The organism is Micromonospora sp. NPDC050200 (genome assembly GCF_040656135.1).
GTDB lineage: Bacteria > Actinomycetota > Actinomycetes > Mycobacteriales > Micromonosporaceae > Micromonospora.
On the sequence record NZ_JBFALG010000020.1, the window covers coordinates 1 to 115,343 of the forward strand.

The window sequence follows — 115,343 nt, forward strand, 5'->3', positions numbered from 1 at the left end:
AGAGCCGCGATGCGGGGAAACTCGCACGTCCGGTTCGGGGAGAAGTCGCGCGGAAACGATCCCAAGAGGACACCGCGCCGCGCGGCTTACTCCACACCCACCCTGTTCACCCAGCTCAAGGCCCTGCCCTGGCCGCGCATCCCGATCGGAGGCCGCCGCCGTGACCGCGGCCACGGCCGCCGCGAGACCCGTACCGTCAAAGCCATCACCGTGTACACCCCCGACGGAATCAGGTTCCCTCACGCCGAGCAGTCCGTCCGGATCACCCGGACCCGCACCACCAGCAACGGCAAGACCGGCCGCGAGACCGCCTACTTCACGGTGTCCCCACCCGCCGACCAGGCCCAACCCGCTGACCTGCAGGATTGGGCCCGCCGCGAAGGGCACATCGACCTGGTGCACCACGTCCGGGATGTCCGGCGGCAGGTGCAAACAACGGCTGCGAATTGTGCAGCACGTCACGCGCGATGAACCAGGACAGACCGTCCGCCGCACCCGCCTGGACCGCGATGATGAAGTAGGTGCGAAGCCTCTCGTAAGCCTCCCGGCTTTCTCGCCGCACCATCTCTTGCCGCACACCCCGATCTCGGCTACGCATTTCTCACCTCCGAGGAGCAATGGAGGCGCGGTTCACATCTGCGGACACTGCTCGGGGTGGTAGTGGCCGGGCACGTTGATGAAGCGCCGGCCTGGCAGGGACCTGCATACGGGCCGGCCGCGGAACTCCGGCCCCTCGGGGCACGGTTGTCCCAGCTCACGGACCACCTCGGACCTGCGCTACGCCGACAGGTGTTACAGCCGGCGAGGCACGGTGGATCGGGGCGTGAATCCGGACCAGGCGCCGGTCGTGTCGGGGAGCAGGTCAACTGTCGGTGGTCGCCGGCTCGCCCAGCAGCGCGCGGATCTCGTCCGCCTCCGGGTCGCCCAGCTCGTCGAAGACGGCGAGCGCCTGCCGCCAGCAGGACCGGGCGCCGTCGGCGCCGCCCAGCTCGCCCAGCGACCGCCCCAGCGCCAATAGCGTCCGCGCCCTGCCGTGCTCGTTGCCGGTGGACAGGTGCAGCCGTACCGCCTCGCGGAAGCGCAGGATCGCCCGCTCGTGATCACCCAGTTCGGCGTGCGCCTCGCCGAGATTGGCGATGCAGATGGCCTCGGCGTACCGGTCACCCACCTGGCGCATCGCAGTCAGCGCCTCCTCGTGGCGGGCGATCGCTTCGCCGGGTTGTCCCAGCAGGACGTGGCATTGGGCCATGTTCTGCAGTGCCACGCCCTCACCCCGCCGGTTGCCCCGCAGCCGGTGTTCCTCGCGGGCGAGGGCGAACGTCGCCAGCGCCTCATCGGGGCGGCCCGCCTCGGCGTGCGCGACGGCCAGGCTGTTCAGGCTGGTGGCTCGCCGGTCCCGGTCGCCGCTGGCCTCGTGCAATCGCAGCGACTCCTGGTACAGCTCGATGGCCTCGGCATAGCGTCGGCTTTCGCAAAGCGCGGTCGCGAGGCTGGCCAGCAGCGCTCCCTCGGCCCGCCGGTCACCCACGGCACGGGTGGCAGCGACCCCGATGCGGGTCGCCGTCCGCCAGTCCTCCCGGCGCTTGGCGATGTACCAGTACGCCGACGAGGCCAGCGCGATCCGCCACGCGTGCCCGGACGCCCCGCCGGACGCCGCCGCGCGAACCACCGAGACCAGGTTCGTCCGTTCGCTCTCGCACCAGCGCAGCGCGGCCTGGTAGGTGTCGACGCGCATCGGCTCGACCAGGGCGGGCGAGGCCGGGTCGAAGTGCGGCTGGTGCGGCTGCAGCACCTGGCCCGCGGCGCTGACCGTGTGCAGGTACCAGTCCAGGAGCCGGCCGAACGCCAGTTGCCGTTGCGCCGCGTTTTCCGGCGCCGCGGCCAGCTCCCTGGCGTACACGCCCACCAGGTCGTGGAACTGGTAGCGGTCCGGCGCCGGCAGCTGCAGGAGGCTGGCCCGGTGCAGCTCGGCGGTCAGCTCCCGGGCCCGCGGCAGGTCGACGCCCGCGAGCGCCGCCGCGGCATGGACGCCGACGCTTTCGCCCTGGTGCAGTGCCAGCCGCCAGAACAGCTCCGAGGCCGGCGGCGACAGGCAGCGGTACGACCAGGAGAAAACGGTACGGAGGTTGGTGTCGGGGCCGTCGGGCCCGGCGAAGGCGTCGAGCCGGCGTCCCTGGCGCAGTTCGCGAAGCAGGTCGCCGAGCGGCCGGTCCGGTAGGTCCAGCGCGCGGGCGGCGACGATACGGATCGCCAGCGGCACGTGGCCGCAGTAGTCGGCGAGTGCCTCCCGCTCGTCGGGTCGGGACTGGTGTAGGCACCTGGCGACCAGGTCCACCGACTCGATCGGGTGTAGCGGTGCGAGGCTGAGCGGCACCGCCTGCTCGCGTACGACGAGCCCCGCCAGCCGGCGGCGGCTGGTCACCACGACCAGGCCGGTCACGTTCCCCGGCAGCAGCGGTCGGACCTGCCCGGCGTCGTAGGCGTTGTCCAGCACGATCAGCAGCCGTCGGCCGTCGGTCAGGCTGCGCATCCGCCCGCTCTGGGAGTCCACCGTGGGCGGGATGTCCGACGGTGGTACGCCGAGCGACAGCAGCAGTCGGGGTAGCGCCTCCGCCGGCGTCATCGGGGTGTCACCGGGACTGAAACCACGCAGGTCCAGGTAGACCTGGCCGTCCGGGAAGTCGTGCCGGTGCAGGTGGCCCCAGTGTAGGGCGAGGGCCGTCTTGCCGATCCCGCCCATCCCGTCGATCACGACAATGCCGGGACCGCCGGCGTGCCGGACGGCGTCGAGTTGGGCGTCGAGCGCGGCGAGTTCGGCGCGCCGGCCGACGAATTCGCCGTGTGCGTGAGGAAGCTCGGCAGGCCGTACGGGTGGGTTGCCGGGGGTGCGCCGCGGCAGATTCCCGGACGGCGGGTCCGGTACGACGTCCAGCGAGGGGTCGGCCCGCAGGATCGTGGCCTCCAACTGCCGCAGTTCCGGTGCGGGGTCGAGGCCGAACTCGGCGACCAGCCGGGCCCGCAGGTCGCGGTAGGTCCGCAGGGCCTCGTCGGTGCGTCCCGCCCGGTGCAGAACCAGCATGAGTTGACCAACCAGCCGCTGCCGGAAGGGATGCTCGGCGACCAGCTTGGTCAGCTCGTCCAGCGTCTCCCGGGACCGGCCCAGCCGGATCCGTGCCTCCAGGCGGTCCTCGACTGCGGTCCACATGACCTCGCGCAGGCCGGCGCAGAGGCGGTCCCGTACGTCGGTCGGGGCCACGTCGGCCAGCGGGTCGCCCCGCCACAGCGCAAGTGCCAGGTCGAACAGCTCGACCGCTCGTTCGTCGTCGGCCTGCCGGGCCCGGGTGACCAGGCGGGTGAAGCGATGCACGTCGATCGAGCCCGGATCCACCCGCAGCAGGTAGCCCGCGCCCGTGTGCAGGATCTCGGGGCCGTCGGGCGGGCCGGCGTCCGCCGGATCGCGGGCGCGGCGCAGGCAGGCGCGCAGTCGGGAGACGAGCGCCTGGAGCGTGCTCCGGGCAGAGGCCGGCGGATCGGACCCCCAGACGAGTTCGACGAGCCGGTCCACCGTCACCGGGCGGCCGGGTTCCAGCAGGAGCAGCCCGAGCACCAGGCGCTGCTGGCGGGAGCCGAGGTCGACCGGCGCGCCGGCGACGTACGCCTCGACCGCACCGAGGACCCGGAACTTCACCTGGCCACCCCCCCCCGGGGATCATCCATTATCGCCGCTCAATGGCAAGCGGTCTGCAGGTGTTCTGCAATCGGTCGGGGCAATCCTCCGCCCAACCAGAACTCACGAAGGCCGATATATCGGTAAAGCGTCATCCACCTCTCTATCCGACTTGGACTGACATGACATCGCGTCCACAAGGGAGGTTATCGTGCATGTACTCGTACGCCGTCTGCGACCGTGGCTGGTCGCCGGCGGTGACGCCCTGCTCGCCACGGCGCTGACCGTCGCCGTCTGCTGGCTGATACTGCGGTCGCTGACCGGCGGCGCGGCCGGGCCGGTCGGCGCCTACCTGTCCGGCGACCTGACCGGGCTTGCCGCCGCCGCCGTCGCCGCGAGCACCGGTGCGCCGCTGGACTGGAGCTGTCGAACCGGCCGGGCACGGTCGGGGAGGACGCGCGGGAGCTGGCTCTCGCGATCGGGGTGATGGGGTAGCGCTGCCTCGGTTACAAACTCTCCCCGCCGCCGCCCGTGGCCGTTCGTAGCGTCCAGGTCACTGGCGGCGGCGGGGCTCTTTCCGGCCCGACACCGGAGGCCTGACGAGACTTCGCCGCCGCCTTCCGACGCTCGACGAGGAGGCGGATGTCCAGCGCGGTCACATGAGCAGCGCCGATCAGCAGCATTGCCACCGTGTACAGGCCTGACCCGCACCCGACGTCGAGCACCCGCGACCGATGCCGTCGCCAATCCGGAACGGAACCCGGCGCGGTGTCGCTAAAGTCGACATGTCAGCAGGACTCGGACGGCGGTCCGCCGCGAGGCGGCGCCAGCGCGGGGGAGTCACCTGGCGCGGGTGCCGGAGCCGCGGCTGAGGCTCGGACCTGCACCTGGCCCGGGTGCCAGGCTTCGATGCGGAACGACTGATGGAGCTGCACGTGTATGCCGACGATGCCGGCGGGCTCGACGAGAACGGGTGGGCGGCCCGCCTGGAGGGGGGTCGGCATGCAGCCGGCCGACCGGGACCATCGGCTACCGGAGGGCCAGGTGTCCACCCGCACACCGCCCTGCTGCCGTTCGGCCTGCCGGTAAGAAAGGACGGATCAGCGTGATCGAGGTGTTGTACTTCGACGGCTGCCCGAGCCACGAGGGCTTCGTGCCGCATCTGCAGGCGCTGCTCGACGCCGCTGGGGTGGACGATCCGATCCGCGAGCGCGCGGTGGAGACTGACGCCGACGCCCAGGCGCACCGGTTCCTCGGTTCGCCGACGCTGCGGATCGACGGCGTGGACGTCGACCCGACCGCCGCGCAGCGCACGGATTACGGGCTGCAGTGCCGGCTTTACCCGACCGAGCACGGCCTTCGCGGCACTCCACCCGACAAGTGGATCCTGGCCGCGCTGCAGCGCCGGCCATCTGGCTCGGCTGCCGGCTGATGGTCGCCCGGGTCGATCTGCCGCAGCTGCATGCGCTCCTGGACGCGGGCGCCCAACTCGTCGAGGTGCTGCCCGCCGCCGAGTACGCCGATCAGCATCTGCCCGGCGCGCTCAACATCCCCCTCAAGACCCTCAACCCCGACACGACCGCTGCCCTCCACCGCACCCGCCCGGTGGTCGTCTACTGCTGGGACGGCCTTTGAGACATGAGCCCGCGAGCCGCGTGCCGGCTCGAAGCCCTCAAGTTCACCGACGTCTACGACTACGCCGCCGGTAAGGTGGACTGGCTCGCGCACAACCTGCCCACCGAGGGCGCCGCGGCCAACGCGCCTACCGCCGGTAGCCGCCTGCGCCACGACGTGCCAACCGTCGGCCCTGATGAGACGCTCGCCGCCGTCCGTGCCCGCGTCGACGCCTCCCCGTACCAGTTCGCCCTCGTGCTCGCCGGCGATCGCACCCTGCTCGGCCGGCTCCGGCGCGCCCCCCTCGTCGCCACCTCCGGCGCCGCAGCTCACGAAGTGATGGAGCCCGGTCCTTCGACACTGCGTCCCCATCTGGCCCTGGCCAACGTCGCGTCCCACCTACGCATCCACCACCTGACCTATGCGATCATCACCGACCCGGAAGGACACCTGCTGGGCACGGTTCATCTCGAGGACCTGACAGGCGCTGCGGGGGACGACCGTCAGCAGATCCGGTGATTGCCGCGACGGGATCATCACCGCCGACAGCCACCGCAGCCAGCTGCGTACGAAACCGTAGGCGACCACCTCGCCGGCAGTCCCCAAATTCAGGCCGAGGGGGGCATGGTCGCGCGCGGTGGGCTTACCTGTAGTTGGTGAACCGCATCCCGATCATCAAGGACCGTATGGATAGGGCGCAGGTGGTCGTCAGCCGTCCCGGAGAGCGTTGTCGATGCCGGTCTCGCGGCGGCCGAGATGGACCGGGTCCCGGCTGGAGAGCAGGTCCAGCGTCGCCTTCACGCAGGCGCCGTACTCGCGGGTGGAGCTGACCCGCCACCGCTGGGCGTAACGCTTGGCGGTCTCGTCGCCGACGCCGTTGGCGTCGATGCCGAGGCGCCGGCACAGCGCCACGGCCCGGGGCAGGTGGAAGGACTGGGTCACCACGGTCGCGCGCTTCACCCCGAAGATCCGCTTTGCGCGCGCGCACGAGTCGTACGTGTCGAAGCCGGCGTAGTCCAGCACGACTTTTTGCGCCGGTACGCCCCGGTCGACCAGCCAGCGCAGCATCCCGTCGGGCTCGTTGTAGTCGGTGTTCATGTTGTCGCCAGACACCAGGATCGCCCGGACCTTGCCGCCGTCGAACAGCCGCTGCGCGATCTCCAACCGGGCGGCGAGGAACGGTGACGGCGTGCCGTCCGCTCCCACCTTGGTACCCAGGACCAGGGCGACCGGCGCGTCCGGCACGCCGGCCTCGCTGTAGATGTGGCCGTCCGCACCACTGCGGATCCACGCCACGCTGGCCACCGTGCCGCCGCTCAACAGCACCGCGCCGACGGCCATCGCGAGGAGCGTACGGCGGACGACCCGCCTGTGCTCCCCGTACCACCGCCTGACCGCTGCGAATCGCCCCCGCATGCCGCGGAATTATTCCTGATCTGCCGCCCCGCCGGTACTGACGGGCGCCGGCCGACCTCTGCGCGGGGTGTGTTGATGCCCGGGGGTCAGGTCGATCGCGCCGGTCGCAGTTGGTGCCGGCGGACGCTATTGGCGGTGGCCGGGCGGGCCAGGTCGGAAGCCCATCGCCACGGGTGAGAGGCATACCTGTAGCCAGCCGCGGCGAGCGGCGTGCAGGCCAGCTTGGAATCGGGTCCGGACCCCGAGTTCGCCCATGAGCCGGCGGACCCGGCGTTGCACGGTACGCAGGTGCCAGCCGAGCTGCCGGGAGATGGCGTCGTCGGTCATCCCCGCGGCGAGGTACGTGAGCAGGCGCCGGTCGTCCGGATCGGTGTCGTCCCCGCTCGCGCCCGTCGCTACCGGGACCGACGTGCGCCAAATCGCGTCGAAGAGTCCGCGGAGCGCGACAAGCAGCGACGAGGAGTGGACGACGAGTACGGCGTCAGCATGTGGCCAGCGCCGGTCTCCCCGACGACCTGGACCGGCGCCGGCCCGGTCAGCGCAGTCCGGCGAACAGGTCGTCCTCGGGTACTGGCGCGCCAGTGGTGTCGCGGACCCGGACGAAGGTCTCCATGCCCATCAGCTCGGTGAACCGCTCCCTGCCCAGTTGCAGGAAGAAGATGTTCTCGGTCTGACTGGCATGCGTGGCCAACGCGTCGAACTTCTGCGCGCCGTAGCTGCTCGTGTCCACCCAGGTGGTGATCTCGTCGTCGGGCAGGCCGAGCTGCGACCCTGGCTCCGCCGACACCGCGTCCGGCTCGGCCCACTCGACGCCGAGTTCCTGCATGATCCGGCCGAATTCCGCGAACGCCGAGCGCGGCACAGTCGTCCAGTACACCTTGGCGGGGATGGCCGTCTTCGCGACAGCGGCCATGGTGATTCGGTGGGCCTGGATGTGGTCCGGGTGGCCGTAGAAGCCGTTCTCGTCATAGGTGACGACGACGTCCGGCCGGTACTGTCGGATCAGCTCCGCCAGCCGGTCCGCCGCCTCCGCCACCGGCGTGGTCCAGAACGCGCCGGGCATGTCGTTGGTCGGCCAGCCCATCATCCCGGAATCGGCGTAGCCGAGCGTCTCCAGGTGGGTGACCTTCAACGCCGCGCAGCTGGCCTCCAGTTCGTCCTGGCGCATCGCCACCACGGCGGCCAGGTCGTGCCCCGGGTCGCCGGGCTTGACCCCGCCAGGGCCGTCGCCACATCGCCCGTCGGTGCAGGTCACGAGCACTGTCGAGATCCCTTCCGCCGCGTAGCGAGCAAGGACACCACCGGTGCTCGTCGCCTCGTCGTCGGGGTGGGCGTGCACCGCCATCAAGGTCAGAGATCGCTCAGCCATGCCATCACCCTACGAGGGTCACCTGGCCACCGCCGCCCTCGCCGCGACGGCGCGTGGCGTGGTGATCCTCCCGGCCGGTCAACGCAGATGTGACTCGATGGCCTCGATGATGCGCGGACGGAGTTCGGCTGCGCGGATGACGGCGTCCACGGAGCCGACCTCAACCGCGCGCTGGATGTTGTGCACGCGGTCGAACTCCGCGGCCACCTCGCCGAGCTTCTCCGCGCGGACCGACGAGCGGAGCTCGTCGAGTTCCGCGGTCAACGCGGCGCGGTCGGCGCCGGAGGCGGCCGCAGCGCGGGTCTCCAGGTCCCGTACGCGGTGGTCGGCCGCGGTGCGGGCGTCGACGTCGCCGGAGAACACCACCGCAGCGGCGGGAGCGCCGCCGAGCACGGAGGCGAACGAGCCTTCCAGCGCCAGCACGGTCATGTTGGGGTTCAGCGCCTTCGAGAACACCACAAACGCGCCGCCGTGGTACCGCGAGATCACGCAGAACACGATGGGCCCCCGGAAGTTCACGATCGCGCGGCCGATCTCGGCGCCGTACTCCAGTTGCAGCTTTCGCATCGACTCGGGCGAGCCGTCGAAGCCCGACAGGTTCGCCAGCACCACCAGCGGTCGGTTGCCGCTGGCCGCGTTGATCGCCCGCGCGGCCTTCTTCGACGACCGCGGGAACAGCGTGCCCGCAGTGTAGGTTTCCGGGCCGTCGGTGGGCGGGAAGCCACGCCGCGGCACCGCCCGTGACTCGATGCCGAGCAGGCACACCGGCATGCCGCCCAGGTGTGCGTCCTGCACCACCGCGGTCTCCGCGTCGGCCATGCCCGCCCAACGTTCAAGCACCGGGTGGTCCTGGTCGGACAGCGCCCGCATCACGGTCCGGATGTCGAACGGCTTCTTGCGGTCCGGGTTGGCCTCGGCGGAGAAGATCTCGCCGACGATGGTGAAGTCGCTGCCGGCTGCGGCATGCGGGAAGTCGGAGATGTCGCGGTCGGTGGGGTCGGTGGTGGTCGCCCGCCGCGGCACGTCCTCGCCGGGTGCGACGTACGTGTGGTCGTAGTGCGACATCAGTACGTCCCGCGCGGCGGGGAGGTTCGGCGCCCAGTACTGCGCCTGCCCGTTCGGGCCCATCACCCGGTCGTAGCCACCGATGCCGAAGTTGTCCTCGGCGGACACGCCACCGGAGAAGTCGAGCGACTGCTTGCCGGTGAGCACCATCGCCGAGTCCGGTGTCATCACCAGGACGCCCTTGGTGTGCATGAGCATCGTCGCCTCGGCGTTCCAGTACGGCTGCGCGCCGACGTTGATGCCCGCGACCACGATGTTGATCTCACCGCCGTCCTGGGTGAACTCGACGATCCGCTTGAGCGCCGCCGCCACCCAGTCCATGTTCTCCGTGCCCGACTTCATCGAGATCCGGGCGCCGGCGGACAGCGCGTACCACTCGAGCGGCACCCGCAGCCGCTCGGCCAGGTCCAGCGCGGCGATCACGCGGCGGCACTCCTGCTCCGACAGCGCACCCAGCGACTTCGTCGGGTCGCCGAGCAGCACGACCCGGGTGACGCCCCGCGGGTGCCGCGGGGTCTGCGTCGTGACCAGGCCCGCGACGATCGCCGCGGTGTTGTGCCCCTTCGGCCGGTCGACCGGCACCAGCGCATGGTCGTCGTCCAGGTCGTGCTCGACGAAGTCGCCGAGCAGGCCGGTCAGCTCGTACGGGTAGACCGTGTTGCGGCTGCTCGCGCGCAGTACCTTCAGCCGGTAGTCGTCGAGCGGCTCGACCGGCTCGACCGGCGGCTCGCCGACGGTCAGCTCGGCGCCGCCCGTGGCGTCGAAGGAGATTCGAACGGCGATCTTGGTCAGCTCGCCGGTCCTGCGGTCGCGCTGCCGCGCGATGAACAGGATCTCCTCCAGCCCGGCGCCGGCGGTCGTCGGGCGCACGCGCCCGGCGATCATCTCCATCTCCTCCCGGGTGAGGTCGCTCGGCGGCCACACGTAGATCACGATCCGGTTGGTGTTGAAGCGGGTCTTCGACGGTCGTCGGGACTGCGCGCGGCGGATCGAGTCGAGGCAGGCGGCGACGGTGTCCTCGGTCGTCGGCAGCGCGACCAGCCGGCCGTCGTGCTCGCGCAGCTCGGTCAGGTCGCGCACCTGCGCGAACGCGACGAGACGTTCGTCGGACGGGTTCTCCCGCGCCACGCACTGGAAGAGGTAGACCTCCTCGTCCGACGACGGCAGCCGGGTCAGGTCGAACTTGCGCAGCCGCTCGAGCTGCATCCGCTGCGCGATGTACGGGTGCAGGCCGCGGATCAGCCGCTCCTCGGCCATCCCGGCGCCCGACGGGCGGAACGTGAAGTGGTGGTGCATCACCGCGCCGCCGCGACCCGCGACCGTGGTGGTGACTCTGCGGACCTGGTGCGGCAGCGGGTACGTGTTGATGACCTTGAGCAGCGCGCTGCCCATCGCGTCGAAGTCCTCCGGCTGGCTCTCCCAGGCGAGGTAGATGTCGGCGTCGACGGCGTCCTCGCCGCCGGCCAGCTCGGCGAGCCCCCGCAGCGCGCCGCCCAGCGCGTCGAAGCTCACCGCGGCGGAGACCACGCTCGAGTCCGTGCGCTCGGCGACCACGAACGTGCAGCCCGCGACCTCATGGGTGCCGACGTTGGTGAGCCCCTTGTTGCCGTAGTACCGCCGGGTCAGCACTTCCAGCATGACCGCGTTGTCGAGATGGTCGCGGACGAGCCGCTGGCCGAGCAGCCGAACCAACGGCTCGGTGCTGCGTACCATCTCGGCGATGCGCTCGGCGCGGTCCGGCGCGTCCGGGTGCGCGTCCAGATGGCGCAGGTGCTTGCGGACCTCGGCGTAGACGCCGGCGCGGTTGCGGAGCAGCAGCGGTTGGGCGAACCAGGCGAACACCACGCCGCGGGCGAGGTCGGCGACCACGGGGAAACGGACCTGCGTCGCGGCCACCAGCCGCTCCAGCGCGAGGCCCGCCGGCTCGCGCAGCGTCTCGTCCGGCGGCGACTCCCGTAGCCACGCGCGCAGCAGCATCGCGACGACCGTGGCGTCGGCGGACGCGCGCTGCTGGGCGAGGAAGATCCGGAACACGGCGGCTTCGAGCTCGGGGGAGCGCTCCAGGTCGGTGACCCCGTAGCGCCCGAGCGCCTTGGCGAGCTTGGCCTGGAAGGCACTCGGCAGTCCGGCCCGCTCGACGTCGAGGCTCTGCAGGTAGGTGTGGAAGTACTCGCGGTCGCTGTGCACGTGGGCGTCGTGGCCGCCGTCCTCGCCCGTGGGCCGGTTGCGGCTCAGCTCGGCGAGGTCGGCGAACACGTTGACGAGGTCGAGTTCCTCGGCCAGCGGCCGGTGGCCGTCCTCGGTTGCCGCCCGACGCGCGGCGAGGTAGTCGTCGAGCACCCGACGGTCGTCGTGCGGGTCGACGTCGAAGCCGAGCAGCAGGCCGCGCAGGTCCTCCTGGCCGCGCGTGGCGCGCTTCCGCGCCGGGATCTCCCCGGGCGCGGCGGGCAGGTCCAGCTCGACGGACGCGGTGGCCGGGCCGTCCGCGGCCTCGTCGGCCTCCTCGGCCAGCGGCTCCAGCCGCAGTACCGGTGCGCCGGCCTCCACCTGGCTGCCCACGGAGACGGCGCATTCCTTCAGCCGCGCCTTGAACGGTGCCCGCAGCACCGTCTCCATCTTCATGGCCTCCAGCACCAGTACCGGCGCGCCGGCCTCGACCTCGGCGCCGACCTCCAGCGGCGTGGCGACGACCAGCGCGGGCATGGGTGAGCGGACGACACCGCCCTCGTCGCGGCTGATCCGGTGCGTCACGCCGTCCACCTCGACCAGGTGGATCGGCCCGTGCGTCCCGGTGAGCAGGCGGTACCGGACGCCGTTGACGACGATCTGCCCGGTGTGCCGGTCGAAGCGGTCAAGCTCGACGTCGGCGGTGCGGACGGCCCCGCCCGCTTCGATGCCGGCGCGGAACCGGTGCGCGCCGACCCGCGCCACGCGCACGCGGTAGCTGACGCCACGAAGCTTGAGGTCCAGCGGTCGGCCACTCTTGTGCTGCACCTGCGGGCGCCCGCCGAACGCCGTCGACAGCAGCCGCTGCCGCTCGACGCGTTCCTCCTCCTCGTACGCCTCGATGGCGGCGGCCGCCAGCGCGACCGCGGAGTGCCGGTGCGCGACGAGCCTGCCCTCACCGCGGACGCGGTCGATCCAGCCGGTGTCCGCGCTCGCGTCGAGCACCTCGGGCTGGTCGAGCAGGTCGAGCACGAAACTCTTGTTCGTCGCGCCGCCCTCGATGATCACCGTGGTGTTCGCCATCGCCCGGCGCAGCCTGCCGAGCGCCTCGTCGCGGTCGCGACCGTAGGCGATGATCTTCGCGATCATCGAGTCGAAGTCGGCGGGGATGGTGTCACCCTCGCTGACGCCGGTGTCCACCCGGATGCCCGGCCCGGCGGGCAGGCCCAGCCGCGCGATGCGGCCCGGGGAGGGCGCGAAGTCGCGGTCGGGGTCCTCGGCGTTCAGCCGGGCCTCGATGGCGTGCCCGCGCTCCACCGGTGGCTCGCCTTCGAGCCGTCCGCCGGCGGCGACGTGCAGCTGCGCTTTGACCAGGTCGAACCCGGTCGTGGACTCGGTGATCGGGTGCTCGACCTGCAGGCGGGTGTTGACCTCGAGGAACGCGAACAGCCGGTCGCCAGGGTGGTAAAGGAACTCGACGGTCGCCGCACCCCGGTAACCGACCGCGACGGCCAGCCGTTCAGCCGACGCCTTGAGCTCGGCGGCCTGTGCCGGGCTGAGCACCGGCGACGCCGACTCCTCGATGACCTTCTGGTTGCGCCGCTGCACCGAACAGTCGCGGACACCGAGCGCCCACGCAGTGCCCTGGCCGTCGGCGATCACCTGGACCTCGACGTGCCGGGCACCGGTGACCAGGCGCTCCAGGAACACGACGCCGCTGCCGAACGCCCGCGCCGCCTCCTGGCTGGTGCGCTCGTACGCGTCGGCGAGCTCGGCGTCGTTCGTGATCACGCGGATACCGCGCCCGCCGCCGCCCGCAGTCGCCTTCAGCATCAGCGGATAGCCGATCTCGGTCGCCGCCGCCAGAGCGGCGTCCAGGGTCTCGACCGCGCCACGGCTCCACGGGGCGATCGGCACGCCGACCTCCTCGGCGATCAGCTTCGCGCCGATCTTGTCACCGAGCTTGCGCATGGCCTCCGCGCTCGGCCCGACGAAGGTGACCCCGACCTTCTCGCACAGCTCCGCGAACGCCGGGTCCTCTGCGACGAATCCCCAGCCGACCCACGCGGCGTCGGCCCCGGTCTCCACCAACGCGCGCTCCAGCGCCTTCAGGTCGAGGTACGGGCGCGCGGACGCGGGACCGAGATCGTAGGCGATGTCCGCCTCACGCACGAACGTGGCGGTGCGGTCGACGTCGGTGTACAGGGCGACGGTCTCGATCCGGGTCCCGGTCTCCGCGGCCAGCTCTTGGACCGCGTGGATGAGCCGCATCGCGGCCTCACCACGGTTGACGATGGCGACACGGCTGAACACCCGACCGACCCCTCCGATAGACCCACGATGTACGCGCCGCGAGACCTCGGCCTCCGGCAGTGATCACCTTCCCGCCTGCCGGCTGGCAGCGCCATGTCGTAACCGCCGAACCCTACGCGCGCCATTTGTAGGAACCGAACAAAACTTTTTGGCCGCCAGATCGACGCGATGCCGGGCCAGCCGTTGTTCTCACAGCTGGAGTTGCAGACCTCGACCCGGCCGGAGCCGCCGTAACCCGGAAGCGCCCTGGCCCAGGCGGCGGCTTGCGGGTGCAGCACGGGGCTCTGGTTGACACCGAGGCCGAGGAAGACGTCGAGGACCAGCTCAGCAGCACCACCACCGTGCCGTTGACCGGGTTGCGCACCAGGGATCCGACCACCACGCCGATCGTCTCGATGTCCCGCTCGGATCCCGAGTCGCGCGAGGTAGATCCCTGCCGCCCTCACCGTCCCTGGCGGCGAGCCGTGCCGGGGATTCGATACCCGTCCGCATCGCGAGGGCCACCAGCGCGACGGCGCTGACCAGCCCGGCCAGCGCCAGCCCGGTGAGCAGCCGGGCGGCTACCAGCCGCGGCGAGATCCGTCGAAGACAGGATGGCCCGGTCGGGCCAGGACTGCCGGGGCCGGACTCGGACCTGCCGGCGCAGCACCGCTACCTCGTGGCGCAGGGCGAGGACCTCCGCCAGCAGGGCCGCGTCGCTTCGGACCAGTAGCCCCAACCCGCCGACTATCCGGATCATCATCAGGTACAGCAGTCGAACCAGCACCCCGATGATCGCCAACGCAAACCGGGAGCTCCCAGCTCACCGCCTGTTCGACGAGTTCTGGCACGGTACAGGGGACCGGCTGGCGTGTCCGGTGCCGGTTCGACCTCCTGGCCGGCCAGTGGGACAGCGCGAACGCCGACCGCGCGGGCCGGACCCACACGGCGTAGAGGTGGCGGTGTGGTGCTGAGTCCGTCGATCGAGCCGATGCTCGCCGAAGCACGCCTGTAAAAATGGCGGCAGAGTTTCGGCGGGCAGCGGAACATTTACACTCCCCGATTTAGTCGCCTACGATCCGCCCATGAATCAACGTTCCCGCCTCGCTGTGCTAATCGCATCCGCAGCACTTCTCGTAGCAGGCGCAAGCACGCCAGCCGTCGCGGTGCCCGCCTCACCTGACGGGCTCACCCTCATCGGAGTCAAACACTCGCTTCTCGGCGAGCACCACTGGTACCAGCAGACCTACCGAGGGATCCCGGTCCTCGGTGGCTTTTACGCCACGCACACCGACGCACGTACCGGCGCGGTTGTCACCCAGGACGGCAGGCTCGCCATCGGGGCGTCCCCGGGCGCCGCCTCGATCGACGGGAATCGCGCGCATGCGGCAGCGACCAGACGGCACCCTGGCACTGTCACCGGATCCCACCTCGTCGTGCTGCCCGGCACGACCGGAACCCTGGCCTGGCGAGTGGTCATCGACACCGGACGTGATTCGAAGCAGGTCCTCGTGGATGCCCGATCCGGCGTCGTGCTCCGATCGGATTCACTGATCAAGGAGGTCAACGGCAGCGGGCGGGTCTTCGACCCCAACCCCGTGGTCACACTCCAGAACGAGAGCCTGACCGACAACGCCAACACCGACTCGGCGGTCTTCGCACCTGCCTACAAGACCGTCACGCTGACCCAGTTGGACGGCTCCGGGGCGCTCAGGGGCGCCTTCGCCAGCAACGTCAGCAAGAAGGCGGTCACCTCCGCGACCAACGTCTTCAACTACAACCGTTCCCAGGACGGGTTCGAGCAGGTGATGGCCTACTACCACCTGACCCGGGCACAGGAATACGTCCAGGCCCTCGGCTTCGTCGACGTCAACAACTCGGCCCAGCGGTACCGCACCACCGGGCTGAGCGCCGACAACTCCTATTACGACCCGGCCACGGACCAGCTCACCTTCGGAACCGGCGGGGTCGATGACGCCGAGGATGCCGAGGTCATCTGGCACGAGTACGGCCACGCCATCCAGGACGCCCAAGTGCCCGGCTTCGGCTCCGGCGCCGAGGCCGGTGCGATCGGCGAGGGCTTTGGCGACTACTGGGCCATGACGATGTCGAGCGCTGTCAGTGCCAACACGGCCACGACGCCGCTTGCCTGCATCGCCGATTGGGATGCGGTCTCCTACACCAGCGGCACACCGCACTGCCTGCGCCGGGTCGACGGCAACAAGGTCTACCCGGGCAGCGTCGTCGGGGAAGTGCACGCCGATGGCGAGATGTGGTCACGAGCGCTCTTCGACATTTTCGGTTCGTTGGGGCGTACCCAGGCGGACACGATCATCCTGGAGGCGCAGTTCAGCTTCGCGCCTAACACGTCCTTCACCGCAGCCGCCAACCAGATCGTCGCCACCGCGCAGGCCCTCTACGGTGCGACGGCGGCGAACGCCTGCAGGACCGCGATGCACGCCCGCGGTTTCATCTGAGATATCCGTCGGCTCACGCCGCGGACCTGGCCGCTTCCGCCCAGGTCCGCGGCGCGCATATCCGCCGGACGACCCCTGTCTCCGCCGCGCGGGCGGTCGTTCCGGAGACGGCACGCCACCGCCTCGCGAGAACGGCGTGGTATCCACGCTCAACAGCTGGGGCTGCTGCTGGCCGATCGATCGGCGAGTTCACGTACGGCCGCCTGGCGAGCTTGGCCACTGCCGAGAGCGCGTAACCGATGCCGGCCAGGGCTTTGCGTCTGCGTATGAGGTCGGCGACGTAGCCGCCGACGATCCGCAGTACCGCCGTGGCGCCGGTGTAGACCCCGTCGATGACCCCGTACGTCACATGAACTGCCGGTGTCGAACGCGCCGCCCGTCGAGACAATGCGTTGGCGCCGGAAAAGCCTCACCCCCGGCACCCACAACGTTCACCGGCTCGTGTCCATGCAGTCTCGACAGACCCTTAAATTCCTCGATCGGTTGCCAGATGGCGCAGCTATCATCCGAGAAGGGGATCAGTCGATGCGTATCCGCCATGTTCGGACGGCAGTGACCGTGGGGACAGCATTAGTGCTGACGGCCGCGACCGCCGCGGTGTTGACGGCGACGGGCCCGGCCGCCGCCGCCACGTCCACGTTCACTCCGGTCGCCGACACCTACGTGAACAACGGTTCCGCCTCCACCAACTACGGCACCTCGACGCAGTTGGGCGTTGACAACTCGCCCGTGAAGCGGATGTTCCTGCGCTTCTCGGTCAGCGGCCTGACCGAGCCGGTGACCGGCGCCAAGCTGCGCATCCACACCGACGACGTGGTCGGCGCCGAGAGCCCCAGCGGCGGCACCTTCAAGGCCATGACCAACACCACCTGGTCGGAGACCGGGGTCACCTGGAACAACCAGCCCGCCATCGACGGGGTGACCCTGGCTACGCTCGGCAGTGTCGCCCGCAACGCCTGGTACGAGGTCGACGTGACCAAGCTGGTGACCGGCAACGGCACCTTCAGCATCGGCGTGACCTCGTCGAACAACGACGGTGCCGACTACGACTCTCGCGAGGGCGGTGCCACCGCGCCGCAGCTGATCGTGACCACCGGCCCCGCGCCGTCGCCGACCCCCACGCCCACCGCTACCACACCGCCGCCCTCGGGTGACCCGGTGCTGGTGGGCGCGGGTGACATCGCCGACTCCGGCTCGGGTGACACCGCCACCGCGGCCCTGCTGGACACCATCGCCGGGACGGTGTACACCACCGGCGACAACGTCTACTCCAACGGCACGACGGCGGAGTTCAACAGCTACTACGAGCCGACCTGGGGCCGGCACAAGGCCCGTACGCGTCCCGCGCCGGGCAACCACGACTACAACACCGCCGGCGCCACCGGCTACTACGGCTACTTCGGCGCCAACGCCGGCCCGTCCGGCCAGGGCTACTACTCCTACGACCTCGGCAACTGGCACGTGGTGTCGCTGAACTCGAACGTCAGCATGGCCGCGGGCTCGGCGCAGGAGCGGTGGCTGCGGGCCGACCTGGCCGCCAGCACCAAGCCGTGCACCCTCTCCTACTGGCACCACCCGCTCTTCACCTCGGGCGCCAACCACGCCCCGTCCACCTCGACCCGACCGCTGTACCAGGCGCTGTACGACTACAACGCCGACGTCGTGGTGTTCGGCCACAACCACCAGTACGAGCGGTTCGCCCCACAGAACCCCACTGGTGGCCTGGACACCACCCGCGGCATCCGCGCGTTCGTCGCCGGCATGGGCGGCGCCGGGCACTACGGCTTCGGCACCATCCAGCCGAACAGCGAGGCGCGCAACAGCGACACCTACGGCGTACTGAAGTTCACCCTGCACGCCAACAGCTACGACTGGCAGTTCGTCCCCGAAGCGGGCAAGACCTACACCGACAGCGGCACCAACACCTGCCACTGACCGACCACACCCACAAGCACGCGGGGTTGTTCGGGATGTTCCCGGACAACCCCCGCGTGGCTATCCTGCCCTTCCCAGGCGATCCACGATCAGGGCATCAGAGCGAGTCGTTCCGCCAGGGGCCGGTGATGGCGAACGTGATACCGGGGCTCTGCACGTTGACGAACATCCAGTTGCCGTTCTTCGGATCGAAGGTCGACCCGGCCCACTCGGAACCGGCGTAGTCGCCGGGGGCGACCGACTTGCCGGGGACCCCGCCGGCCGGGATCACGACCTGGTTCAGCGCGAACGGGAAGATCTCGCCGTCGGTGGTCTGGCCGTGCAGGTATTCGCCCTCGCTGCCGTCCTCGCAGAGCACGATGCCACCACGCGGGCTGACGCAGATGTTGTCAGGGTTGTTCAGCACGGTGGAATCCGGCGAGGCGAAGAGCACCCGCATCGTCTCGGCCTGCGGGTCGTACTCGAAGACCTGGCCCTGGCCCTTCGGCCCGCCGCTGGTGGACACGATGTAGACCCGGTCGTTGCCGTACCAGGCGCCCTCGAGCCGCTTGAACACGGCGGCGCCGAGCGCGGCGCCCTGCACCGCGGGGCGGGTCTCGCCCGGGGCGTAGTCGGGGTTGGGCACCGTGACCCAGGAGGTCCGGTACTCCACGCCCGTGCCGTCGGCGTAGGTCGAGTACGACGACCCGCCCGGGGTCTGCACGACGAGCATCTGCAGTTCGCCGCCGGCGGACAGTTCGCCCGCCTTGTTGGGCAGGTAGCGGTAGAACCCGGACGGGGTGGCGTCCTCGGTCAGGTAGACGATTCCGGTACGCGGGTCCACCGCGACCGCCGGATCTTCGTGCTCAACCCACCCCGGAGCGTCCGAGAGCTTCGCCATCTTGCCGACCCGCCCTGCGCCGCGACCGCCGGTCAGCTCTGGCGCAGGGCCGGCATCGGCACCGGGACGGACAAGGCGGTCGCCCCGGCGCCGGTCCCGCTCTCGCAGGTGTTCGGCGGCACGGTGCCAATGCCCCGGGTGGAGGGGCGTTCGGCCGCCCAGAACATGAAGCCGAGCATGCCGGGTGTGACGCCCGCACCGTTGGGCGCGACGCTCTGCACGTAGGGCGCGGCGGCCCGCTGCACGGAGGTGGCGTAGTCGACGCACTCCGGCAGCGGCTTGCCGCCGTAGGCGATGTAGACGCCACCGGTGAACTTCGCCGGGGCGAGCGGCGGCACGGGTGGGCTGTACTGCGGCTTGCCGTCGAGGTGCTCCTGCCAGCTCGCCTCAGAGGTGCTGGCCGAGACGGGTCGGGCGGCCACCATGGCATTGGCGTAGTCGAGGACCGGGGTGTCGGTACGCAGCCAGTCGGCGGTGGCCTTGCGGTTGAGGTCGATCAGCCACCGGTCGCCGGCCGCGACGTCGATGGTGAGCCGGGCCTGGGGCCGGGCGCCCGTCGCGTCGTACGGGTGGACGGCCCGGTAGGCGCCGATGAAGGATTGCAGGCCGGTCAGGTTCGGGCCGCTGTTCTGCTCGTAGTCGATCTCGATGCCGACGCCGAGCTGGGTGGCGATGGCGGCGGCCCGCTGACCGAGCAGGGTGGGGTTCTCGGCGAGTGCCGCGTCCCAGTCGTCGGTGTATGTGATGCCGCCGATGGAGAGCATCACCCGGACGCCGCGGGCGGTGAAGTAGTTGACGATCTCCGGGGTCATGCCCTTCGGCACGCCGTCGAGGGTCGCGGCGTCGGTGGTCTGGCGCAGCAGCGCGAGCGGGTTGACGAAGCTGAGCACCACCAGGTTCACCGACGGTCGGCCGTCCCCGCGGTCGACGAGCCAGTGGTTCTGGCTGTCGAACTCGGCGACGTCGCGGACCGTCCCCCACGTGCAGTAGTCGTTGCCGCAGTGCCACGCGCCGTAGATCTGGATGGGCGTGGCGGCGAGGGTGGCGCCCGCCGGGCGGGGTGGCGGTGCGGCGGCGGCCGGGGTGGTCGCGGCGAGCGCAAGCAGGGTCGCGGCCAGCAGTACAGAGCGTCGCATGGAGACCTCCCCGACTCATCAGTACGCCTTGTTTACAGTAAGGCCCTGATCCCCGTCAATATGTTCCGGCGACTTGCGGGAGGACCCGCCGCTGGAAGGCGCGCGCCTCCGGGCCGCTGGGCGGCGGGCCACCCCGGCGGGCGGCGACACAGCCTTCGGGTCCGGCTGCTCACCGCGTCCCAGCAGCCGGCTTCCACCGGAGAGCCACACCCCGCCGCGGGCCTTCACCAGCGAGCGGCAGGCGCCCAGCACGTGGGTGGTCACCCGGGCGGATGAGGCGGGCATACTGGTTCGTCGGGTTGTTGCGGTAGAAATCGGCGGCGTTCGTGCTGGATGGTGCCGAGCGTGCCCCGGTTCAGGGCCGCGCAGAGCGTCCGGGAGATCGGGCCGACCACCTGGTCGGCTGCCCGTACTTCTCGTCGCTCTCGCCGGTGCTCGCGATCACCGTGCGCTCGTCGACGAAGCCGCACCGGTAGTCCCAGAAGGGCTCGTCCTCGGGTTCCGACGGCGCCTGGGGATGTCGCCGGTCGTAGGCGGCGACCTCATACGTCACAGCACCGTCGGGAAGGCGGTGGATCGCCAGTTCGCCCTGCTCGTGGGCGACGGTGAGGAACTGCGTCCCGCAAGGGCTGACGTCGACGAGGCAGCGGTCGTCATCCGCGATGCGGTTGACGGTGAGTCGGGCACGTCCCACCGACCCCACCGCAGCGGCACACCGTCCTGGCCCTCGCCGACGCTGAGGCCCATCTGGCCGGGGTCGGGGTGGGGGACGTGGTGGGAGCCGGCGGCTGCGTTGTCCGTCGAGGCCCGTCCCAGGACGCGGCCGTCGAGGGTGTCGAGCACGAGCCACTCCTCGTCGGGCTTCGGCTCGACGTCATCCGGCAGCGGGGTGCGTACGTGCGCCCACACCGTCGAGCCGTCCGCGCTGATCCGGCACGAGCCCCAGTCGGGATGGCGATGCCCGTCGATGCCCGCGTACTCCTCGTAGGAGTCGTGGAAGGACGAGCAGGGCGAGCCCCAGCATGCGTGCCGCACCCGCCAGCGCAGGGCGCCGGCGGCGTCGACCGCGTGCAGCGCGTGCTGACCGCTGAAGACCGCCAGGTCGAACGTTGGGCTCATCGCGTCGATCCCGCCCGCCCAGCGGGGCCAGGGCGCCGGGAACCGGGCGGCGGGAACCGGGCGGCGGGAGTGTCGTCGCCGGCGAGGAGCCGGTCGAGGTCGTACGCTTCCAGCTCGTCGTCCCGGCGGATCACGACGAGCCGGCGGTGCGGCCACCGCTGGACGGCGGGCGTGTCCGCGGTGTGGGCGACACCGGGTACGCGAGAAGCGTTCGCCGGCACGCGGGAGGACGCCACGAGGCGAGGGGTGATGCGCACTGGATCATCCTGCCAGCCCTCTACGATGGCGCAGCCCTCGACAGTGCCGCTCAACGGGCCCTCTTCGTCGCCCGCTTGCGGGGCGGCGTCAACAGGTCGGCGATCGCCGCGATCGCGGACGGCATCAGGCGGTAGTACGCCCAGACGCCGCGCTTCTCGCGCTCGAGCAGGCCGGCCTCGGTGAGGATCCGAAGGTGATGACTCACGGTCGGCTGGGAGAGACCAAGCGGCGCGGTGAGGTCACTCACGGACGCCTCGCCCTCCGGAGCGGACTGGATCAGGCTGAGCAGCCGCAGTCGGGCCGGGTCGGCGAATGCCTTCAGCACTCCCGCGAGCCGCTCGGCATCGGCACGCTTGATCGGCTCGCCAGCAAGCGGCGAGATAGCAGGCATAGTAGTTTTCGCAGTTCCCACGTCTTCCATAGTTCCACCAACACCATCGATAGGTTGGTGGAATAGGGACCATTACCCCGCTGGCGATCGCGAGGCAGGGTGCGCGGGATGCTGGGGGCCGCGGCGGCGAGGTTACGAGCAGCCGCTGCCGTGCTGCCTCCTGCTCGGTGACCCCTTCGGTGAGCCCGCCCCGCCAGCCGGGTTGAGCATGCGCGACCATTGCCTCGTCGGTGCGGACGGAACCGCACTGACGAGGCAATGATCACAGGATGGGCGGGTTGGCGCACGACTACTGTTCGACGACCGTGACCGTCGCCGTGCGGTAGTTGTTGCGCGTGTCGTTGTTCGTCGGGTCGTAGTTCTGCTCGATGTTGCCGGCGGTGTCGACCGAGAACCAGCGGAACGTCGTGGTCCCGGTTACGTGGAACACCTTCCCCGGCTCACGGAACTCGGTCGCTGCGTAGCGTGGCGACTCGAGTGTGGGCCGGCTGCCGTCCGTCGTGTAGTAGATGGTGGCCGGCTCGCTTGACTCGAAGCGCACGTCGACCGACCCGGAGTATCTCCCGCCGCCGGGAACGAGCCAGGACGTCGGCTTCCTGTTGTCCTTGCCCCACTCCGCCGCGATCCGGAACATCTCCATGATTCCGTTGGCGTACTCCATCGTCTCGGCGTGGCCGCTGACAAGGTCCGGGTTTCCCACCCACGCCGGCTGGAACGAGCCGCCCTGCCAGTTGCCGGTGGCCGGGTTGTAGACCGAGCCGCCGACCTCCCAGCCGAAGGCGTAGATCCCGTGGGTGTGGTACAGGTCCTCGCGCACGTTGCCTGCGGAGGAGTAGAGGACGTCCGACGAGCCGCCGACGTTCTCCGGCGTGACGACGGTCTGCCGGTGCGACTTGACCTGCGACAGGATCCTGGCGGCCGACTGCCAGTAGAACGCCTCGTCACGCAGCGGCGGGCGCGGCGTGGTGATCCGCCCGTCCGCGATGTAGGCGCCGGGCTGCCAGAACAGCTGGCCGCCGTTGGAGTGCACCGACATCATGAACTTGATGTTCGAGTACTTCTCGACCAGCCAGATGATGTTCTTCGACTCAGGCTCGGACAGCTTCTCTGGTCCCTGGTAGGTGTCGCTGATGCAGCTGGTCGACCCGCCGGAGTAGCCGTCGTGGCCCGACCCGACCCGGTAGTTCCGGTTCAGGTCGACGCCCCAGGAGTTACGCCGGGCCGTATCGGCGTTGTCGTCCGGGCAGTGGTTCGTCATGTTCCGGCGCTGCGAGGCGAAGTTGTAGAAGCTGTAGTTCGCTCCATCGGGGTTGTTGGACAGGATGAGGAAGATGTCGGTGTTGTTGACGATCTTCTTCGTCTCCCAGTCGGACTTGTAGTTGTGCACCAGACGCTCGGCCGTCTCCAGCGTGGTCGTCGCGGGCACCCACTCGCGGGCGTGGTCCTGCGCCTGGATCAGGACACCGGGGTTCCTGCCGTCGCGGTGCTTGCCGATCCGCAGGACGGGGATCGTGGCCGGGCCACGCGGCACCTCGCCCTCCGGTGCGCCGACGCGCTTCTGGTCGAGGAAGTCGGTCAGCGCGACCGGGCCGGACGTCGGCGCGACGATGCCGGTGCCCGCGTTGGTGCGATACGGGTGCGCCCGGTCGATCAGGCCCTGGGACTGGGTCCGCAGCGCCGCCGCCACCTGCGCGGCCGTACTCGTGAGCCCACCGGAGGCGTCCTTCGCGAGGAGGACGCGGACCGCCTTGCCCACCACCTCGACGGCGAGCGGGAGGTTGGCTCCCGGCCGATTCACGAACTCGACGGTGATGTCGTTGCCACCCTCGTGGCCCCACGCCGCCGAGCTGGCGACGACCGCAGCCTGCCCGGTACCGCCGATCGTGGCCTGCGCCTTGCGCTGGTAGCCGTTCGTCTGGTGCGGCAGGTAGACGATCTCGGCGATGTCCGGGTACTGGCGTGCGATCTCCTCGGCGCGACTGTAGAGCTGCTGCGGGTGCTTGTAGCCGTCGACGAAGTTCCACTTGTAGGCCGGGTTCGCCGTCAGCGGCGGCGCGCCGTCCTCGAGCCAGTTGGAGACGTAGCCGGTGGCGACGCCGCCGGTCGAGCTCGTGACCCGGATCTGGTTCGGGCGTGCGTCGAGCTTGAACAGGTTCCGGTGGAACATGTACTGCCCGGAGTCGACGAACCGGCTCATCGTCCGGGCGAAACCGAACGACGTGCCCGGGCCCGAGTCGTTCTCGAGCTGCATCGTGACGACCGGGTTCGTCTGCTGCCCTTCAGTGGTCCGTGCCTCGACGTAGAGAAAACCCTGGCCCTTCGTGGTGAACCAGTCGACGCGGGCGACCCGTACCGTCTCCTCGTGGCTGAACAGCTGGACGGCCTGCGCGCCGAAGGCTTGGATGGCGCCGTCGGCCTCGTCGCTCCATGCGAAGCTCTCGTCGTCGCTGAGGATTTCGACGCCCATCGCCTCGAGTTCGGCGATCTGCTCGGCGGTTACCACCGCCTCGCCTTCGATGCCGGTCGGCACGCGCCTGAGGCCGTGCTCGAGGTCGAAGCCGGCGGCGACGACCTCGTCGAGCATGTCGGCGCCGGCCAGCTGGATGCGTACGAGGCGTACCGGCTCCGAATCCTCGAGGTGGGATCGCCCCGAGCCCGCCGTGGCTGTCGACTCCGCGGGATCCGCGCCTGCGGGCGCGGTCGCCATGAGGACGCTCCCCACCAGGGCGGGCAGCGCGAGAAGCGCGATGCGCAGTTGTGTGCGTCGCATTCTCCCCTCCTTCTGCTTGTGGCGTGTGGTTGATGTGGTGGCCGGCCCTGGTGTGATCGGGTCGGTCCATTCAGGACGGCGGCGCCGAACTCGCGCGCGATGAGCCTGGGTACGACGATGGCCGTCGTGAGAAGGATCGGGAGGGCCGTGTGCGAGCTGGGTGCGGCTGGGCGTTCGCGCGCGGCGGAGGGTCGGAAGGCCGGGAGCGCGACCGCCGTGATCAGGAAGCAGTCGCTTCCTCCACCGATCGTCGCGCCGGCGGTAATCGGCCTCTCCCCTACGGGGTCGCCTCGACTTCGGACCGCTCCCACAGAGAGAACCCGCTGTACCATTGCACATGTTAAGTCCGCTTGGACCTATCCCGCGATGCAACCTCCGTATGGGTCCGAAGCGATGGGAGCCGGCTGGAACCGAGGGGAGCGTATGTGCATCTTCTGACATCGGTCGGTCGCCGCGAACCGGATTTGAGCATTACTTGAGGCATTGCGTGACGCTGTGGGTCGTGTCTGGACGGCCAGCCCTGGCCGCCGATGGTCGCCCACCGACGACCGCCCAACCGAAGCCAAGTGACGTTGGAGTACCAAGTGCAGCAACGGTCAGCGGGCGGGTGACGACCAGGCGAGGAGATGTCCGTCCGTACTGTTACTTTGCCGGCCGTGAATGATCAGCTGACGTGGATAGACCGGATCGTCGAGGTGACCGGATGGCGCCACGAGCCTGAGGGCGGTGCCGGCTGGGAGCAGGTGGAGGCCGAGCTCGGTGTCACGCTGCCAAGCGACTTCAAGGAGTTGTGTCGGCGGTTCGTGCCGGGGCTGTTCATGGCGCTCCTTGATCTACTGCGACCGACCGACGATCACGATTCGACTTCGCTGCTCGGGTGGTGGAACTCCAGCCGGCGTTGGGTGAGCGAGCATGACGAATCCGTCGGGCGCTTGTACGCCCCGTACGAGCTGTACGGGCCCGACAAGGGGTCCGGGCTGATCGAATGGGGTCACGACTCGTCCGGGGGTCAGTACTTCTGGCTGGCGGACCGCTCGGTAAACCCTGATCGGTGGCCTGTGGTGGCTCGGCACGACCCACCCCACCCGTGGCACCGGTTCGACATGTCGACCACGGAGTTCGTCTACCGCATGCTCGCGGACCCGGAGTTGGAGTCGTTCTCGATGGCCACTCCGACGTGGCGGGCGTTCTACCTGCCGTACTGGCAGCCGTTTCCCACCACTCCTGAGGAGTGGGACGCCCTCGGCGACCCGAACCGCGAGAGCTGAATCAGGTAACCGTCTCTGCAGCCTGTGCAGGTCATCTGCCGAGAGAATCGCCGAGGCGCTCAGCCGCGTGCACGGATCGCCGAGGACAAGCACCGACGCGACCGCGGCTCGCCGACACTCGACCAGCTCGCCTCGGCCCGGCTGATGGCCAGGGCTCCGTCGGCGGGTCACGGTCCGTGGGCGGTGGCGGTAGGCCATCCCGCCTGCCATTGGCCGGGGCAAGCCGAGCAGACCACCGCCCGGCCCGCCAGCGTCCGTACGAGCCGTCACGGTCCGCCCGTCGTGGCAGGACGGGCGGCGGCCCGCTCCCAGAAGGGCGGGTCGACGGCAGACAGTGATGGCGGGGCACGCGGATCGCGCCGAAGCTGTAACCTCCCCACCGCTGGCCGTTGTTGGGCTTGCGGCCTGCACAGCAGTTCTTGTTTAACCGCTGCTGGCCGCCCTGGTGGCGGGGCCGAATGGGGTATGCATGTCGGAGTTGGGTAGCGCTTCGGGTTCGAGGAACCGCCCTGGTTGGTGGTTGCTGATCGGCGGCGTTGGCCTGGCCACGCTTGCTCATGCGCTGGCCATCGCGGCGATGAAGGTCCCTCTTGAGAAGTACGGTGCCAGCAGCCCCGATGAGGACCTGGAGGCCGGTGGCCGGTTCGCCGTTCTCTTCTCCATGCTGGTCACGTACGGCTTCGTGCATATGCTCCTGCTGGCTGCCGGCCTCATCTTCATCCTGTCCGGGTATGGCAGCCAACGCTTGAAGCAAGGGCTGATTGCGGGTTGGTCTGGCGAATGGGTGCTGATCCTCGGCGCAGTTGTCGTCTGGGTCGTTCTCTCCAGGCCATAGAGCGCCTTGCAAGCCGTCTCGCGGCAGGGGACGCGCTGAGTAACCAACTGAGTGAGAGCAAGAGCAGGTCCAAGTCCTCGGCCGGTGGGTTGTGGCTCCGACGGTCCTTGCGAACGCTCGCCGAGCGACTTGTCGGGCGGGTGCCAAAGGTCGAGCAGGACATCGCCTCGGCAGGCCCGCTCACCCTCGTACACGGCGACGCGTCCGCACGCAACGTCCGCACCGGCCCGAACGGGGAGCTGGGGTGTCGGGCGTCGGCTCAGGTGCTGCGAGCTTGGGTGATCAGCGGTAGCACCGCCAGGCGTACGGATCGCCAGATTTCGATGTCCGTGCGTAGGCGCCCGAATCGAAGGTGTCGCGGCAGGCGACGTCCATGCTGACGATCGACGTGGAGAGAAGCCTCGTACATTGCCAACGGCCGTCGTTGCGGGGCTCCGCGGAGCCCCCGGTGTACCGATCACAGTACCGCTGGGCCATGTTCGCCACCCCGCTGCTGCTCGATGGGCCGAGCAGGACCGGGCTCGGGCTCCGGGTCTGCGTCGGCGTGGCCACGGTGGGCGTCGGGGTCGGCGTGGCGGACGGCGTGACCGACGGTGTGGCGCTGGGCGTGGCGGAAGGCGTGACCGACGGTGTGGCGCTGGGCGTGGCGGAGGAGTTGGGCGGTGTCGCGGAACCTGGCGGCGTCGACGGTATCTCCGGGACGGTAATGAGCTCCTCAGACGGGTCCGGCGGGGCGGTGGCCGCCGACACCGGCAACTCGCCCTCCGGCGGCCGGCCCGACCCCCACATGATGGCCAGAGCGCAGAGCAGCGCCCCCAACGCGAGCCCCCCGACCGGGATCAGCCAGCGCCGCCGCCTGGCCGGCCGCGGGCGGGCAACAACCGCCCGATGGTGCCTCCTTCGGGGCCGCGCCTCCTCCGCCTCGGGGTCCTGCGCGGCAAACTCCTCGTGGCGGTACTCGTTGCGGCCGCCGTAATCGTCGTGGGGGTACTCCGCGTGGCCGTAGTCCGCCTCCGGTGGGGCATACCGTTCCAGCTGCGCGGCGTACGCGTCCTCGTGGGCCGAACTGGCATCGGTCGGTTCGTACGGCTCTTGGGCCCGGCGTTCCTCCCGATGGGCGTGGTCGTACTCCTCGTACTGATAGGTCTGGTCGGGCCGGTAGTACGCCGGTTCGGGGTAGGCCGGCGGGTCCGACCGTCGGTACGCATGCTCATGCTCAAGGTAGGCCCCGTCGTACTGCTCGTACTCATCCTCGTACTGCGGGTGTGCCCGGTGCCTTGCGTGTCGCCCTTCGTGCTCCTGGTAGGTATCCGCGGGATGTTGCGACTCCTCGTACTGGTCCGACACGTCCTCGAACCACTGCGGCGCGGCAGCCTCCTGCCGCTCGTAGGACGAGTCGGAATCACCCGCCGGCAGCCGCGACTGGCGAGAGATCCAGCTGTCTATGACGCTCGCCGGATCGTCGTGATGTTGGGCAGCCCCATTGGCGGAACGAGCGGTCGATCTCTCGGCCACGGGTCGCCGGCCTCCTCGGAGAGCACAGGTACAGACAGCTACCTGACATTACTCACCATCGGCCAAAAGTCCACTGTTGGTGTACTGCTCGACGTAATGCCACGCCGATGGGACCAGCTCGTCGAGCACGGCCGGATGGACCCCATGCGGGCGGCCGGGCCGGCGAACCGGTCCCGGCCGTCCGCGTTCTGACCGCTGGCGGGCCTACAGGTCAAGCGGCTCGATCCAGATGCTGCGGTACTGGACCGGATCGCCGTGGTCCTGCAGCCGGATGGCGCCCGTCGCCGGGCCCTCGGGCCGGCTGCCGCCCGTCGGGCCGAGGATCTCGACGTCGTCGTGCACCGTGACGCCGTTCCACACCACGGTGACGCGCGCGTTGTCGACCTTCTTGCCGGCCGCGTCGTAGCGGGCCTGCCGGTAGACGATGTCGTATGTCTGCCAGGCCTGGGGCGGCAGCGCCGCGTTCACGTCGGGGGCCTTCTGGTTGTAGATGGCCGCGGCGTCGTTGATCTGCGGCGGGTCGATGCCGAACGAGTCCAGCACCTGGATCTCGTAGCGGTCCTGCAGGTACACGCCGCTGTTGGCGCGCGCCTGGCCGGTCACGTCCGGCGGGTACAGCGGCAGGTTGAACTCCACGTGCAGGCGAAAGTCGCCAAAGGCCTGCAACGTGCGCAGGTCCCCACTGCGCACCGTCATGGCGCCGTCCGCGACCGTCCACCCCGGTTCGCGCCCGTCGCTGTGCTGCCATTCGGTGAGATCGTTACCGTTGAACAGCGTGATGCGCTGGCCGTGCGGCCGGACGGCGAGTACGTCCAGGTTCACGTGCCCGGAGTCCGCGGCCTCCTTGCGGTACTCGACCACGTTTCGACCCTCGTTCAGGTGCACGGTGGTAGTGACGGTGCCCCACTCCTTCCAGGTCACGGTGGAGGGGAAGACCATCTGCTTCACCCGTTCACCGTTGACGTACAGGCTCAGCTGCTTCTCACCCGAGTAGGGGTTCGGGCCGTTGCTGTAGCGCATCGCCAGGTCGTACGTCCCGCTCTTGCGGACGTCGACGGACATGCTGGTCGACGAGCCGTCCTGGGCGAACCCGGCGGCGAAGCCAGCGCCGGAGTAGGCGGCGTGGTCGGTGGCCATGCCGACGCCGACCGTACGGCCCTCCTCGGCCTCGAAGAACGTCTGCGGCTGCACCACGCGACCAGGGATCTCGTTGAGCGTGTACCAGGCCTCAGTGTTCCACAGCTCCTCGCCGCCGGCGGAGGAGAACGGACGCGGGGAGCGCAGGTGCACCACGCGGTTCTCCTTCAGGCCCGGGATCTTGAGCTTGACAGTGCGGCCGTCGGCCGACAGTTCGGCCTTGGTCACCTTGAGCGTCTCCAGCTCGAGCTTGGGACCGCCGTACTGGCTCGTCGCACCGTAGCGCCACTGCGTCACCTGGTACGCGTCGGCGAGCTTCTGCGCGGTCTCGGCCGACAGCGGCTCGGTGTACTCCAGCTCGAACCCGACATTCGACGCGCGCATCTCCTTGACCTCGAAGACCGAGGTGCCGTTGGGCGTGAGCTTCTGCAGGCCGTACGTGAGTTTGCCGTCCTGACCCCAGTTGCCGCCGGCGCCCAGGCCACCCACGTATACCGCGCCGTCGGGGCCGAGGGCCACCTCGTTGATGCCGGACTCCAGGCCCTGCGTGTGCCGGAACACCGCGCCCTGGTACTGCCCCTCGATCTTCTCGAGGAACACGCGCTGCAGGCCACCGTAGGTCACATCGCCGACGACCAGCTGCCCCGCGTACGGCCCCTGCTTCAGCAGCACGGGAGTGGACGGTGAGTTACCGATCTCGTTCTGCGGGAGCCAGACGATGGGACGCGTCACCGGCTTGTCGTCGAACGGCCCCGCGGGCGTCGTGTAGTGGTTGTAGAAGGCGCCATCCTGGATTGCGACCAGCTTGGACGCGGGCAGCCAGCCCCCCTGGTTGTCGGTGACGAAGACCTCGCCGCGCGGGCCCCACCCGATCCCGTTGGGCGTGCGCAGCCCCCCGGCGACATACGTGATCTCGCCGGTTTTGGCGTTCACCTTGATCGAGGTACCGCGGTTCGGCGCGGGCTGGGGCACCGTGGTGGCGCCACCCAGGTTGATGGCGACCGACAGGTTGAGATAGAAGTAGCCGTCCCGGTAGAGCAGGCCGAACGCGAACTCGTGGAAGTTACGGCCCCACGGCCAGGTCGCAACCGTCCGGTAGTCGTCCGCGACGCCATCGCCGTCGGTGTCGCGCAAGGCCGTCAGCTCGTGCTTCTGGCTGACATAGACGGTGCCGTCGACCACCGCCACCCCCTGGGGTTCGCGCAGCCCCTCCGCGAGCCTGCGGTAGGTCACCTGTTCGGGACCGGTCTTCCCGGTCACGCCCTCGACCACGTGGACCTCGCCGGTCGCGTTGTCGGTGCCGCCCCAGGTGGAGATGACCAGATCGCCGTCAGGCATGAAGGCCATCCCGGTGACCTGCGGCCGGAACCCGCCGGGACGCAGGTCGGTGAGTGTGTAGCCCGGGTGCACACGGTCGAGCGGCAGGCCGTCCCCGGCCGAGTCGGTCGCGCCCTCGCAGTACTTCCACCCGGGAGCGGTGACGCGCACGACCCCGGCATCGGTGCTCAGCGCGGAGGTCGGCACGAGCTCGAAGTCGTCGGCGCCGGGGGGCCGCCATTCGAGCCGCAGCACCTGGCCACCGCCGTTCTCGAAGAACTCGACGAACAACGGGTGCAGGCCGGCGCTCAAGGTGACCGATCCCTCCCGGGAGGTCTCGCCGTGCAGGCCGTCGTGGTCGACGACGAGCTGATCGCCGATCGTCAGCCGTGACCCGTCGTCGCTGGTGAGCCGGAACGCGTACGGGCCGTCGACGGGGACGGTGAGGTTGGCGATGACGTGGCTGATGAACCGGTCGGAGAGACCGAACTCGTCCGGGGTGGTCCAGTTGATCTGCGGCACGCGCCTGTCGACGTTCGGCGTCTGTGCGGGCTTGAGGGTGCACAGTGCCGACAGCGGGACGCCCATGTCGTACGAGCGCAGGGTAACGCCTGGTTCCTGCGGCGGGACATCGGCGGTGACGGGTGCGGCCGTGGCCGGGGCGACGGGGGCTGCGGCGAGCACGGTTGCCAGAGCGGCACCTGCGGCCGCGAGCACGGCTCGGCGCCGCCCGCGCCGCCGGTTCGGTGCGGTCATGGATCCTCCTGTGGGTGCGGGTCACGGCCGGGAAGGAGCCCTGAACTTTCCTCTGGGGGCCAGTCAGTACGATCTCGAAACACAAAAGACCGATCGCTGGCGCTATCACTTTACATCGAACTAGCGAAACTTTTAGATGTGTGAGTGGAAAGTTGCCCTCGGCGGTCACGATCTGGGCGCCCAGCAGTGCCAGAGGGCCGCGCGCAGGATGCCGGCGACGTCAGGCTGGCCTACCGGCCGGGCACGGCCCGGATCCGGCATCGGCGCGGCAGGTGATCGGCGCGGTGGCGCTCGACCAGCAGTAGGCCACTCCGTCGATCTTGTCCAGCGGCTGGAAGTAGGCGGCGTACCCGGTCACCTGGTGGTTGATGGGCGAGAGCCGGGCGACGCCACCCGGCCGGGTCACGCTCGCCCGGCCGTCGGCGTCGGTGGTCGCGGAGAACAGCGCCTCGCTGTGTGCGTTGTTCGGGCCCACCACCATCACCGCCAGCTTCACCGCGACCCCGGCGAACGGATCGCCGTCCCGGGTCAGCCGCGCGCTGACGGTGAGCGGGGCGGCCACGTCGTCGGCCTCGACCGGCGACACCTGGAGCACGGTGTCGGTGCAACCGTCGAAACAGCCACCGAGCGGCACCACCAGGCCGCTGGCGAAGACCACGGCGAGTAGCCCGGTACCTCGCCGGCGGCCCAACGCAAGCATGCCGGTCAGCACGGCCCGCCGTCGCCGCTGACCGACCCGGCCGCCAGCCGGTCGCGAAGATCCGAAACGACGCGCAGCATCCGGGCACTATACCGGTACGGCGCTGAAGGGCCGGCGTCCTGATTCCCAGCTCTGTACGGTCGCGCGGTCGACGCCCAGCTCGACGGCGAGCTGTTCCTGGGTCAGTGGGATGCATTCTCGGATCGCCACCACAAATCAGCCGAGCTCAAGGCCCCTCGATGAGGGGCCTTGAGCTCGGCTCCAAGGGATCAACGGTCGCCCGAAGGCAGTGAGAAGCCCTCCCGGGATTCCTCAGAACCGCAGCTTGCGCAGGTAGCGGTAGCCGACTTCGGCCGTCTGCTGCGGTGTCACATCGGGAGTGTCGTTTTCGACGATGTACTCGAGCACCGAGTGCTCCCGGAAGATCCGGGCAAAATCGATCATTCCGGTGCCCAGGTCGGCCATGTCGCCGTTGGACTCGTGTCGGTCCTTGACGTGGTACTGCAGGACACGCTGCGGCGCGCTGCGGATGACGTCCAGCACGAAGCCCTCGGGGTCGGACACCCCATCTCCCGAGTTGATGCCGCCCGTGACGGCCCAGTAGATGTCGACCTCCAGGTGTACGAGCTTGGGATCGAGCTCCTCGGTCAACACGTCCCAGGGGCGCCTGCCACCACCGAGGTCGATGGTGAACTCGTGGGCGTGGTTGTGGTAGCCGTAGCGCAGGCCGGCCGCGGCCGCCGCTGCGCCCTCGACATTCATCTGTTCCGCCCAGCGCCTCCAGTCGTCCTCGCGGTCGGAGTACAGGTACGGCACCACCATGAACGACTGGCCCAGGGTGAGCGTGTTCTGGATCTTCTGTTCCAGGGCGGCGGCGTCACCGCTGATCCCCTCGTGGCTGGAGCTGGCCTCGATGCCGATGCTGTCCAGGAACTGGCGCAGCTGGGCAGCGGTACGCCCGAAGTAGCCGAGGGCCAGCTCCACCCGCGGGTAGCCGATCTTGGCGAGGTGGGCGAGGGTCGCGTCGTACCCCGGCGAACCCCACAGGGCGTCGCGCACCGTCCACAGCTGGATGCTGATCAGGCCCGGGGGCACGTGGTGCATCCCGGTGGTCCGGGTGGTAGCCGTCGCAGCCGTCGCGCCGATCCCGGACGACGCGAGCCCGACGCCGGCGAGCGCCGCCAGTGAACCGCGCAGCAGGCCGCGTCGGTCGATGACGGACCGCCGCAGCGCGGCCATTCCGTCGTATCCATAACACATGATGACTCCTTTCGGAGGGTCTACGCGGTGGGGACCAGGACGACCTGGTCCGTTCCGGTCAGGGAGGGCAGCCCGTCACCACCGGGGTCGGTGTAGGACGCGACGAAAACGGCGGTCAGGTTGTCGTTCGCCGGGTCGTGGCCGGACGGCACCGTCGTCTGGATCGAGCCGGCGCAGCCGTTGGCGGTGGTCTGCGGGTGGCCGTGCGTGTCGTGGCCGAGGACGTACGTGACGCTGACGCGGGAGCAGTCCACCGGCTGGTCGTCGGTCACCCGTACCTCGAACTGCACGGTGTCGCCGAACTTGAACGGCTGGCCCGCGATCGGCTTGACCAGCTCCACCACTGGCTGGGCGTTGCCGACCACGACCCGGACCGATGCGGCGGCCGACAGTCCTCCTGGGTCGCTCACCTTGAGCGTGGCGTTGTAGAGGCCGTTCTTCTGGTAGGTGAACGTCGGGTTCGCCACGCGTGAGTCGACCTTGCCGTCGTTGTCGAAGTCCCACGCGTACGACAGCCGGTCGCCGTCGTAGTCCGTGGTGCCACCGCTTTCGAACGTGACGGTCAGCGGCGCGAGCCCGTTGGTGGGCGTGGCCGAGACCTGGGGTGCCGGGGTGTGGTTGCCCTTCCAGCCGGTGTAGTCGATCCGGGCCAGCTGCGCGTCCGGGTTCTCGCTGAAGAAACCGTCGCCGTATTCGAGCACGTAGAGCGCGCCGTCCGGGCCGAACTCCAGGTCCATCGGGTTGTCGAAGGTGAACGAGGGGAGTACCGGCTCGATCCCGCTCAGGTTGCCGCCGGAGTTCAGCCGGAAGCCCTTCACGTAGTCCCGGGTCCACTCGTGGAAGAGCGGTAGGCCGTCGTAGTAGGCAGGCCACGCCACCGGCGCGCGTCCCTGCGTCGTCGGGAAGGCGAAGTGGTACGCCGGCCCGGCCATCGGTCCGATGCCGCCGGTGCCCAGCTCCGGGAACTGCGCCGAGGGGCCGTAGCCGTACCAGACGTCCGGCTGCTCCACCGGTGGTAGCTGCCGCAGCCCGGTGTTGTGCGGTGACTCATTGATCGGCGCGGCGCAGTTGAACGTCTCCCCGGACTGGCCGGTGGCAAAGTCGTAGTCCGCGTAGGGCAGCTGTGCGGTGGCGCAGTAGGGCCACCCGTAGTTGCCGGCCTTGCGGACGGCGGCCCACTTGCCCTGCCCGGCCGGCCCGCGCAGCGGATCGGCCTGACCCGCGTCCGGCGAGTAGTCGGCGATGTACAGCTCGTCGGTCTGCCGGTTCAGCTCGATCCGGAACGGGTTGCGCAGGCCCATCAGGTAGATCTCGGGCCGGGTGCCGGGCGTGCCCTTCGGGAAGAGGTTTCCGTCCGGGGTGGTGTACGACCCGTCGTCGCCTACCTTGATGCGCAGGATCTTGCCGCGCAGGTCGTTGGTGTTGGCCGAGCTACGCTGCGCGTCGTAGGCCGGGTTGCGGCCGGGGCGCTCGTCGATAGGGGTGTAGCCGCCCGATTCAAACGGGTTGGTGTCGTCACCGGTGGACAGGTACAGGTTGCCCCTGGCGTCAAAGACGATGTCTCCGCCGACGTGGCAGCAGATGCCCCGGTCGATCGGTACATCGAGGATCTGCTGCTCGGTGGACAGGTCCAGCTTGTCCTTGACGAGCCGGAACCGGGAGAGCCGGATCACCCCCTTGAACGGCTCGAAGTCCTCAGGCGTGCCCCAGGCCGGCGCGTCGCCCTCGTTGACGTTCGGGGTCGACGGGTCGTCGACCGGGGTGTTCATCGGCGGCGAGTAGTACAGATAGACCCAGTTGTTTCCGGCCTTGCCGAAGTTGGGATCGATCGCGACATTCTGCAGGCCCTCTTCGTCGTGCCGGTAGACGTCCAGGGTCGCGGCGACGGTGTTGCGGCCCGTGGCGGGGTCGTGCAGCCAGACCTCACCCGGGCGGGTCACGTGCAGCACCCGGCTGTCGGGCAGCACGGCGAGGTCCATCGGCTCGCCCGGGTGGTCGTTGAGGGTCACCTTCTGGAAGTTCGTCTCCGGGGGCGCGCCTGTCGTGCCTGGCTCGGCCATCGAGATGGTTGGCGTGGCGAAAAGCGCGGTGGTTGTCAGGCCCGCTACGGCGAGCGCGAGTCGTCTTTTCATCTGCCTCTCCATTTGCTGAGGACTGATCGGGGCGGATCGGGGACGTACGGCCCTTTCCTCTTGGTGGGCGGTGTGGACTTTGGAGACTGTTGAGCCCGCGCGTCACGCGGGGCGCGGCGACCGCGGGCCGACCGGCGTGGGGTCTCTGCGGTCAGCTGCGCAGGTTGCCGATGGCGTCGCAGCTGTGCTCGGCGACGGGCCAAGGACCTGGCGTCTCGGGCCATCGTCGAGGGGCTGACCGCGTGTCGGTTACCTCGACGAAACATGCGGTCGAAGCTAACAAAAGGTATGTCCATATGTCCATGGCTTTCACCGGGGAAGGCCGGACTTTCGTCCAGGCCGACGAAAGCTCGTGTCCCTGTTGGTACGGCGGCCCGACCGGCCAGGCGCCCGCCGAGGACGGTGTCTCGGCCGGTGGGACCAGCTACGAGCCGTACCCGGGGGCGCCCCTCTTCCAGTCCAACCCGAACAGTTCGATCGTGACGGCGATGGGCGTCCGCCTGGTCGCTGAGGGCTGCGGCGCGCACCTGTCGGGCCCGGGACCGCGTTGGAGCGATGCGGACCGCACGTCGTACGCGAACTGGCAGCGCAGGCTGGGTTACACCGGCGCGGACGCCGGCGGCCCGCGCCAGCCAATGGAACAGCGCCGGCGTGCGATGGGAACTGCATCGCGGACCCACCCGCGACAAGTCTGCGGCCTGGATCGTCTGCACCACCACCGACCGCGAGGCCCAGCTGACCGTCTGGACCAGCGGCGAAGCCGAACTTGACCTCGCCCAGATCTCCGCAGGCACCGTCATCAGCACCCACTATGAAATGTCCACCACCGCCGACCTCACCGTCTGCCTCGACGACCTCACCCACCGGTTGACGTCGGCCCCTTCCGGGACTTGACCAAACCCATAGGGACACCCCCCCCCGGCTACCGTCGCCAGATAGCCGGACGATAGCTGCCGGTGTATGTCCTCTCCATAGCTTCTACCCGACGTATTGGCCCTTGAACGGAGGGTAGCGGGTGAGTAGAAAGCTACGGGGACCGCTGATCGCGGCCCTGGTGGTGGCCCTGGCGGCCACCATGGGCGGGACGCAGGCCCTGTCCGAACAGAGACCAGTGGGCGCCGCGAGCGCCAGCGACGACGGAAAGGGTCTGCTCGACCGGCTCGGGGGCGCCGCCCGCGGGTTGGTCGGCGATGGGCCGGACCGGCCCAGGCCGGAGGTCATCAGCGCCGGGCTGTCGGTGCAGGAGAACACGCCGGCGGGCAAGGCGTGGCCGGCGCAGAAGCGGGTCAAGGAGTTGACCGGCAAGCGCACGGCGAACGGCAAGACGTACCAGCTGGCCGACGGGCGCACGCAGGCGGAGATCTCCGCGGTGCCGGTCCACTACAAGGACTCGAAGGGCCGCTACCAGCCCATCGACACCACCGTCCGGCCGACCAACGACAAGGGCTACGTCCAGGGCAACCGGACGAACGCCTTCACCAGCCTCTTCGGAGACAGCTCGGATGAGCTGGCCCGGTTCGAGCAGGACGGCCGCAGCATCGAGCTGGGCCTGGCGGGCGCAGCGCAGGCGGTCACGCCGAAGGTGTCCGGCTCGACGGTGACCTACCCCGGCGTGGCCGGTGGCGCGGACGTGGTCTACGACGTGACCAGCACCGCGCTCAAGGAGAAGATCGTCCTGCGTAAGGCCCCGGCCGCGCCGGTGTCCTACACGTTCAAGCTGGACACCGCGGGGCTGGTCGCACAGCAGCGCGAGGACGGCTCGATCGCGTTCGTCGGCCGGGACGGCGGTCGGACGTACTTCGAGATGCCCGCGCCGTTCATGTTCGACGACAAGGACGACAAGGCCTCGCCGCACGGCAAGGTGTGGAGCGACAAGGTCACCCAGAAGGTGACGCAGTCCGGTGCCACCACGACGGTCACCGTCACCCCCGACGCAGGCTGGCTGGCGGACTCGGCGCGGGTGTACCCGGTGGTGGTCGACCCGACCATCAAGGTGCAGCCGGTGCCGACCGACGCGCAGGACGTCGCGATCTACTCCGGCGCCACCACCACGAACTACAACAACACCTACCAGCTGAAGGTGGGCACGGACGCCTCCCAGTCGTGGCGGTCCCTGGTCAAGTTCGACGTCAGCTCGGTCCCGGCGAACACGCCGATCGACGACGCGCGGATGGAGATGTACTACTCGCAGACCCACTACGCGTGGGGCTTCGACGTGGCGATGGAGGCCCGGCGGGTCACCCAGCCGTGGACGGAGAGCACCGCGAACTGGTCGAACATGAACGCCAACATGGCCGCGCAGCCGGCCGGCAACATGGTCACCAAGGACGACGGCGACTCCGGCACGTCGGTGAGTGGCACCTGGCCGTACTCGGCCAACACCGCGCTGACGCCGTTGGCGATCAACGGCGACTACCGCTACAACAGCGACACCACTGCCGGGAACACCCACACCTGGGTGCCGACCATCACCGAGTCGGGTGATTACCAGGTCGAGGCCCACTTCGTCACCGAGGCGGACCGGCCGACCAACGCCCCGTACACGGTCTACTACAACGGCGGGTCCAAGGCCTACAGCGTCGACCAGACCGGCAGCGGTCTCGGTGAGTGGAAGACCCTCGGCGTGCACCCGTTCGTCGCCGGCACCACCGGCAAGGTCGTCCTCGGCGACGTGGCCGGCAAGTCGGTGATCGCGGACGCGGTCCGCTTCACTCGCTGGGGCGTGACGACCAAGAAGGCCGCGGTCTCCAACGTCTGGAGCTCGTTCCCGGTCCGCAACGCGGTGCAGGAGTGGGTCAACAACTCCCAGCCGAACTACGGCTTCATGGTCAAGGCGGTCGACGAGGCGAAGAAGGGCCGCGGCGGCCCGATCTTCGAGGCGTCGGAGTTCGCCTACAACAATGCGCGGCGGGACTACAACCTGCCGAAGCTGGTGGTCACCTGGGGCACCCCGGGCATCGCGGTGAACCCGCCGACCACGATCACCTCGACGGGTGCGGTGCTGGACTGGCCGGCCTACCCGGGCACGGACATCGCCGAGTACCAGGTGCACCGCAGCATCTTCCAGGAGTACACGCCGTCGACGGCCACGCTGGTCGCGCCAGTCTCCAGCGCCACCCGCACCTACCAGGACACCACCGCGGTCCCCACGCCGGCGGACAACACCGACCCGTTGGCGCGGAAGTTCTACTACTACATGGTCGCGGTCAAGACCAAGGACGGGCGGCTGATCGCGGGTCCGACGCAGCCGGCGATCCTGCCGAAGGCGGGTCAGATCACCCGGATCTACCGTACGGGCACCACGGACACCACGCTGTCGCAGACTCGGCCGACGGAGAACGTGGACGTCTACGACGGTGACCCGTACGTCAGCCCGGGCAACAACTCGCCCTACTACGGCGACACCCACGGGCTGGTGAAGTTCCCGACGCTGACCGGTGTCCCGACCGACGCGCAGATCGTCGACGCCGAGCTGCGCATGTACAACACGTCGCTGTTCCCGGGTACGGACACCGACGAGTTCGTGGACGTCTACAAGCTCAAGCAGGCGTTCAACGAGACGAAGGCGACCTGGGACACCTACGACGGTGTCAATCCCTGGATCGCCAAGGGTGGTGACTACGACACCACCTGGAAGGCGGGCACCACCGGGTTCACCAACGACCCCGAGTGGGCGACCTGGGACGTCACCCCGGCGGCGAAGGGCTGGCTCACCAGCCCGACCACCAACTACGGTCTGCTGCTGCGCCAGCGCGACGAGGTCAACCAGACCGCGCGGGCGATGCTGCTGTCGTCCGAGGGGCAGGAGCCGCTGCTGCGGCCGACGCTGGAGGTCACCTACCTCGAGCAGACCGCCGAGTCGACCTACTACGCGGCCTCGACGCCCGCGCTGACGACGCCGAACGCCACGTACACGGTGCCGGTGACCCTGTCGAACCCGACCCTGGCGGCATGGAACCCGACCGACTGGGAGCTGGGCTACGACTGGAAGCGGGCCGACGGGCTCACCGACGGCGCGGACGCCACCTTCGAGTTGAAGACGGCGCTGCCGAAGAGCGTCCCGGCCGGCGGCACGGTCGACGTGGCCGCGCAGGTGAAGACCCCCCCGTCGTCGACGGACGGGAACAAGCGCACCGACTACGTGCTGCAGTGGGACCTGCGCAACAAGCTCACCGGCAAGAAGCTGTCGGAGAGCTCGCCGATCCCGGCGCTGCCGCAGAACGTGGCGGTGGAGGAGCCGACCTCCGACCAGCTGGGCCTGGAGAAGTTCTACTCGTACGCGGGGAAGAACACCGGCGCCGGTGGCTCGCTGATGAACAACCTCTACTCCGGCAACACGGTCTGGTCGTACAACGCGATCAACAACCCCTCCCGGGGGCTTTCGACGTTCGTGCGGTTGGCGTACAACTCGCTGGACACCAGCGACTCGGTGGCCGGGTACGGCTGGTCGTTGCAGGCGTCGTCGATGATGCGCCTGGGCACGCCGTTGGACTTCCACCCGAATCCGAACCCGACGAAGGTCACGCTGACCGATGGTGACGGTACGAGCCACTGGTTCACCTGGGACGCGGCGACCTCGGAGTGGAAGAGCCCGAAGGGTGTGCACCTCTACCTGCAGAAGTACAGCAGCGTGGACTGCAAGCCCAACACGCAGGAGCGCAAGGCATGGGTGCTGACCCGGCCGGACCGGACGCAGTTCTTCTACGACTGCGAGGGCTTCCTGTCCAGCATCGTGGACAACAACCAGAACGAGATGGTGTTCACGTACGAGGAGCGGAAGTCCAACAACAAGCCGACGAAGTTCCTCAGGTACATCACCGACGCGACCGGTCGGAAGACCCTGACCGTCGACTACTACGCCAAGGGTCAGGCGTTCGACTACATCGACGACACCACCTGGACCCGTAAGGCCGGGACCAACCTGACCAATCCGAAGATCATCGACCACATCTCGGAGATCACCGACATCTCCGGGCGGAAGCTGAGCTTCGCGTACACCGACAAGGGTCTGCTCGGTGAGCTGATCGACGGCGCCGGGTCGACCGACGGCACGCCGAAGACGTTCAAGTTCGCCTACGACATGACCCAGGGCAACAAGAACGTCAAGCTGGTCAAGACCACCGACCCGCGGGGCAACGCGACCAACCTGGTCTACAACTACCCGCAGGCCGGTGACGACCCGAAGTGGCACTGGACCACCAAGTCGTACACCGACCGGCTCGGCTATCTGACCCAGTTCGGCTACGTCGACCCGGACGGCCCGCAGGGCAACAACATCAACGCCACGGTCACCGACGCCGAGAACCACGCCGCCCAGTACCTGCTGGACGGCTACGGCCGGGCGTACCAAACCACCAACGCGAAGAACGAGACGACCAAGACCGGCTGGGACGACGACCACAACGTGGTCCGGCTGGAGGAGGCGAACGGGGCCGCCTCCACCTGGGCGTTCGACCCGAAGACCGGCTATCCGACCGAAACGAAGGACGCGGAGGCGGTCCGCAACGGCTGGCCGGGCACGGTGCTGACCTACCAGCGCCAGCTCAACGGGTACGTGGCCGAGGTGGTCAGCAAGACCAGCTCGGAGGGGCGGAAGTGGACCTTCACGTACACGGCCGAGGGTGACGTCGAGACGGTCACCGACCCGGTGGGCAACACCACGGCGACCGATGGCGACTACACGAGCCGGAACACCTACGACGACTGGGGTCAGCTCACCGCCGCCAAGGACGCCAACGGCAACACCACCGAGTACCTCGACTTCCACGCCAGCGGCTACCCGGCGAGGATCAAGGACGCCGGCACCGGATTCTCGTACTTCACCTACGACGACCGGGGCAACGTTCTCGAGGTCAAGAACGGCAAGAACGCCAAGGTAACCCAGGCGTACGACACCTTCGGCCGGCCGAAGGACAAGGTCGAGCCGATGGACGCAGCCAACAACCGCTTCATCACCACCAAGGCCTCGGTGTACGACGCGAACGACAACATCGTCACCGCGTACGCGGCCAACGGGACGGTGTCGACCTCCGTCTACGACAAGGCCGACCAGGTGACCGAGTCGTACGCGCCCAAGGACGAGCCGACCGACCCGGAGCGCAAGACCACCACCACCTACGACAAAGTCGGCAACGTCCTTACCGTCACCGAGCCGCAGGGCAACCTGACCCCCGAGGCCGGCGACTACACCACGACCACCAAGTACGACGCGATCTACCAGCCGCTCGAGGTCACCAACGGCCTCGGCCAGAAGGTGGTCTCGGAGTACGACACTGTCGGCAACGTCAAGGTCCTGTACGACGCGCGCAAGACCGCCAGCGCCGAGGACGACTTCACGACCAAGTACGACTACGACTGGAACCACCGGGTCGTCAAGACCACCGACGCGCTCGGCAAGTTCACCACCGCCCGGTTCGACAAGGACGGCATGACCGTCGGGACCACCGACGCGGAGGGCAACGAGTCGCTGGCGACGTACGACGCCCGCGGCGCGCTGATCGAGTCGAAGGTGCCGCACACCAAGGACGGCACCGGCACCATCACGTACCGCAACACGAAGTACGAGTACGACCAGGTCGGCAACCAGACGAAGGGAATCACCCCGCGCGGTGTGAACACGCCGGACGACGCCGACGACTTCGCCGTGGTGACCGTCTACGACGCGCTGAACCGCAAGAAGGAGGAGTGGTCGTCCTACGACAAGGACGACAGCCGCTACAACACGCCGGACAAAACCTTCTACACCTACGACGAGATCGGCAACCTGGCGAAGGTCAGCGCGCCTCCGTCCGACGGGCAGACGGTCCGCAACGACACCGAGTACACCTACTACGACAACGGGTGGACCAAGACGTCCAAGGACCCGTGGGACATCGTCAACTCCTACGACTACAACGAGTTGGGCCAGCAGACCAAGAACACGCTGAGCTCGGCCGGCGGGTCGACCACGCGGACGATGACCTGGGACTACCACCCCTCGGGCAACCAGAAGGGGCGCTCGGAGGACGGCCTGCCGGTCGGCAAGGACGTGATCCTGGTCGACAACTCCGACTCGAACAACACCGCCACCCAGGGCACCTGGACCGCCGGTGGTGCGACCGGACAGTGGGGCTACGACGTGGCCACCGCCCCGGCCGGCGCCGGGTCGGCGCAGTTCAACTGGCAGCTGAACGTCCCCCGCGACGGCAGCTACGAGGTGTTCGTCCGGCACCCGCAGGTCACCGGCGCCGCCACGGACGCGAAGTTCACCATCACCCACAACGGTGGCAGCGTCACCAAGACGGTGAACCAGACCCAGAACACCGGCACCTGGATCAGCCTCGGCAGCTACTCCTTCGTCGAGGACGGCGTCCAGAAAATCACCCTCACCGATCAGGCGACGGGCAAGGTGCTCGCCGACGCGGTCAAGCTGGTCCGCGACAACGCCGGCGACGTCGACAACGAGAAGAAGGAGTTCACCTACAAGTACAACCCGAACGGGTTGCTGGTCGAGGTCAAGGACGTCAGCCCCGGCGCCAAGGCCAGCCGGTACGACATCGCCTACGACCAGCTCAACCAGATCTCCACGGTCAAGGAGTTCACCGGCGCCACCGACACCACGCCGAAGAACACCACCGCGCTGACCTACGACGACAACGGCAACCCGCTCACCTCGACCCACGACCTGACCTGGTCGAAGATCGAGTACGACGCGCGGGACATGGTCGCCAAGGTCACCAACGCCGACACGCCGACGGCGGGCAACCAGCAGATCTCGTCGTTCACGTACACCGCCCGCGGGCAGATGCTCAAGCAGACCAAACCCAACGGCAACACCGTGGACTTCGAGTACTACCTCGACGGCTCCACCAAGCACCAGCTGGAGAAGACCTCCGGCGGGGCGACCGTCGCGGAGCACACGCTGGAGTACTCGGCCAACGGGCACCCGTCCCGTGACGTGATGAAGTTGATGAACGCCGACAACTCGTCGGACCACATCGACAACACGTACGTCTTCTCCTACGACCCGCAGGACCGGATCAGCCGGCTCGACAAGACCGGTGACAGCAGCTCGGTGGAGTCGTACACCTACGACGCCAACAGCAACACGGTGGCGCAGACGATCGAGGGCGCGACCAGCACCAGCAAGTACGACCGGAACCGGCTGCACTCCACCACGTCCGGTGGGGTGACGTCGACGTACAACTACGACCCGCTGGGCCGCCTCGACACCGTGTCGGTCGGCGGGCAGCGGGCGCAGAAGTACTACTACGACGGCTTCGACCGTACGGCGAAGACCACCTCAGGCATCGGCTCAACCGCCAAGTCGACCACCTACGTGTACGACCCGTTCGACCGGACGGTGTCGCAGACGACGGCCGGCAAGACGACCCTGTTCACGTACCTGGGAATGGACAACCAGGTGCTGCGGGAGGAGCTCGCGGGTAAGGCGACCAAGTCCTACCAGTACGCGCCGTGGGGTCAGCAGCTCACCCAGATCAAGCACAAGGACGACGACAGCCGGGAGTACTCGCAGTTCATCTACCGGCCGCGCGGCGACGTCATCGGCATCACGAAGGAGGACGGTAAGACCCGCGCCACGTACGGCTACACGGCGTACGGCAAGGACGACTCGTCGCAGTTCACCGGCGTCGACAAGCCGGGCACGCAGCCGGAAGGCGAGGAGCCGTACAACGCCTTCCGGTTCAACGCCTCCCGCTGGGACGCCGGCTCCGGCACGTACGACATGGGGTTCCGCAACTACGACCCCGGCCTGAACCGGTTCCTGACCCGGGACACCTACGGCGGCGCCATGGCCGACATGGGCCTGGCCATGGACCCGTTCACCGGCAACCGATACGCGTTCGCCGGCGGTAACCCGATCAGCTTCATCGAGTTGGACGGGCACCTGTTCGGAATGTCGTGGTCAGACATCGGCCACGCCGCCCTGGACGTCGCCGGCATGGTGCCAGTAATCGGTGAGGTCGCCGACGTGGCCAACGGCATCTGGTACCTGGCCGAGGGCAACTACGTCGACGCGGCCATGTCCATGGCTTCCGCTATCCCGCTGGCCGGTAACGCGGTGGCCGCGGCCAAGCTGGCCAAGACCGGCAAGAAGATCGCCGACGGCATCGACACCGCCAACGACACCCGCAAGGCCGTCGACGCGACCGTCGACGGGCAGAAGGCACTTCCCACCAACACACCCAAGCCGAACACCACACCGAAGAAGTGCAACAGCTTCGTACCAGGCACCAAGGTGCTCCTCGCCAACGGTGACACCAAGGCGATCGAGGACCTGAAGGTGGGCGACGAGGTCCTTGGCACGGACGTGGAGTCGGGCCAGAACCAGGGCCGGGCGGTCACCAACGTCCGCAGTCATGAGGGCAGCAAGACGTTGGTGACGATCACGGTCGACGTGGACGGTAAGGCCGGTTCGCAGACCGGGTCGATCACCTCCACGGCGGCGCACCTGATCTGGCTGCCCGACGCCGGACAGTGGGTCACCGGCGGTGACCTCAAGCCTGGCATGTGGCTGCAGACGGCGGCCGGCACCTGGGTGCAGATCACCGCGATCAGCAAGACGGTCCGCCACCAAAGGGTTCACAACCTCACCGTCAACGGCGTCCACACCTACTACGTCCTCGCCGGCGGCACGCCGCTCCTGGTCCACAACTGTGGTTCCGACGCGGATCTCCAGCAACTGGCCAATGAGATGGGCGACCGGGCAACGCAGTACCAGAGCAAGGCGGGCAGTGACTGGGATGTGCAGAACAAGACCTCTGCCGCCGTTCGTGCCCGGTTCCCTGACGGCAAGGGCGGCTGGGTCGAGCGGAACGTGGTTGGCGCAAGCGGCGACGGTATGAGCGTCGGCCAGGTCTCGCTGGCCAATAAGCTCGGCGACATCCCGGTAATCAACAACACGGTCACCACCCACGCCGAGACTAACGTTCTCCGCGAGATCGATCGGCTCGGCGGAGTTCCGATTGCAGGTGGCGCATCTAGAAGCGTGTGTCGTCCAGGCCCCTGTGGACCCCTGATTCGAGGGACAGGTGGTAAGATCTCAGGAAAGGTGCGCCAACAGGAACGTGGCGAAAAGGTCCGGACATTCTTTTGGTCTGGATCGAGAATGTGTGGTTGTTGATGAACGCCGACGAGTTTTCGGACATCGCCTCAATCGAACAGGCCGCTGTCTTCGGTGCCGCGTGCGCCGAGCGAGCGATTGGAGTCCTGTTCTGGGTGGTCTCCGAGGATGACCGACGGGATGACCTGGACCGATACCATGAAGCATTGGAAATGCTCTGGAACCCTGTCGTAGGTGATCCTTCGCGGTACTCGTCGATGCATCAGGTTCTTGAAGGCATGCGCGAGATGAGTGTCGGGGACGAGCTCTCAGGCCCCGCCGCTCACGCCCTCCATGCGGTGGTGGTTCTCCACTCAGCATTGGGGATACTCGCAGAGGAGTCGGTGGCTGCCATGGAGGAGTGCTCCATGGCAGCACGGAACAGTGCCTTCAGGATCGAGTCCAGGACTGGCAGCCGCCTACTCAGCCTGGAGGAGCGTTGTCAGGCCGAAGACATCGACAGCCTCCTTGCTGAAGAGGGCGTTGACAAGATTCGGGACAATGCTCGACGTTTTGGTCGCGAGCGCCTGGACTTGCTGTACGCGTACTATCGGCAATCTAATCCAGGTGTGCAGGCGCCATCTGGCCGATGAGTAACTGGGACTGGGCTGCGGCAGGTCGCCGGACTAGGATGAGCCGGCACTGACAAACGTCCGGTCACGTGTGGCCGCCGAGGTGAGGTGTCACCTCGGCGGCCACTGCGTTACCGGAGTCAAGAGCTACAGGGCAGTCGACGGCTGAGGCAGCGATACAGTCGACAGGGTGCCGTTGCATTATCTGATCGGGAGACGCGTTACGTCCGGGTCGGGTCCGCGGTCAGATCAGCCGGGCGAGTTGACTGAACGCCGAAGCGACTCGGAGCTTGGGCTGACTGTCGAGCCCGAGTTCGTAGTGTCCGCGGCGGAGATTCTGCATGAATGCGTGTTCGGCGATGATCACCTGTGCGGTTGGGTCGGTCCGGAGCCCGCGCATGGGTCGTAGCCGGTGCTTGAGCTGGCTGTGGTCGGCCTCGATCGGATTGTTCGCGTGCCGCTCGACGTGGTGCCAAGCCGAGGGGATCAGGTCGTCGAGCACGGCGGGATAGACCGGAGCGGCGTCGGTGACCACCTCGCTGGGTGTCACCTTCAGCATCCGCAGTGCGCGCTGGAAGAATCGCCGGGCCGCAGCGGCATCACGGCGAGCTGAGACGAGCACGTCGATGACTTGTCCGTGCTGGTCGATCGCGCGGTAGACGTAGCGCCAAACCCCGTTGACCTTGACGTAGGTCTCGTCGACGAACCACCGGTCACCTGGGGAGTGGCGAGCGAACCGGGCGGCGTCGGCCAGCAGCGGGGTGAATCGTTGCACCCATCGGAACACGGTGACGTGGTCGACCTCGACACCGCGCTCAGCCAGGAGTTCCTCCACGTCCCGGTAGGAGAGGTTGTAGCGCAGGTACCACCGGACCGCGACGACGATCACCTCCGCGGGAAACCGAAACCCGGTGAACGCCGACTTCGGCGGCGATCAGGGACGACGAGGACTCGATGGCTTCACCCGTCAAGCCTGCCTCGATCCCTGGACACGAGCAACGCAACAGACCCTCCAGGGCTATCGCCAGCGCGGTGCTAACCTGACGAACGTAGACCCCGCATTGGGCTTTAGTAAGCCCAAACGCGGAAAGAAGTCAGTCGGCTACATGGAGGATTTCTTCCAAGAACTATTGGGCTGAGGACTGTTGATGTTTATCGACGTATATCTGCCGCCGGGCCTTCCGGTCGACAGGGACGAGATCGAAGAAGAGTTCGAGGAATTGGACGGGTTCGAGGTCGTCGGCGCGGGCGTCGGAGAGGAGGGGGCGAACATCGACCTCGAGATCGACCCGTCCGTTCCACGCGAGGCGGCCCTTCGCGAGGTTGTCCGGATCCTAGACAACTTGGGGGTCGCCGACCGAACGCGGCTTCGGCTGTCGGACACCGGTGAATCCGTGAACGCCGCAGATCTGGTCGGGTAAGCGTCGGCGACTCCTGACCATACACACAGATAGGTAGAGGCGGCGCCGGCCGCGACGGGCTATGCCAGTCGCGGCCGGCGCCATCGAATGTCCGGGCCCCCGCATTGGATGGACCGACCAAGTCCGGCGGGGCCCAGCGACACCGCCGACCGAGTTTCACCCACCTGTGGGTGGCCCCCAGGGGGGAAGCAAAGTCAGTTGATCATGTTCGGGATGCGGCGAGCAGGGGCAGGATCAGTAGTTTGTTGCCGTGGAGTCGTTCCAGGACTTGTTTGATCTTGGTGTGGCCGGCGAGGCGGATCAGTCCGATGGCGAGGTTGCGGAACAGGGCCATGGTGTGGGCGTTGGCGCCGAGCCACGCGTGGTGGTGGTCTTCGGCGAACAGGACGTCTCGGACCCAGTGGGTAGGGTCGGCCGCATGGCGAGGTGCCTGTTTGGCAGGTCCTTTTCCATGCGGCCTCCCTCCGAGCCGGACATGATAGTTTCCTGATCATCCGGCTCTCCAGTGACTGCTGCGTGAGCGTTCAGGCCGACTGCCAGCCCTGGATGCGTTCGTAGCATGAGCCGCAGACCACGAGGAACTTGCGGCGTCGCCGTGCCATGAGCTGCACCCAGTCGGGCTGCGCGTCTCCGGTTCTGGCGAGGTCAGCGAGTTTTCGGACGTGGTGAACCTGAATGTTGTCCGTCTGCTTGCAGATCTCGCACGTGTCCGCCAGGAGCCTGCTGATCAGTTCCTTGTGCGGGTCCCCTTCGCCTTTCGGCATCCGGGTAAGCCATCAGACCCAGAGATGTCCCTCCAATCTCTCCCGACTGAACCGGGAATACCGACGAGGCGTTGCGTGGCGCACATCTTGTTCTCGATTCCCCAGTGGCGGCGGGTGTAGCCGGCGATGTCCGGGGGTGTGGTGGCGTGGGCGGTCCAGATCCTTCGTTCGATGATGAGCCCCGAGCGGTGTTCGCGGTGGGTGTGGGCGGCGGTGTCGTTGGTCGGGGCGGGTAGGCGCCGGGGCGGACGCCCGGAAAGACACCCCCGCCGACTGGTCCTGGACGCGATCTTCTACCTGGTCCGCGGCGGTGTCGCCTCGGCCAACCTGTTCGCGTCCACGGCGAGGTGACGAGAGCAGCTGCGGCTGTCTCCGCCGGATCACCGCCTGACCGGTACGCCACCCCGACACACTGCGACTTAAGTTTCGCTTATCGAGCGTGCTGATCCAGGAGGAAGATCGGTAGGTTGCCTGGATGCGACACATCGGAACCGTGATCGCCGCAGTCATCGTCGGCCCGCTGGCCTGGATCCTGTTCGCCCTTGGCCAGGATCGATCGGCACGGGCGTTCGCGAATGCACAGGACGGCGCCGCACTGGACAGCAGTGATTTCGTTCGACCCGTACTGGTGCTGGCGGCTGGCGGGATCCTCCTCGGGCTCATCGCCACGCTCCGGTTCTCCCCGCTCGGGGCGGCGCTGACCGGGTCGGTCTACTCGGCCAGTTACCTGGGCCTGCTGATCAGCCCGACCTCGCTGATGAGACTGCTCGATCACAAACTGACCTTGAACGGCCACCAGGTCGACCTGGCGGCCCCCGTACGGACCGGGACGACGCTGCTGGTGGGCTCGCTGGTACTGGTCGGGGTCGTGAGCGTCCGCCGTTGGCAGCGCTGGCCGCAGCCCGCCGCCGATGCGGCGCTGCTACCGGACGAGGTCATCCCGCCCGTAACCGGGCGGGACCGGCCACTGGGTGTGGACGGTCTGGGCCTGGGCCAGCCACCCACGACGCCGCAGCCGATGCCGGTCGGCGGTTCGGACTGGGCCGGCCAGCTATCGGGCAACTCTGGGAACAGGCCGGGGCGGCCGTCGGACTGGGCGCGCCAGCCGTCGGTGTGAACTACTGACGGGGCGTCGCGTTGCCCGTCCGACGGCCGGCCATCGGAGCTGGCGTGGGAGATCGCGAGGTAGCTGCCTGGGCCGGTGCCCGGCCCAGGCGGGTGAGAATCGCGGCGGCGAGGCTGTCGCAGGCGACGAAGTGCAGCTAGGTGACCAGCAGCACCGCGACTGGCCGGTCCGGGTCACCTCGACCTGGTTACTACGGTGGCCATCGCCGGCGCCTGGTTGATCGGCGCACCTCGGCCGGCCCGATCGGCGGGGAGGTTCCTGCCGGCCTGGCCGTCGCGGTGCGTGGCCAGGTCCGGGTGGATCAGCTCTAGCCGACGATCAACGCCTACCCCAACTTCCACCGACCCCTTGAAGACGCCCTGGCCGACCTCGGATGAGGCATATCGTGGGCTTTGCGTAAGCGTGATCGTGGAAGGCGCGGCCAGCCGGGGCACCCTGGCAGCTGCTGTCAGGATGGTTGCCCCGGAGAAGAGCGATGATCGCCGTGGAACCCACGTCAGACGCCGCACTCGCCAGGCCTGTGCCAGTGAAGAGGGACCGGGCCGAGGTGTTCGTTGAGTACACCAAGTCGATCTGCCCGGTCTGCAAGATCGTCGTCGATGCCCAGGTCAACATCCGCGACGACAAGGTGTACCTGCGTAAACGCTGCCCGGAGCACGGCCAGTTCGAGGCGCTGGTGTACGGCGACGCGCAGATGTACCTCGACAGCGCCCGGTTCAACAAGCCCGGCACGATCCCGCTGACCTTCCAGACCGAGGTCCGCGACGGCTGCCCGTCGGACTGCGGGCTGTGTCCGGAACACAAGCAGCATGCGTGCCTGGGGATCATCGAGGTCAATACCGGCTGCAACCTGGATTGCCCGATCTGCTTTGCCGACTCCGGCCACCAGCCTGACGGCTACGCCATCAGGCTGGAGCAGTGCGAACGCATGCTCGACGTGTTCGTGGAAAGCGAGGGCGAGGCCGAGGTGGTGATGTTCTCCGGCGGTGAACCCACCATTCACAAGCAGATCCTGGAGTTCATCGACGCCGCCCAGGCCCGGCCGATCAAGGCGGTCAACCTGAACACCAACGGCATCCGGCTGGCCAGCGACGAACGTTTCGTCGCCGAATTGGGGCGGCGTAACCGGCCCGGCCGGGCGGTAAACATCTACCTGCAGTTCGACGGCTTCGACGAGCGCACCCACCGCGAGATCCGTGGCCGCGACCTACGCGCGATCAAACAGAAGGCCCTCGACAACTGCGCCGAGGCCGGGCTCACCGTCACCCTGGTCGCCGCCGTCGAGCGCGGCCTCAACGAGCACGAGCTTGGCGCGATCATTGAGCATGGCCTGGCGCATCCGGCGGTGCGGTCGGTGTCGTTCCAGCCGGTCACCCACTCCGGCCGCCATGCGGAGTTCGACCCGCTGACCCGGTTGACCAACTCGGACATCATCCACCTGATCGCCGCGCAGCTGCCCCACTGGTTCCGCGCGAGTGACTTCTTCCCCGTGCCATGCTGTTTCCCGACCTGCCGGTCGATCACCTACCTGCTGTCCGACGGCACTCCCGGCACCCCCGGTTTCGGTGTGGTGCCGATCCCGCGGTTGCTCAATGTCGCCGACTACCTCGACTACGTCTCCAACCGGGTGGTGCCGGACCATGCCATCCGGGAGGTCCTGGAGAAGCTGTGGTCGGCGTCCGCGTTCATGGGCACCGACACCACCAGCGAGAAGCTTGCCGCCGCAGCGGCGGCGCTGGACTGCGCCGACGCCTGTGGGGTCAACCTGCCCGAGGCGATCGCGAACCTCGCCGAACGCGCCTTTATGATCGTCATTCAGGACTTTCAGGACCCGTACACGCTCAATGTCAAACAGTTGATGAAGTGCTGCGTCGAGGAGATCACCCCCGACGGCAGGCTCATTCCGTTCTGCGCCTACAACTCCGTCGGCTACCGGGAACAGGTCCGCGAACAGATGTCCGGCGTCCCGGTCGCCGACGTGGTGCCCAACGCCCGGCCGCTGCAGCCGATCCTCACGGAGTCCCCCTACGGTTCGAAGATCGCCGGGAGCGGGGTGGGACACCGCCCGGACGGCGGGCGCCGGATCGCGCCGGACCACACCAACGTCGGCCGAGGGATCCGATGAGAGCCCGGCCTTGGCCGCCCTCGGCCGCCAAGGCCAAGGCGTGCTGCGCCGCGACCTATGGCTCCGAGGTGATGGCCGTGCTGCTCGGCGACTCCTACCACCCCGGCGGCCTCGCCCTCACCCGTCGGCTGGCCGACCGGCTGGACCTGCGTGCCGGCGAGCGGGTCCTCGACGTGGCCAGCGGCCGGGGCAGGACGGCCCTGACGCTCGCGGCCGAGTACGCCGTCGACATCACCGGCATGGACCTGTCCGATGCCAACGTTGCCCTCGCCACCGACGCGGCGCAGTCGGCCGGCCTTGCCGACCGCGTCCGGTTCGAGGTGGGCGACGCCGAACGGCTTCCCGTCGACGCCGGATCCTTCGACGCGGTGGTGTGCGAGTGCGCGTTCTGCACCTTTCCCGACAAGCCCACGGCCGCCGCCGAGCTGGCCCGGGTGCTGCGCCCGGGCGGCCGGCTCGGCATCACCGATGTCACCGTCAACCCCGATCGGCTCCCACCCGAGTTGACCGGGCTCGGGGCATGGATCGCCTGTATCGCCGACGCCCGCCCCGTTGACGAGTACGTCGCCCTGCTGACCGACGCGGGGCTGCAGGTCACTCGCACCGAGCGCCACGACACCACGATCGCGGCCATGATCGATCAGATCGAGGCCCGCCTTGCCGTCGTGCGGATGACCGCACGGGCCCGCGCCGAGGCTCTCGGCGTGGACTTCGCCCGCGGCCCGGTGGTGCTGGCCGCCGCCCGAGCCGCGGTCGCCGATCGTGTCCTCGGCTACGCGCTGCTGACAGCCGTGAAGCCGCGGTGAGCGCGAACGGTGTCCGGGCACGGCCAGGAGATTGGAGACGATCATGGCAGCACGGCTCGGCTGGACCATGGCGGCCGTGACATCGGCGGCGGCGGGCGTGCTCGGGTACCTGGGGCTGGTCACCGGCCGGCTCACCCTGGATCTGGGCATCGGTCGGCGGACACGCGCGCTCGGGCCGCAGGTGCTCGACATCGCCGCGCCCCGTGAGCTGGTCCTCGACGTGATCGCCCAGCCCTACCTGGGGCGGGCCACGAGGGCGCAGCGGGAGAAGATCCAGGTGCTGGAACGAGGTGACGGCATGGTCTTGGCCGCCCACCGTACGCCGGTCGGTCGTGGTCTGGTCGCCCAGACGGTCGAGACGGTTACCTTCACCCGCCCCGAGACCGTCGACTTCCGCCTCGTGCGCGGCCCTGTACCGCACGTTCGTGAACGGTTCTGCCTCACCGCCGTCGACGACGGCCACACCCGGCTGGAGTACACCGGCGAGATGGGCACGGACGGCTGGGTGCTGGGCGCCGGATGGGCGGCGGTAGTCGCACGGCGATGGGAGGCAACCGTCGCCGACTCGCTCGCCACGGCGAAGTCCGAGGCCGAACGCCGGCACGCACTGCGGCGCACAACATCACCCGGGCACCGCCCGGGCAGGGCCACCAGAGACCCCACCGCCGGTCAGCCGGAATGACCATCCTGCGATCTACAACTGGCGCCGCCAGGAGTTGATCGACATCGGACACTTGCGGTGTCACCTCCGGCGACCAGGCGGACCTGGGCGCCGCTCGCCGACGCATCGCCGAGCTGGAGACCGAGCTGGCCATCCACGGCCGCGCCGTCGACCTGCTGAGGGAGGCGGTGCCTCCAAAAGTGCGGTACGCGGCCATCAAGACGATGGCCGCCGAACTGCGGCTTGGCCGCGGCATCATCGTCGGCTACCACGCGTGGAGATGCTCATGCGTCGAGGCGGCAGCCGCGGCCTGCCCGGCAGCCGCCGCCCACACGCCCACGGGCCCTGACTGTTCGCGTATGAACATGGAGGCGGTCGAAATCGCCTATGTCGATGTAACGCGGATGCCGGCCGCGACGCCTTGCTGGGTGCGACCGGCAGGCTGAACGGAGATTCCTGTCCATATAGGATCTGCTTGGTTGTCCACCAGCGGCTGGGGGGGAAACGCCAACGTCCTAGACTGCCCGTATCCGAGCAAGCACCCGTCGCCGCGTGCAGGCCGAGCGAATGACCTGCATTTGCTAGCGGTTCCCCTCCTGGTACGAGGATGCTGATGCCTGAGTTTTCCCCTCCTGACACGCGTGCCGCCCATCGGGCACACGATCCGTACGGCGAATCTCCCGCACCTCACCGAGACACGGCCAGTGGCTTGGGACCTCGTCTGATGTGGCTGTCTGTGCTCCCCGCCGGCGTGGTCGCGTTGCTCGGGGCCATCGCGGTTGTCTACGTCCTGGCCGCGTCCGGGGGGCCGGTCACTACCACGATGGGCGTGGCTCTGATCCTGGCGTGGATCGTGGGCGTGGTGGTCGTCGCCGTCGCCGCCAATCGAGCCAATGCGATCGACCGCCTGCTCATCGCCCGGATTGGCGCCCTGCGGTCCTCGGCCATTCAGCGCCGAGCTGAGGTGCAGCAACTTACCGAGCGGTTGCGCCGTGGCGATCGACTCGAGTCGCCCGCGGCGCTGGTGCCCGGCGGGGGAGGCGACGGATTCGCGCGTCTACAGCGCGAGCTGGATGAGGTCCTGCATGTTGCCCAGGTCGCCGTCGTAGAGGCATCAACCGTGGCAACTGCGCCATCGGCGCCCAACTCTGGTCACCAGGTGGAGGTCTTCGTCAACCTCGCCCGACGGCTGCAGTCCCTGGTGCATCGGGAGATCCAACTGCTCGACGACCTCGAGAACCAGGTGGAGGATCCAGATCTGCTCAAGGGTCTGTTCCAGGTCGACCACCTTGCCACCCGGATCCGGCGGCACGCGGAGAACCTCGCGGTACTGGGTGGCGCTGTTTCTCGGCGACAATGGAGCAGGCCGGTGGCTCTGACCGAGGTGTTGCGGTCGGCCATGGCCGAGGTACAGCATTATTCGCGGGTCAAGCTGGTGCCACCGATCGAGGGCACTCTGGGGGGCCACGCTGTCGCCGACGTCATTCATCTGGTCGCCGAGCTGGTTGAAAACGCTACCAATTTCTCCGCCCCCCACACCCAGGTGCTACTGCGTGCCCAGACCGTCACGGCAGGTATCGCCGTGGAGATTGAGGACCGGGGCCTGGGTATGCCGCTCGCCGATCAGGACCGGGTCAACCATCTCCTGGTCGACCCAACCGGAATTGACGTTGGCGATTTGCTGCGCGACGGCCGCATCGGGCTGTATGTGGTCGGGGCCATCGCTCGTCGACACGGCATCACGGTACGGTTGCAGACCAACATTTACGGCGGGATCCAGGCGGTGCTCATCCTGCCCCCCGGGCTGCTCGGCGAGCCGCCGCAGAGGCGGGAATCCTGGCACGAGCCGCAGCCGCAGCCCATGGTCCAAACGCCCCGCCACGAGCCACCACTGGCAGTGGCCGCAGATGCCTCGACCGCCCCGTCAGCGTACCCAGGGGCCTCTGCGCCGCCTCGGGCTGGTGACCGGGCTCCCACGGTCCGCCAGTGGGCTCGCGCCGAGCAGCCGGCGCAGCCGGCCGCCTGGGACCCTGCCGCGCCCCCCTCGGGCCGCCCGGCCGCCGGACGCATCCCGGCCGGGTCGGCGGACGGAACCGCGGCCAGCGACCCGGCGGCAGCCCAGGTCGCCGGCGGCAGCAATCCGCGTCCGCAGCTACCGCACCGGAAGCGACAGACACATCTTGCCCCGCAGCTGCAAGGTGCTCCCAGAGTCCCTGTCTCGGCGGAAGAAGTCGGTGAACCGGACCCAACTCTGATGGCTACGTTCACGCGGGCCTTCAGCCAGGGCGACCCCGGAGCTGGCGGGAATCACGGCTCCGAGGCCCGCTCTGGCGGCATCAGCTGATCACGCATCACCGTTAAGGAGGGTTACCTATCATGCGGAGCAATGTGCCCGTAGGGCAGTCTCAGGATCTCGTGTGGCTGCTCTCCGGGCTGGCCGAGCGGGTTCCCCACACCCGTAGTGCTTTGTTGTTGTCGTCGGATGGCCTACCGAAGGCCGCCCACGGGCTGGATCGGGCCGGCGAGGATCATCTGGCGGCAATCGCCTCCGGGCTGTTCTCTCTCGCTCGCAGCGCCGGAGGTAGTTTCGGTGGCGGCAACGGGGTCCGTCAGGTGGTGGCCGAGCTTGATGACGCCCTGCTGTTCGTAACGGCGGCGGGTTCCAACGCGGTCCTCGCGGTGCTCGCAGGTCGTGATGCTGATGTTGGCGTACTCGGGTATGAGATGTCACAAATGGTCAAGAGCGTACGTCCATTCTTGGCCACGCCGACGCGCCAAGCGACCGCCGGTTCTGGCGACATGATCCGGTGACCATGGTGGGTCCCGAGAACGAGCCCTTTCTCGACGATGACGCCGGACGCCTGGTCCGCCCGTACACGGTCAGTAACGGGCGGACTCGGCCCAGTACCCACATGGAGTTGCTGTCTTGGGTGATGGCCACCGGCCGGCTGCCTCGCGGGCACCTTGAGCCAGATCATGCCCGGGCCCTCCGCCTGTGTGGCGGCCCGATCACGGTCGCCGAGATCGCGGCACATCTGAAACTGCCGGCTGCTATCACGAAGGTGGTGCTTTCCGATTTGGTGGATTGTGGAGCGGTGAGCACCCGTGCTCCCAGCCCTATCGCCGACCCCACTAATCTATCCGTATTGGAGGCGGTCCTCGATGGCCTACAGCGACGACTCTGAACTGTCTCCGGTGTTCCCGACCGCGCTCAAGATCCTGGTCGCGGGTGGGTTCGGCGTGGGTAAGACGACGTTCGTCGGGGCGGTGAGCGAGATCCGACCGTTGCGTACGGAAGAGATCCTCACCACCGCCAGCGTGGGCACCGACAGCCTGACCGGAGTGGAGAGCAAGTCCACCACCACCGTCGCGCTGGATTTCGGCCGCATCACCATCGACTCCCGCCACGTCCTGTACCTGTTCGGCACACCCGGGCAGGAGCGCTTCTGGTTCATGTGGGACGAGTTGTCCAACGGAGTCCTCGGGGCTGTCGTCCTCGCCGACACCCGCCGCCTACAGGACTGTTTCGCCGCTGTCGACTTCTTCGAAGCCCGCGGCATCGGTTTCCTGGTCGCCGTGAACAAATTCGACGGCTCGTTCCACTATGAACCTGAGGAGGTACGGGCCGCTCTCGAACTCAAGCCGCATGTGCCGATCGTAATGTGCGACGCCCGTCAGAGCCGTTCCGCGACGGCGGCGCTGATCGCCCTGCTCCAGCACTTACTGAGCACTTCCCGATCCGACTCGGCGTGAAAGCGCGTCAGACCTGCCAGACATGGAGCCACTCATGACCTACGAATCCCCGGCCTACCAGTCACTGACACCGATCGATCAAGAAGCGCCGCACCGCGTGCAGCGGCTCCGCGATCTCGGCCTGGGGGAAAGCCCGGACCCCGAGTTCGACGAGTTCGCCCAGAAACTCGCACACATCACCAGGGCCCCATACGCGATGGTGAACTTCATCAGCGAGGACCGCCAGTACTTCGCCGGCCTCTACACCGCCCCGGCTGGGCGAGCCGGCAACCCGGACGTCGCCGCCGGGCAGCCGGGCCGGGTGATGTCGCGTGATCACGGTTACTGCCCGCACGTTGTGGTCCGGCGCAAAGCGCTGGTCCTCGACGACGTCTGCGACTACCCCCGGTTCGCCGGCAACCCGGTGGTCGACGAGATAGGCATCCGCTCCTACCTCGGGGCGCCGCTGATCGACCACACCGGTATGGCCCTCGGCACGATCTGCGTGGTGGACACCGAGCCGCGCCCGTGGGGGCGGCAGGGACTGGAGACCATCAAGTCCCTGGCCGCCGAGCTGACCGAACGGATCAACCGGCGCAGCGGGCGATAGGACGACGTCAGGAAGTGGCCGCCGTTTCCAGCACGGGAGCGGCGAGCCGCTCCGACCACTGCCCCTTGGCCATGCCCAGTGCCACCTCGCCGAGACGCAGCAGTTGGACGTCCGAGGTGCCGGCAGGAGCGAAGATGTGGTGCGCGTCGCGCACGTACCGCTCTACCGGCCGGTCAGGGTAGAGCCCGCAGGCGGCGTGCACCTCCATCGCATTGCGCGCCGAATCGAGGGCGTATTCGACGTTGATGAGCTTGGCGTTCATCAGCTCCGCGTCGCAGGGCAGGCCCTGGTCCAGCAGGTGCACCGCGTGATAGGCGGCCAGCCGGGCGGTCATGAGCCGGGACTGCATCTGCCCGACCTTCAGTTTGATCGGGAGGAGTTCGCGCAGCGGCTTGCCGTAGCGGTGCTGCTCCGTGACGTATGCCGAGGTCTCCTCGAGTAGCGCCTGGTGAATGCCGAGGGAGACAGCGGTCAGGTTCGGCCGGCCGTACAGGATGCTGGACGAGTAGGCGACGGCCAGGCCGTCGCCCTCGACTCCTAGCAGGTTCGCCGCGGGAATGCGGCAGTCGTCGAAGACGAGTTCGCCGAAACTGAAGCCGTGCAGGCCCATGGCGGCGCGATGCGGGCCGAGCGAGAATCCGGGACGGTCCGACTCGACCAGGAACGCCGACAGCCCTTGGGAACCCGGGCCGGTGCGGACCACCACGCCGTGCAGGTCGCCGACGTGACTGTTGCCGACGAACACCTTTCGGCCGTTCAGGACGTAGTCGTCGCCGTCACGTACGGCGGTGGCCTCCATGCCGAGGACATGACCACCGGACTGTGGCTCGGTGACCGCGATGGTGGGCAGGCAGGTTCCGTCGGCGATGGCTGGTAGCCACTGCTTTTTCTGGCTGTCGTTGCCGAAGTGCACAACTTTGGCCACGCCCAGCTGGCTGGCCTGCACCATGGCGCCCATCGCGCCGCTGACCCGTGACAGCTCTTCGATGATGATGGTCTTCGCGAGGTGTCCCAAGCCCATCCCGCCGTAGTCAGGGCTGATCGTGACACCGATCCAGCCTTGGCGGGCGATCAACCGCGACAGTTCGTGCTGCACCGAGCGAGACGCTTCCATTTCCGGAATTCGCGACCGCACCTCGGTCTCCGCGAACGTTCGTACCTCTTCCCGTAGCCGCTCATGACGTTTGGTCGCAAAGTAGCTGTCCATGCGAGGATCTCCTCGTGAGTTGCCTGCTGGCCTGGACGATCCGGTTGAATCCGGCCAGGCCACGAACGTTTTGGCCGTCGCCGTGGCACGCGTCGTCGGGTTCGCCGTTGATGCGCCAGCGGTTCCGAGGGTCAATTCGAGCGCTGCTGCGCCGCTGACCCGGCGGCAGGCCGATCACACTGGTGCTGCTGCTGAACGACACGGAGGGTCTCCTCGAAGACCGATGGCATGACCACTCTCGGAGTTGCGCCGCTACTGCGACACCGACACGGTGCGTGGATGGCCGCGCGCGGCGGATGAGTCGGCTGGGACAGCCTGGCGTGGTAGCGCCAGCCGCCTTGGCGCCGGTCACGGGCGCGACCGCAGGGAGTGGGCCTCGACGCGGGTGTTCGAGTCCGGACCAGTCTTGATTGACGGGGCGACCAGGAGAAGCCTTCCGTCTCATCCGTCACGCCTCCCCTTCAGTTTCGCCGATGATCGTATCGGCCTAGATTGACGGCGCCACCCCTCCTATCAGTACTTGGGAAGCTGATCCCCCCTATCAGTACTTGGGAGGCTGATCCCCAATCCAGCCCCAACGTCGCCCAGATGGCGGACCAGAAGCCGCAGGGAGCGGTTCAGGGTCCGATGGGCTGTCGTAGCAGGCCAGCAATTTGCGGGTGCCCGGCAAGAGGGGGCCTGCCGCACGGGCCGCGTCCCGGGCGAAGGCCCGATGAGGGAGTTGGCAGGTCAACGGTTGATCCTGCTTGTCGAGGTGGTCAGTGGTTGACCGAGGTGGGCCGGCCCTCGAAGGAGTCGACCGAACCGGGGAAAGTCCCTGGAGTGTTTGTCGGGCCCGAGAAGGGGAAACGGCACCGCGCCGTGGGAGAGGAGTACGGGGTGCCGGCGGACGTGGACCCAGGGTGCGAGCTGTGTGCCGAGAGTCCGCCGGTGGGCTGGGCGTTGGCGTACCAGGACGGCGACGGACCGGGTGAAGGTACGCGGGAGACGATGCTGACCCTGGGCAACGGGTATCTGGCCACTCGGGGGGCGGCCCCGGAGGCTCGGGCCGACGGTGTTCGCTATCCGGGCACCTACCTGGGCGGCTTCCACAACCGGCTCTCCGGCACGGGCGGACCGGATGGCACGGAGAGCATCGTCAACCTGCCGAACTGGCTCCCGTTGACGTTCCGTCCCGCCGGTGGCGACTGGTTGACACCGGGGCAGGGGCGGCGCGTGCACGAGCACCGGATGCTGGATCTGCGGCGCGGGGTGTACCGCCGGGAGTTGCTTGTGGTCGACCGTGATCGGCGGCGGACCCGGATCCGGCAGCGACGGCTGGTGTCGATGGCAAATCCTCATCTGGCGGCGCTGGAGACGAGCATCGTCGCGGAGAACTGGTCGGGCCGGCTGGAGATCAGGTCGGGCATCGACGGTCGGGTGGTCAACGCGAATGCGCCGGCGGAAGCTGGTAGCTGCGGCCGGCACCTCACCGATGTGGCCACCGGCGGGGACGACACGGAGACCGTCTGGTTGACGGCGGTGACAACCAACTCACGGCACCAGGTGGCCGTCACAGCCCGCACCAGGATCACCGACGACGGCGTCGCCCACAGCAGGCAGGCTGCCATCTACGGGCCGGATGACGTGAGCCAGGTGATCGGGATCGACGTGACGCGCGGGGAGCGGGTCTGTGTGGAGAAGACCGTCGCGGTGTTCTCCACCCGGGACCGCGTGGTGTCCGAGCCGTTGACGGCCGCTCGCGAGGAGCTGCGGTACGCGGGGGCGTTCGGCATGTTGCTGGCCGAGCATGTCGCCGCGTGGGCCCGGTTGTGGGAGCGGTTCCGGCTCGATGTCGGCGAGGAGCACGCCTGGCAGTTGCCGGTACGGGTGCAGACCTTCCATCTGCTGCAGACGCTCTCGCCGCACATCGTCGACCTGGACGCGGGTGTGCCCGCGCGGGGGCTGCATGGCGAGGGCTACCACGGGCACATCTTCTGGGACGAGCTGTTCGTCTATCCGTACCTGAATCTGCGGTTGCCGGAGCTGACCCGAGCCCTGCTGGAGTACCGGCACCGGCGGTTGACGGCGGCGCGGCGGCAGGCGGCCGCAGTGGGAATGGTGGGTGCCCTGTTTCCCTGGCAGAGCGGCGCCAGCGGCCGGGACGAGAGCCCTCGTTGTTCGCCTTCCCCGATAACCGGGGAGTGGGTGGACGACTACACCGGCCGGCAGCAGCACGTCAACCTGGCAGTGGCCTACTCCGCCTGGCGGTACTGGGAGACGACGGGTGACCTGCCCTTCCTCGCTGGCTGCGGGCTGGAGTTGCTGGCCGAGACAGCACGGTTCTGGGCCGGACTGGCCACCTACCAGCCGTCGGACGACCGGTATGACATACGCGCAGTGATGGGGCCTGACGAGTATCACGACAGCTACCCGGGCCGGCCGGGCCAGGGGCTCGACAACTCTGCGTACATCAACGTGATGGTCTCCTGGGTGCTCGGCCGCGCCGAGGAGGCCTGCGCGATCCTCAGCCGGCATCCGGGGGTGATGCCACGGCGGCGTGAGGTCGCTCCGACGGACGACGAGCGCCGCCGGTGGCGACACATCGAGCGCCGGCTGCGGCTCGCCTTCCTCGACGACGGGATCCTCGCCCAGTTCGAAGGGTACGACGATCTGGCCGAGCTGGACTGGGACCGGTACCGGCGGCGGTATGGCGATCTGCGGCTGCTGGGGTCGTTGCTGCAGGCCGAAGGAGAGGACCCGAACCGTTACAAGATCTCCAAGCAGGCCGATGTGCTGATGCTGCTGTACCTGTTCGGCGCCGAGGAGCTCGCCGGGCTGGTGCGCGGCCTCGGGTACGAGTTCGACCCGGCCCGGATCCCCGCCACCGTCGATTACTACCTGTCCCGCACGACCCACGGCTCGACCCTGAGCCGGGTCGCGCACGCGTGGGTACTGGCCCGGACGGACCGTCGTCGGTCCTTCGAGATGCTGCTGACCGCGCTCGGCACCGATCTCGCAGACCCGGAGCACAACTCGTCGCGCAACGGCATACATCTCGGCGCCACGGCCGGAACGCTGGACATCCTGCAACGGTGCTATATCGGATTGGAGGTCCGCGGCGACGTGCTCCGACTCAACCCGCTGCTGCCTGACGGGCTCGACGGGCTCGACTGCGTGATCCGGTACCACAACCAGTTGATCTCGCTGAATGTGGATCACGAGCGGTTGCGGATCTGCGCCCACCCCGGGTCGGACCAGCCCGTCCGGGTGGCCGTCCGGGACAGCTCCTTCCAGCTCGCCCCCGGCTCGACCGTCACCGTCGCGCTGCGCCCTTCTACCGAGCCAGCGGGCGAATCGGGGGATGTGGCATCGGCTGGACAGGCGCGGGCGGCTTGAGGAATGACTGGTGTCCCGTCGGGTACGTGGGCTGCGACACGCGAGGAGTGCCACATGACCGTCACCGTTCCCGACGTGATTGTCCGCTACTACCAGTTGACCGGCGGACCCGACATCGACGCCTTTGTTTCCTGCTTCACCGACGACGCGATCGTCGCCGATGAGGACCGGACCTACGACGGCCCGGCGGCGATCCGGGCCTGGCGCGAGCGGACCGCGGCCGAGTTCGACTACAAGTCCGTACCGGAGACGGTCGAGGAGGAGGCCGGTGGCAACCTGGTGGTGACGGCGCTCGTCTCCGGCACGTTTCCGGGCAGCCCGGTCCGGCTGCGCCACCGCTTCACACTTCGCGATGGTCTGATCGGCGCACTGGACATCCGGCCGTAGGACGGATTCCCTGGTACGCCTGCTGACGGGTGCCGGCGGCGCCCCGATCACGACCTGTCGGTCGCCTCGGTGGCCAGGCGGTTGCGGACCCCGCGGCGAGCGCGCCGTACGTTAGTCCGGCAGGCCAGCGCAGGCGGCTCCGTCGATGGTGCAGGCTTTGGGGGCTGAGTTGATCGACGCCCCCGATACCCGGAAGGTGACCCGGACCGAGGCGTCGCCCGGTATCTGTCCCGTGCTCTCATCCGGTACGAAGGTCCACGTCGCGCCCGCGCGGGTGGCCCGGGCGCCGGTAATCGAAGTGATGTCGAGCGACTCCCGAGGCAGCGTGATGATGAGCTGCCAGTGCATCGCCTCGGTCTGTCCGGCGTTGCTGATCGTCACGCTGGCGCCGTAGCTGAGTAGAGCAGGCTCCTCGATTGCGAAGGTGGCGCGCAGCATGGCCGGGGTGGTCGGCGCCGTCGCCGCTGACGGCCCATGCGTGGCCGGCGGGGCGACCGGGAGGGCCCCCGGCGGGGCCGACCCGGTCGCCGTGGGCGTTGTCTCCGGTGGGCTGGAGGCTGCCGGCCTGGCCTCCGAGCCGGGTCCACCGAACCCGGCGGTTGTCGGCAGATCGGCCTCCGGCGGTGGGTCGAGGGCGACGGGGGCCAGCCGTTCCGGCGTCCGTAGCACCAGGACCGCGGAGACCGCAGTCGCGACCAGCACCGTCAGCACCGCAATCACGGCGACCCGGGCGAGCCAGGACAGGCGGCCGAGGCCGGTGAGGGTGCGCCGGGCGTATCCGGCCACGGCCACGATCCGGTCGAGCACAATGATCACCACAGTCCGCCGTGGCTGGGGCGGTGATGCCGACATTTGCTGTTCCCCTTCAGATCCTCCACCAGACACCTCCCCGTACCCCGTCCCAGATCACCCGGTCACAGCGCGTGGAGCTGGGCGAGGATTGCCTGGAGCAGCTCCCGGAACGGCGGCTCGGACAGCGCCGGCGGCACGTGCGTCTCGATCAACCCGGCCTCCAACAGATCACCGAGCAGCACCCGAACGCTACCCAACGGCAGGTCCAGCTGCGCGCCGAGTTCCGCCGACGACGTCCGGACCGAGGCGTCCGTCCAGGTCGGAGTGCGGGCCACCGATCGGCACTCCGGTCGGGGGCTCCGCCGAGCGGAGCCCGGACCCCAGTTCGAATCGGTTCCGCCGCTCGATCAGCCGACGGACGGTGCGGGCCCAGGTTGCGAGCAGGGCGGGCACCGTGATGAGGCCGAGCCCCAGCACCGCACCGGTGCGCACGACCACCAGGGCCGCGCCGGGTGTGGCACGCTTGCCGCTGCTGCGGGCGGTCGCCTTCAGGAACTCCTGCAGCCCGGTCAGCGCCGGGTCGGCTGCCGTCCGCCAGTCCTCCGCGGTGACGACGCGTCCGCCATCCCCGGCGCGGAGCAGCTCGTCTTCCCGTGACAGCAGGCCCGCGAAGCGGGGACCCTCCACCAGCGTCCGGTAGCGATTCCGGTCGCCCGCCGGCAGCCCGGCGGCGGCCTCGCCGCGGGCGTACCGCTGGTTGCTGACCAGCTCAGCGAGGCGTCGGCGGTCGTCGGCGGTGATCCGGCCGCGGGCCAGGACGTTGGTGAGCAGGGTGTCCTCCCGGGCCAGCAGCTCACGGGCGCGGGCCAGCGCGACGATCGCCCGGGTGTCGGCGGCCAGCTCGCTGTGCCGGACGCCCCATTCCGGGCCGTACACGGTGAAGGCGGTGTCGATCAGCCGGTCGTAGCCGGCGACTGCGTGGACCCGGCCGGCGTCCGCCCCGGCCCGGAGGTCGTCCAGCCCGCCCAGCTGCCGGACCAGCGCGTCGGCCCGCTCCCGAACCACCCCGGTGGTGAGCAGCCCGAGGTCGTCGCCGGCGGCGGAGGCGCGCAACCTGGCGACCGCCCCGTCGGTGCCGCCGCGTGCTCCGGTCAGCGCGGTACCCACCCGTTCGCCCCCTGCCACGCGGTGAGCGGTGAGCCGGCGCTCGGCCTGAAGATTGAGGATCAGTCGGTCGGTGGGTTGGCCGAGGGCGTGGGCCAGGGCCCGTACCCGGAGCAGGTCGACCGCGTCGCGGCCCGTCAGGTACGCCGCGTACGACCAGAGCGCGATCAGGACAATCGCCAGCGCGGTGAGCTGAGCCCAGACCCTTTGGTCACCGGTCCGGGTTTCGTTCACGACGCGGGCCGTTCCGGCCAGGGTCGCTCTGCCGGGTGGCGCGACCGGTCGGCCAGGATGGTCCGCAGCAGGGCCAGTAGCTCCGCCCGGTTGGCGCAGTTGAGCCGGGACCGCATCCGCGCCACGTGGTGCTCGACGGTCTTGGCGGAGATGAAGAGCCGGTCGCCGATCTCCCGGTAGGTCAATCCAGCCAGCACCAGCTCGGCCACCTCCCGCTCCCGATCGCTGAGCCGGTGCGATCCAGGATTGGCGACGGCGTCGGTGGATGCGGGCCGCTGCCCGGCTTTGGCCCCTACCGGCCGGCCCTGAAGCATCCGGGCGCAGTCGAGCAGCGTGGTCATCGCGCGCCGGTCTGAAGTGCGGATCGCGGCCTGCCCGGCGAGCCTGGCAGCGTCCCAGCACAGCCCGGCGTCGTGCAGCCCGCGGGCGGCAGCCTCCACCCGGACCGGGTCGACGACCCCGCGCAGCACGTCGACCCAGCTGGTGGCGGCTGCGGCGACCACGGCCGCGTACCGGTTGTGGTCCGCGGCGGCGAGCAGGGCGGCCACGTGGTCGTCGGCGTGCGCCGGGTCCTCGGCGATGATCGCCGCGTGCAGTTCGCTCCAGTGCAGCGGCGTTCCCCACAGCGGCGGGTCGCCGAGCCGGGCCAGCAGCAGGCGCGCCTCCCGAAGGTACGGCTCCAGCCGGGTCAGGTCGCCCAGCCTGGCCCCCGCGATCGCCAGCTCGCCCAGCGGCAGCAGGGTGAACAGATCGACCGGGTGGCGGACCAGGGCTTCCAGCGCGTGCCCCCATCCGCGCTGGAGCGCGCCAAGGTCGCTGTTGCGCCGGGCGATCCCCAACTCGAGCGCGGAGGCGAAGAGCAGGTCCCGCGATTCGAGCGGCCGACCGCTGCCGGTCACCGTGGCGAGCTGGTCGGCCGCGACGGCCGTACGGCCGCGGACCATCGCGATCCAAGCCTGCAACAACCGGTGGCGCCTGGCCATCAGGGGTCCGCCGGTCCCGCTGGTGGCGGCGCGGTCGAGCACCCGATCGGCGATGTCCAGTTCGCCGCAGTGCACGCCGGTCAACGCGGCGAGCGCCGCCGGGCTGTCCGGCAGGAGCACCGCCCGGCCGGCTGGTTCCAGCAGCGCGGCCGCCTGCACGAGGGTGGAAAGCGCGGTGGTAGGTGGGCCGGCGATGCTGTCGCGTATCCCGTCGGCCATCAGCTGGGCGGCGCTGGCATGCAGGGTGGGTGGTTCACCCGCACAGATGTCACTCGGCGGATCCCCCTCGTCGGCCGGGCGGCCGACGGCGAGCGCGCCGATGGCGGCGAAGGCTGTCGCTGAGGCGCCGCCCGACCACCGGTACAGCTCGATGCTGCGACCGGCCTGGCCGCGGTGCGCCAGCGCCGTCGCGACGACCACCGCTGCCTGCAGCCGGTCGTCCGGGGCGGCCGTGGCGAGCAGCCGATCCGCCAGCCGGAGGGCGGCGTCCAGGTCGCCGGCGAGGGCTGCGGCGACCGCCTGCCGGACGGCGGCCGGCCGCCCGGCGGCCGTGGCCGCCGCGAACAGTTCCGCCGCGAGGGCCGGCTCGCCGGCCAGCGCCTCCTCGGCCGCGGCCGCCAGCGTCGGTGCCGGACAGTCGCCGGTCACTCCGGCCGCCATCAACGAGCGGACCAGCGGGAGTACCTGCCCACCCCGGGCGAGCTGCAGCTCGGTGAGCCGGTGCCACACCGCGCCGCGCTCAATGGCGGGGCTCAGCGCCGTCACCGCCCGCCGCACGATCGGCGCGAGCCGACCGTCCGCGCCGAGCAGGCCGGCCGCCCGGGTCGCGGCGATCAGCTCGTGCACGTCACCCGGCTCCCGGTCGAGCAGCGCCCGGAGCAGGTCTACCGGCAGTGGTACGCCGGCGGCGACGGCGAGCAGCAGCCGCCGGACGTCGGGGGTCAGGTCCTCCAGTTCCGGTGCGAACGGGAGAATGACCGGTGAGGGCAGCTCGGCCGTGACGCCTGAGCCGTTCTCCTGCGCCTGCAGACCGCGGGCCAGTCGCTCGACGTCGCGGGGAACGCCGGCGGTCTGGTTGTGCACGAAGTCGACCAGGTCGGGCCGTCGGTCGATCTCCGGCACGGCCGCGAGGTAGGCGGCGGTCTGCTCCCGTCCGAACGGGGTGAGCAGGACCAGATACCCGTCCCGCCGGAGCGCGTCGGCCAGGTCGACCAGCGCCACCGGCCGGGGCCATGGCCGGTACCCGACAGCCAGGCGGTACCGGCGGGTGGCCACCAGGCCGCGCAGCGCCTGGAGCCGGGCGTCGTCGAGCAGGTGCGCGTCGTCGACCAACAGGACGGCGTCCGGGTGAACCGCGTCGGGATCGTCCGGGGCGCCTTCCAGCACGGTGATCCCGGCCCGCCGGTAGATCCGGGCCAGTTCTTGGAGGTACGCGCTGCGGCCGTGGCCGCCCGGGCCTGTCACGCCGAGCGCGAGCGGCACTTCCGGATCCGTGGCGACCGCGTCGAGCAGGGCCTGCGGCCCACGGTCCAGTACCAGCCGGGACTCGGCGACACTGCTCATGATCATGGTGGTCATCCTTCGCGCTTCCTGGCGCGGGCCGGTGCCAGACGAGACGGCCTCGGCAGTTCCGGCGGGGCGATCCGGACCGGGGGACGGGGTGGTGGTTCGCTCCGGCTCGGACGGTCATGGTCAGGTCCAGGCTGCGCTGCAACGGCCGGCACGGCGGCCAGTCCGACGCCACCGATCGGGGTGGGCCCGATGTCCGGCTCCGGGTGCCGAGGACGCGGCGACACCACCTGGCAGGCGGCCAGCGCCGCGCCGGCGGCGGCGGTCAGTTGCGGATCGGGTTCCACCTCCACCGGTACCGGGAAGGCCGCGGCCAGTAGCTCGGCGACCAGCGGGATACGGGTGGAGCCGCCGTCGAGCAGGACGCCGTCGAGCTGCGCAGGCAGCAGCCCGGCGGAGTGGACTGCCCGGGCCAGCAGGTTGACGGTCGCTTGCACGGCCGGCCGGATCATGTCCTCGAATCGCACTCGGCTCACCGGCACCCGGACCGGCGCGTTCGGCAGGGCCATCAACAGGTCCGTCTCCGTGCCGACGGTCAGCTCGCGCTTGGCCCGCTCGCACTCCGGCAGCAGGCCGCGCAGCGTGGCGTCGGTCTGCCGGGGTCCCAGCGCGGCGAGTTCCTGGGCGAGCGTGGTACGCGCGTGCTCGGCCAACGCCTCGTCGAAGTCAGCGCCGCCGATCCAGTCCAGCCCCTGCGGGAAGCCGAAGGTCTCGTACGTCCCGCGCGGGGTGCGGCGGACCAGTGCCGCCTCGAAGGTGTTGCCGCCCAGGGCGTAGACGGCCGCCACGCTGCCCGGGAAGCCCCGCGCCGCGTGGCTCTCGGCCACGGTGACCGTGCGGGGGAGCAGTGTCACGTTGCCCAGGCCCAACTGCCACAGCGCGTCGTGCAGCAGCTCGCGCCGGTGTCGACCCCAGCCCGCCGGGTGGCTGAGCACGACTGCCTCGGCAGACCCACCCTCCCGGTCGAGGACCTGTTCCACGACCCACGCCGCCAGTACGGCAGTCAGCATCTGCGGCGGGCACGCCTCCCCGGCGAGCAGCAGGGGCACGTCGTCGCCGACTCGGCGGACGAAGCCGCGTGCGGTCCGGGTCCCGTCCTCTGCGACGGACTCGCCGACCACGAGCGTCCCGTCCGCAGAGAGGTGCAGCGCCGACGGTACGGTCGCCGACGAGCCCCCCAGAGCGACTACCTCGGGTCGCATCCAGGTCGCACCCCGCCGCCGCGCCACGGTGGCCGCGGTGTTGGTGCTTCCGATGTCGATCCCCAGGACGTACGCCATCCGCATTCTTCCTTCACCGTGAGTCGGCCGGTCGGGGCAGAGGTGCCGGCACCGCGCGGCGACCCACCCCCGGCGAAACCCCGTGGGCTCCTACGTTCGTACCAGAGATCGCTGCGGCATCAGGTCCCTAAATCTGGCCGGTCCGGGTCCCCCAATCCCCCTAACGGGCGAGACTGTCGCCACCCTAGTTCGGCGGGGCGGGTTTCGGGCTGAACCCCGATGACCGGGCGTGGTCCGCCGTCATAGCGTCGTTTCAGACGATCAATGGTCGCTGAGGCCTACGCCCGAGGAGAACCAGCACATGGACCAGACCCTGCACGACTTCGTGCTCAACCTGCTGACGGACCCCGACGCCAGGTCGGCGTTCGACCTCGACCCGGAGGGCGCGCTCCAAGCCGCCGGGCTCACCGACATCACCGCCACCGACGTGCAGGACGTGGTCCCGCTGGTAGTCGACTACGCCCCGGTCAACGGGCTCGCGCCGGTGGCTCCGGTGACCGGGCAACTCGGAGCCGACCCGCTGATGGCCGACACCACCGATGTGGTCGGTCAGCTCCAGTCCGTGGCGCAGCAGATCAACATCAGCAGCTCCTACTCCGGCGTGGACGTCAACGCCGGCGTACTCGGCGCCATCGCCGTCGACCCGGGGAGCGTTGCCGTCGGTGCGACGGTGCTGCCCGGGATCGGTCTGGGTATCGGGTCGAGCGGAATCGACGCCGACCTGACCGGCGTGCACGACGTGGCGCACACCCTCGACGCCGACGTGGTGGGCCCGGTGGGCACCGTGACCGGGCCGGTGGTCGGCGACGTGGCCGGCGCCGCCGGCTACCCGGACGCCCTGCTCGACAGCACCGACGCCGGCCTGCTCGGCACCCCGGACGCTCTGCTCGGCGGCACGCTTCCCGGCGCCCAGGGCCAGGTCGGCGCAGTCGTGGACTCGCTCGGCGTCGACGACACCCTGGGCGGGCTCGGCCTCGGCGGCGGCGTGGTCCCGCCCCTCGACGTGCCGTCCACGATCGGCGGTGTGACGCAGCAGGTGGACAGCCTCGTCCCCGGCGTCACCGGCACGGTCGGCGGCAGCGTGACCGGTGACGTCACCGGCGGTGCGTCAGGCGACGCCAGCGTCCACGGCGATGTGTCCGGATCGGCCGGCGGCGGGCTGCTGGGTCTCAGCGACGGTCTGTTCTGACCAGGGTCCGGCGGAGGCGGAAAGCCGGATCGCCACGGGCGATCCGGCTTTCTCCGTGCCCCGGCTCGCATTGCCTCTTGAAAATTGACCCGAAATCCGCACACTTGGTGCGGTGATGGCGGGGATCTGGCTGGATGTGCTCGACGAGGTCGCCCGCACGTGCCGCGAGCACGGGCGGGCGGACCTCCTTCAGGGGGTCCGGCAGAAGCGGGCCCAGCTGCTCGACCCGAGGCTGCGCGTCCTGGTCGTCGGCGAACCGAAGCAGGGCAAGAGCCAGCTCGTGAACGCGATTGTGAACGCGCCGGTGTGCCCGGTCGGCGACGGCCGCACCACCGTCCTGCCGACTGTGGTGCAGCACGCGGAGGTCGCGTCGGCCACGGTGGTCCAGGCGGCGTTTGTTCCCGACCGGCGCGCCGGCATCGCCGTCCCGTTGGCCGTCGAACGGGCCCCGGTACCGCTGGACCAGATCGCGGCCGGGGTGGCCGGCACCCTTGGGCGCCGGCCCGCCGGCGGCCCGGCGTACGTCGAGATCGGACTGCCGCGCGCGCTGCTCGGCGCCGGACTCGTGCTGGTGGACACGCCGGGCAACGACGAGGTCGCGCTGGTCGGCGCCGCCGCCCCGGCCGCCGCTCTCCACCACGCCGACGCGGTGTTGCTCGTCTCCGACTCGACCCGGGAACTCTCGGTCGCCGAGCTGAACATTCTGCTGCACCTCACCCGGTCGCACCCGAACGTCGTGGTGGTACAAACCAAGACCGACCTGGTGCCCGACTGGCGCACGGTCGCCGAGCACAATCGGCGGCACCTGACCGAGGCCGGGATATCGGCGGCGCTGATCCCGGTCTCGGCGGCGTTGCGCCTGCGCGCGGCGGTCGCCGACGACCACGGGGTCAACGCGGAGTCCGGTTTCCCGCTGCTGATCGCCCGCCTGCAGCGGGACCTGACCGGCAAGGCCGACGTGCTGGCCCGAGCCTCGGTCGGAATGATCGCCCGCACCGCGGTGGAGCAGCTCGCCGCGCCGCTGCGCGCCGAGCTGGACAGCCAGGGTGCGGAGGAACAGTCCGGCCCGATCTCCCGGTTGCACGCGGCCCAGCGGGAGGTCGACGAGCTGCGCCGCTGCTCCACCCGGTGGCAGAACACGCTCGCCGACGAGATGGCCGACCTGCTCTCCGACATCGAGTACGACCTGCGCGACCGAACCCGGCAGATCCTGCGAATGGTCGACGAGGCGTTCGACACAGCCGACCCGCTGGTCGCCTGGGACGCCTTCCAGGAGTGGCTGCAGCGCAGCCTGGTCGAGGCGGTGGAGGCGAACCACGAGTGGTTGGCCCAGCGCTGCGACTGGGCCGCCCGGCGAGTGGCCGGCAACTTCGCCCGGTATGGCTATGACCTGCTGCCGCCATTGCCGACGACGGTGCCGGAGGATCTCTTGGATCGGCTCCCGGAAATCGAGCGGCCGACCGTCGACCGGTTCACGGTGAGCCAAAAAATGATCACCGGCATGAAGGGTTCCTATGGTGGCCTGCTGATGTTCGGCCTGGCGATGACGCTGGCCGGTATGCCGATGATCAACCCCGTCTCGATCGGCGCCGGCGCGCTCTTCGGCGGCAAGAGCATCCGGGACGAGAGCAAGCAACTGCTCCGCCGCCGCCAGGCGACCGTCAAGACAGCGATCCAGCGACACGTCGACGACTTCTTCGTCCGGATGAACAAGGACTGCCGGGACACCACCCGGCAGGTGCAGCGGATGCTCCGGGACCATTTCGCCGCGCTGACCGAAGAGTTGCAGGAGGCCATCGTCCAGTCGTTCCGCACCGCCAAACAGGCCGCCGACACCGAAGCGGCCGTGCGCGACCAGCGCCAACGCGAGATCCGGGTGACGATGACCCGGTTGGCCGCCGTCTATGAGCAGGCCCAGCAGTTGACCGCCCCCCGGCCCGCGCCGGCGAGGCTGGAGCCCCGGGCATGACAGTTGGCCTGCAGTTGGACGAGGCGGTGTGGGGACTGTTGCACCAAGCCCTGCAGCTCTATCGGGACAACCCCAGGGCCACGGGTCACCTCCGGCATCAGCTGGCCCGGCTGGAGCAACCGCTGCGCATCGCGATCGCCGGTCCGTGGCGGTCCGGCAAGTCGACCGTACTGAACGCGATCATGGGCGAGGAGGTCGCGCCCGTCGACGGCCCGGACGGCGCCGGCGTTTTCACCTGGTACGAGGACGGTCCGCAGCCGCGCGCCACCGCCTACTCGATCAGCCACCCGCCGCAAGAGCTGACGGTAGTGAAGTCGGCAACCGGGATGCGGGCGGACCTCGTCGGCTGGCGGGCGGGCGAGCTGCGCGACATCGTGGTGCAATGGCCCACCCGAGCCCTGCGGCAGGTGACCCTGATCGACACGCCGGCGACCAACGGCGCCGGCGAGCACGGCCAGACGCCCGTCATGGACCGGGCGCTGCGAGAAGCGGACGCGGTGCTGTACCTGACCCGCGACGGCCGCGACAGCGACCTCACCGTACTGGAGTCCACCCGAGAAGGCCGGGTTGGGCAGGCCGCTCCAGTGAACGTGATCCTGGTGCTGTCCCGGGTCGACGAAACCAGCGGCGGACGGATCGACGCACTGCTCACCGCCCGCCAGCTCGCCCGACGGCAGTACCGCGACCCCCGGGTCAACGCGCTCTGCATGAACGTTGTGGCGTGCAGCGGGCTGATCGGCTTGGCCGGGCGGGTGCTCAGCGAGTCGGACTTCGCCGCGCTCGCGCAGCTGTCCCGGCTGTCCCGTGAGGAGTTGGAGGCGCACCTGCTCTCCGCCGATCGCTTCCTCCGCGACGAGCTGCCGATACCGCTGGACGTCCAGGTACGCGCGGCGCTGCTGGACCGGCTCGGCCTCTCCGGCGTCCGGCTGGCGACCACCCTCGTCCGGACCGGCTGCGACAGCCGGGGCAAGCTTGCCGGCGAACTCATCCGACGCAGCGGCCTGACCGAGCTGCGCGAGTCGATGAACCGCTTCTTCGTCGACCGGCGGGACACTCTCAAGGTGCGCTCGGCGCTGGCCGCAGTGGAAGCCCTCCTGCAGGCCGAACCCGGCCCGGGCACCGGCGAGCTGCTCAGCGCGGTGGAGCAGATCATCGCCGGTGCGCACGAGTTCCCGGAGCTGCGCCTGCTCGCGGCGCTGAGGAACGCACGGCTCGAGTTCGACGCCGGGCTGACCGCGGAGGCGCTGCGGCTGGTCGGCGGCGATGGGGCGGGCCTGGCGACCCGCCTCGGCGTCGAGCACGACGCCAGCGTCCAACGGCTCTGGGAGGTCGCCTCCGACGCGCAATGGCGATGGCGGGAACTCGCGGAGGATCCCTTGCTCCGGCTGGCCCAGCGGCGCGCCGCGCAGGTCGTCGTCCGCAGCTGTGAGGGAATACTCGCCGAGCTGGCCGAGGCAGGCCGGGAAATGTAGCTCCATCTCCGTCGGGCGAAGTCGGAGTAGGCGGCGTACCTGCACCCTCGGGGCTCTGCCCTCTGTTTCCGCGCAGCCTGACTCGCCTGACCGACCTGATCCGCGTCCGCCGGAAGACGCTCGACGGCCGTTGGCTCCGGCCCGGGCCGGCTCCCGAACTCGACGTGCTCACGCCGCGCGAGCGAGAAGTGCTCGCGCTTGTCGCTGCCGGTCTGTCATCAAAGCACCCGTCGATCGCTACCTCGCCGTGTTCGAGAAGGGGCACCCTCGACGACGAGGACCCCGTGCCGGCAGGCTCATATGCCTGACTAAAGTCAGGTACATGAACTCTGAGTTCGTCGCTGCGGTGCGACGGTTCAACCGGACGGTCACCCAACGGGTGGGAGCACTCGACGACGAGTACATGGCCCGTGGACGCCCCCTCGCGCAGGCACGTCTGCTGTGGGAAATCGGCCCCGGCGGCGCCGAGGTCGCGGCGCTACGCGCGCGGCTCGGGCTGGACTCCGGATACCTCAGCCGGCTCCTGCGTACCCTCGAAAGCGACGGGCTCATCACCGTCGGGCCGGCCGACCAGGCCGGCGGCGACGCACGGGTACGGGCCGCCGCACTCACTGACATCGGCCGGGCCGAGTGGGCTGAGCTCGACAAGCGCTCCGACACGTTCGCCTGGTCGATCCTCGAGCCGCTCACCGAGCAACGCCGCGAACGGCTCGTCGCGGCGATGGCCGAGGTCGAGCGACTGCTCATCGCGTCGATGGTCACCATCGAGCCCTGCCCGCCTGGCGACCCACGGGCCCGGGCATGCGTGCGCGCCTACGCCCGAGACGTCGCGATGCGGTTCGGCGACGGGTTCGACCCGGCACTGAGCAACCCGGTGCACGACGAGGAACTCGTCCCGCCCGCCGGCGTGTTCCTGCTCGCCACCCTCAACGCCGAGCCCGTCGGCTGCGGCGCGGTCAAGCTCCACCACGACGCACCCGCCGAGATCAAGCGCGTCTGGGTGTCCGACACGGTGCGCGGACTCGGGATCGGCCGGCGCATGCTGAGCGAACTGGAACGATACGCCACCGAGCGTGGCTGGACAGCCGTCCGCCTGGACACCAATCGCCACCTCACCGAGGCGATCGCGATGTACCGCTCGACCGGCTACCGCGAGATCGAGGCGTACAACACCGAGCACTACGCCCACCACTGGTTCGAGAAGCACCTGGCGCCGTGACGGCGCACCTGGCGGGCCGGCCGGTTGCGCGGCGCTACTGGCCGGCCCGCCCACCGCGACCACCAAGCCCACCGCCGCCGCCTGGACGCGCCCCAGCCGCTGCCGCTTGCCGCTCTGGGGCCGTCACGCCTGGCGCCCACCGGTTCGGCGCCGAGAGCGGGGAGCCGGGAGGGCTGCCGCGGAACAACGGACCGTTGAAGGTGGCGGTCGTGGGCCGGCAGCCGGCCCGGGCCGCGCGGCCCGGACCCGCGCGGCGTAGCTGAGTGCACGTCGGCGGCATCGGCGAGCGGGGAGGCCGTGACCAGAGGGTTCCACGGGGTCGCCGCCGTGACCGCAACGGTCGGGACATTTGTCTGCCTGGTCCGGGGCGAGCCCGTTCCGGTTTGTTTCGGGTTCATCGGGCGATCACCCCAACCGCCTAGCCTCCGGCCTTGTTGATCGCGACATGCCAAGGAGCTGGGCTTGCTAGTCAAACGAAAACTCGGCATCACGCTGACATCGGTCGCTGCGCTGATCTTGTCGGCGGGGCTCTCCACCGCGGCGGGCGCGGTCGCTGGGGAGCTTCAGCGGATCACCCCGCCGGTCGATGCGAATCACCCGCCCCAGGATCGCCTGGTCCTCGCCGTGATCGGGGACTACGGCGGCTGCGGCGCTGACCGGACCTGCGCCGAGGAGTACCAGGTCGCGGACATGGTCCACTCCTGGAACCCAGAAGCCATCCTCACCACCGGCGACAACACGTACCAGCAGGGCCTACCCGAGGAGGTTGTCAAGGCCCAGGCGCCGTACAAGGCGGATATCGACGCCGGCAAGCTGTTCCCCATCATGGGGAACCACGACTACGGCAACGGCTGCTCGCCGGAGAGCGTCCGGCCGAGCCTGGACTACTTCAAGGTTCCGGCCGCCTTCGTCGCCGGCCTCGGCAACGGACTGCTCGACTTCGTCAACCCCGACGCCAACTGCCAGACGGCGACGGGCAGCTCGAAGCCGCCGATCTACGACGCGTACCGCAACACGCTCACGAACAGCTCGGCCGCCTGGAAGGTCGTCGGCGGCCACCAGCCGATCTACTCCTCCGGCAAGGCCGGCAACAACCTGGACCGCTCCTGGCTGATGACGCCGGGCGTGGATCTGATCCTCGCCGGCCACGATCACCACGCGGAGCACATCGAGACGGCCGACGGCTACAACATCGCCATCTCCGGCAACGGCGGCGCCGGACTGACCCCGCTGTTCGGCGTCGCGCCGGGCAGCAAGTTCCGCGATGCCACGCACTTCGGGGCGATGCGGCTGACAGTGACCCCGGACTCGCTGAAGGCGGAGTATCTGTCCCTGCCAGGCACCGTCGACTACTACTTCCTGCTGAAGAAGGACGCGCAGGGCCGGGCGTACCTGGCCGAGCGGTCAGACTGGGTCGACCCTGACCCGGGCCCGGGCGGAAGCCCGATCCCGAACCGGTACACGGTCTCGTTCGACGTCGCGGCGGACAAGGCCGACGGGCTGACCTACAAGAACTACGAGGACGCCCCGTTCGTGACGACCGAGGTCGACGGCCGCCGGGCGTTGGAGCTGCAGAAAAATCCCTTCGGCGGCGCCAACCAGCTCTACATGTTCGTCGACGACGCGGCGATCTCCGGCGGGCCGTACCCGGTGAAGGCCACGATCAGCTACCGCTCTCCGGTCACGGGCTCGTTCGCCGTCCAGTACGACTCGCAGCAGAGCGGCTCGGCCTACCAGCGTTCGACGGCGGTGACGATCGGCGCCGGCCAGGCGAACCAGTGGCAGACGGCGACCGTCGACATCCCCGACATCCGGTTCACCAATCGGCAGAACGGTGGCGCGGACCTGCGGCTGAACGCGGTTGCCAACCTTCCGCTCGCCATCTCGGCGGTGCGCATCGACGTGGTGCCACCGGCTCCCCCGGTGACCCGGGTCTCGATGGACTTCTCCGCTGAGCCCGACGGGCTGACCTGGATTCCGTACGAGAGCGGCCCCGCGCACGAGATCGTCGTCGACGGTCGGCGCGCCCTGCAGATCGACAGGAACACGTTCAACTCCGGCAACAACCTCTACCTCGCCGTCGACGACCGCTACCTCACCGGCGGCCCGTACGACGCCACCGCGACCATCGAGTACCGCTCCCCGGTCGCCGGCTCGTTCGTCCTCCACTACGACTCGGCGGCCACCGGGTCGGCGTATCACAGCACGACCCGCGTGAGCATCACCGCCGCGATGGTCAACACCTGGCAAACCGTGACACTCGACCTGCCACAGGTGATGTTCCGGAATCGGCAGAACGGCAACGCCGACATGCGGATCGTGGGCGCAAACAACCTGCCCCTCATCATCGGCTCGATGAGCGTGCAACTAGCCGATAATCAGGCGCAGCTGCTGAAGGCGGCGCAGGACGCGGTCGCCGCCGCCGAGGCCAACCCGTCGGCGGAGACGATCACGGCCGCCGAAACGGCCATCGCGAAGGTCACCGAACCTACGCAGGTCGCGGCGCTGAACCAACGGCTGGCGGTCGTGAAACTCCTCGTCCAGGCCCGCGACCTGCTCGACCGGATCGCCGCAACCGAGCTGGACAACGCCGATCAGATCGACTCCGCCGTCACCGACCTCGCTGAAGCGACGGCGATCGTGGATCAGTTGCCGGCCGACCGGCAGGGTGACCTGCCGGAGCAGGTCGGTGCGGCGAAGCGCGGGATCGCCGACGCTCTCGCCCGGTTCTTCGCGAAGCCCGCCGAGGGAAAGCCGGGACCGATCAAGGGGCCCTGGCTGGACCTGGTCATCTCCGACACCTACGACCGGTTCGGTGAGACCGACCTGCACGACCGGGTGCTGTCGATCGTGCGTAGCTACGCCACCGGCTGGCAGGTCACCATCGCCATCGACGACTTCCTCGCCTCCCGGTAGACGGGAACAGTTCCGCCTCGGTTCGGGGCGGCGTCGCACCGCCGGCGCCGCCCCGAACCACCCGACGCCCCAGCCGCTCTGGTGCTACGACCGCCCGCTTGATGCGCCCCACGTTTGCCGGACAGCTGATCAGCAACCAATTGGTGCTGCAGGCTGGCGATTCAGCAACTCGTTCGCGGGCCTGTTGTGGCGTCCGGTGGTCGAGTCCTGAGCGGCGTCTGCGGGAATTGTAGCGGCGTGGCCAGGGTCAGCGCCGACGCCGAGGCGCGCACCAACCGGTTGGCCGGCCTGACACGCATCGGCATCGACGAACTGTCCTACAAAAGGGTCGGTGTCACCGTCTCCAATTCCGAGGAGCGCCTCGCCGTTGAGCTCCCCTTTGGCGACTGATCAATTGCCCGGCTTGTAGCTCCGCTCGATATGCCCCTTGAGGTCATCCGGATAGAAATAGACGGGCCGGAGGTTGCCGCTCGCGTAGCGTTCGGCCTGGTCGTTGAAGTGCGGCGAGTCGGGATGCCCGCTCTCGCCCCCCGCCGTTACCGCCCAGGCGCGCAGCCTCGGCCCGAACTCCACGACCGCCACGAAGCTGTTGCCGCTGGTGCCGTAATAGCGCTTCGTTCCCGGCCAGCGCTTCGCCCCGAACGAGGCGAGGGAGCCCCATTGCGCGGAGGTGAAAGGCACCGGGATGCTCGGCTTGGCATCGTCGAACGTCTGGACGATCGCGCCGTCGTTGCGCTGAAAACGGTTGATCTCGCCCCAGGCCACCTGCCAGCTGCCGAAATCCTGCGTCAGCCGCTCCGCCGCCGACTCGAGCGCCGTGAGCCGCTGCGCGTCAGTGGCGCGCTCGGCCAGGTAATCCCACATCGACATGCCCGCGTCTCTCGCCGCCTGGGCCAAGGGCGTCCAGAGCGCCTCGCCCCAGAACACGGCCAGCGAAGTCGCGGTCGAACCCGCGCCCCAGCGATAGTCCCAGCCGCGCAGCAGGCCAATCGGCCCGGCGAGCTTCGCCTTCTGCTGGTCGCCCTCGGGCAGCTTGTCCCACGCCGCGACGAGCCCCGGCACGAGCCGGGCGAAGGCGGTGAGGTAGGAATCGAAGGCGGCTGCGATCAGTGTCTGCGGGGTGAAGTCGCTCCGCGCGGTCAGCACCCGGATTGCCTGCGGCCCACGCGGGTTCTCGCCGGCCCGGTCGAAATAGCGCGGATAGTCGGCGGCCTTGGGGCTGTCCGCGCCGGCCGCAGTCCAGGGCCAGTTGTTCGTGTTGAACGCCCAGCCATTCTTCGGATTCACCGCCTGAGGCAGACTCTCGAGGCTGTGCAGCCCGCGCCAGTCGGTCTCCGGATCGCTGCCGTCGACGGGCTTGAGATAGTCGAAGCGATCGTCACGGACCGGCATGAACTGCGGCATCAGGAAGGCGATCTCGCCCTTCGAGTCCGCGAAGAGCGTGTTGTTCGAGCTGTTGGCCTTGAGGCCCGCCACCTGGAGGAAGTCCGCATAGTCCCGCGTCTTGGTGCGCAGGAAGCTCTGTTGCAGCGCCTCGACGGGCCTGTTCATCAGCGCGAACGCAATCCACTTGCCGTCCGCCTCGCGCACGATCGGGCCGTGGTGTGTGGCGAAGGTGGTGAAGCTGCGCTGCGCCCGCCCGCCATCCGCAGTGCGATAGGACAACGTGATCGTCTTCGTCGTCACCGGCCGCAGCGCGTTGTCGTAGCGGTAGGAGTGGCTGCCATCCGCCCCGGTCACGATCGTCTCGGCGAACTCATCGACATTGTCGACGCCGCTTGACGTGTGCATCCAGCCCGTGTTCGCGTTGAAGCCCTGGTAGATGAAGAACTGCCCCCAGGTGGCGGCGCCATAGGCATTGAGCCCTTCGCCGCTCGTCACCTGCTGCTCGGAGCGGAAGAAGAAGCTGGTGTGCGGGTTGATCAGCAGCAGCGCATGGCCGTCCCGTGTGTGACTCGGCGCGATCGCCATGCCGTTCGAGCCCTTGGGCTCGCGGAACAGCAGCCCACGCTCCTCATCGGTCATCGCCACCGCACGCTTGTCGTAGAAGGCCTCGAGCTGGGTGAGCGGCACCCGCTCGATGTCGCCGCCGATGCTGCCTTCGGAGAAGCTCAGCGCCATCCACGGCTCGAACCGATTGATCACGCGCGGATGCACCTCGGGGTGCGTCGCGAGATAATAGTTCAGCCCGTCCGCCCAGGCCTGCATCAGCTCGCGCAACCAGGCCGGGCTCTTCGCATGATCCCCCTTCAGCAGCTCGGGATCGACGAACAGCCGCTGGCGCAGGTCCTGCCAGATCGCACTCTCGCCCTCGGCCTCGGCGAGGCGGCCGAGGCTCACCAGATAGTTGCGTTCGATCCGGTTGAAGTCGTCCTCGGCCTGGGCGTACATCATCCCGAACACCGCATCGGCGTCGGTCCTGCCCTCCACATGCGCGACGCCCCAGACGTCACGGGTGATCGTCACGTGCGCCGCTTGCTTGCGCCAACGGGCGAGATCGGGCGCGGATTGCGCGGAAGCGGCGGACGCGCCGCCGGATGGCAGCCCCGCCGCGACAGCTGCGGCTCCAGCGGCCAGTCCGGCTGCTCCGCCTAGGATGCGGCGCCGGCTCAGCCCTTCATTCTGCGCGTGGTTCATGAGTTGGTCCACCTTTCTCGGGGGTCAAGGGATCGTGCGGGGTTTACGCGATCTGTGCGGTGGTGGGGCACCCCCACCACCGTTCGCTGGCGTTCACGACGGCCGATTCGTGCCGCGGAGACAATCCGTCTCCGCACCGCTACTGCCAGGTCACCTTGCTGAATCCGCCGTGTTGTATTCCGATGCGTCGATGCGATTGCCGGGTCACGGATTCCGAACACTCCCGGGTCGGTCCCTACCGGACAGACGTGGCCTTGATGCCGACCGCTCGTGTGCCAAGCTGGGCTGGACGTGGCGACGCGGTCGGATGGCTGGTCGGTGGCGGGATGGCCGCCGTTCGGCCAGGGGGCGGCAACGATCATCGCCGCCTCCCGGGCCGCTCGGTCATCAACCTGCTCTAAGATGGGTACCACTCGCTCTGGCGCATGGCAATAGAGATCAACAGGTATTTGACGTGCGAGACATGCTCGTGACAATCGAGGTCCATCGCGAGGGAAATATTCTGGTTTGGACCTAAAAAGGAGTCAGCTCAAGCGCGTGGGAAGGCGCGAGTCGGGGGCGTAATCCCGACGCCCTGGCCGGCGATCTCGACCGAGTTGAGGTTGCCGAAGCCTGGCGGAGCGGGCCGGCTGGAAGCATCCCCTGCGCACCGGCATGGTAGAGGTGGCCTGATGTTCGATGCTGCTCATCGCCTCGGACTCAGTGGAACACTCGATGCGCCACCGAGGGGAACGCGCCCATGGGCAGGTTTACCCGGTCATCGTCGGGCGGGGCGACGCTGATGAGGCGGGTTCTGCGGTGGACGATCCCACCGCCGGAGCCCGGCCCCCCGACTGGATCGGCGACGCGGACATGCTCTCCGCTTCCAGCCGGTCGCTGCATCCCCCGCTGGGTGTGCGGCGATATCTCCTCGGCACGTCCTTCCGCAACGAGCAACGACCCCGACGAGTCAACCAACCGGCTCCACCCAACCCCGGCGAACATCACCTGTGGTGGACGGGGTGACGGTGCTGACCGTGCCGGCCTGAGCCGGTGCGGCCGACGGCGGGGTGGGCGCGTGATTACCAGGCGCAGGGTGCGTAGTCCTTCAGGAAGCAGCCGTACAGGTCTTCGCCCTGTTCGCCGCGGACGATCGGGTCGTACACGCGGGCCGCGCCGTCGACCAGGTCCAGCGGGGCGTGGAAGCCGGCGTCCGCCAGCCGCATCTTCGTCGGGTGCGGCCGCTCGTCCGTGATCCAGCCGGTGTCGACGCTGGTCATCAGGATGCCGTCGGCCAGCATTTCCTGGGCGCTGGTCCGGGTCAGCATGTTCAGCGCGGCCTTGGCCATGTTGGTGTGCGGGTGCCCCGGCCCCTTGTAGCCGCGGGCGAACTGGCCCTCCATCGCGGACACGTTCACCACGTACTTGCGGCGGGCGGTCGCCGCGGCCATCGCCGGTCGCAGCCGGCTGACCAGCACGAACGGCGCGGTCACGTTGCACAGCTGCACCTCGAGCAGCTCGACCGGGTTCACCTCGTGCACCCGCTGCACCCAGCTGTTGACCGGGTCGAGGTCTGGCACCAGACCGCCGGCGTCGATGGCCGTGGCGGCCGCGATCCGTTCCGGCGAGGCGGAGCCGCTGGTCAGCGCCAGCGCGGTGAGCGCGTGCGGGGTGATCGCGGGCGACTGCGGCGAGGCGTTCAGGCTGCCCGCCGGGTCGCCCCGGCCGGCCGGTTTGGCGAACGTGATCATCTCCGGTAGCGGGCCGTCCGGCAGGGCCGCCGCCTCCGCGGCGACGAGCTGCGCGTACGCCCCGGGCGTGCGGCGGACGGTCTGCGCCGCGTTGTTGATCAGGATGTCGAGTGGTCCCTGGCCGCTGACCGAGTCAGCGAGGGCGATCACCTGGGCCGGGTCGCGCAGGTCGATCCCGACGATCCGCAGGCGGTGCAGCCAGTCCCCGCTGTCCGGCATTGCCGCGAATCGGCGGACCGCGTCGTGCGGAAACCGGGTGGTCACCGTGGTGTGCGCGCCGTCGCGCAGCAGCCGCAGCGCGATGTACATGCCGATCTTCGCCCGGCCGCCGGTGAGCAGCGCGCGCCGGCCGGTCAGGTCGGTGCGGGCGTTCCGGCGCTCCCGGTTGAGCGCGGCGCAGGGCGGGCAGAGCTGATGGTAGAAGGCGTCCACCTCGCGGTAGCGCTGCTTGCAGACGTAGCAGCCGCGCGGATTGTGCAGGAAGCCGGCCGTGGCACCCACGGTGGGGGAGGCGAGCGGGATGCCCTGGGTCTCGTCGTCGATCCGGCCCGGGGCGCCGGTGGCGGTGGCCGCCGTCACCGCGCGGTCGGCCGCCGTGATGGCGTCCCGCCGTTCCTCGCGGCGCCGCTGCTTGATCATCTTGTAGAGCTTCGCGGTGGCCCGCTGCACCCGCACCACGTCGGGGTGATCGGGAGGCAGGTCCTCCAACGCCTCAAAGACGCTGAGACAGGTCTCCAGCCGGCTCCGGTCAATGCCGTAGTGACCGGTTTCCGTAATGTTGTCCGCCGTCATGCCGTCGATGTCTCGTCCCGTTTCCTGCGCCGGATCTACCCGGCCCACCCCAAGTCCGACCCGGAACTGTACGCACCGCACGGCCTCCGACGCATCCCGCACCTGTTCATCACCCCGAAGACCGTCGAGGCCGACCTCGCCCGGGCCTGCGGAAACCGTGCATCTCCCACCGCGCCCCAGGTCGGGGCGGCCATGGGCAGGCCGCCGGTCCCGAACCCCATATCGCAGATCAGGCAGGCTTTTGAGGCCAGCCAGGATCATCGCTTGACCGCCGCCGCTCGGCTGTGACCTCCGTTACCTCCCGGTCGATCGGGAATCAGATCACCGGATCGGGATTTGGAGCCAGATATGACTCCCGCACCATTCCCGGCCCGGCTGCGCAACGACCGGTCGGAGACCACCCGATGACCGCCCCCGTCGACGCCCCTGAGGGTTCGGCCGCCCCGCTGATGCCGGGTGACCTGATGAGCCCCCGACAACGCCTGCGGCTCGTCCTCGTGCTCGGATCGCTGATCGCGGTGGGTCCGCTGACCATCGACATGTACCTGCCCGCGCTTCCCGCGATTGTCGCCGATTTCCAGACCACGTCAGCGGCGGTCCAACTGACCCTGACCGGCACGCTGGCGGGCCTCGCCGTCGGCCAGTTGCTGATCGGCCCGCTGTCCGACGCTGTCGGTCGGCGGACGCCGCTGATCGCCGGCATCGCGCTGCACGTCGTGGCGTCGGTGCTCTGTGTCGTCGCACCGAACATCGCGGTTCTCGGTGGATTGCGGGTGGTGCAGGGCCTCGGCGTCGCAGCGGCCTCGGTGGTCGCGATGGCCGTGGTCCGCGACCTGTTCAGCGGTGCGGCCTTCGCCAAGTTGCTCTCCCGGCTGCTGCTGGTCATGGGGGCGGCGCCGATCCTCGCTCCGACCCTCGGTGGTGGGCTGCTGCGCTGGACGGACTGGCGCGGCGTGTTCGTGGCCCTGGCCGCCTTCGGTGTGGTGCTCGTCGTGGTCGCCGCGATCGGCCTCCGCGAGACGCTGCCAACCGATCGGCGCCGGCGCGGCGGGGTGGTCGCGACAATGATCGTGTACGGCTCGCTGCTGCGGGACCGTACATTCGTGGGCCTGGTTCTGGTCGCCGGGCTGGCCATGGCGGCGTTGTTCGCCTACGTGGCCGGTTCGTCGTTCGTCCTGCAGCAGCAGTACGGGCTGGATGAGCAGCAGTTCGGGCTGGCCTTCGGCGCGGGCGCGGTCGGGCTGATCGCGGCGACCCAGTTCAACGTACGGCTGCTGCGTCGTCACTCGCCGCAGCGGATTCTCGTCGCCGCCCTGGGAGTGGGGACCGGGGCCGGGTTGGCGCTACTCGCCTTCGCCGCGACCGGGCTCGGTGGGCTGCCGAGCCTGCTGGTGTCGTTGTGGGTGGTGCTCGCGGCGGCGGGCCTTGCGATGCCGAACGCGCCGGCCCTGGCCCTGTCCCGGCACGGGGAAGCGGCCGGTACGGCGTCCGCTCTGCTCGGCGCCGTGCAGTTCGGGGTCGGCGCGTTGGCCGCGCCCCTGGTGGGCGTGCTGGGTACCGGCGCGGTGGCCATGGCCCTCGTGGTTGCAGGTGGGATGGTGGCGGCGATGACCGTTCTGCTCGTGGTCGTGCGGCCGGCTCGGCTCGCCGACCTCGAGCCGGAAGCGGTGGTCGTGCCGGCGCATTGAGGATCGTTCGGAAAGGCGGCGAAGGCGCGCCTCGAGCTTCAAACATCGGCTTGCTCGGGTTGCCTACTCCGGGTCAGGGGAGTAGGCAGTAGGTCCACCCATGCTGAGCTGGAGAGACCACATGAGACCTCGGGCCCTCATCACCGCGACCATCGCTCTGGCCACGCTCGTGGCCGGAACCGCCGTTCCCGCACAGGCAAAGCCGGCCGAGCCGCCGAAGGAGCCGGTGGCCGTCGGGTACGGGGGCGCGGTGTCCACCGTGGATGCCACCGCCACGGCGGTCGGGCTGGATGTGCTGCGGCGCGGTGGCAACGCGGTCGACGCGGCGGTCGCCGCGGCGGCGGCGCTCGGCGTCACCGAACCCTTCTCGGCCGGCGTCGGCGGCGGTGGCTTCTTCGTCTACTACGACGCTAAGACCGGGCGAGTGCACACCATCGACGGCCGCGAGTCGGCGCCGGCGTCGATGACCGAGACCAGCTTCATCAACCCGGCCACCGGGCAGCCGTACCGGTTCGACGAGGCCCGGATCAGCGGGCTGTCGGCGGGCGTCCCCGGCACCCTGCTCACCTGGCAGGACGCGCTGGACCGCTGGGGCACCCGGTCGCTGGCGCAGATGCTCATGCCCGCCGCGCGGGTCGCCGAGGACGGCTTCACCGTCGACGAGACCTTCGCCGGCCAGATCGCCGCGAATCAAGCCGCGTTCGGGCAGTTCAGCTCGACCAGCGCGCTGTACCTGCCCGGCGGCCAGCCGCCGGCGGTCGGCAGCACCTTCCGCAACCTGGACCTCGCCGAGACGTACCGGCTGATCGCCAGGCAGGGCACCGACGTGTTCTACCGGGGCGAGGTCGGCAACGACCTGGTTGCCACCGTGCAGCACCCGCCGGTGGCGGCGCAGCCGATCGGCTCATGGCCGTACCCGATCCGCCCGGCCGGGATGACCTCCGGCGACCTCGCCGGCTACCGCGCCCGCTTCCCCGAGCCGACCCGGTCGGACTACCGCGGTCTCGAGGTGTACGGCATGTCCACCCCGTCGAGCGGCGGCACCGCGGTGGGCGAGGCGCTCAACATTCTCGAGCAGTTCGACCTGCGGTCGATGACCGCGACCCAGGCGATGCACCACTACCTGGAGGCCAGCGCGCTGGCGTTCGCCGACCGCAACCGGTACGTCGGCGACCACACCCCGCCCAACGTGCTCCGCGAACTGCTCGGCGACGCGTACGCCAAGGAACGCGCGTGCCTGATCGATGCCTCGGCGGCGCTGCCCAAGCCGGTCGCACCCGGCGTCCCCGACAGCGCCTACGACGGCTGCTCGGCGGCGACGGTCGCCGACACCCGCGACGACCGCAAGAGCACCACCAACCTGACCGTGGCCGACCGGTGGGGCAACGTGGTGGAGTACACGCTGACCATCGAGGCGACCGGCGGCAACGGGATGGTCGTACCCGGTCGGGGATTCCTGCTCAACAACGAGCTGACCGACTTCAATTTCGCGCCGACCCAGGGCACCGCGCCCGACCCGAACCTGCCGGCGCCGGGCAAGCGCCCGCGCAGTTCGATGTCGCCCACAATCGTGCTGGCCGACGGACGGCCGTTCCTGGCTGTCGGCACGCCCGGGGGCGCGACGATCATCACCACGGTCCTGCAGATGCTGGTCAACCGGATCGACCGGGGAATGACCCTGCCGGAGGCGCTGGCGGCGCCGCGGGCATCGCAGCGCAACGGCGCCAGCACTCAGGCCGAGCCGGCGTTCATCACCGCGTACGCCAACGGCCTCCCCCCAGGTCACGCCTTCTCTTCCACCCTGGAGATCGGCGCCGCGACCGGTATCGAGTTCCTGGAGGACGGCCGGCTGCTCGCCGCGGCCGAGCCGGTACGCCGGGGCGGCGGCGCGGCGGCCGTGGTCGGCCGCTGGGCGCGCCACTGACGGTGCGGACCGCGGCGACGGCTCAGTTTCATCTGAGCCGTCGCCGTGCTCCTCACTGCCGGCGGACAGGTTGTCACAGCCCGCGGACGAGCACGACTGAGCGACGTCGTCCCGGGGTGTCGGGCGGCTGACACTGCCAGAGCCGCATTTTGCACCCATCGAAAAGGGTCCTGAGCAGGGGTTATAGCTGTTACTGCGGCGACGTACGGTTCGTATAACACATTTCGTGATGACGGCGAGAAAACGTCATATTTTCGCCGTTGGCGGTGGCGTGTCGACGGGCAGTGTGGCCTACCGTGTCGCCACTCGATGTTCGGAGCCGGAGGTGCGGCCCGTGACGCTCTATGGATGGGATACCAGCGACTACGACGTCAGCAGGGGTTTGACCCCGGCCCGGGTGGCCGCGGCGGCCGCCCTGGGCATCAGCTTCCTGACCAGCAAGGGGACCGAGCAATCACCATCCGGCGTCTTTCATAGCCTGAGCTGCGGATGGATCCTGACCGCCGGGCGGAACGCCGGCATCCCGTACCTCGGGATGTATGTCGTGGTCCGCTCCGGGGTGCCGACGGCAACCCAGGCGCAGACCGCGATCGCCTACGCCGACGCGCATCTGCCCTGGTGGTCAAGCTGGCCCGGGTTCTTCTGGCAGATCGACCTGGAGCGGTGGCCGTACGACAGCGTCGCGCCCGCCGTCGGCGTCCAGGTCGGCACCGAGCTGGAGAGGCGCACCTCCAAGACAGCGGTGATGTACGCCTCGAAGGGCCAGTACGGCTCCAGCGCGCTGGGCGACTTTCCGCGCTGGAACGCCAACTATCCGCACAACCTCGACGAGGCCTTCACCACCGCGTACACGAGAGCCGGCGGAGACACTGGTCCCGGCTGGCAGGCGTACGGGACGCCGTCGGCCGTTCCGCGGATCTGGCAGTACACCAGCACCGCCCGGATCGGCGCCCAGCACACCTGTGACGCGAACGCGTTCCGGGGCACGCACACCGAGTTCGCGGTGATGATCGGCGACACCGCAGAAGGGGGCAAGGACGTGAAGACGGCTTCTATCGTCACGATCTACCCGGGTTTCACAGTCCCGGCGGACGGCGCCTTCCACGCCATCCGATGGAGCGACGGTCACACCGGCTACCAGGTCACCGCCGCAGGTATCATCGGTCACCAGTCGAAGCTGGACCTGGCCGGCCTCCACCAGGGCGATCTGGTCCAGGTCAGGGCGGTCTATGTCTTTCCCGGCAACCCGACGCCCACCGCGCAGGCGTTGAACCAGCAGACGGTGACGGTCAATCCGACCACCATCGGCGACCAGTTCGTGGTCATCAGCGCCAACGAGAACCACCAGGTCCCGGCCGGCACCACGATCACCTTCGAGGTGGCCGTCACCCCGGCGCCCGGCACGGCCGGGCGGAATCTCACCTTCGGTGACGCCACCCGCAAGACGGTCCTCTTGTTCTCCTGACCGGCTTCGGCGGGGTGCTCAGCGTCGAGGAGAAGGCGGGTCGGGCGGGGGCCGCCGCGCTGCTGGCCGGGCTGGGGCTTTGCAGGCGTGGTGGAGAGAGTCGGAGCGGCCTTGTCCCGCCGCCTGCCCCTGACGGGTGGCCCCGCCAACCGGGATGCGGTCGGCGAGGCCACTCGTCGGGAGACTGACGGTGGCTAGCGGTGGCAGGATGCCGAGCCGGACTCCGTGAAGCCGCTGGTGCTGCCGGCGATCGGCACGAACCGCCAGTCGTAACCGGTGGGCCTGAGGGTCAGTTCAAGCGCCCCGAACGTGTCGCCCTGTGCGACCTCCAGGTTGGGGACCTGGTCAGGGGTGCCGTGGAACCCGACGCCTCCGGTGCCGACGATGAACGCCCGCGGTGCGTCGGGCCGGGGGTTGCCGTCCACGTCCTGCGGCGCGAACCGCTGGTAGCTGTGGTCGTGTCCGTTGAGGACCACGTCCACCCCGTACCGGTCGGCGAGCTCGTAGAGCGGTCTGCCGTCGGGGTTGCCGTAGATTCCGCCGCGGAAGGTGCCGGTGTGCACGGGCTTGTGCCAGGCGGCCATGACGCACTGGTTGTGGTGCCGCTGGAGGTCCTGCTGGAGCCAGGCGTACTGCGCCGAGCCCGGAGCACACGACACCACGCCACACTCGCTGTTGAGTGCCACGACGTGCCAGCGGCCGATGTCGTACGAGTAGTAGCCCTTCTCCCGGTCGCCGGCCCGACCGTCAGGTACACCTGCGCCGTTGAAGTAGTCGAAGTAGCCGTCGGCGCGGGCCCCCGGGTAGTAGGCCTGCCCGTACTCGTGGTTGCCGACGATCGGGTAGGTGATGTCCTTGAACGCGCCCCACGACTTGTCGTAGGAGGAGAGGAACGCGGGGAGCGTGCCGACGTCGTACTGGTTGTCGGCGAGAGTGAGCACGGCGTCGGGGTTCAGCGACCTGACCGTGTCGGCGACGGCGGCTTGTTGACAGACCGTGGGCGTGGTGCGGCTGGTCGCCGCGCAGGCGATGTCGCCCGAGGCCACGATGCGCGCCACGTCGGGACCCGCCATGGGGCCGGGCCGGATCTGGCCGCGGTCGTAGGCACCAGGTTCGATGGTCGGCGGTGGGGTCCGGAACGTGACGTTCTCGGTGCTCGCGTTGCCTGCCGCGTCCGTGACGGATACGGCCAGGGTGTGCTCGCCGGCCGGGATGTTGCCGGTCGGGAAGGAGTTCGGGACGGGGATGGTGCGACCGTCCAGCCTGGCGGTCACGGAGGCGACTGCGGAGACGCTGTCGGTTGCCGCCACGGTGACCTCGACTCGATCCCCGGTGACAGTGGCGCCGTCAGCGGGGGTGGTGCCGGTGATGACAGGTCCGGTGTTGTCGGTCAGGAACCGGACGATCGTGGCGCTGCCGACCGAGGTTGCGGTGAGGGTGTGTGGGCCGTCGTTCAACGGGCGGGTGTCCACGGTTGCGGCGACACCGTGCGCCCGGGATTCGTCGAGGGTGACGGCGAAGTTGGCGGTCACCTGCTGTTCGGTCGCGTTGCCGCCCGGGTAGCCGTCGCCGAGGGATACGGCGCGGGTGGGCGGAACCGCGGGATCAGAGATGTCCGTACCGTCAAGCGTCGTGACCCGGATGTTGCGGACAGTGAAATCGTCGTGGTTCGCGGTGAGGTCGGTGGGCGAGATCGAGCTGCCGGCGCGGATCGTGACGGTGTTCGTTCCGGCGGTCAGGTAGCCGGCCGGAATCGCGATCTCCGCCGTGGCGTAGCCGAGGTAGTCCTTGTTGATCAGGGTTACCAGCTTGCCGTTCACCCAGACCGAGTTCAGCAGTCGCTGGGATCCACTCTGGATTCCCTCACCCTCGAAGCGCAGGGTGGCCGGCAGGCTCGACACCGTGGCGGTGCTCAGCGGGCCACCGTCCAGATCCAGCGAAGGCACGGGTAAACCTGCGGCGTAGATGGTGGTGACGCCGTGGATGACGTCGCCGTCGTGGATCGAGGTCGCGGGAGGCGTTTCCTGCGCGAGTGCCGGTCCGCTCAGCACGCCGACGAGCAGTCCGGTGACAGCGACGGCCGTCAACGCCCGGCGGTGGGGGCGGTGCAAGATCATGTGTCCCTCCAAGCTTCTGTCGGGCGTGCCACTCGCAACGGCACAGCCGCAAAACTCGGTCAGGCTAGGAACCGAGGCGATCTTGACGGTGAACGCGTCGACAACACTGGTGTTCTGTGTGGTGGCGAACGCGGGCACGGTGGGAAGCGGTCACCGGGTGTAGATCGACCACGATGGCAGGTGGGAGACGCAGTATCTCCACCCGCTCGAACCGCCGCTGGTCGCGGTCGGTCAGTGGGTCGCCCGAGGCGACCAGATCGGAGGGGTCACGGTCGAGACCCCATGTCGACGGTTCACCGTACGTGATCCAGTTGGCCGCCGCCGGCGAATCCCTGCGCCTGGATGGACATCGCGGCCTGCCCCGGCGCTTTCGGTCAGCCCACCTTCGGTACGGCGCGGGAGATGATCGCGGCGAAGTCGATCCCGCTCGGGAGTGTGCCGAACGTCTGGCCGTGGTCGCCGCCGAGCCGGGAGGCGCAGAAGGCGTCGGCGATGGCGGGATGGCCGTGCCGCACCAACAGCGAGCCCTGCAGGACCAGTGCGAGCCGTTCGACGACGCGGCGGGCCCGCAGTTCGAGGTCGCCGTGGTCGGACAGGTCGGCCTGCACCTGGCGTACCGCGGCGTCGAGCCGCGCGTCGGCGCCGGCGGCGGCGGTCGCCTCGGCCCGGAACGCCTCCATGACCTGGGGTTCCTTGGCGAGAGCGCGCAGTACGTCCAGCGCGGCGACGTTGCCGGAGCCCTCCCAGATCGAGTTCAGTGGGGACTCGCGGAACAGCCGCGGCATGCCTGACTCCTCGACGTAGCCGTTTCCGCCCAGGCATTCGAGGGCCTCGGCGGCGTGTGCCGGCCAGCGCTTGCAGACCCAGTACTTGCCGACGGCGAGGGCGAGCCGTTTGAACGCGGTCTCGCTGGCGTCGCCGCGCGCGGATCGGTCGGTCGCTCCGGCGAGCCGCATCATGAGGACGGTGGCGGCCTCGGACTCGACCGCGAGGTCGGCCAGCACGTTGCGCATCAGCGGCTGGTCGACGAGGTAACGGCCGAAGGCCCGCCGGTGGGTGGCGTGGTGGGCGGCGGTGATCACGCCTTGGCGCATCCCGGCTGCCGCGCCGATGACGCAGTCGAGGCGGGTCAGGTTGACCATGTCGATGATGGTGCGCACGCCACGGCCCTCGTCTCCGACGCGCCAGGCGACCGCGTGCTCGTACTCGACCTCCGCCGAGGCGTTGGACCGGTTGCCGAGTTTGTCCTTCAGGCGCATCAGCCGCATCGTGTTGCGCGTGCCGTCCGGAAGGACGCGCGGGACGAGGAAGCAGGTGAGTCCGCCCGGTGCCTGGGCGAGGGTGAGGAAGATGTCGCACATCGGCGCCGACGTGAACCACTTGTGCCCGAGAAGCCGGTAGGTGCCGTCCGGCTCGGGGTGGGCGGTGGTGGCGTTGGCGCGCACGTCCGAGCCACCCTGCTTCTCCGTCATTGACATTCCGGCCAGCAGCCCCTGCTTGGCCAGCGGTGGACGCAGCCCGAAGTCGTACGTCGCGGCGGTGAGCAGCGGCTCGTACTGCGCGGCCAGCTCAGCGTTGTGTCGTAGCGCCGGCACCGCCGCGTAGGTCATCGAGATCGGGCAGCCGTGCCCGGCGTCGGGGCGCCAGGTGTAGAACTTGGCCGCCCGGGCCACGTGTGCGCCCGGCCGGCCGTCCGCCCACGGCGCGGCGTGCAGGCCGTGCGTGACCGCGGTGCGCATCAGCTCGTGCCAGGCCGGGTGGAACTCCACCTCGTCGATCCGGTGGCCGTAGCGGTCGTGGGTGCGCAGCACCGGCGGGTGTTCGTTCGCCAGCCGTCCGTACTCGATCGCCTGCTCGGTACCGCCCATCCGGCCGAGCTCGTGCAGCTCGGCGGCGGCCCAGCCGGCGCCCTCCCGCTCGAGGCCGTCGAGCAGTGCCGGGTCGTCCGCCGCGTCGTGGCCGGCCAGCGCGGGAACCTGGTTGAAGACCTCGTGTGTCGTCACGGCGATACTCCAAGTGCGCGGTGAATGAACGTGATCAGGCTGGGGATGGTGCTCGGGCCGGCGACCCCGGCGGCCAGCGGACCGACCATGGCCTCGGCCAGGGCGCCGACCAGAGCGGTCGCGGCCAGCTCCGGGTCCTGCGGGGGTAGTTCACCGCTCGCCACACCCGCGGCGACGTACCCGGCGATCAGTTCGGCGTACGCACGGCGGAAGGCGAGCCGCTCCGCGTCGACCGCTGGGTCGACCGGCTCGGCGAGCAGGGCGTACGCCAACCGCGGGGACTGCAGCGCGCGACCGGAGAACGTCTCGATGACGGCTGACATCCGCTCGGCGATGGTGGTCTCCAGCGCCGCGGCGCGCGCGACAGCGTCCACCTCGCGCTGCGAGGCCGTGCGAAACACCTCGGCGAACAAATCGGCCTTGGTGGGGAAATGGCGGTAGACGCTGCCGGTCGCCACGCCGGCCTGCTCGGCGACGGCGGCGACCGAACAGCCGGCGTATCCGTGCCCGGCCATGATCTCCAGTGCGGCGGCAATGATCCGCTCCCGCGAGGCGATCAGTCGAGCTCTCACACGCTCGGTGCTCCGGTAGGCCACGCAAGAATTGAACCATCATTCAATCCTTGACTGCCAGGTGGAGGCCGCAGGAAACCAGCGAACGCCCTGATACGTGACCGACGCAAACCACCACCACTCGCCGGTCGCACGTTCGACGAGAACCGGATCCTGCTTCCACAGGTGGCCCCGTCGGCAAGGCGGAGGAACTCGGCATAACCGGGGGGAGATGTCGTCGAGCGGCTCGTCCAAAGGGACCGGCGGTGGCAGCTCCAGCGGCCCAACCGGCGCCGCCAGGTGCGGGAATTCTCGCTGTACTCGTCGGACGGGGCCTGGGTAGGCTCCGGCGATGAGTCCGAGCTCACCCGGCCGATCGACCGGTGAGTCCGCGTTGGATCCCTCGCCTGGAAGGATCCGCGAGATGGGTCTGGAAGCGGTGGAGTGGGTCGCCGCCTACCACGGCTCGATCCGCGACCAACCCATCACTCCGCGGACGTCTGCGGCCGCGCTGAAGGATCTGCTCGCCGAGCCGCTGCCTGCCGAGGGCCGCGATTTCAGCCACTTGCTCGACGTCTTTCGCGATGTGATAGCGCCTGGTAGCCGGCACAACGCGCATCCGCGCTTCTTCGGGTACGTCTCCGCGCCGGGCACGGCGGTGGCGTCGGTGGCCGACTTCCTCGCCTCGGCTCTGAACGCGAACCTTCCCGCTTGGCGGTCAGCGCCGGCCCCCACCGAGCTGGAACACGTGGCGATCGGCTGGATCAAGGAGGCGCTCGGCTGTGACCCGAGCGCGGGTGGGCTCTTCATGAGCGGCGGCTCGATGGCCAACTTCACCGCTCTCGCCGCCGCGCGGCACCGCCACTGCGGCGATGCGGTCGCAGCCGACGGCGTGAGCGCCCATCCCAGGCCGCTGCGCATCTACGCCTCCCAGGAGACCCACCACTCGATCCACAAGGCCGCGGCCCTCCTCGGTATCGGGCGGGGGAACGTACGAGAGGTCGCGGTGGACGCACGCTTCCGGATGGACGTCGACGACCTCGTACGCAAGATCGAAGAGGACCTGAGCGCGGCAGCGGATCCGTTCTGTGTGGTTGCGAACGCGGGCACGGTGGGAACCGGTGCGGTCGATCCGCTGGCGGAGATCGCGGCAGCGGCGAAGCGTTACGGGCTGTGGATGCATGTCGACGCCTGTTACGGCGGATTCGCCCGGCTCGCCCCCTCGGCCCGCGCGCTCTTCGATGGCCTGTCGGAGGCGGACTCGATCGCGCTCGACCCGCACAAGTGGCTCTACCTGCCCGCCGACTGCGGCTGCCTCATCTACCGCAACCCCGAGGCGGCGCGCGCCGCCTTCACCCTGGACGCCGACTACACCCGGGTCATGCAGACCGAGCCCGCCGAAGCGTTCACCTTCTGGGATTACGGCCCGGACCTCTCCCGGCGTTTCCGCGCCCTCAAGGTCTGGATGGTGCTGGCCCACGCCGGTTCGCAGGCTGTCGGCGAAGCGATCGAATCCAACCTCGACTGCGCCCGCCACCTGGCGGAACTCGTCGACGCCAGCGACGACTTCGAGCTGCTCTCCCCGGTCGAGCTCTCCATCTTCTGCTTCCGCTACCTGCCCCCGGCGGTACGTACCGGGCCGATGTCCCGGGTCGAGGAGCAGGAACTCGATCGCCTCAACGAACGAATCCTGGTCTCGCTGCAGCAGGCCGGTAGCTCGTACCTGTCGAACGCGACCATCAACGGCCGCTTCGCGCTACGCGGCTGCGTACTCAACTACCGCACCACCCGCAACGACATGGAGATACTGCTCGACGACGTACGCCGCGCCGCCGAGCAGGTGTCCGGCGACCGTCCACTCACCGAGGGTGGATGAGGCACATTCCGCCGGGAGCGGGCCGGTCCATCGTGGCCAACGCGTTGGGCACCTCGGCGAGGCCGACGGTGCGGGTGATCAGCTCGGCGGGGCGCAGTACGCCGGCGGTGACCAGCCGGAGCAGCTCCGGATAGGCGTGCGCGGCCATGCCGTGACTGCCCCGCAGCTCCAGCTCGAACGCGATCACGAGCTCCATCGGCAGGGCCGGGCGGCCCTGGGCGGCGGGGAGGAGTCCGACCTGCACGTGCCGTCCGCGGCGCCGCAGGCTTTCGATCGAGGCGGTGCAGGTGGCGTGACTGCCCAACGCGTCGAGCGACAGGTGGGCGCCGCCGCCGGTTGCCTCCCGAACGGCCGCGGCCACCGCGCCGGGTCCGGTGAGGGCACTGCCGTCCAGGCAGACCGTGGCCCCGCAGCTCCTGGCCAGCTCGAGCGCGCCGGGGGCGACGTCGACCGCCACCACCTGCGCGCCGCAAGCCGCCGCGATCATCACCGCGGAGAGCCCCACTCCGCCGCAGCCGTGCACCGCAACCCACTCGCCCGCGGTGACCCGCCCCTGGCTGACCACGGCCCGGAACGCCGTGGCGAAGCGGCAGCCGAGCGCCGCCGCGGCCGGGTAGTCCAGCTCGTCGGGGAGCCGGACCAGGTTGACGTCGGCGTTCTGCACCGCCACGTACTCGGCGAACGAGCCCCAGTGGGTGAAGCCGGGCTGCGTCTGCCGCTCGCAGACCTGCTGGTCGCCCGCCAGGCAGGGCGGGCACTGCCCGCACGCGCAGACGAAGGGAGCGGTGACCCGGTCGTCGGGCCGCCAGCCGCGTACGCCAGCACCGACCGCCGTGACGACGCCGGCGTACTCGTGGCCGGGGACGTGTGGCAGGCGGATGTCGGGATCGTGTCCCTGCCAGCCGTGCCAGTCGCTGCGGCACAACCCGGTCGCCTCGACGCGGATGACCGCGCCCCCCGACGCTGGCACCGGCTCCGGGACGTCGCGGACCTCGGGCCGGGCACCGAACTCGTCGAAGATCACGGCACGCATGCGCCGCATCCTCACATGCCAGGGACCCGCCGGCGCGCCCACCCCCGCCGGACCCGCGGTATCTGCCATCGAGGCCTTGTCCAGCACCAACCGGCCGGTCGGGCTGACTGAAGCTGACGGCGCGCACCCGCCCCGTGCGGTCACGGGCTGCGCAGGCTGGGCTGCCTATGGTCGGCTGGCTCCTCGCCGCGCAGCTTTGCGCCGCCACAGAGTCGCCAGGACAAGGACGGCGAGTACGAGGGCAGCGCCGAGGCTGAGTCCGGTGCGCGACGAGAACGCCGACCGTTCCGCGGCCTGACCATGACGCTCGCCTTTGACGGCGACCACGGGACCGTCGTACTTCTTCTCGTCGGGTGTCACCAGGTGGCCGATGGACGCGTGGGGAGGGAGCGCGAAGCCCCAGTCGAGCAGGGCGGTGGCCTCTCCGAGACTCCCCAACGGCGCGGTTTCCGCTCCCAGCAAGGTCACCGCGAGCCGTCGGCCGTTGCGTTCGGCCACGCCGACGTACGTTTGCCGAGCCAGGTCGGTGAAGCCGGTCTTCCCCCCGAGCGTTCCGGGGTAGCGGTCCAGCAGCGTGGTGTCGTGGGTGATCTCGAACCCCGGGTTTTCCGGTTGTGCCGGTATCTGCGCCACCCTGGTTGCCACGTATCGCCGAAAGTCTTCGCGGGCGAAGGTGGCTCGCGTGATCAGCGCGAGGTCGTATGCGCTGGTGTACTGACCGGTGCCGTCCAGGCCCGAGGGTGTTGCCGCGTGGGTCTGGTTCGCGTGTAGCCGGCGCGCTTCGTCGTTCATCGCCTGTACTCCGCCCTGCCTTCCGGCGGCGCCGCCGCCGACGCGAGCCAGCACGTTGGCCGCGTCGTTGCCCGATTTGAGGAGGAGACCCAGCCACAGGCTCTCGATCGAGTACCGGCCGCCCGCGACCACCCCCATCAGTGAGCTGGCCGGATCGAGATCGCGCAGATCCGCCTGGGTCACCTCAACCATCTGGGCCGGATCGAGGCGGGGCATCATGGCCGCCGCCAGCAGCAGCTTCTGCACGCTGGCGGGCGTTCGGTGCTCGTGGGGGCCGCACCCACCCAGAACCTCACCGCTGTTGAGATCCGCCACGAGCCACGAGGTGGCGGTCACTGCCGGCGCCATGGGCGCACCTGCGGGAATGGCCAATCCTGCCGTCGCCAGCGACTGCCCTCCGACCGCACCCTGGACGGCGTCAACCGGTGGCGGAGACGGCGCGGCGGGTGGGGGCACCGGCGGCTTCACGGCCGGGCATGGCACGTACGCCGCAGCGGTCGCCCGCGTCGGTGGCACGACCGCGACAGCAGGCACCACCAGGACAGCACTCAACGCGATGGCCGCAACACGAAAGGAAGTCACATTAAAGCAAGGTAATCCCCACGAGGTGGGCGTGGTCAGGGTTGGAGAAAACGCGCCATGGTGACGGCGAGGGTTGTTGTGGTCAGAGCCCGTGGAGGTGCCGTTGATCAACTCGTGACTCGCCGGAGGTCAGGATGAGGCGAAGCCGACTCGCCCGCTGTGTCGAACCGGGCATCAGGCGCAGCCGGGTCACACCGGACCGGGGAGGTCTCCTGTTACTTCTTCCGTCCAAACGGGCACGGACGAAAATGGTGAGTCTATTCCGGCCAATGGGCGAACCACGGAATAAAGGTCGCCCATGAAGCGCGTTTCCCGAATCTGTCGAAATTGCGCGCAGACCTCCGCGCGGTGGGGAGAATGTGGCGGAGGGAAAGCCATGAAAGGGGGACACCATGGAGCTGAGACGGCGATTGACGCTGTGGTCGGTGGCCATCGCGACCACACCGTTGGCCCTCGGCGGGTGCACCGCGGACCGCATGCCGGGCGCCCGGCATGCCGAGGGAAGGGTGGGGCCGCCGGAACTGACGGTGACGCCCGGCGACAAGTCGCGGGACGTGCCGGTCAGCGCCGAGGTCGGTACTCGGGTCACCGGCGGTCGGATCACGGCTGTGCGGATCACCGACGACAAGGGCGCCGAGGTCAAGGCGGAGCCCCGAGAGGACACGTCGGCCTGGGTTCCGAGCGCACCGTTGCAGCCCGAACGGACCTACACCGCCGAGGTGACCGCGACTGGCGACAAGGGGGCGAAGACCACCCGGAAGACCACCTTCACCACCACGCCGAAATCGTCGAAACCGGCGATCACCAGTACGTTGTATTTCGCCGGCAACCAGACGTATGGGACGGCCATGCCGGTGACGGTTGCATTCGACCCACCCATTCCGAAAGAGGCCAGAGCGGATGTGCAGCGCCGGTTGTTCGTGAAGACAAACCCCCCGCAACCGGGCACGTGGTCCTGGCTGGACGACGGCAGTCAGATCTATTATCGGGCCCCCGATTTCTGGCGACCTGGCACCACGATCAGCGTCCGGACCGGCCTGGAGGGGCTGCCGATCGGCAAGGACCAGGTCGGTGACGCCGACCGGAGCGCCACCTCCAGGATCGGTCGCCAGGTGTCCCTGGAGATCGACAACGCCAGCAAGCAGATGTCGGTGATGCGCGACGGAAAGCTCCTCCGCAAGATTCCGGTCAGCCTCGGCAAACCGAGCACGCCGACCTCCAGCGGCAAGATGGTGATCATGGAACAGCACCAGTACGCGACGTTCGACACCCGGGGCGACCCGAACGGCGGCTACGTCGTCGATGTCGAGGACGCCCAGCGGCTGACCCAAGGCGGTGAGTTCATCCACGGGGCACCGTGGTCCGAAGGGGACCAGGGCAACACCAACGTCTCCCACGGCTGCACCAACGTCTCCGCCGCCGCCGCCGACTGGCTGATGGGCGTCACGCAGGTCGGCGACCTGGTCACCGTCAAGGGCACCGAGGTCGAGTTGACCGAGGGCAACGGCTGGACGGCCTGGAACGTCAGCTGGGACGAGTTCGTCAAGGGCAGTGCGCTGCCGGTGCCGCCCGGGCTCCGACCGACCCCGACCCACACGCCGGACCCGGGCGCGGTGGCGGGTGGCTCGCCGGTGCCGACCCCGTCCGTCCGCGGCGGCTGATCCGGGCGTACGTGACAGGGACCGGCCCGCCACCCGAACGGGCCGGTCCCGTCGTGTCGTCGCGGCACTCGGTTTTGCGGCACCCGCTCAGGCCAGCGGTTCCGTTGCGTTGACTGTGGCCTACCTGGCGCGCCGGAATCAGACGTGCGTGATCACGCCCTTTCCGTACGAGGAGAGGGTCTTCTCCTTCTCGTCATGCATGAGGTAGAGGGCGAAGTTGTGGACCCCGATCTCCTTGAGCTCCTGGAGCCGGTCGATGTGTGCCGACTCGGGTCCGAGCAGACAGAACCGGTCGACGATCTCATCCGGCACAAAGTCCGTGGACGGATTGCCGGCGCGACCGTGGTGTGCGTAGTTGTAGCCCGCCCGGCCCTTGATGTAGTCGGTCAGCGCCTTCGGCACCACCCCTGAGTCGCCGTAGCGGGCGACCAGGTCGGCCACGTGGTTGCCCACCATGCCGCCGAACCAGCGCAGCTGATCCCGTTGGTGCGCCAGGTTCGCGCCCACATAGGCGGGTGCGGCCACGCACATCGTGATCGAGTCCGGATCTCGGCCTGCGGCGGTGGCCGCGTCACGTACCGAGCCGATCGTCCATCGGGCGATGTCGGGATCGGCCGTCTGCAGGATGAAGCCGTCGGCCTGTTCGCCGACGAGCCGCAGCGCTTTCGGGCCGTACGCGGCCATCCAGATCTCCAGCTTGCCGTCACGCACCCATGGGATGCGCACCGGCGTGCCGTGGTGTTCGACCTCGTTGCCTTCGGCCAGCTCCTTGATCACGTGCATGGCCTCTTTCAGCGTGGCCAGGCTCGCCGGCGGTTGGCCGATGACCCGGCGGGCCGAGTCGCCACGGCCGATCCCGCACACCGTGCGGTTGCCGAACATGTCGTTGAGCGTGGCGAAGAGCGACGCCGTGACCGACCAGTCGCGGGTGCTCGGGTTGGTCACCATCGGCCCGACGATCAGGTGCCTGGTCGCGGCGAGGACCTGCGAGTAGATGACGAACGGCTCCTGCCACAGCACGCAGGAGTCGAACGTCCACCCGTAGCGGAACCCGTTGTCCTCGGCAGCGGTGAGGCCCGCCACGACGTCGCGAGCGGGCGGGTCGGTCTGAAGTACGACACCGAAGTCCACGGCTTCTCCTTGGTCAGACCAGGTATTGACTGAGATCGCGCTTCAGGAACGTGCCGTGTCCGGCCGCGCCGTGGAAGGCGTTGTCGTCGACGATGACCCGACCACGGGAGAGCACGGTGGAGACCTTCCCGGTCAGCTCCATGCCCTCGTACGCCGAATAGTCCACGTTCATGTGGTGGGTGCTGGCAGAGATGGTCTGCTGCGCCGTCGGGTCGTACACCGTGATGTCCGCGTCCGCGCCGGGCGCGATGACGCCCTTGCGCGGGTAGAGGCCGAACATCCTGGCGGGCGTGGTCGAGCTGATCTCCACCCAGCGTGGAAGGGTGATCTCGCCCTTGACGACACCTTGATAGAGCAGGTCCATCCGGTGCTCGACGCCGGGCATCCCATTCGGGATCTTGGAGAAGTCTCCCCGGCCCAGCACCTTCTGGTCCTTGAAGCAGAACGGGCAGTGGTCGGTGGACACCAGCGACAGGTCGTTGGTGCGCAGGCCCCGCCACAGTTCCGCCTGGTGCTCCTTCGGGCGCAACGGGGGAGAGGCGACGTATTTCGCGCCCTCGAAGTCCGGCTTGGCCAGATCGTCCAAGGACAGGAACAGGTACTGCGGGCAGGTCTCCGCGAACACGTTCTGCCCGGTGTCGCGGGCCTGGGTGACCGCGTCGAGGGCGTGCGCGGCGGACAGGTGCACGATGTACAGCGGCGAGCCGGTGACCTTCGCCAGGGCGATCGCCCGGGAGGTGGCCTCGCCCTCCAACTCGGGTGGCCGGGTCAGCCCGTGCTGCACAGGGTCCGTGCGCTGGCTCGCGAGTGCCTGCGCGACGAGTTGATCGATGGCGATGCCGTTCTCCGCGTGCATCATGATCATCGACCCGGTGTCCCGGGCCTTCTGCATCGCCCGCAGGATTTCCCCGTCCGTGGCGTAGAAGACACCCGGATAGGCCATGAACATCTTGAACGTGTTGACGCCCGCGTCGATGCACGACTCCATTTCCTTCAGTGACGTGTCGTTGACGTCAGACACGATCATGTGGAACCCGAAGTCGATCGCGCAGTTGCCGTCGGCCTTGCTGTGCCATTTGTCCAGCGCCGACAGCAGGGACGTCCCTTTTGCCTGCACCGCGAAGTCGATGATCGTAGTGGTGCCACCCCAGGCTGCCGCGATGGTCCCGCTTTCGAAGGTGTCCGCTGAGAACGTGCCGCCGAACGGCATCTCCATGTGGGTGTGGCCGTCGATGCCGCCCGGCACCACGTACTTCCCGGCGGCGTCGATCACGCGCTCGGCGCCGGACGCCCACTGCTGCGCCAGGCCGGAGTCCGGTGCGGCGAGCGCGGCGATCCGCTCGCCCTCCACCAGCACGTCCGCCGGGTACGCCCCGGTCGCGTTGACGACTGTTCCGTTGCGGATGACGATGCTCATGCCGGCACCTCGCTGCGCTCGCCGCCGTCATGAGGCACAACGACGCAGTGCTTGATGGTTCGCTCGCTCACGGCGTCACCAGCGATTCGTAGGTGTCGGGCCGGCGGTCGCGGTAGAACGCCCACAGGTCGCGGACCTCGGCCAGCTTGTCCATGTCAAGGTCGCGGACGACGATCTCCTCGTCGGTGTCCGACGCCGCCTCGCCGACCAGTTGCCCCCGTGGGTCGACGAAGTAGGACTGGCCGTAGAAGTCGTTGTCGCCCAACGGCTCCACGCCGACCCGGTTGATCGCGCCGACGTAGTACTCGTTCGCGACGGCGGCGGCGGGCTGCTCCAGCCGCCAGAGATACTCGGACAGACCGCGGCTGGTGGCGGAGGGGTTGAAGACGATCTTCGCACCGGCCAGCCCGAGTGCCCGCCAGCCTTCCGGGAAGTGCCGCTCGTAGCAGATGTAGACGCCGATGCGCCCCACCGCGGTGTCGAACACCGGATAGCCGAGATTCCCCGGCCTGAAGTAGAACTTCTCCCAGAACCCCTTCACCTGCGGGATGTGGTTCTTGCGGTGCTTACCGAGGTAGGTGCCGTCGGCGTCGATCACCGCGGCGGCGTTGTAGTAGACGCCCGGCTGCTCCTGCTCGTACATCGGCACGATCAGGACCACGCCGTGCTGCTCGGCGACCTCGCGCATCAGCGCCGTCGTCGGCCCGTCCGGGATCGCCTCCGTGTACGAGTAGTAGTCGGCGTCCTGGATCTGGCAGAAGTACGGGCCGTAGAACAACTCCTGCAGGCAGACGACCTGTGCGCCCTGGGACGCGGCGCTTCGGATGGCCTCCACCGCGTTGGCGATCATCGACTCCTTGTCGCCGGTCCACTTCTGCTGCACCAGCCCGGCTCGGATGATGTTGCTCATCTCTTCTCCTCCTTGGCGTCGGCGGTGCGCGGTAGCGACAGCGCCAGGTAGACGAGGAACGCGCCGACGAGACCGACCGCCCAGCTGTAGTCGTAGAGCGGCTTGAGGAACGGGATGAGCCCGTCCTCGGGGAACGGCCCCTTGCCGGGCGCCGAGTACGCGCCGCCGACGGCGAGGACCGCGCCGACGACGGTGGCGACGATGGCGGCCCAGTTCCAGCCGCCGGAGAACCAGTACCGGCCCTCGGGGCGGTAGAGGGCGGGCAACTGGAGGCGGGTGCGGTTGCGGACCCAGTATCCGGCGGTGAGCACGCCGGCGACGGCGCCGAGCAGGCCGCCGTAGAACCCGAGCCAGACGAAGATGTAGATGTTGGGGTCCTGCACCAGGCGCCACGGCTGGATCAGAATGCCGAGCACGCCGGTTATCAGGCCCCCGGTCCGGAAGCTGATCAGTCGGGGCGCGGCGTTGGAGAAGTCGTACGCCGGGCTGACCGTGTTCGCGGCGACGTTCACCGACAGCGTCGCGACCACGACCGTGAACAGGCCGAGTGCGACGACCAGCGGGTTCTCGAACTTGGCCGCGAGCTGGATGGGGTCCCATATCGCTTCGCCGTAGATCACGGCCGTGCCCGAGGTGATCATGATCGACAGGAGGGCGAAGAACGACATTGTCGTGGGTAGACCGAGGATCTGGCCGTACGCCTGCTGCCGCTGGCTGCCGCCGAACCGGGTGAAGTCGGGGATGTTCAGCGAGAGCGTCGCCCAGAACGCGATCATCGCCATCAGCGACGGCGCGAACAGCTTCCAGAAGTCGACGCCCCAACCCAGCTTCGACGGCTCGGACAGGATCGGGCCGAGCCCGCCCGCCTCGACCATGACCCAGATCAGCAGGGCGACGGCGACCACGATGACGAAGGGCGCCGCCCAGTTCTCGAAGCGCCGCAGCGTGTCCATGCCCCGCCAGATGATCGCCATCTCGATGGCCCAGAACAGGAAGAACGACGCCCACAGCGTCCACGGGTAGTCCATGACCCTCGCCGCGTCGACCCACCAGGAGCCCAGCAGCTTGCCGGTGATCGCGTAGATCGCCTCGCCGCCGATCCAGGTCTGGATGCCGAACCAGCCGCAGGCGATGAAGGCGCGGAGCAGGGCCGCGAGGTTGGCGCCGCGGACTCCGTAGAACGCGCGGGCGAAGACCGGGAACGGGATGCCGTACTTCGTGCCCGCGTGGCTGTTCAACAGCATCGGGATCAGGACGAGCAGATTGCCCAGCGTGATCGTGAGGAACGCCTGCACCCAGTTCATGCCGAGCTGGATGAGCCCGGCGGCGAGGAGATAGCTGGGGATGTTGTGCGCCATGCCGACCCACAGCGCCGCGAAGTTGTACGTGTTCCAGGTGCGCTTCTCGATGGGCACCGGGGCGAGCTCTTCGTTGAAGTAAGGGCTGTCGGCGATCGTGGAGAAGTCACGCAACTCGACGCGGCCATCCGGATGGGTGATCTGTGTGCCCGGCTCGACCGCGGTGGTTTCGGCGGGGGGCAGGGGTTCAACGGCCATCGGTCACCTCCCTGTCACGCTCTTGCGACACTGGCCGACCAGCCGGCTCACGCGCTCCTGGTGGGCCGTTCGGCGCGATCTTTATCTGGGAATGGTGGGTGTCCCGGACCGGCCACGGGCAGCGGCAAAGTGTCCACGCTTGCCATGGTCGGCGCACACTCTGTCCACGGCATGCCCGCACCAGATCTGTCAATCGCCGCGGTGGATGGATTCGCGCCTCCTGCTGGTCGTTGGCCCGTCACGCTTCGTCGAGTTCGTGCACCAGAAGCGCGACGTACAGCGACAGCATCGACTCCGGGTCCTCCAGCGACACCCCGAGCACCTGCGCGATCCGCGCCAGCTGCTGGTAGTACGCCGTCCGCGACAGGTGTGCGGCGGCGGCAGCCGCCGACTTGTTCCCACCCAGCTCGCAGAAGCAGCGCAGCAGCTCCACGAGCCGGCTGCGCTGGTTGGCGTCCCGGGCCAACAGCGGACCCAGCTCGCGGTCCGCGAACGCCCGGACCCGCTCGTCCTCCCGCAGCAGATGCAGGAGGCCGCGCAGGCGCACATTCTCCAGCTTGTGGTAGAGCTGCGTGCCGGGGGAGCGGAGGGCCGCCCCCGCCACGTGGGCGGCCTCGCCCAGGCTGCGGCGAACCTCGGCGACGTGTGACACGGTGGTACCGACCGCCACCAGCACCGGGCCCGCCGCCGAGCGGTGCACCTCTCTGGCCAACCGGCGCAGTACCGGGTCGACCCCGGCCTGCGCGGGCAGCGACAACAGAGCGCGCACGCTCGTGTCGTCCACGACGCCCACCAGGGCTGGCACGGCCACCCGCCGCGCGGCCAGCGCGGTGGCCTCCGCGAGGTCGCGCAACACCTCCTGGTTGGCCAGTGCGGGGGCGCGTGGCGTGACGGTCGCGGGCCGGATCGCCACCCCGACCAGCTGCCGCCGATCGAGGCCGACGCCCAGCGCGGCCGCCCGGGCGGCCAGATCCGGGGGCGGTACTGCCTGACCGAGTAGTTGCGCGAGCAACATGCGGTGCGTCTGCCGCTCCAGACTCTCCCGATCACGCGCCACGAGCCGATGCACGGCCAGCGCCGACGCGGCCCGCTCGGCAACCACCACGTGCCGATGCGGCGGAGGATCCGGCGAGAGCAGCACCAGGCGCCCCCAGTCGGCGCCCTGCGCGCCGACCATCGTGACCAACCAGCCGGCCTCCTCGTCGTGGGCGGTCCGCTCGGGCACGGCCACGGACCGGGACCGCTGAGCCCAGTCGGCCAGCAGCTCGGCGGGATCCTGCCCGGCCGCGTCGTACGCGAGCACATCGTGCCCCAGCGTCTCCAGCACCACCGGCAGTCCGGAAATCCTGGCCACCTCGCGCAGCACCTCGGCCGGCTCCGCCCCGGCCACGGTCAGCGACGTGAACGCCTCGTGCACCTGCTCGGCAGCCCGCAGCTCGGCGAGCTGCGCGTCGACGATCAGCGCCACCACCGCCTCGGTGACGGACACGAACCGCGTCTCCTCGGCGAGCGTGATCAGTGGGAGCCGATGCCGGTCGGCCGCTGCCACGAGCGCCTCCGGTAGGTGGTCGTTCCACCGCCGGACCAACTCGATCACCAGTCCCGCCGAGCGGACCGCGGCCAGGTCGTCCACGTACCTCGTGAGCGCCGCCGCCTCGTCCGGCAGCGCGATTCCGGTGGTCAGCACCAGTTCTCCGCCGCGCAGCAGGTGCGCGATGTCGGCGACCTCCGCCACGTGGACCCAGCGGACCCGGCCCTGCATGCCGGCCGACCCGGCCACCACCTGCGGCTTGGCGCGCTTGATCACCGGCAGTGCGATGGCTTCTGCGACGGAGGGATACATCGCGGCCTGCTTCCTACTGGCGGGACTGCACACAACGTAATGGCCTTGCCCGCAGAGCGGTACAGGTTGTGCATAGCGGTTGGAGAACGAATGCGGCCACACTCGCCCTAGGGACGAAGGAGGACGCGATGGCGCACCGGGAGCTGCTGGCCAGACACCGATCCGTGATGCCGAACTGGCTGGCGCTGTACTACGAGCAGCCGATCGAGATCGCCAGCGCGCACGGTCGCCGGGTGACCGATCGCGAGGGACGGACGTACCTCGACTTCTTCGCCGGCATCCTGACCAACGCGATCGGCTACGACGTGGCCGAGATCAGCGACGCGGTCCGCTCGCAGCTCGACACCGGCGTGCTGCACTCCTCCACGCTGTACCTGATCGCGTCGCAGGTCGAGCTCGCGGAAAAGATCGCGGAAGTGTCCGGCATCCCGGACGCCAAGGTGTTCTTCACCAACTCGGGCACCGAGGCGAACGAGAGCGCCCTGATGCTCGCCACCCAGTACCGCCGCAGCGAGCAGGTGCTCGCCCTGCGCAACTCCTACCACGGCCGGGCATTCGCCACCGTCGCGGTCACCGGCATCCGCGGCTGGTCGGCGAGCGCGCTCAGCCCGATCAAGGTGAGCTGGGTGCAGGGCGGCTACCGCTACCGCAGCCCGTTCCGGGACCTGTCCGACGCGGACTACATCAAGGCCTGCGTCGCCGACCTGCGCGAGGTCATCGAAACGACGACGGCGGGAGACGTCGCGTGCATGATCGTTGAGCCGATCCAAGGGGTCGGTGGCTTCGCCACGCCGCCGAACGGGCTGTTCGGCGAGTTCAAGAAGGTGCTCGACGAGTACGGGATCCTGCTCGTATCCGACGAGGTGCAGACCGGCTGGGGCCGCACCGGCGAGCACTTCTGGGGAATCCAGGCGCACGGCGTGGTCCCCGACGCGATCACCTTCGCGAAGGGTCTGGGCAACGGTCTCGCGATCGGCGGCGTGGTCGCCCGTGCCGATCTCATGGACTGCCTGCGGGCCAACTCGATCTCCACCTTCGGTGGCAACCCGGTCGCCACCACCGGCGCTCTCGCCTCCCTGAACTATCTGTTGGAGCACGACCTCCAGGCCAACGCCGCGAAGCTGGGCAGCCGCCTGCTCGACGGGCTGCGCGCGGTCGCCGCGGCGCATTCCGTGGTCGGTGACGTCCGCGGAAAGGGCCTGATGATCGCGCTGGAGTTCGTCGGACCCGACGGCGCGCCCGACCCGGCCGCCGCCGTCGCCATGCTCGAGGAGACGCGGGAACGTGGATTGCTCGTCGGCAAGGGCGGCCTGTACGGCAACGTCATCCGCCTGGCGCCGCCGATGACGCTGACCCAGGCCGAGGCGGAGGAGGCCCTCGAGATCCTCACCCAGTCGATCGAGGCCGTGGCCAAGGAGGTGCAGCAGGGATGAGGACCACGCACTGGATCGGCGGCAAGCCATGGAACGGCGTCTCCGGGCGCACCGGTGACATCTACGACCCCGCCACCGGACAGGTCTCCGGACAGGTCGACTTCGCGACCGCCTCGGTCGTCGACGAGGCGGTCACCGCAGCCCGCGAGGCGTTCTCCCGATGGCGTACCGTATCCCTCGCGCAACGCACGAGAGTGATGTTCTCCTTCCGGGAACTGCTCAACGCCCGTAAGTCCGACCTCGCCGAGATCATCACCGCCGAGCACGGCAAGGTGCTCTCCGACGCGGCGGGGGAGATCCAGCGCGCGCTGGAGGCGGTCGAGTTCGCCTGCGGCATCCCACCACTGCTCAAGGGCGGGTTCAGCGAGAACGCCTCGACCCAGGTGGACGTGTACTCCATTCGGCAGCCGCTCGGCGTGGTCGGGGTGATCTCTCCGTTCAACTTTCCGGCCATGGTGCCGCTGTGGTTCGTGCCGAACGCGATCGCGTGCGGCAACACCGTGGTGCTCAAGCCGAGCGAGAAGGACCCGTCCGCGTCGAACTTCCTGGCGGAGCTGTTCGCGGAGGCCGGGCTGCCGGACGGCGTCCTCAACGTCGTGCACGGCGACAAGGAGGCGGTCGACCGGATTCTCGAGCATCCGGAGGTCAAGGCGATCTCGTTCGTCGGCTCCACCCCGATCGCCCGGTACGTCTACGAGACGGGTACCCGTAACGGTAAGCGGGTGCAGGCGCTCGGCGGCGCGAAGAACCACATGGTCGTACTCCCCGACGCCGATCTCGACCTCGCCGCGGACGCGGCCGTCTCGGCCGGCTTCGGATCGGCCGGCGAGCGCTGCATGGCCATCTCCGTCGTGGTGGCCGTCGACCCGGTCGGTGACGAGCTGGTCGGCAAACTCAGGGAGCGGATCGGCGCACTACATGTCGGCGACGGGCGGCGCCCGGGCTGCGAGATGGGGCCGCTGGTCACCGGCGCTCACCGCGACCGGGTGGTGTCCTATCTCGATGCCGGTCGGTCGGCGGGGGCGCAGCTGGTGGTCGACGGGCGGAGCCACGCGATCGACGGTGAACAATCCGGATTCTGGCTCGGGCCGACCCTCTTCGACCACGTCGAAACGGACATGTCCATATACACCGACGAAATCTTCGGACCGGTGCTCTCGGTACTGCGGGTGCCCGGCTACGACGACGCCGTCGAACTGGTCAACGCCAACCGGTACGGCAACGGGACCGCCATCTTCACCAACGACGGCGGCGCAGCCCGCCGGTACCAGAATGAGATCGAGATTGGCATGGTCGGGGTGAACGTCGCGATCCCGGTCCCGGTGTCGTACTACTCCTTCGGGGGCTGGAAGGACTCACTGTTCGGTGACGCTCACGCGTACGGGCCGGAGGGGGTGAGCTTCTATGTCAGGTCCAAGGTGGTCACCAGCCGGTGGCTCGACCCGTCCCACGGTGGAGTGAACCTCGGCTTCCCACAGAACAGCTGAGCATCGGAACCGGCTGTGCGCCGCGGGGAAGGCAAGCACCTTCCGCGGTCAGGCTGGCCGGAAGGAGTCGCGGCCGGCGGGCGCCGTGTGCTTGATCATGAGGTGCCGGGTGACCGAGTACTCCGCGACCGCCTCCTGGCTCATGTCCTTGCCGAAGCCGGAGCCCTTCACGCCGCCGTGCGGTGCCTCGGATGCGATCGGCAGGTGGTCGTTGATCCAGGTGACGCCGACGTCGAGCCGGTGGCTGACCCGCAGGGCCCGTGAGACGTCACGGGTCCAGACCGACGAGGCCAGACCGTACTGGCTGTCGTTGGCCAGCCGCACCGCGTCGTCCTCGTCGTCGAAGGCGAGTACCACGACCACTGGTCCGAACACCTCCCCCTGCACGATCTCGCTGCGTTGCCCGGCGCCGACGACCAGCGTGGGAGGGAAGAAGAAGCCGGGCCCGTCCGCAGGCGAACCGCCGACCGCGACGGTGGCACCCTCGGCTGCCGCGCGGGCCACGAAATCAGTCACCCGGACTCGGTGGTCGGCCGAGATGAGGGGGCCGATGTCGGTCTCGGTCGACCAGGGGTCGCCGGTGCGCACCTTCGCCAGCGCGGCCTCGAGCGCGCCGACCGCGTCCTGGTAGACAGACCGCTGGACGTAGACCCGGGTGGCGGCGGTGCAGTCCTGGCCGGTGTTGTACGTCGCGCCCATCGCCACGCCGAGCGCCATCTCGGACAGGTCCGCGTCGTCGAAGACGATCGCCGGCGCCTTCCCGCCGAGCTCGAGGTGCACCCGCTTGAGCCCGGCCACCGCGCCGCGCATCACCTCCCGCCCGGTCCGGGTCGATCCGGTGACGCTGACCATGTCCACGCCCGGATCTGCGACCAGGGCCGTCCCCACGTCGGCGCCACCGGTGACGACCTGGACCAGACCCGTCGGCGCCCCCGCTTCCGCCATCAGTCGAGCCAACGCCAGGGTGGTGCGGGGTGTCTGCGGCGCGGGCTTGACGACCACCGCGTTGCCGGCCGCCACGGCCGGACCGATCTTCCAGATGGCCATGATCAGTGGGAAGTTCCAGGGCGCGATCGCGCCGACGACACCGATGGGCCGGCGTACCAGTAGCGACGTGTAGCCGGCGGAGAGCGTGCCCGCGCCCGTCCCGTCCAGCGAGCGCGCCGCGCCGGCGAAGAACCGCAGGTTGTCCACGCCGAACGGCAACTCGCCGTCGCGCATGACCGACGTCGGTTTCCCGGTCTCCTCGACTTCCAGGCGGGTGAGTTCCTCAGCGTCCCGTTCGACGAGATCAGCCAGGCGCAACAGGACGCGCGACCGTTGAGCCGGGGTGGCTTCCCGCCACTGTTCGAAGGCGGCCCGCGCCTTGGCCACCCGTTTCGCGACTTCTGCGGTGTCTGTGTCCGCGATCTCGCCGATGACGGCGCCGGTCGCGGGATTGGTCAGGATGGCCACGATCGCTCCTCAGCTGTTGAAACCGACACCGAATCGGTCCAGGAGCCGCAGCCACGGCCCCCGGCGCCCGTCGCGCGAGTCCGCCGCGGCGAGCGCGCGGCGGGTCATTTCCACCACCGGGTACCGCAGCGGCTCAGGCGGGAACGGCACCGGCCGCCGCCGTACCATCTGCAGCCGGGTCCCTTCGGTTTCCCGTCCGGCCAGCAGGTCCAGCGCCACCTGCGCGCCGAAGCGGGACGCGGCCACGCCGAGTCCGGTGTAACCGACGGCGTAGGCGATCCGCCGGTCCCGCGTGGTGCCGAACATCGGGGTGAACCGGGTGGTGGAGTCGATCACCCCGCCCCAGCGGTGGGTGAACCGGACCCCGTCGAGTTGGGGGAAGGTCTCCGCGAAGTGCTCGGCAAGCAGGCGGTGAGTGGCGTCTCGCTGATCGAGGGCCGGGTCCACCCGGTTGCCGAACCGGTAGATGGCGTCGTAGCCACCGAACAGGATCCGGTTGTCGTCGGTGAGGCGGTAGTAGTGGAACTGGTTACCGGCGTCGGTGATGCCCTGCGCCTCCGGCCACCGCAGCTGCGTCCGCTGCGCGTCGCTGAGCGGTTCGGTGACGAGGACGTAGTCGTAGACCGGCAGGATCCAGTGCCGCAATCGCCGCAGTGGCGGGGGATAGGCGTTGGTCCCGATGACCACCTGGTGACCGCCGATTCGTCCGTCGGTCGTACGCACCACGACCCCGTGGCGGGACCGGTCGAAGCCGGTGACCCTGGTGTCCTCGTGGATCGTCACGCCGAGCGACTCGGCGACCCTCGCCAGCCCCCAGGACAGCCGGGCGGGGTCGACCAGGCCGCCGGCGCCGCGCAGCCGTAAGCCCGCGAGGTAGGTGGGTGATGCCACGTCGGCGCGTACCTGTTCGGCGTCCAGCAGCGTCACGTCGTCGCCGTACGCCCGGTGCAGTTCGGCCAGCGTGGCGAGCTCGGCCACCTGGTGGGGGGCTACCGCCGCGGTCGTCTTGCCGCACAGTCGGAGGCCCGCGTCGATGCCGAACCGCTGCACGGTCCCGGCGATCGCGGCGAGGTTCTCCCGGCCGAGGCGGACGAGTGACTCGATCTCGGCGGGCCACCGCGCCATGCCGTGGGACAGGCCGTGGGTGAGCGAGTCGGCGACGAAGCCGCCGTTGCGCCCGGAGGCGCCGAAGGCGATCCGCTCGGCCTCCACCAGCACGACGTCGGCGGCAGGGTTGTCCTGCTTGGCCAGGATGGCTGCCCACAGGCCGGTGAACCCGCCGCCGATCACCACGAGGTCGGCGGTGCGGGTGCCGGTCAGCCGCGGCCGTGGTTGCGGTCGGTCCGGACGGTCGGTCCAGAAGGTCGTCGGTGCCGCGTCGGCGATCGCCTCCCGCGCCCTGGCCCGCGCCGCGGAGGCCGAGCCGTTCCGGGCCGGTGGGGCGTACCGGTTCGTCAACGACGGGTCCCGGCCGCGCGGGCCAGCTGCTCGATCGCGTCGGCGGCCTGCCGCAGGCCGTCGACGGCCCGGATTGCCGAGCTGTGCGCCGCCAGTCGGCTGCGCAGGTCCTCGTCGGCCAGCAGGCGCTCGATCGCCCCGTGCAGCTGTTCGTCGCTGAAGCGGTACGGGTCGAGGCGTGCCCCGAAGCCCAGCTCGACGACCCGCTGCGCGTTGTCGTACTGGTCCCAGAACAGCGGCAGCACGATCATCGGCTTTCCGAAGTGGAACGCCTCGGTCGTGGTGTTGTTGCCGCCATGTGTGATGACCAGGTCGGCCAGCGGGAGGATCTTCGTCTGCGGCAGGAACTCCGCACCCCACATGTTGTCCGCGAGCTCGATCTCGGCGTGCAGCGGGCCCTTGGAGACGATGTAGCGGTGCGGCGTCTTGGCCAGCGCGTCGATGACCCGCCGCATCAGTTCGACGTCGGCGGAGCCGAGCGAGCCGAGGCTGAAGTAGATCAGCGCCCCGTCCCGGTCGGTGAGCTCCGCCGGCAGGGTGAACTCCTCGTCGGTTTCGCGGACCGACGACTCAAGTCGCTGCCAGGTCGGGCCCAGCGGTCGGGCGTCGGTGTAGTCGGCGATGCCCGGGTAGACGTAGAGGTTGAGGTCGCCCTCGTGGATGAACTCGAGGTCGGGCAGGCCCGGTGCGCCCTGCTCCCGCACCCAGGCGTCGAACTCCTCCCACACCGGGCGGTGGACGCGGTCGTACTCGGCCCGGAACGCCGCCCACCCCGACCGGTCGGCGGCCGGGTATCCGGAGAAGACGGGGGCGATGTCCTCGCCCTTCATCTCCAGCGGGTTGCACGAGACGATCCGCACGAAGGGAACCCCGGCGGTGTTGAGCGCCGGGAACGCGACCACGTTGTCCTCGACGATGACGTCCGGCCGTACCCGGTCGATGATCTCCAGCAGCCTGGGCTGGCAGTACTTGGCGCCGTTGATGAGCTCGAGCCACACCGGCTTGACCCAGGTCTCGAGCTGCTCGATCGTCGGCTTCCGGAACTCGGGCGCGGTGTCGCGGATGAAGTCCTTCCAGAACTGGCCAGCGTCCTGTTCCTCGCCGTTCTCCGCTGGTGGGGCGAGGTCGACGAGGTCCTCCTCGAAGCCCAGCGCGGTCAGCTTGCCTCGCCACGACGCCTCGGCCGCGAACACCACGTGGTGCCCGCGTCGGCGCAGCACGTCGCCGATACCGATGCAGTTGTTCGTGGGGCCGTACGCGCTCTCGGGCATGAACAGGACCGTCAGCTGAGACATCGCATCTCCTGGGGGGTGGCTGTTGAATCGAAATTCAACAAGGTCCTCGCTCGGCAGTCAATACGCAGGCACTATGGTGTTGGGGAGAGTGTTGACGTATTACTTCGGATCGGTGCCTTATGAGAACCCGCAAGTCCCGCGCCGAGCGCCGACAGGACCTCATCGAGGCCGCGCGCCGAGCCATGATCCAGCACGGGACCGACACGGTGCTGCTCAACCAGGTGGCCGAACAGGCGGGCCTCACCTCCGGCGCGGTCCTCTACCACTATCCCGACCTGCGGGACCTGCTGCTGGAAGCGCACCACGCCGGCATGGAGCGTTTCTACGAGCTGCGGGTGAAGAAGATCGCCGACCTCACCGACCCGGTACGGAAACTGGTGGTGACCATCCGCTCCGGACTACCCACGGACGCCGAGGACTTCGATGTGCGCCTGCTCTGCGAACTCGGCGGAGCGGCCGGCCGCAACCGGGTCTACGCCGCCCTGCTGACCACGCTTTACGACCGGCAGGTCTCCATGTACCAGACGATTCTCGAACTCGGCGCGGCCCAGGGCGTGTTCAGCCTGGCGGCGGACTCGCAGACCATCGCCCGCAACCTGGTGGCGCTCGAGGATGCGTACGGCTACCGGATCGTCGCCCGGCACCCGACCCTGCACGCCGCCGAGGCGGTCGAGCTGATCCTGTCGTACGCCCGGCTGGTCACCGGCAACCCGCTGGACGTACCCGAGGAGCCGGCAAAGCCGCCGCGCGCCCGGAAGGCCACGACAGCGCGCCCGCCGGCGCGGCCGGGACGGCCCGGGGCCTGACGGTCAGGCCCGGTCGAGCAGCACGGCGTCGCCGCCCGACCAGTCCACCCGGGTCTTGTCGCCGAGCCCTACGGCGGCCGCGCCGGCGACCGTGGCCAGCAGCGGCCGGTCGAGCCCGGCCACGTCCACCGCCACCCGGGTGGTCCCGCCGAAGAAGGTCACGTCGCGGACGACCCCGGTCAACCCGCCGTCGGCACCCAGCCGGACCCGCTCGGGACGGATCGCCAGGGTCGCCGTGGCCCCGACGGCGTCCGGAGGGGCGGGGCAGGGCAGTACGCCGACGTCGGGCACCCGCAGACCGTCCGGAGTGACCACGCCGGTGATCAGGTTGTTGGCCCCGATGAAGTCCGCCACGAACAGGTCGGCGGGCCGCTCGTAGAGGGGCACCGGCGCATCGACCTGACGCACCCGGCCCTCGCTCATCACGGCGATCCGGTCGGCCAGCGACATCGCCTCCTCCTGGTCGTGGGTGACGACCACGAAGGTGATGCCCACCTCGTGCTGCAACCGCTTGAGCTCCAGTTGCATCTCGGCGCGCACCTTCTTGTCCAACGCGGACAGGGGCTCGTCGAGCAGCAGGAGCCGGGGCCGCTTCACGATCGCCCTGGCCAGCGCGACGCGCTGCCGCTGGCCGCCGGAGAGCTGGTGCGGCCGGCGGCGGGCCAGGCCGGTGAGGCCGACGGTGGCGAGGACCTCGTCCACCCGCTCGCGGATCTCACCCTTCGGCACCCGCTCGCGCGCCAACCCGTACGCGATGTTCGTGGCCACGCTCATGTGCGGAAACAGCGCGTAGGACTGGAACATCAGGTTGACCGGTCGCCGGTGTGGGGCAACGGCGAGCAGATCGGCGCCGTCCAGGGTCACCGACCCGCTGTCCGGGTGTTCGAAGCCGGCGAGGATCCGCAGCAGGGTGGTCTTGCCGCAGCCGCTCGGGCCCAGCAGGGCGAAGAACTCGCCCTGGCGGATCTCGAGACTGACCTGCTCCAGCGCGCGGATGTCGCCGAAGCGCCGGCTGACGGCCTGGATGCTGACCAGGGGTTCGCTCATTGGTTCACCATTGTTTCGGCTCACAGGGACTCCGTGAGACGGGACAGGCGCTGGGCCACGATGACGAAGGTGAAGCTGACCGCCAGCAGCAGCGTGGCCAGGGCGTTGATCTCGGGGGTGACGCCGAAGCGCACCATCGAATAGATCACGATGGGCAGCGTCGGGTCCTGCGGGCCGGCGGTGAAGAAGGCGATGACGAACTCGTCGATGGACAGGGAGAAGGCCAGCAGCGCACCGGCGATGATGCCCGGGGCGAGCGACGGGAGCGTGATCCGGACGAAGGTCTGCAGCGGCGTGGCGCCCAGGTCGCGGGAGGCTTCCTCCAGGGACCCGTCGACGTGGGCCAGCCGGGTGCGTACCACGGCCGCGACGAAGGCCGTGCCGAACACCGTGTGCGCCAGCAGGATCGAGTGCAGGCCGAGCGTGAACTGAACGGCGGTGTAGAAGGCGAGCAGGCCGATGGCGAGCACGATGTCGGGAAGCACGGCGGGTGCCACCGCAATCGCGTCGAGCAGCTTCGACCTCGTGTACCGGGCGAGGCCGACGGCGAGCAGGGTGCCGAGCACCGTCGACAGCGCGGTGGCGCCGGCCGCGACAAGCAGTGTGTTGATCAGACCTTCGCGCACCGCCCGGTCGGCGAACAGGCGCCCGTACCAGGCGGTGTCGAACCCGCCCCACCGGTACGGGGTGTCGGCGGCGTTGAAGGACATGATCACGAGGACCACGATCGGCAGGTAGAGAAAGGCGTACGTCAGGCCCGCGGGAACGTACAGCCAACTGAATCTACGCATGGTTCGTGTCCCCGGCCAGTCGGCGGGCCGCCCATGCCTGCGCCATGAGCAGCAGTACGAGCAGGGCGATCACGACGAGCGCCAGGGTGGACCCGAACGGCCAGTCCCGCGCCTTGAGGAACTGGTCGCGGATGAGGTTGCCGACCATCACGGTCCGGCCGCCGCCGAGCAGTTCGGGGATGACGAAGTTGCCGAGGCTGGGAACGAACACGAAGACGCAGCCGGTCAGCACACCGGGCAGGGTGAGCGGCAGGGTCACTGACCAGAAGGTCCGGGCCGGGCGGGCGCCCAGGTTCGCCGATGCTTCGCGGAGTTGGGGGTCGAGGCGTTCGATCGCCGAGTACAGCGGCAGGACCATCAGCGGAAGGTAGGCGTAGAGCAGGCCACCGACGACGGCGCCGGGGGTGTAGAGCAGTTCCAGTGGTCGGTCGACGACTCCGATCCCGGTCAGCGCCCGGTTGATCACGCCCTCGCCGTTGAGCAGGATGATCCACGCGTAGGTGCGGATGAGGAAGTTGGTCCAGAACGGCAGGACCACGAGGACGAGCGCGACCGTGCGCCAGGTGCGGGGGAGCCGGGCGATGAGGTACGCGGTCGGATAGCCGAGCAGCAGCGCCAGCAGCGTCGTGATCCCGGCCAGCTTCACCGAGGTCCAGATGACGCCGAGGTAGAGCCCGTCGGCGACCCGGGTGAAGTTCTCCGTCGAGGCT

The 115,343-nt window shown here is 69.3% G+C and carries 86 protein-coding genes and 4 pseudogenes (1 of these 90 running past the window's edge); 44 read left to right on the forward strand and 46 right to left on the reverse strand.

Annotated features, from left to right (window positions below):
* A pseudogene (locus AB0I41_RS15585) lies at positions 1 to 471 on the forward strand (hypothetical protein); the annotation flags it as partial.
* Positions 472 to 862: 391 nt separating this feature from the next.
* Here the strand turns inward: AB0I41_RS15585 and AB0I41_RS15590 are convergent.
* Positions 863 to 3,688 carry a BTAD domain-containing putative transcriptional regulator gene (locus AB0I41_RS15590; RefSeq protein ID WP_357107138.1) on the reverse strand — a complete coding sequence of 942 codons (2,826 nt, stop codon included), beginning with the start codon at positions 3,686 to 3,688 and terminating at the stop codon, positions 863 to 865.
* Between the two features lie 190 nt (positions 3,689 to 3,878).
* Between AB0I41_RS15590 and AB0I41_RS15595 the strand changes: the two genes are divergently transcribed.
* Entirely contained in the window at positions 3,879 to 4,154 is a 276-nt protein-coding gene (locus AB0I41_RS15595; RefSeq protein ID WP_357107141.1) for a hypothetical protein, read from the forward strand.
* Positions 4,155 to 4,173: 19 nt separating this feature from the next.
* Here the strand turns inward: AB0I41_RS15595 and AB0I41_RS15600 are convergent.
* A pseudogene (locus tag AB0I41_RS15600) lies at positions 4,174 to 4,395 on the reverse strand (50S ribosomal protein L11 methyltransferase); the annotation flags it as partial.
* A 377-nt stretch (positions 4,396 to 4,772) separates the two neighbouring features.
* Here AB0I41_RS15600 and AB0I41_RS15605 point away from each other — a divergent pair.
* The 3 genes from AB0I41_RS15605 to AB0I41_RS15615 are packed head-to-tail and all read left to right on the forward strand — an operon-like array spanning position 4,773 to position 5,800.
* Entirely contained in the window at positions 4,773 to 5,099 is a 327-nt protein-coding gene (locus AB0I41_RS15605) for a hypothetical protein (protein ID WP_357107144.1), read from the forward strand.
* Entirely contained in the window at positions 5,099 to 5,302 is a 204-nt protein-coding gene (locus tag AB0I41_RS15610) for a rhodanese-like domain-containing protein (RefSeq protein WP_357107147.1), read from the forward strand. Before AB0I41_RS15605 ends, AB0I41_RS15610 begins: the two co-directional genes overlap by 1 nt.
* Before the next feature lie 3 nt (positions 5,303 to 5,305).
* Entirely contained in the window at positions 5,306 to 5,800 is a 495-nt protein-coding gene (locus tag AB0I41_RS15615) for a CBS domain-containing protein (protein WP_357107150.1), read from the forward strand.
* A 189-nt stretch (positions 5,801 to 5,989) separates the two neighbouring features.
* Here AB0I41_RS15615 and AB0I41_RS15620 read toward each other — a convergent pair whose 3' ends face one another.
* The 4 genes from AB0I41_RS15620 to AB0I41_RS15635 form a co-directional block, all read right to left on the reverse strand.
* A complete protein-coding gene (locus tag AB0I41_RS15620) occupies positions 5,990 to 6,697 on the reverse strand; it encodes an ElyC/SanA/YdcF family protein (protein WP_357107153.1) in 708 nt (235 codons plus the stop codon).
* 126 nt (positions 6,698 to 6,823) lie between these two features.
* Complete coding sequence (locus AB0I41_RS15625; protein WP_357107381.1) at positions 6,824 to 7,279, reverse strand: helix-turn-helix transcriptional regulator; 456 nt, start codon at positions 7,277 to 7,279, stop codon at positions 6,824 to 6,826.
* On the reverse strand, positions 7,233 to 8,066 hold the full coding sequence (locus tag AB0I41_RS15630) for a PIG-L family deacetylase (RefSeq protein ID WP_357107156.1): 834 nt from the start codon (positions 8,064 to 8,066) through the stop codon (positions 7,233 to 7,235). The genes AB0I41_RS15625 and AB0I41_RS15630 overlap by 47 nt, the downstream gene beginning before the upstream one ends.
* Positions 8,067 to 8,144: 78 nt before the next feature.
* On the reverse strand, positions 8,145 to 13,610 hold the full coding sequence (locus AB0I41_RS15635; RefSeq protein ID WP_357107159.1) for a carboxyl transferase domain-containing protein: 5,466 nt from the start codon (positions 13,608 to 13,610) through the stop codon (positions 8,145 to 8,147).
* Positions 13,611 to 14,674: 1,064 nt separating this feature from the next.
* Between AB0I41_RS15635 and AB0I41_RS15640 the strand changes: the two genes are divergently transcribed.
* Positions 14,675 to 16,066: a M36 family metallopeptidase gene (locus AB0I41_RS15640; protein ID WP_357107162.1), complete on the forward strand. Its 1,392-nt coding sequence runs from the start codon at positions 14,675 to 14,677 to the stop codon at positions 16,064 to 16,066.
* Between the two features lie 13 nt (positions 16,067 to 16,079).
* On the opposite strand, the gene AB0I41_RS15645 is transcribed toward AB0I41_RS15640, so the two are convergent.
* Positions 16,080 to 16,415 (reverse strand): hypothetical protein, encoded by a 336-nt coding sequence (locus AB0I41_RS15645; protein ID WP_357107165.1) that lies wholly within the window; start codon positions 16,413 to 16,415, stop codon positions 16,080 to 16,082.
* 224 nt (positions 16,416 to 16,639) lie between these two features.
* On the opposite strand from AB0I41_RS15645, the gene AB0I41_RS15650 reads away from it, so the two are divergent.
* Positions 16,640 to 18,001, forward strand: a complete 1,362-nt coding sequence (locus tag AB0I41_RS15650; RefSeq protein ID WP_357107168.1) for a DNRLRE domain-containing protein — start codon at positions 16,640 to 16,642, stop codon at positions 17,999 to 18,001.
* Between the two features lie 97 nt (positions 18,002 to 18,098).
* On the opposite strand, the gene AB0I41_RS15655 is transcribed toward AB0I41_RS15650, so the two are convergent.
* The 7 genes and pseudogenes from AB0I41_RS15655 to AB0I41_RS15685 form a co-directional block, all read right to left on the reverse strand.
* Positions 18,099 to 18,881 (reverse strand): alkaline phosphatase PhoX, encoded by a 783-nt coding sequence (locus AB0I41_RS15655; RefSeq protein WP_357107172.1) that lies wholly within the window; start codon positions 18,879 to 18,881, stop codon positions 18,099 to 18,101.
* A 32-nt stretch (positions 18,882 to 18,913) separates the two neighbouring features.
* Positions 18,914 to 20,017 carry a hypothetical protein gene (locus tag AB0I41_RS15660; RefSeq protein ID WP_357107175.1) on the reverse strand — a complete coding sequence of 368 codons (1,104 nt, stop codon included), beginning with the start codon at positions 20,015 to 20,017 and terminating at the stop codon, positions 18,914 to 18,916.
* 271 nt (positions 20,018 to 20,288) lie between these two features.
* Positions 20,289 to 20,418: pseudogene (locus tag AB0I41_RS15665) on the reverse strand (beta-1,3-glucanase family protein); the annotation flags it as partial.
* On the reverse strand, positions 20,373 to 20,570 hold the full coding sequence (locus tag AB0I41_RS15670; RefSeq protein WP_357107390.1) for a hypothetical protein: 198 nt from the start codon (positions 20,568 to 20,570) through the stop codon (positions 20,373 to 20,375). The pseudogene AB0I41_RS15665 and the gene AB0I41_RS15670, both read right to left, overlap by 46 nt.
* Positions 20,567 to 21,136, reverse strand: coding sequence for a hypothetical protein (locus AB0I41_RS15675; protein ID WP_357107178.1), 570 nt, complete (start codon positions 21,134 to 21,136; stop codon positions 20,567 to 20,569). The genes AB0I41_RS15670 and AB0I41_RS15675 overlap by 4 nt, the downstream gene beginning before the upstream one ends.
* A gap of 307 nt (positions 21,137 to 21,443) precedes the next feature.
* On the reverse strand, positions 21,444 to 21,815 hold the full coding sequence (locus tag AB0I41_RS15680; RefSeq protein WP_357107182.1) for a metalloregulator ArsR/SmtB family transcription factor: 372 nt from the start codon (positions 21,813 to 21,815) through the stop codon (positions 21,444 to 21,446).
* 259 nt (positions 21,816 to 22,074) lie between these two features.
* Positions 22,075 to 24,555: a M14 family metallopeptidase gene (locus AB0I41_RS15685; protein ID WP_357107185.1), complete on the reverse strand. Its 2,481-nt coding sequence runs from the start codon at positions 24,553 to 24,555 to the stop codon at positions 22,075 to 22,077.
* Between the two features lie 656 nt (positions 24,556 to 25,211).
* Between AB0I41_RS15685 and AB0I41_RS15690 the strand changes: the two genes are divergently transcribed.
* The 4 genes from AB0I41_RS15690 (at position 25,212) to AB0I41_RS15705 (ending at position 28,365) form a co-directional block, all read left to right on the forward strand.
* A complete protein-coding gene (locus tag AB0I41_RS15690; protein ID WP_357107188.1) occupies positions 25,212 to 25,823 on the forward strand; it encodes a hypothetical protein in 612 nt (203 codons plus the stop codon).
* Positions 25,824 to 26,343: 520 nt separating this feature from the next.
* Positions 26,344 to 26,658, forward strand: a complete 315-nt coding sequence (locus AB0I41_RS15695; RefSeq protein WP_357107191.1) for a hypothetical protein — start codon at positions 26,344 to 26,346, stop codon at positions 26,656 to 26,658.
* Positions 26,659 to 27,106: 448 nt separating this feature from the next.
* Complete coding sequence (locus tag AB0I41_RS15700) at positions 27,107 to 27,634, forward strand: hypothetical protein (protein ID WP_357107193.1); 528 nt, start codon at positions 27,107 to 27,109, stop codon at positions 27,632 to 27,634.
* Entirely contained in the window at positions 27,607 to 28,365 is a 759-nt protein-coding gene (locus AB0I41_RS15705) for a hypothetical protein (protein WP_357107196.1), read from the forward strand. The genes AB0I41_RS15700 and AB0I41_RS15705 overlap by 28 nt, the downstream gene beginning before the upstream one ends.
* 12 nt (positions 28,366 to 28,377) lie before the next feature.
* Here the strand turns inward: AB0I41_RS15705 and AB0I41_RS15710 are convergent, their stop codons facing one another.
* The 5 genes and pseudogenes from AB0I41_RS15710 to AB0I41_RS15730 form a co-directional block, all read right to left on the reverse strand.
* Positions 28,378 to 31,383: a family 16 glycoside hydrolase gene (locus tag AB0I41_RS15710; RefSeq protein ID WP_357107199.1), complete on the reverse strand. Its 3,006-nt coding sequence runs from the start codon at positions 31,381 to 31,383 to the stop codon at positions 28,378 to 28,380.
* A 220-nt stretch (positions 31,384 to 31,603) separates the two neighbouring features.
* Positions 31,604 to 32,083 (reverse strand): hypothetical protein, encoded by a 480-nt coding sequence (locus AB0I41_RS15715; RefSeq protein ID WP_357107202.1) that lies wholly within the window; start codon positions 32,081 to 32,083, stop codon positions 31,604 to 31,606.
* Between the two features lie 90 nt (positions 32,084 to 32,173).
* A pseudogene (locus AB0I41_RS15720) lies at positions 32,174 to 32,296 on the reverse strand (helix-turn-helix transcriptional regulator); the annotation flags it as partial.
* A 99-nt stretch (positions 32,297 to 32,395) separates the two neighbouring features.
* On the reverse strand, positions 32,396 to 33,343 hold the full coding sequence (locus AB0I41_RS15725; RefSeq protein ID WP_357107205.1) for a sugar phosphate isomerase/epimerase: 948 nt from the start codon (positions 33,341 to 33,343) through the stop codon (positions 32,396 to 32,398).
* 20 nt (positions 33,344 to 33,363) lie between these two features.
* Positions 33,364 to 35,475, reverse strand: a complete 2,112-nt coding sequence (locus tag AB0I41_RS15730; RefSeq protein ID WP_357107208.1) for a PQQ-dependent sugar dehydrogenase — start codon at positions 35,473 to 35,475, stop codon at positions 33,364 to 33,366.
* A gap of 488 nt (positions 35,476 to 35,963) precedes the next feature.
* Here AB0I41_RS15730 and AB0I41_RS15735 point away from each other — a divergent pair, with 488 nt between their 5' ends.
* From AB0I41_RS15735 to AB0I41_RS15750, 4 genes are all read left to right on the forward strand, one after another.
* The gene (locus AB0I41_RS15735) at positions 35,964 to 36,245 is read left to right on the forward strand and encodes a peptidoglycan-binding protein (protein ID WP_357107384.1); all 282 of its coding nucleotides are present in this window, start codon (positions 35,964 to 35,966) and stop codon (positions 36,243 to 36,245) included.
* On the forward strand, positions 36,127 to 36,369 hold the full coding sequence (locus tag AB0I41_RS15740) for a hypothetical protein (protein WP_357107211.1): 243 nt from the start codon (positions 36,127 to 36,129) through the stop codon (positions 36,367 to 36,369). Before AB0I41_RS15735 ends, AB0I41_RS15740 begins: the two co-directional genes overlap by 119 nt.
* 121 nt (positions 36,370 to 36,490) lie before the next feature.
* Complete coding sequence (locus AB0I41_RS15745) at positions 36,491 to 45,598, forward strand: DNRLRE domain-containing protein (protein ID WP_357107213.1); 9,108 nt, start codon at positions 36,491 to 36,493, stop codon at positions 45,596 to 45,598.
* On the forward strand, positions 45,598 to 46,170 hold the full coding sequence (locus AB0I41_RS15750) for a hypothetical protein (protein WP_357107216.1): 573 nt from the start codon (positions 45,598 to 45,600) through the stop codon (positions 46,168 to 46,170). The genes AB0I41_RS15745 and AB0I41_RS15750 overlap by 1 nt, the downstream gene beginning before the upstream one ends.
* A 223-nt stretch (positions 46,171 to 46,393) precedes the next feature.
* On the opposite strand, the gene AB0I41_RS15755 is transcribed toward AB0I41_RS15750, so the two are convergent.
* Positions 46,394 to 47,038 carry an IS6 family transposase gene (locus AB0I41_RS15755; protein ID WP_357107219.1) on the reverse strand — a complete coding sequence of 215 codons (645 nt, stop codon included), beginning with the start codon at positions 47,036 to 47,038 and terminating at the stop codon, positions 46,394 to 46,396.
* Positions 47,039 to 47,060: 22 nt separating this feature from the next.
* Between AB0I41_RS15755 and AB0I41_RS15760 the strand changes: the two genes are divergently transcribed.
* Both AB0I41_RS15760 and AB0I41_RS15765 read left to right on the forward strand, forming a co-directional pair.
* Positions 47,061 to 47,288, forward strand: a complete 228-nt coding sequence (locus AB0I41_RS15760; RefSeq protein WP_357107222.1) for a hypothetical protein — start codon at positions 47,061 to 47,063, stop codon at positions 47,286 to 47,288.
* 9 nt (positions 47,289 to 47,297) lie between these two features.
* The gene (locus tag AB0I41_RS15765) at positions 47,298 to 47,570 is read left to right on the forward strand and encodes a hypothetical protein (protein WP_357107225.1); all 273 of its coding nucleotides are present in this window, start codon (positions 47,298 to 47,300) and stop codon (positions 47,568 to 47,570) included.
* A gap of 202 nt (positions 47,571 to 47,772) precedes the next feature.
* Here the strand turns inward: AB0I41_RS15765 and AB0I41_RS15770 are convergent, their stop codons facing one another.
* Both AB0I41_RS15770 and AB0I41_RS15775 read right to left on the reverse strand, forming a co-directional pair.
* A complete protein-coding gene (locus tag AB0I41_RS15770) occupies positions 47,773 to 47,904 on the reverse strand; it encodes a hypothetical protein (protein ID WP_357107228.1) in 132 nt (43 codons plus the stop codon).
* Between the two features lie 190 nt (positions 47,905 to 48,094).
* Complete coding sequence (locus tag AB0I41_RS15775; RefSeq protein ID WP_357107231.1) at positions 48,095 to 48,334, reverse strand: RNA-directed DNA polymerase; 240 nt, start codon at positions 48,332 to 48,334, stop codon at positions 48,095 to 48,097.
* A gap of 493 nt (positions 48,335 to 48,827) precedes the next feature.
* On the opposite strand from AB0I41_RS15775, the gene AB0I41_RS15780 reads away from it, so the two are divergent.
* The 9 genes from AB0I41_RS15780 (at position 48,828) to AB0I41_RS15820 (ending at position 57,394) form a co-directional block, all read left to right on the forward strand.
* Positions 48,828 to 49,451 carry a hypothetical protein gene (locus AB0I41_RS15780; protein ID WP_357107234.1) on the forward strand — a complete coding sequence of 208 codons (624 nt, stop codon included), beginning with the start codon at positions 48,828 to 48,830 and terminating at the stop codon, positions 49,449 to 49,451.
* Positions 49,452 to 49,986: 535 nt separating this feature from the next.
* On the forward strand, positions 49,987 to 51,585 hold the full coding sequence (locus tag AB0I41_RS15785) for a radical SAM protein (RefSeq protein WP_357107237.1): 1,599 nt from the start codon (positions 49,987 to 49,989) through the stop codon (positions 51,583 to 51,585).
* A complete protein-coding gene (locus AB0I41_RS15790) occupies positions 51,582 to 52,391 on the forward strand; it encodes a methyltransferase domain-containing protein (protein ID WP_357107241.1) in 810 nt (269 codons plus the stop codon). Before AB0I41_RS15785 ends, AB0I41_RS15790 begins: the two co-directional genes overlap by 4 nt.
* 43 nt (positions 52,392 to 52,434) lie before the next feature.
* Positions 52,435 to 53,073, forward strand: coding sequence for an SRPBCC family protein (locus tag AB0I41_RS15795; protein WP_357107244.1), 639 nt, complete (start codon positions 52,435 to 52,437; stop codon positions 53,071 to 53,073).
* Between the two features lie 808 nt (positions 53,074 to 53,881).
* Positions 53,882 to 55,396: an ATP-binding protein gene (locus AB0I41_RS15800; RefSeq protein WP_357107247.1), complete on the forward strand. Its 1,515-nt coding sequence runs from the start codon at positions 53,882 to 53,884 to the stop codon at positions 55,394 to 55,396.
* Positions 55,397 to 55,428: 32 nt separating this feature from the next.
* On the forward strand, positions 55,429 to 55,863 hold the full coding sequence (locus AB0I41_RS15805; protein ID WP_357107250.1) for a roadblock/LC7 domain-containing protein: 435 nt from the start codon (positions 55,429 to 55,431) through the stop codon (positions 55,861 to 55,863).
* Positions 55,864 to 55,865: 2 nt separating this feature from the next.
* A complete protein-coding gene (locus AB0I41_RS15810; RefSeq protein WP_357107253.1) occupies positions 55,866 to 56,237 on the forward strand; it encodes a DUF742 domain-containing protein in 372 nt (123 codons plus the stop codon).
* Positions 56,215 to 56,805, forward strand: coding sequence for an ATP/GTP-binding protein (locus tag AB0I41_RS15815; RefSeq protein WP_357107257.1), 591 nt, complete (start codon positions 56,215 to 56,217; stop codon positions 56,803 to 56,805). The genes AB0I41_RS15810 and AB0I41_RS15815 overlap by 23 nt, the downstream gene beginning before the upstream one ends.
* A gap of 34 nt (positions 56,806 to 56,839) precedes the next feature.
* On the forward strand, positions 56,840 to 57,394 hold the full coding sequence (locus tag AB0I41_RS15820) for a GAF domain-containing protein (protein ID WP_357107260.1): 555 nt from the start codon (positions 56,840 to 56,842) through the stop codon (positions 57,392 to 57,394).
* 7 nt (positions 57,395 to 57,401) lie between these two features.
* On the opposite strand, the gene AB0I41_RS15825 is transcribed toward AB0I41_RS15820, so the two are convergent.
* Positions 57,402 to 58,601 carry an acyl-CoA dehydrogenase family protein gene (locus AB0I41_RS15825; protein WP_357107263.1) on the reverse strand — a complete coding sequence of 400 codons (1,200 nt, stop codon included), beginning with the start codon at positions 58,599 to 58,601 and terminating at the stop codon, positions 57,402 to 57,404.
* A 930-nt stretch (positions 58,602 to 59,531) separates the two neighbouring features.
* Here AB0I41_RS15825 and AB0I41_RS15830 point away from each other — a divergent pair.
* Entirely contained in the window at positions 59,532 to 61,979 is a 2,448-nt protein-coding gene (locus AB0I41_RS15830) for a glycosyl hydrolase family 65 protein (RefSeq protein ID WP_357107266.1), read from the forward strand.
* Positions 61,980 to 62,033: 54 nt separating this feature from the next.
* On the forward strand, positions 62,034 to 62,366 hold the full coding sequence (locus tag AB0I41_RS15835; protein ID WP_357107269.1) for a nuclear transport factor 2 family protein: 333 nt from the start codon (positions 62,034 to 62,036) through the stop codon (positions 62,364 to 62,366).
* 111 nt (positions 62,367 to 62,477) lie between these two features.
* Here the strand turns inward: AB0I41_RS15835 and AB0I41_RS15840 are convergent, their stop codons facing one another.
* From AB0I41_RS15840 to AB0I41_RS15860, 5 genes are all read right to left on the reverse strand, one after another.
* Positions 62,478 to 63,182, reverse strand: a complete 705-nt coding sequence (locus tag AB0I41_RS15840; protein WP_357107272.1) for a cellulose binding domain-containing protein — start codon at positions 63,180 to 63,182, stop codon at positions 62,478 to 62,480.
* Between the two features lie 98 nt (positions 63,183 to 63,280).
* Positions 63,281 to 63,415, reverse strand: a complete 135-nt coding sequence (locus AB0I41_RS15845; RefSeq protein ID WP_357107275.1) for a hypothetical protein — start codon at positions 63,413 to 63,415, stop codon at positions 63,281 to 63,283.
* On the reverse strand, positions 63,408 to 64,556 hold the full coding sequence (locus AB0I41_RS15850) for a nitrate- and nitrite sensing domain-containing protein (protein ID WP_357107278.1): 1,149 nt from the start codon (positions 64,554 to 64,556) through the stop codon (positions 63,408 to 63,410). The genes AB0I41_RS15845 and AB0I41_RS15850 overlap by 8 nt, the downstream gene beginning before the upstream one ends.
* Positions 64,553 to 67,108, reverse strand: coding sequence for a helix-turn-helix transcriptional regulator (locus AB0I41_RS15855; protein ID WP_357107282.1), 2,556 nt, complete (start codon positions 67,106 to 67,108; stop codon positions 64,553 to 64,555). Before AB0I41_RS15855 ends, AB0I41_RS15850 begins: the two co-directional genes overlap by 4 nt.
* A gap of 5 nt (positions 67,109 to 67,113) precedes the next feature.
* Entirely contained in the window at positions 67,114 to 68,388 is a 1,275-nt protein-coding gene (locus AB0I41_RS15860) for an Hsp70 family protein (RefSeq protein WP_357107284.1), read from the reverse strand.
* A 301-nt stretch (positions 68,389 to 68,689) separates the two neighbouring features.
* On the opposite strand from AB0I41_RS15860, the gene AB0I41_RS15865 reads away from it, so the two are divergent.
* From AB0I41_RS15865 to AB0I41_RS15890, 6 genes are all read left to right on the forward strand, one after another.
* A complete protein-coding gene (locus AB0I41_RS15865; protein WP_357107287.1) occupies positions 68,690 to 69,577 on the forward strand; it encodes an IniB N-terminal domain-containing protein in 888 nt (295 codons plus the stop codon).
* A gap of 115 nt (positions 69,578 to 69,692) precedes the next feature.
* Positions 69,693 to 71,546 carry a dynamin family protein gene (locus AB0I41_RS15870; protein ID WP_357107290.1) on the forward strand — a complete coding sequence of 618 codons (1,854 nt, stop codon included), beginning with the start codon at positions 69,693 to 69,695 and terminating at the stop codon, positions 71,544 to 71,546.
* On the forward strand, positions 71,543 to 73,018 hold the full coding sequence (locus AB0I41_RS15875; protein ID WP_357107293.1) for a dynamin family protein: 1,476 nt from the start codon (positions 71,543 to 71,545) through the stop codon (positions 73,016 to 73,018). Before AB0I41_RS15870 ends, AB0I41_RS15875 begins: the two co-directional genes overlap by 4 nt.
* A gap of 322 nt (positions 73,019 to 73,340) precedes the next feature.
* The gene (locus tag AB0I41_RS15880; RefSeq protein WP_357107296.1) at positions 73,341 to 74,237 is read left to right on the forward strand and encodes a helix-turn-helix domain-containing GNAT family N-acetyltransferase; all 897 of its coding nucleotides are present in this window, start codon (positions 73,341 to 73,343) and stop codon (positions 74,235 to 74,237) included.
* Positions 74,238 to 74,699: 462 nt separating this feature from the next.
* Positions 74,700 to 77,153: a metallophosphoesterase gene (locus AB0I41_RS15885; RefSeq protein WP_357107299.1), complete on the forward strand. Its 2,454-nt coding sequence runs from the start codon at positions 74,700 to 74,702 to the stop codon at positions 77,151 to 77,153.
* Between the two features lie 237 nt (positions 77,154 to 77,390).
* Positions 77,391 to 77,543 (forward strand): hypothetical protein, encoded by a 153-nt coding sequence (locus tag AB0I41_RS15890; protein WP_357107393.1) that lies wholly within the window; start codon positions 77,391 to 77,393, stop codon positions 77,541 to 77,543.
* Here the strand turns inward: AB0I41_RS15890 and AB0I41_RS15895 are convergent, their stop codons facing one another.
* Entirely contained in the window at positions 77,544 to 79,790 is a 2,247-nt protein-coding gene (locus tag AB0I41_RS15895) for a penicillin acylase family protein (protein WP_357107302.1), read from the reverse strand.
* A 678-nt stretch (positions 79,791 to 80,468) separates the two neighbouring features.
* Here AB0I41_RS15895 and AB0I41_RS15900 point away from each other — a divergent pair.
* Positions 80,469 to 80,795, forward strand: a complete 327-nt coding sequence (locus tag AB0I41_RS15900; protein ID WP_357107305.1) for a hypothetical protein — start codon at positions 80,469 to 80,471, stop codon at positions 80,793 to 80,795.
* Positions 80,796 to 80,851: 56 nt separating this feature from the next.
* Here AB0I41_RS15900 and AB0I41_RS15905 read toward each other — a convergent pair whose 3' ends face one another.
* Positions 80,852 to 82,312: an SDR family NAD(P)-dependent oxidoreductase gene (locus AB0I41_RS15905; RefSeq protein WP_357107308.1), complete on the reverse strand. Its 1,461-nt coding sequence runs from the start codon at positions 82,310 to 82,312 to the stop codon at positions 80,852 to 80,854.
* On the opposite strand from AB0I41_RS15905, the gene AB0I41_RS15910 reads away from it, so the two are divergent.
* From AB0I41_RS15910 to AB0I41_RS15925, 4 genes are all read left to right on the forward strand, one after another.
* Positions 82,280 to 82,600: a hypothetical protein gene (locus AB0I41_RS15910; RefSeq protein WP_357107311.1), complete on the forward strand. Its 321-nt coding sequence runs from the start codon at positions 82,280 to 82,282 to the stop codon at positions 82,598 to 82,600. The genes AB0I41_RS15905 and AB0I41_RS15910 overlap by 33 nt on opposite strands.
* A gap of 176 nt (positions 82,601 to 82,776) precedes the next feature.
* Positions 82,777 to 84,000 (forward strand): multidrug effflux MFS transporter, encoded by a 1,224-nt coding sequence (locus tag AB0I41_RS15915; RefSeq protein WP_357107387.1) that lies wholly within the window; start codon positions 82,777 to 82,779, stop codon positions 83,998 to 84,000.
* Positions 84,001 to 84,121: 121 nt separating this feature from the next.
* Positions 84,122 to 85,924, forward strand: coding sequence for a gamma-glutamyltransferase (gene ggt, locus AB0I41_RS15920; protein ID WP_357107314.1), 1,803 nt, complete (start codon positions 84,122 to 84,124; stop codon positions 85,922 to 85,924).
* 334 nt (positions 85,925 to 86,258) lie between these two features.
* Positions 86,259 to 87,389, forward strand: coding sequence for a hypothetical protein (locus AB0I41_RS15925; protein WP_357107317.1), 1,131 nt, complete (start codon positions 86,259 to 86,261; stop codon positions 87,387 to 87,389).
* 194 nt (positions 87,390 to 87,583) lie between these two features.
* Here AB0I41_RS15925 and AB0I41_RS15930 read toward each other — a convergent pair whose 3' ends face one another.
* From AB0I41_RS15930 to AB0I41_RS15940, 3 genes are all read right to left on the reverse strand, one after another.
* Positions 87,584 to 89,506, reverse strand: a complete 1,923-nt coding sequence (locus AB0I41_RS15930; RefSeq protein ID WP_357107320.1) for a metallophosphoesterase — start codon at positions 89,504 to 89,506, stop codon at positions 87,584 to 87,586.
* 374 nt (positions 89,507 to 89,880) lie between these two features.
* Positions 89,881 to 91,509 (reverse strand): isovaleryl-CoA dehydrogenase, encoded by a 1,629-nt coding sequence (locus AB0I41_RS15935; RefSeq protein WP_357107323.1) that lies wholly within the window; start codon positions 91,507 to 91,509, stop codon positions 89,881 to 89,883.
* A complete protein-coding gene (locus AB0I41_RS15940) occupies positions 91,506 to 92,081 on the reverse strand; it encodes a TetR/AcrR family transcriptional regulator (RefSeq protein WP_357107326.1) in 576 nt (191 codons plus the stop codon). Before AB0I41_RS15940 ends, AB0I41_RS15935 begins: the two co-directional genes overlap by 4 nt.
* A gap of 403 nt (positions 92,082 to 92,484) precedes the next feature.
* On the opposite strand from AB0I41_RS15940, the gene AB0I41_RS15945 reads away from it, so the two are divergent.
* On the forward strand, positions 92,485 to 93,936 hold the full coding sequence (locus tag AB0I41_RS15945) for an aminotransferase class I/II-fold pyridoxal phosphate-dependent enzyme (protein WP_357107328.1): 1,452 nt from the start codon (positions 92,485 to 92,487) through the stop codon (positions 93,934 to 93,936).
* Here AB0I41_RS15945 and AB0I41_RS15950 read toward each other — a convergent pair.
* Entirely contained in the window at positions 93,920 to 94,969 is a 1,050-nt protein-coding gene (locus AB0I41_RS15950; RefSeq protein ID WP_357107332.1) for a zinc-dependent alcohol dehydrogenase family protein, read from the reverse strand. The genes AB0I41_RS15945 and AB0I41_RS15950 overlap by 17 nt on opposite strands.
* Positions 94,970 to 95,134: 165 nt before the next feature.
* On the reverse strand, positions 95,135 to 96,343 hold the full coding sequence (locus tag AB0I41_RS15955) for a D-alanyl-D-alanine carboxypeptidase (RefSeq protein ID WP_357107334.1): 1,209 nt from the start codon (positions 96,341 to 96,343) through the stop codon (positions 95,135 to 95,137).
* A 392-nt stretch (positions 96,344 to 96,735) separates the two neighbouring features.
* Between AB0I41_RS15955 and AB0I41_RS15960 the strand changes: the two genes are divergently transcribed.
* Positions 96,736 to 98,004, forward strand: a complete 1,269-nt coding sequence (locus AB0I41_RS15960) for an Ig-like domain-containing protein (protein WP_357107337.1) — start codon at positions 96,736 to 96,738, stop codon at positions 98,002 to 98,004.
* 138 nt (positions 98,005 to 98,142) lie between these two features.
* Here AB0I41_RS15960 and AB0I41_RS15965 read toward each other — a convergent pair whose 3' ends face one another.
* The 5 genes from AB0I41_RS15965 to AB0I41_RS15985 all read right to left on the reverse strand — a co-directional run bounded on the left by AB0I41_RS15965 (position 98,143) and on the right by AB0I41_RS15985 (position 104,861).
* Positions 98,143 to 99,135: a TIGR03842 family LLM class F420-dependent oxidoreductase gene (locus AB0I41_RS15965; protein ID WP_357107340.1), complete on the reverse strand. Its 993-nt coding sequence runs from the start codon at positions 99,133 to 99,135 to the stop codon at positions 98,143 to 98,145.
* A gap of 13 nt (positions 99,136 to 99,148) precedes the next feature.
* Complete coding sequence (hydA, locus tag AB0I41_RS15970; RefSeq protein ID WP_357107343.1) at positions 99,149 to 100,552, reverse strand: dihydropyrimidinase; 1,404 nt, start codon at positions 100,550 to 100,552, stop codon at positions 99,149 to 99,151.
* A 67-nt stretch (positions 100,553 to 100,619) separates the two neighbouring features.
* Positions 100,620 to 101,462 carry a nitrilase-related carbon-nitrogen hydrolase gene (locus AB0I41_RS15975; protein WP_357107346.1) on the reverse strand — a complete coding sequence of 281 codons (843 nt, stop codon included), beginning with the start codon at positions 101,460 to 101,462 and terminating at the stop codon, positions 100,620 to 100,622.
* Positions 101,459 to 103,018: an NCS1 family nucleobase:cation symporter-1 gene (locus tag AB0I41_RS15980; protein ID WP_357107349.1), complete on the reverse strand. Its 1,560-nt coding sequence runs from the start codon at positions 103,016 to 103,018 to the stop codon at positions 101,459 to 101,461. The genes AB0I41_RS15975 and AB0I41_RS15980 overlap by 4 nt, the downstream gene beginning before the upstream one ends.
* A 238-nt stretch (positions 103,019 to 103,256) precedes the next feature.
* The gene (locus AB0I41_RS15985; RefSeq protein ID WP_357107352.1) at positions 103,257 to 104,861 is read right to left on the reverse strand and encodes a PucR family transcriptional regulator ligand-binding domain-containing protein; all 1,605 of its coding nucleotides are present in this window, start codon (positions 104,859 to 104,861) and stop codon (positions 103,257 to 103,259) included.
* 128 nt (positions 104,862 to 104,989) lie between these two features.
* On the opposite strand from AB0I41_RS15985, the gene AB0I41_RS15990 reads away from it, so the two are divergent.
* Together AB0I41_RS15990 and AB0I41_RS15995 are read left to right on the forward strand one after the other, a co-directional pair.
* Entirely contained in the window at positions 104,990 to 106,294 is a 1,305-nt protein-coding gene (locus AB0I41_RS15990; protein ID WP_357107355.1) for an aspartate aminotransferase family protein, read from the forward strand.
* Positions 106,291 to 107,781: a CoA-acylating methylmalonate-semialdehyde dehydrogenase gene (locus AB0I41_RS15995; RefSeq protein WP_357107357.1), complete on the forward strand. Its 1,491-nt coding sequence runs from the start codon at positions 106,291 to 106,293 to the stop codon at positions 107,779 to 107,781. The genes AB0I41_RS15990 and AB0I41_RS15995 overlap by 4 nt, the downstream gene beginning before the upstream one ends.
* Before the next feature lie 48 nt (positions 107,782 to 107,829).
* Here AB0I41_RS15995 and AB0I41_RS16000 read toward each other — a convergent pair whose 3' ends face one another.
* From AB0I41_RS16000 to AB0I41_RS16010, 3 genes are read right to left on the reverse strand one after another with little or no spacing between them, the layout of a single operon-like run.
* Positions 107,830 to 109,236 carry an aminobutyraldehyde dehydrogenase gene (locus AB0I41_RS16000; protein WP_357107360.1) on the reverse strand — a complete coding sequence of 469 codons (1,407 nt, stop codon included), beginning with the start codon at positions 109,234 to 109,236 and terminating at the stop codon, positions 107,830 to 107,832.
* A gap of 9 nt (positions 109,237 to 109,245) precedes the next feature.
* Positions 109,246 to 110,694 (reverse strand): FAD-dependent oxidoreductase, encoded by a 1,449-nt coding sequence (locus AB0I41_RS16005; protein ID WP_357107363.1) that lies wholly within the window; start codon positions 110,692 to 110,694, stop codon positions 109,246 to 109,248.
* Positions 110,691 to 111,989, reverse strand: a complete 1,299-nt coding sequence (locus AB0I41_RS16010) for a nucleotide disphospho-sugar-binding domain-containing protein (protein ID WP_357107366.1) — start codon at positions 111,987 to 111,989, stop codon at positions 110,691 to 110,693. Before AB0I41_RS16010 ends, AB0I41_RS16005 begins: the two co-directional genes overlap by 4 nt.
* A gap of 119 nt (positions 111,990 to 112,108) precedes the next feature.
* Between AB0I41_RS16010 and AB0I41_RS16015 the strand changes: the two genes are divergently transcribed.
* Positions 112,109 to 112,795, forward strand: a complete 687-nt coding sequence (locus tag AB0I41_RS16015; RefSeq protein WP_357107369.1) for a TetR family transcriptional regulator — start codon at positions 112,109 to 112,111, stop codon at positions 112,793 to 112,795.
* Between the two features lie 3 nt (positions 112,796 to 112,798).
* On the opposite strand, the gene AB0I41_RS16020 is transcribed toward AB0I41_RS16015, so the two are convergent.
* The 3 genes in view from AB0I41_RS16020 to AB0I41_RS16030 are tightly spaced (at most 20 nt apart) and all read right to left on the reverse strand, a layout consistent with a single transcriptional unit that may run on beyond the window.
* Positions 112,799 to 113,842, reverse strand: a complete 1,044-nt coding sequence (locus AB0I41_RS16020; protein WP_357107372.1) for an ABC transporter ATP-binding protein — start codon at positions 113,840 to 113,842, stop codon at positions 112,799 to 112,801.
* A 20-nt stretch (positions 113,843 to 113,862) separates the two neighbouring features.
* Positions 113,863 to 114,633, reverse strand: coding sequence for an ABC transporter permease (locus AB0I41_RS16025; RefSeq protein WP_357107375.1), 771 nt, complete (start codon positions 114,631 to 114,633; stop codon positions 113,863 to 113,865).
* Positions 114,626 to 115,343, reverse strand: partial view of an ABC transporter permease gene (locus AB0I41_RS16030; RefSeq protein WP_357107378.1) — the 3' portion only. It continues 74 nt past the right edge of the window; 718 of the gene's 792 nt are visible here — the last part of the coding sequence; its start codon lies off the right edge, out of view; its stop codon occupies positions 114,626 to 114,628. The genes AB0I41_RS16025 and AB0I41_RS16030 overlap by 8 nt, the downstream gene beginning before the upstream one ends.

What these genes read in the sequence shown, in the direction of transcription:
- AB0I41_RS15895 (WP_357107302.1), bottom strand. Translation starts at nt 79,790, where the DNA reads ATGAACCACGCGCAGAATGAAGGGCTGAGCCGGCGCCGCATCCTAGGC.
- AB0I41_RS15620 (WP_357107153.1), bottom strand. Translation starts at nt 6,697, where the DNA reads ATGCGGGGGCGATTCGCAGCGGTCAGGCGGTGGTACGGGGAGCACAGG.
- AB0I41_RS15795 (WP_357107244.1), top strand. Translation starts at nt 52,435, where the DNA reads ATGGCAGCACGGCTCGGCTGGACCATGGCGGCCGTGACATCGGCGGCG.
- AB0I41_RS15865 (WP_357107287.1), top strand. Translation starts at nt 68,690, where the DNA reads ATGGACCAGACCCTGCACGACTTCGTGCTCAACCTGCTGACGGACCCC.
- AB0I41_RS15790 (WP_357107241.1), top strand. Translation starts at nt 51,582, where the DNA reads ATGAGAGCCCGGCCTTGGCCGCCCTCGGCCGCCAAGGCCAAGGCGTGC.
- AB0I41_RS15730 (WP_357107208.1), bottom strand. Translation starts at nt 35,475, where the DNA reads ATGAAAAGACGACTCGCGCTCGCCGTAGCGGGCCTGACAACCACCGCG.
- AB0I41_RS15945 (WP_357107328.1), top strand. Translation starts at nt 92,485, where the DNA reads ATGGGTCTGGAAGCGGTGGAGTGGGTCGCCGCCTACCACGGCTCGATC.
- AB0I41_RS15975 (WP_357107346.1), bottom strand. Translation starts at nt 101,462, where the DNA reads ATGAGCAACATCATCCGAGCCGGGCTGGTGCAGCAGAAGTGGACCGGC.
- AB0I41_RS15855 (WP_357107282.1), bottom strand. Translation starts at nt 67,108, where the DNA reads ATGATCATGAGCAGTGTCGCCGAGTCCCGGCTGGTACTGGACCGTGGG.
- AB0I41_RS15950 (WP_357107332.1), bottom strand. Translation starts at nt 94,969, where the DNA reads ATGCGTGCCGTGATCTTCGACGAGTTCGGTGCCCGGCCCGAGGTCCGC.
- AB0I41_RS15825 (WP_357107263.1), bottom strand. Translation starts at nt 58,601, where the DNA reads ATGGACAGCTACTTTGCGACCAAACGTCATGAGCGGCTACGGGAAGAG.
- AB0I41_RS15960 (WP_357107337.1), top strand. Translation starts at nt 96,736, where the DNA reads ATGGAGCTGAGACGGCGATTGACGCTGTGGTCGGTGGCCATCGCGACC.
- AB0I41_RS15675 (WP_357107178.1), bottom strand. Translation starts at nt 21,136, where the DNA reads ATGAGCCCAACGTTCGACCTGGCGGTCTTCAGCGGTCAGCACGCGCTG.
- AB0I41_RS15655 (WP_357107172.1), bottom strand. Translation starts at nt 18,881, where the DNA reads ATGGCGAAGCTCTCGGACGCTCCGGGGTGGGTTGAGCACGAAGATCCG.
- AB0I41_RS15900 (WP_357107305.1), top strand. Translation starts at nt 80,469, where the DNA reads ATGCTGCTCATCGCCTCGGACTCAGTGGAACACTCGATGCGCCACCGA.
- AB0I41_RS15995 (WP_357107357.1), top strand. Translation starts at nt 106,291, where the DNA reads ATGAGGACCACGCACTGGATCGGCGGCAAGCCATGGAACGGCGTCTCC.
- AB0I41_RS16025 (WP_357107375.1), bottom strand. Translation starts at nt 114,633, where the DNA reads ATGCGTAGATTCAGTTGGCTGTACGTTCCCGCGGGCCTGACGTACGCC.
- AB0I41_RS16015 (WP_357107369.1), top strand. Translation starts at nt 112,109, where the DNA reads ATGAGAACCCGCAAGTCCCGCGCCGAGCGCCGACAGGACCTCATCGAG.
- AB0I41_RS15735 (WP_357107384.1), top strand. Translation starts at nt 35,964, where the DNA reads ATGGGCGTCCGCCTGGTCGCTGAGGGCTGCGGCGCGCACCTGTCGGGC.
- AB0I41_RS15630 (WP_357107156.1), bottom strand. Translation starts at nt 8,066, where the DNA reads ATGGCTGAGCGATCTCTGACCTTGATGGCGGTGCACGCCCACCCCGAC.
- AB0I41_RS15810 (WP_357107253.1), top strand. Translation starts at nt 55,866, where the DNA reads ATGGTGGGTCCCGAGAACGAGCCCTTTCTCGACGATGACGCCGGACGC.
- AB0I41_RS15765 (WP_357107225.1), top strand. Translation starts at nt 47,298, where the DNA reads ATGTTTATCGACGTATATCTGCCGCCGGGCCTTCCGGTCGACAGGGAC.
- AB0I41_RS15805 (WP_357107250.1), top strand. Translation starts at nt 55,429, where the DNA reads ATGCGGAGCAATGTGCCCGTAGGGCAGTCTCAGGATCTCGTGTGGCTG.
- ggt (WP_357107314.1), top strand. Translation starts at nt 84,122, where the DNA reads ATGAGACCTCGGGCCCTCATCACCGCGACCATCGCTCTGGCCACGCTC.
- AB0I41_RS15930 (WP_357107320.1), bottom strand. Translation starts at nt 89,506, where the DNA reads ATGATCTTGCACCGCCCCCACCGCCGGGCGTTGACGGCCGTCGCTGTC.
- AB0I41_RS15715 (WP_357107202.1), bottom strand. Translation starts at nt 32,083, where the DNA reads ATGCTTGCGTTGGGCCGCCGGCGAGGTACCGGGCTACTCGCCGTGGTC.
- AB0I41_RS15710 (WP_357107199.1), bottom strand. Translation starts at nt 31,383, where the DNA reads ATGACCGCACCGAACCGGCGGCGCGGGCGGCGCCGAGCCGTGCTCGCG.
- AB0I41_RS15610 (WP_357107147.1), top strand. Translation starts at nt 5,099, where the DNA reads ATGGTCGCCCGGGTCGATCTGCCGCAGCTGCATGCGCTCCTGGACGCG.
- AB0I41_RS15815 (WP_357107257.1), top strand. Translation starts at nt 56,215, where the DNA reads ATGGCCTACAGCGACGACTCTGAACTGTCTCCGGTGTTCCCGACCGCG.
- AB0I41_RS15915 (WP_357107387.1), top strand. Translation starts at nt 82,777, where the DNA reads ATGAGCCCCCGACAACGCCTGCGGCTCGTCCTCGTGCTCGGATCGCTG.
- AB0I41_RS15775 (WP_357107231.1), bottom strand. Translation starts at nt 48,334, where the DNA reads ATGCCGAAAGGCGAAGGGGACCCGCACAAGGAACTGATCAGCAGGCTC.
- AB0I41_RS15660 (WP_357107175.1), bottom strand. Translation starts at nt 20,017, where the DNA reads ATGCGACGCTCTGTACTGCTGGCCGCGACCCTGCTTGCGCTCGCCGCG.
- AB0I41_RS15685 (WP_357107185.1), bottom strand. Translation starts at nt 24,555, where the DNA reads ATGCGACGCACACAACTGCGCATCGCGCTTCTCGCGCTGCCCGCCCTG.
- AB0I41_RS15680 (WP_357107182.1), bottom strand. Translation starts at nt 21,815, where the DNA reads ATGGAAGACGTGGGAACTGCGAAAACTACTATGCCTGCTATCTCGCCG.
- hydA (WP_357107343.1), bottom strand. Translation starts at nt 100,552, where the DNA reads ATGAGCATCGTCATCCGCAACGGAACAGTCGTCAACGCGACCGGGGCG.
- AB0I41_RS15725 (WP_357107205.1), bottom strand. Translation starts at nt 33,343, where the DNA reads ATGTGTTATGGATACGACGGAATGGCCGCGCTGCGGCGGTCCGTCATC.
- AB0I41_RS15820 (WP_357107260.1), top strand. Translation starts at nt 56,840, where the DNA reads ATGACCTACGAATCCCCGGCCTACCAGTCACTGACACCGATCGATCAA.
- AB0I41_RS15750 (WP_357107216.1), top strand. Translation starts at nt 45,598, where the DNA reads ATGAACGCCGACGAGTTTTCGGACATCGCCTCAATCGAACAGGCCGCT.
- AB0I41_RS15640 (WP_357107162.1), top strand. Translation starts at nt 14,675, where the DNA reads ATGAATCAACGTTCCCGCCTCGCTGTGCTAATCGCATCCGCAGCACTT.
- AB0I41_RS15615 (WP_357107150.1), top strand. Translation starts at nt 5,306, where the DNA reads ATGAGCCCGCGAGCCGCGTGCCGGCTCGAAGCCCTCAAGTTCACCGAC.
- AB0I41_RS15770 (WP_357107228.1), bottom strand. Translation starts at nt 47,904, where the DNA reads ATGGCCCTGTTCCGCAACCTCGCCATCGGACTGATCCGCCTCGCCGGC.
- AB0I41_RS15980 (WP_357107349.1), bottom strand. Translation starts at nt 103,018, where the DNA reads ATGGCCGTTGAACCCCTGCCCCCCGCCGAAACCACCGCGGTCGAGCCG.
- AB0I41_RS15870 (WP_357107290.1), top strand. Translation starts at nt 69,693, where the DNA reads ATGGCGGGGATCTGGCTGGATGTGCTCGACGAGGTCGCCCGCACGTGC.
- AB0I41_RS15905 (WP_357107308.1), bottom strand. Translation starts at nt 82,312, where the DNA reads ATGACGGCGGACAACATTACGGAAACCGGTCACTACGGCATTGACCGG.
- AB0I41_RS15875 (WP_357107293.1), top strand. Translation starts at nt 71,543, where the DNA reads ATGACAGTTGGCCTGCAGTTGGACGAGGCGGTGTGGGGACTGTTGCAC.
- AB0I41_RS15860 (WP_357107284.1), bottom strand. Translation starts at nt 68,388, where the DNA reads ATGGCGTACGTCCTGGGGATCGACATCGGAAGCACCAACACCGCGGCC.
- AB0I41_RS15985 (WP_357107352.1), bottom strand. Translation starts at nt 104,861, where the DNA reads ATGTATCCCTCCGTCGCAGAAGCCATCGCACTGCCGGTGATCAAGCGC.
- AB0I41_RS15880 (WP_357107296.1), top strand. Translation starts at nt 73,341, where the DNA reads ATGAACTCTGAGTTCGTCGCTGCGGTGCGACGGTTCAACCGGACGGTC.
- AB0I41_RS15990 (WP_357107355.1), top strand. Translation starts at nt 104,990, where the DNA reads ATGGCGCACCGGGAGCTGCTGGCCAGACACCGATCCGTGATGCCGAAC.
- AB0I41_RS15835 (WP_357107269.1), top strand. Translation starts at nt 62,034, where the DNA reads ATGACCGTCACCGTTCCCGACGTGATTGTCCGCTACTACCAGTTGACC.
- AB0I41_RS16020 (WP_357107372.1), bottom strand. Translation starts at nt 113,842, where the DNA reads ATGAGCGAACCCCTGGTCAGCATCCAGGCCGTCAGCCGGCGCTTCGGC.
- AB0I41_RS16010 (WP_357107366.1), bottom strand. Translation starts at nt 111,989, where the DNA reads ATGTCTCAGCTGACGGTCCTGTTCATGCCCGAGAGCGCGTACGGCCCC.